Origin of the sequence: Rhodococcus sp. NPDC078407 (assembly GCF_044542515.1) — a bacterium.
Lineage (GTDB): Bacteria > Actinomycetota > Actinomycetes > Mycobacteriales > Mycobacteriaceae > Rhodococcoides.
The window spans coordinates 114615-197650 of record NZ_JBITUQ010000007.1 but is presented as its reverse complement, the minus strand read 5'-3'; the positions used below and the strand labels follow the sequence as shown (position 1 = coordinate 197650).

Here is an 83036-nt window from a genome sequence, read left to right as displayed (position 1 = left end):
GAGAACACACACACATCGCGGCCGTCGACGGTCCCGTAGCCGGTGACCACACCGTCACCGAGGGGACGGTTGTCCCCCAACCCGAAATTCTGGGAGCGGTGCCGCGCCAACGCATCGAGCTCGACGAACGAACCCTCGTCGAGCAACGCGGTGATCCGCTCCCGGGCGGTCAGCTTGCCCTTCGCGTGCACCTTCTCCACCGCCGCCTCACCCGAGGGATGCTCCGCACCCGCGAGACGTTTACGAAGATCGGCCAATTTACCCGCAGTGGTATGGATATCGGGGGTTTCGGCCGACCCGGGTGCAGTGGAATCCTGGACGCTGGTCATGGGGCAACACTTTAACTGCGAGTGTGATCTACGACCCGACCGAGGGTCGTTCGCCGCCGCTGCCCGGTGTTTCCGATGCCCATATGCTGAAGTCCATGTGGACAAATCTCGATCGGCCACCGCTCGATGTCCGCGCTTTGCGGCGCGCACTGGTGGACGGACCCCAGGCGTCGTGGTCCCGGCTGGATGTGGTGACCGTGACCGGTTCGACCAATGCCGACCTGGTCGCCGGAGCAGCGAACTACGCCGATAGGACCGCTCTGATCGCCGAGCACCAGGACAGTGGGCGCGGTCGCCACTCGCGGTCGTTCTCGGGTGCCCCTCGCTCGCAGATCCTGCTGTCGATGCTGCTGAAGTTTCCGGGGATCGACCCCGCGGTACTGGGTTGGCTGCCGCTGATGACCGGGATCGCGCTGGTCGACGCGTTACGGACCGTCGGCGAAGTCGATGCGCGACTGAAGTGGCCAAACGACGTCCTGATCGAAGGAAAGAAGGTCTCGGGCATCCTCGCAGAGGTAGCCGCGCACGGACCGTCGCCGACGGTGGTCATCGGACTCGGGGTGAACGTGTCCATGACGGAGGACGAGTTGCCGGTATCCACGGCCACGTCGCTCGCACTGGAGAAGGCTGCTGTTCTCGATCGCGACACGTTGGTGCGCGCGATTCTGCGAGGGGTGGCCGCCGAAGTCGACTCCTGGCGTGACTCGAACTGGAGTACCGATGCACTCGCGCACCGGTACCGGGATCGCTGCGGAACCATAGGCCAACGCGTCCGCGTCGATCTTCCCGGCGGGGAGGAGAAATTCGGCACCGCCGTCGACGTCGACGAACACGGCAGAATGGTGATCGAGTTGGAGCACCCCGATTCGGGCCGGTTGGCAGTCGCGGCCGGTGACGTCACTCATCTTCGACCGGTGTCGTGACACCATCTCGGGCAGGAGCGCAGCCTGCGGAGTGACCGGTAAATGCAGGAGCGCAGCCTGCGGAGTGACCTTGTTGGCCAGGAGCGCAGCCTGCGGAGTGACCTTGTTGGCCAGGAGCGCAGCCTGCGGAGTGACTTTGTTGGCGAGTAGGCGAGTAGGCAGGAGTTGCAGGTGGGGTATCCACAGGATGCGTTGGCCGACGAGGAAGAGCTTCTGCTTCATCATCACCCGCATTGGAAGATGCTGATACTTCCGTCGATCACGTTCGTACTCGCCACAGGCCTTGCCGGTGTGGCGCTCGGCGTCGCGAGTGCGCGACTGCAATCGGCTGCCGCTGAGATCGCCATGATTGCTACGGCGGTGGTGTGGGTGGTGATCGTGGGATGGCGTTGTCTGGCACCGCTCATCGGGTGGAAGTGCACGCACTTCATCGTCACGGACCGTCGCGTGCTGATTCGTCAGGGCGTCCTGACCCATTCCGGCATCGATATTCCGATGAGTCGAATCAGCAATGTGCAGTTTCGACACGGCCTGCTGGATCGGATGTTGGGTACCGGAACGCTCATCATTGCCTCGGCGTCGGACGATCCACTCGAGTTCGACGACATTCCGCACGTACAGCGCGTCCATTCTCTGCTTTACCAGCAGGTATTCGACTCGATGGAGTATCGCCGGGACTCCGTACGCGGCCGGGAGCCCGAATTCGAGCCGATGCCGCCGGATTCTCCCGTCGACGCCAAGCCCGGTTGGCGTGCTGGAAAACGCAGGTAACACAGGCTGCTCTCACCTTCGAACCGTAGGGTGACCGATGTGACCGACGTGCTGCTTGCCGAAGACGACGAAGCCATCGCTGCGCCCTTGTCCCGCGCCCTCGGACGTGAGGGGTACACGGTGACCGTCGAGCAAACGGGTCCTGCCACCCTCCAGCGGGCTCTCGATGGGAAATTCGATCTGCTGATCCTGGATCTGGGCCTTCCCGGCATGGACGGGCTCGAGGTGTGCCGTCAGGTTCGGGCCAATCGATCCGAGGTGGCCGTTCTGATGCTCACCGCGCGAACCGACGAGGTCGATTTCGTCGTCGGCCTCGACGCCGGTGCAGACGACTACGTCGGGAAGCCCTTTCGGCTTGCCGAGCTCATGGCGCGCGTGCGTGCTCTGCTTCGACGCCGCGGGGCCGGGGACGACTCGCCGATCGAGGTCGGAGCCATTCGCCTCGAGCCGGCCGCCCGTCGAGTACTCGTCGGTGGCACCGAGATCTCGCTGGCCAACAAGGAGTACGAGCTACTGAAGGTTCTGCTCGATCACGCCGGCCAGGTGGTCTCTCGAGATGTGATCCTGCGTGAGGTCTGGGGTGATGCCGAACTTCGTGGGTCGAAGACGCTCGACATGCACATGTCGTGGTTGCGTCGCAAGATCGGCGACGAGGGGCCGGTAGCCGAACGTCGCATCGCGACGGTGCGCGGTGTCGGATTCCGCATCAACAGCGACTGACAGTCGATGCGGCGTCGAATTCTGGTCTCGATCCTCGCTGTCGTAGTCATGACGGCGTTGTTGCTCGGTTTGCCTCTTATGTATACGGCGTGGTTGTGGGTGGAGGACTTCACCCGCAACGACCTGCAGGCCCGGCTCGACAGGATGGCGGCGGAGATCATCTCGCAGGAGGGGTCGGCGGGTCTGATCGAAGGCCAACTCGACATCGGTTCGCTCCGACTGGCGATCCCGCAGGGGGGACGGCTGGTGGTCATCTACCCGACTCCTGAGGATGCCGCGTCACGCGCGGACATCGGCGAGGCCGCTGTCGATCGTCCGCTCGTGGAGTCGTTGTCGATGGGTACCTCGGGTTCGCTTCGACTCGAAGTCCCGTCCGACGACATGCGCTCCCTGCAACGCCAAGCGCTCGGAGCGGTGACTCTGGTGGTTCTCGCGTCCGCGATGGCGGGAACCGTAGTTGCTGTTCTGACGGCCAAGCGCTTGGCCGATCCGCTGCAGGATGTGGCCCGTCGCGCCGCTCGACTCGCCGAGGGCGACTTTCGGCCGGACCCACGACGGCACAAGATCCCCGAGCTCGACCGGGTCTCGGAGGTGCTCGACTCGGCCACCGTCGAGATCGCCGGCCGCCTGCAGCGTGAGCGCACCTTGGTTGCCGATGTCTCGCATCAGCTGCGCAGCCGCTTGACGGCGGTCCGGCTACGTCTGGACGAAATATCCACACACCCGGATCCGGCAGTGGTGGACGAGGCGAACGAGGCGATGGACCAGGTCGATCGGTTGACGCTCGGAATCGACGAACTCGTTCGGTCCTCCCGCAGTGACGGTGCGGCCGGCTCGCACGAGGTCTCGGTCATCGAGGAACTGACCGGCACCATCGTCGAATGGCGGCGCAACTTCGAGGACGCGGGCCGCAGTCTGGTGCTCGAGGGCGATATGGACCTCCAGGCGTCGGTGACTGGATCGCGCCTGAGAGAGGCGGTGTCGGTGCTGGTCGACAATTCCTTGGTGCACGGCGACGGTACGTGCACGGTCTCCGTGCGCGCGGTCTCGGCGGTCGAGAGCAGCGACCGACGACGGGAGCGGTTGGTCTGCGTGGAGGTATCCGACGAGGGTCCGGGAGTAAGCAACGAGCTGGCTCCGCACATCTTCGATCGCGGGTTCTCCGGGGCTGGATCCACCGGCGTCGGACTGGCTCTGGCTCGGGCTTTGATCGAGGCCGACGGCGGGAGGCTGGAGTTGCAACGTCGCCGACCCGCGCTGTTCTCGGTGTTCATCCCGGCGTGGCGTGAGCCGTCGCCCAGGGCGGCGCAACGTGAACCGCGTTGAGAATGCTCAGGGCTGGTCGAGTGCGTCCGCAGCGTCGGTAGGGCCTTCGTTGCGTTCGGCGTCTATTTCGAGAATCGTCCGCGCATTTTCCTCGGGAAAGGCGAATCGACGAAGCGCCCAGAAGCGGAACGCCATCTGAAGAAGATTGCCGATGATGTAGTTGAGCACGAAGTCGATGATGACGACCATCGTCAGGGACTCGCTGGTGTCGCGAATGTCGAAGATGTTGTTCGCGATCCACAGTGGACCGGCGGCGATGAGCACGCCGATTCCGCTGATGCCGAAGAAGAGCAGCGCCTCGTGGTGTCGCTCGCGTCCGCCGCGATGCTTGAAGGCCCATTCGCGATTGAGGAAATAGCTGAGCAGGGTGGCAAGGACGCCGGAGATGATCTTGGCGATCACCGGCTTCTGCTCGAGCACCGTCAGACTCAGCGAATAGAAGATGACGAGGTCGAAGACCATCGTCGTACCACCCACGATGGCGAATTTGATCAGCTCGCTGTGCCGAATCGCAAGATCCCTGATGGGCTTGGGTAAGCGTCGAAGCACGCTGTCGATCGTCGGCACAACGGTGAAGTCTACGAAACGCACGGGCGATCCGGCGAACCGACGCTCCCATCATCAGGGTTTCCACAGCTCGTCGCGATGGTCGACGGTCCGGTGTGCGGCTGCCGGTTCGGACCGAATGCGCACGACGTGACACCATGGTGAGCCGTGACAGGTACCGAACCGCGCCCCACCGCTGCGCGCCCGTCGTCGACCGGAATGCCCGTGGTGACGATGATCGGCGGCGGCCAGCTCGCACGTATGACCCACCAGTCCGCGATCGAACTCGGGCAGACTCTCCGAGTCCTGGCCGCGGGAGCCGACGAGCCGGCGGCCCAGATCAGTCCCGACGTCGTGTTCGGTCATCACGACGACCTCGATGCGCTGCGCACTGCCGCCACCGGGTCCAACGCGCTCACCTTCGACCACGAGCACGTACCGACCGAGCACCTCGAGACCCTGGTCGCCGAAGGCGTCAACGTGCAGCCGCCACCGAGCGCATTGATCTTTGCGCAGGACAAGCTTCGGATGCGCCGAAAACTGGCAGAACTGGGCGCACCCGGTCCGGCCTACGCCGAAGTTTCCTGGGCGCAGGACGCCATCGCGTTCGGCGACGAGCACGGCTGGCCGGTAGTCCTCAAGGCGGTTCGCGGTGGATACGACGGTCGCGGGGTCTGGATGCCCGCCGACGCCGAGGAAGCCGAGGCGATCGTCACTGCTCAACTCGACCTGGGTGTCCCGCTCATGGTGGAGGAGAAGGTCGCCATGCGCCGCGAGCTGTCGGCCATGGTCGCTCGATCGCCGTTCGGTCAGGGCGCCGCATGGCCCGTCGTGCAAACCGTGCAGCGCAACGGCCAGTGCGCCGTCGTGCTGGCACCCGCTCCTGATCTCGACGAGGACGTCGCCACCTATGCAGGCCGGCTCGCGCTGGACATCGCAGGCGCGCTGGGCGTCGTCGGAGATCTGGCAGTCGAGCTGTTCGAGACCACCTCGGGCAAGCTGCTGGTGAACGAGCTGGCGATGAGGCCGCACAATTCCGGACACTGGACCATGGACGGGTGCCGCACGTCGCAATTCGAGCAGCATCTGCGAGCTGTGCTGGACTATCCACTCGGCGACACCGACCCACTTGCTCCGCTGACCGTGATGGCCAACATCCTGGGCGCACCGGATGCACCGGAGATGACGATGGACGAGCGGCTGCATCACCTGTTCGCCCGCATGCCCGATGCGAAGGTGCACCTGTACGGCAAGGGTGAGCGCAAGGACCGCAAGATCGGCCACGTGAACATCTTGGGCTCATCGTCCGGCTCGCTCACCGATCCTGCCTACGTGGCCTCGGTTCGGGAGCGCGCCGAACGGGCAGCGCACTGGATGTCGCACGCCGAATGGACCGACGGATGGGATCCGCACGATGACTGACAACTCCACTACCGCCGCAGTAGGGCTGATCATGGGCAGCGACTCCGACTGGCCGGTCATGGAAGCTGCAGCAGAAGCATTGGCCGAGTTCGGAATTCGGTTCGAGGTCGGTGTCGTGTCCGCGCACCGAACTCCGCAACGGATGCTCGATTACGCGCGTGATGCCGCCGGCCGTGGGATCCGGGTCATCATCGCCGGTGCCGGGGGAGCGGCGCACCTGCCCGGGATGGTGGCGTCGGCGACGCCACTGCCGGTGATCGGGGTGCCGGTGCCGTTGAAGTACCTCGACGGGATGGATTCGCTGCTCTCGATCGTTCAGATGCCCGCCGGCGTTCCCGTGGCCACGGTTTCCATCGGTGGTGCACGCAACGCGGGCCTGCTGGCGGTCCGGATTCTCGGTACATCCGATCCGGCTCTGCAAGAGCGCATGTCTGCGTTCCAGAACTCTCTCGAGGCCATGGTGCTGGAGAAAGACGAAGCGCTGCGCACCACCCTGCTCGGGTGACCGTCTCACGGAGCGAGCAGATCCGGCTCGCCGGCCGAGGTAGCCGACAGGCCGGGTTCGTGACCCGGCTGGCGTTGGTCTACGCCCGACTCTGGCGCGGCAAAGTGCACTTCGACGACGAGTTCTCGATCTTCGTGTGCACCGGCCTCCGCGGTGGATTCGGTCGCGGCGGAACCACGTTCGGCGGGGCCTATCTGACGAAGGGCAACACCGCTCGTCGGGTGCTGCGACACGAAGCCGTACACGCGGATCAGTGGGCGCGTTTCGGGTTGACCTTCCCGTTCCGCTACCTCGCCGAGGAAGCACGGCACCGGGGTCCCGCGAACAAGTACGAAATCGAGGCGGGTCTCGCAGACGGCGGCTATCGGCTGCCCGGGTGAGCGTTGCCCTGCCCAGCGTGCCGGGTCAGGTGAGGGTTTCGGTGACCTTCTCGGTCTCGGTGCGCCGCCCGGTCTTCGCCTCGTCCGGGTTCGCCACCTGGACCAACGACGCCCCCGCGACGAGAACCGACAACAACCCCTCGATCACCTCGTCGGCGGTGTTCCACGAAGCACTCGACAGCACGCGGTCGGCGGCTGTCCACGAACGGGCGTCGGCCCTCGCGCGGGCCGCGGCGAGCACCTCGTCCACCGAACGACCGTCGAGTGCCGTAGCTCCGGTGCCGCTGCCCGAGATCTGGAACTGATCACCGTGCACCCGCACCGAGGTTGCGTAATCGGTCATTCCGATCGGCAGATCCGGAACAGCCTTGCCGAATGCGTCGAGGGAGAAGGCGAGTACCTCGTCGACCTCGGGTGCCTCGTCGAGACGCTCCGCCGACACCATCGCCACGACGGCGGAATCGTCGGCACCGAGAACCACGTCGCCGCCGGCCCACCATGTGCCCAGTAGTGCCGCGGCGGTCTGCCAGTGCGCGGGTAGCAACACGCTGACCTTGTCGCCGACCTCGAACGCGAACTCGTCGCGCAACAGGTTGGCCGTCTTGGCGGCCCAGTTCGCGAGTGTGACCGCCGAGACCTCCACCCTCTCACCGGTCGCGTCGTCGTAGAACGTGATGCGCGGACCGGCCGGGTCGGCCGCGAGAATCGGGTCGAGCAGGGTCTTGGTCAGATTCGAGGCCACACACGCACCCTAGATGACGGTCTTCGGTGCCGAGTCACACCCTGCGAGCGGTATCGCTCAGTTGACGCACATCGGGCCGGTGGAGCCGGCGTCGATCGGCGGCGCGGGTGCTTCGGGAAGTGCGGTACCGGCCTCGGGTGCACTGGTTTCGGCTGTTGCTGCCTGCCCGGAACCGGGGCCCGCGTAGTCGTCGGCAAGCACCACCCGAACCGTATCGGACGCCAGTGTGTCGTCGGCGGTGATCTGCAGTCCGCCGAGCGCATCCGAGACGGCTTTCGCGGCGTCACTGTCCGCGTCGGCAACCTGGATACGGCTTGCCGAGATGGACGTCCCCTCGTAATTCCCGATGGTTCCGCCCGCATACCCCAACGAGGTCAACGAACCGGCAACGCCGTTGGCGAGACCGTCGATTCCGCTGTCGTTCGCGACGTCCACGGTCACCGTCGACGGATCGACCTCCGGGGCGTCGGAATTCTCGGCATTGCTCTCCGCGGAATTGCCGTCGCCGAGCAAACCAGCCACGTACTTCTTCACCGCGGCCGGATCGACCTGAACAATCGATTCGCCGTAGTCGGTGGTGGCGTTGATGTCGACGGCGGGGACGGTCTCGAACTTGACTTTGCCCCCGGCGAGATCCTGCAGGCGTGTCGCGAACTGCAGTATGTCCCAGTCGGAATCGAGCGTCACCGAGCGTTGCACCGCGGTGCTGAGTTGACCCAGTTTGCTGGGGTTGCTCAGTGTCTGGGCGCTCAACACACTGCGAACGAGCGAGGCCATGAACACCTGCTGGCGCACGATGCGGTCGAGGTCACCGCGGGGAAGGTCGTGCCGTTGTCGAACGAAGCTCAGAGCCTGGGAACCGGCCAGCTTCTGCTCACCGGCAGGAAAGTTGGCACCCGAAAGTGGTTCTTGTACAGGATTGTTGAGGCACACTTCGACGCCGCCGACGGCATCGGTCAGCAGTACGAAGCCGAGCAAACCCACTTCGGCGTAGTGATCGACGGTGATGCCGGTCAGGTTGGCGACCGAGTCGATCAGCGCCTCACGGCCGGCCTCGGTTGCCTGGGATTCTGCGTCGGCGTCCACGACGCCCTGCTGCACGAGTTCGAGACGCTTGTTCTCCTTGGTCGCGCCGTACGCGGCGTTGATCTTCGACATCCCGATCCCGGGTACCTCGACATACGAATCCCGCGGGATCGAGATGGCCGTAGCCGACGACCCGTCGTTGGGGACGCGGATGAGCACGATCGTGTCGGTGTTGGACGCCACCTCCTCGCCTGCGTTGAGCGACGCGAGTTCATCAGGCGACAGGGCGTTGCCGTGCGCATCGGTGCGGCTGTCCGTGCCGACCATCAAAATATCGATTGCACCGTCGGCCGCGCCGCCGAGACCGAGACCACCCGCGGTGGCAATGTTCGATCGCAGACTGTCGACACTGCGCCAGGCAAAACCGGTGACGAGCAGAACGAGAACCGACAGGACTGCGATCGCGACGTGAGTCGCCGGCCACCGGCGGCCGGTGACCGAGGTAGCAGTTCCGTCCTCGGATTCGGGTCGACCGACGCCGGCGCGACGATCACGCTGCCTCGGCCGCTGCGATCTCTCGGTCGAATCGCTGCGGTGGGCTCGAGTTCGTTCGCCGGGCCTGAGTTCGCGGGACCTGAGTTCGCGGGACCTGAGTTCACGGGACCGGGGTTCGCGAGGTCGTGTTTCGCGGGGCCGAATCTCGTCGGGGTGTCTACGTGCCGTTCGCGGGTCGGGATCGCTGGAGTGGCGCGCATCATGTGCGCCGACAGCGTCGGGTCGCGGGGGAGTGCGCCGCCGCGGTGGGGGAATGCGCTCACCTCCGGTCGTGCCTGAATCTCGTGGCACCGTTCACGACCCTTTCTCGTTCCACGCCGGCCTCGCCGGCCGATTACTTCGTTTCCCCCGCCGTTCGAAGGTTACTTGTCGGCGGTCGTTGCCTCGCCCAACCGAACCCGGCGTGCCACACTTGGCAACCGTGAATGCGATCGTGGTGACCGGTGCACACGGCCAGTTGGGTCGCCGAGTGGTGGCCCTCGCCGCCGAACGAGGTGACGGTGACGAGGTTGCCGCGTATTCGTCCGCCGACCTGGACATCACCGATGCCGATGCGGTCGCTGCCGCGGTGAGCGCGGGAGCGACGGTGATCAACTGCGCCGCCTACACCGCGGTCGACGCTGCCGAGACCGACGAGTCCAGGGCCATGGCCATCAATGCGGACGGGCCTCGAAATCTCGCGCGCGCCTGCGGGCGTGTCGGTGCCCGGTTGATCCACGTATCCACCGATTATGTGTTCGACGGCACAGCGACGACACCGTACGAGGTCGATGCGACACCCGCGCCTCGGTCGGCCTACGGCCGCACCAAGCTGGCCGGCGAGAACGCCGTACGTGAGGAACTACCCGAGGCGGTCGTGGTGCGGACCGCATGGGTGTACGACAACACCGGCAAGAACTTCGTGACCACGATGCGCCGACTCGAAGGGGAGCGGGAGACGCTGTCGGTGGTGAACGACCAGGTCGGGTCTCCCACGTTCGCCGTCGACCTGGCGTCGGGCCTGCTCGAGATCCACGCCGACCCCACCCTGTCTGGACGGACGCTGCACTACACCAACGCCGGGCAGGCCAGCTGGTTCGAGCTCGCTCGTGCGGTGTTCACGCACATCGGTGCCGATGCAGCGAGGGTGCTGCCGTGTTCGAGCGCCGAATACGCCGTGCCTGCCCCCCGACCGGCCTACTCGGTGCTCTCGCCGTCCGCGTGGATCGATGCAGGGCTGACCCCGGCGCGGCCATGGTCGGCGGCGCTCTCAGCGGCCCTGGCACGGTCGACATGAGGGTTTCGCGCACGCTCGGGCTAGTCTTGCCCGCGTGAGTTCCGAGCTGGCCGTGGTGACGGTGACCTATTCGCCCGGCGAATACCTGGATCAATTTCTGACGTCTCTGCGTGCGGCCACGACGCGCCCCTATCGGGTGATCATGGCCGACAACGGCTCGGTCGACGGCACGCCCGAAGCCGCCGAGGCAGCGTTCGGCGAGGCGGAGTTGCTGCGAACCGGCGCGAACATCGGGTACGGAGCGGCGGTCAATCGTGCGGTCGCCGCCGTCGACCCGGCCGTGGAATTCGTCGTGGTCGCCAACCCCGATGTGCGGTGGCACCCGGGTTCGCTCGACGGCCTCCTCGATGCAGCAGCTCGGTGGCCCCGCGCCGGTTCTCTCGGTCCGCTCATTCGCGAGCCGGACGGCTCTCGTTACCCGTCGGCGCGGTCGGTGCCGGATCTGACGTCGGGTGCCGGACACGCGGTTCTGGGCAAGCTCTGGCCGACGAACCCGTGGACTCGGCGGTATCGCCAGGAGAACGAGACAGTGGCAGAGCGCCCGGTTGGGTGGCTGTCGGGATCGTGCCTGTTGCTGCGGCGGTCGGCGTTCGATTCCATCGACGGATTCGACTCGCGCTACTTCATGTACATGGAGGACGTCGATCTCGGTGATCGGCTCGGCCGAGCGGGCTGGCACAACGTCTACGTTCCCGGGGTCGAGGTGACTCACTCGAAGGGGCATGCAGCAGGACGGCATCCCGAAGTGATGTTGCCCGCACATCACACCAGTGCGTATCGCTTCCAAGCCGACAGGCACCCCCGGACGTGGCAGGCTCCTTTACGATTGGCTCTGCGCGGTGGTCTCGGTCTTCGCTCGAAGATCGTTGTGACCGCGGCGCTTCGGGCCCGCGAAGTCGACGGACAACTCACGGACGAGAGAACAGAGGCTGGACATGTCGGATAGTTCCCCATCGGTTGCCGCACGCACCGACGCAGTCATTCTGGTCGGCGGCAAGGGAACTCGGCTCAGACCGCTGACACTGTCGGCACCCAAACCGATGCTCCCCACCGCAGGACTGCCGTTCCTCCACCATCTGTTGGCTCGAATCAAGGCTGCTGGAATCCAGCATGTCGTGCTCGGCACGTCGTTCAAAGCCGATGTGTTCGAGCAGCATTTCGGAGACGGGTCCTCGCTCGGAATCGAACTCGAGTACGTCTTCGAGACCGAGCCGCTCGGTACCGGTGGAGGCATCAGGAATGTTCTGCCGCGACTGCGCGCGGAGAACGTCATGGTCTTCAACGGAGACGTGCTGGGCGGCACCGATCTGACAGCGGTTCTCGACACGCACCGAACCACCGATGCCGATGTGACGATGCATCTGGTCAGGGTCGGCGACCCCCGCGCGTTCGGCTGCGTGCCGACCGACGAATCCGGCCGCGTGACAGCGTTTCTCGAAAAGACCCAGGATCCGCCGACCGACCAGATCAACGCCGGTTGCTACATCTTCAAACGCGAGATCATCGAGTCCATTCCGGCCGGCCGCCCGGTGTCGGTCGAGCGAGAAGTGTTCCCCGCCTTGCTCGCCGAGGACAAGAAGGTCTACGGACACGTCGACAGCGCCTACTGGCGCGACATGGGTACACCCGAAGACTTCGTGAAGGGCTCGGCCGATCTGGTTCGTGGCATCGCACCGTCGCCCGCACTGCAGGGCGAACGCGGCGAATCCTTGGTTCACCCGAGCGCAGGGGTGGCACCGGGGGCACTGCTGATCGGCGGGACTGTCGTCGGCCGCGGGGCCGAGATCGGGGCCGGAGCGCGCCTGGACGGTGCCGTGGTGTTCGACGGTGCCGTCGTCGAGGCCGGTGCCGTCGTCGAACGATCCATTCTCGGCTTCGGTGCCCGCATCGGGCCCCGGGCCCTGGTGCGGGACGCGGTGATCGGTGACGGTGCCGACATCGGTGCCCGCTGTGAACTGCTTCGCGGCGCACGCGTGTGGCCCGGCGTCAAACTGCCCGACGGAGGAGTGCGCTTCTCCACCGACGTCTGACTCGGTCTGCAGACGTCGGCGTCGGGGCGGCCTCTACCGGCGACGTGCGGCGAGTGAGACGAGGTGGTCGATCGTCTCTCGCTCGGCGTCGTCGGGCAGGGCATCGACCGGCCACCAGCGCAGATCCGTCGATTCCTCGCTGCGCACTGCGTGCGCGCCGTCCGGAGCCCGGACCAGAAACCGGAGGTCGAGGTGCCGCGTCGGCGTGCCGAGCGAGCAGGTGATCGGGTGCGTGTGGGCAGACAGGAGTTCCGGATCGATGGTCAGGTCTTTGATTCCGGATTCTTCGGTGGCCTCACGCAGAGCCGCATCGACGACCGTGTGGTCCGTCGGTTCGCAGTGACCGCCGAGCTGAATCCATCGACCGACCTTCGGGTGAAGCGTTAGCAACACGTGGGTTCCCGACGCGTCGAGCACCAACGAGGACGCGGTGAAATGGCCGGCCACGTTGGCGCGCAGGCAGCCATTCGGGTTGCTGTCGAGAAATGCCAGCATGGTGTGCCGCAGCGATTCGTCTCTCGAATCGAACGGTGCCCATCGATCGAGCGTCGCTTCGACAGAACGCCACAGTGTCGAGTACTGCACTGTCGAATATTGCACTGTCGAATGGGGTGGCATGGACACGAGTCAGAGCTCCAGTAACGAGGAGCCGGGCACTACCGGATCCCGCACCGTCGACGGCTCCTTGGGATGTCCGATTGCGATGGCTCCCATTGCTTTCCAATCTGCGCGCAGGCCGAGTTCGGCCCGCACTGTATCGGCAGCGAAGATGGTCGAGCCGATCCAGCAGCTGCCCAGTTCTCGAACCGCCAGGGCCACGAGCAGCCCTTGGACGGCCGCACCGACCGCCACGGTGAACATCGTGTCCTCCGCGGCCCGACGCCTCTCGTCGGGGTACGAGTGTGCGCCGTCGGGCACGCAGAACGGGATCACGATTTCCGGGGCGTCGAATAGAATGTCGCCGCGGCTCAGTCTCGCGGCGATCCGCTCTTCGCTCAGGCCGTCGTCGGTCAGATCGGCGCGCCACTGTTCGCGCATCGTCTCGAGCAAGCGGCGACGAAGCGCAGGGGTTCTGACCCAGACGAATCGCACCGGGCGAGTGTGATGCGGGGCCGGGGCGGTGAGTGCGTCGGCCACGGCAGCCCGAATCGATTCGGGATCGACAGCGGCGGAGGAGAACTGCCGCACAGACCGCCGTAGCAGGAGGGCCTCGCGGCGGCCACGATCGAGGGCTTCCGCTGTTCCGAGCCAGAAGAGGTCGTCCTCGCCGCCGCGCAACAGCGCCGCCGCGGAGGAGCCGTCGTCGACCGGAGCCAGGCCGCGAACGACGGCGATGGGGACGCCGCCCAGCTTGCCTTTCACCAGATCGCCGGCAGCAGCCAATTCGTCGGCGATCGCGACCTCGGTGACCACGAGCTCGTTGCCCTGACCGTCCTCGGCTCCCGCGTACGCGTGCAGCACCGGTAGGCCCGCGGCACCGATGGCGGCATCGATCTGACCGATGCGCCAGGCGCGGCCCATGGTGTCGGTGACGACCACGGCCACCGTCACGCCCAGCAGGTCTCGCAGAGCTGCGCGCAGGGCCGCCGCGCTGGCATCGGGGTTCTCGGGCAGCAGTGCCAGTTCGCCACCGTCGACGTTGGAGCCGTCGATACCGGACGCGGCCTGAACGATCCCCAGCCGATTCTCGGTGATGAGGGTTCGGCCCTTGCGCGCGACGATGCGCACCGCTTCCTGCTCCACCAGAACTCTGCGGGCTGCGTCCCGTTCTTCCGCATCTCGAGGTGCCTGCACCAACCGCCCCTCGACCTTGGAGACGATTTTGCTGGTGACGACCAGGATGTCGCCGTCGCGCAGCCACGGCGCTCGCTCGGCGATCGCCGCGGCCAGATCGTCACCCGGTCTGAATTCCGGCAGCCCGGTGATCGGCAACATCTCGATCGAGCCACCCGGCGAATGATCGCGCGGCACTGCTCGGATCGACTCGGGCTCAGGGGTTTCGGTCACAGGTCGAGTCCGGCTGCACGAAGCGCGGTACGCGCCATCACGGCTGTGGTCTCGGGGTCGGTCATCAGCAACGGGACCGACTGCACGTCCACTCCGTCGACGACTGCGGAATCGGTGGTGTGTACGAGCCACGCATCGAGAATGCCGGTACCGCTGCGGCTTCCGTAGTGGCGACCCACCGCCTGTGCGGTGGTGTCGACACCGATGACGGACAGGCACTCGTCGGCCATGCCGCGCAGCGGCTTACCGTCGACCACGGGGGACAGGCCGACAACCTTGGCTGCCGTGGTTCGGAGGGCACCGCGAATTCCCGGCACCGCCAGAATTGCACCGACACTCACCACCGGATTGGACGGTGCCAGAATCACCGCGTCGGCTTCCGCGATAGCGTCCAACACTCCCGGCGCGGGGCTCGCCTGTTCGGCACCGATATTGGCGAAACTATGGGTCGGAATCTGAGCTCGATAACGAACCCACCACTCCTGGAAGTGAATTGCGCGTTGCTGCTCACCGCTCGAGTCGTCCGGATCGGTGACGACGACGTGGGTCTCCGATCGATCGTCGGTGACGGGCAGCAGTCGAACGCCGGGTTGCCATCGGTTGCACAGAGCTTCGGTCACGGCCGAGAGGGGAAATCCGGTGCGCAACATACGACTGCGGATCAGGTGCGTCGCGATGTCACGATCACCGAGCCCGAACCAATCCGGATCGGCCCCGTAGGCCGCCAACTCGTCCCTGGCGTTCCAGGTCTCGGCAATGCGGCCCCATCCGCGATCGGTGTCGATCCCGCCACCGAGGGTGTACATACACGTATCGAGATCCGGGCAGATGCGAAGACCGTGCATCCACACGTCGTCGCCCACGTTCACCACCGCAGTGATCTCGTGCTCGGGGTCGTTGCCGAACAGGGATTTGAGACCCTGTAGAAAACGTGCGCCGCCGACGCCACCGACCAGAACAGTAACTTTCACAACGCACGAGCCTAATGGGGTTGTGGCGGTGTCGATCGGCCGCCCACCCCGGCGACGTACCGAACGAGCGGACGGTGTGCGGGTACCAGAACCGCCGCGACACGCACGGGACGGGCTTCGATTCGGGGAGAGCGCCGATTTCGGGCATGGGATGGTATTGGATTTGCGCGATCGGCTTGACCGCGACACACCTGTGCGTGTCTAATCACAGGTATGTCATTCAGTGTTCGCAGCACGAGTTCGATTGCGGCGAACCTGGTTTCGAACACTCGTTCCCTTCCTTTTCGCCCCTTGGTGGACGTCGAGTAGAGGTCGAGGGTCTGAGAGGACGCGAGGCGCGTTCGACTGGACCGGTTCGATCGAATACTTGCGCGGGGCAAGGTGTTCGAGCACACGGAGACCGAAAGTATCTGCGCTATCACAGGTGAGGAGGCGGAAGCGATGTATGACGAGCACGTGACACGTGATCAGCGGGGCGGACCCACTGCACATCTCAGCGCTGTCGACGACGCGCCGCAAACCGAGTCCGACAACGGCGCAGATTCGAGCGTCGCGATCGACGCGGGTTCTGCGTACGTTGCCCACACACTCGACGCCGAGATCGACACCGAGATCGGAACGGATTCCGACAGCGATGACGATGCCGACCTGATGCCGTTCGTGGCCGAGTCCGTTCCGCCGGCGAAGCCGTTCCTCAGTCTTGTCGCTGGTTTCGACGAGATGTTCGAGGAGATCGAGGATCAGTGGCAGGAGCGCGCACTGTGCGCGCAGACCGATCCCGAGGCGTTCTTCCCGGAGAAGGGCGGATCGACCCGCGAAGCGAAGCGAATCTGCCTCGGCTGCGAGGTCAAGGACGAGTGCCTCGAGTACGCGCTCGCGAACGATGAGCGGTTCGGAATTTGGGGCGGGCTGTCCGAGCGGGAACGGCGTCGGCTCAAGCGCGGCATCGGCTGAGCATTCGAACGCCGGCTCGAGATTCTGCGACAACCCCTCTCATTCTGTGGCGCTGCTCGGATCGACCTCGTCGGGATCGATTCCCAAATAGGTCGCCACCTGCTCGACGAGAACTTCGAACAATAGGTCTTCCAGATCTTCCGGGTGCTTCGCCCGACGCTCCAGGGGTCGTCGGAACAGCACCACCCTCGCGCGTGTGGACTCTCCGCGCTTGTCTATCCCGGCCGGAACCAATCTGGACAGCGGAACCGGACCTTCCGCCACCACTTCGGGTGGCCACGTCACGGACTCCGGATCCAGCGCCCTGATCTTCGGCACCTCGTCGACGGCGATGTCGAGCTTCGAGAGTTTGTCGTGCCAACGATGATCGATTCGGGCGAATGCGTCGAGGACCAATCGGTCGAACTTCTCCGCTCTCGAGCGTCGGGCCGGGATGTCCTCCGGCAGGATCGGCCCGCGGATGCCGCGGCCGTGCCGTGCCACGGACCGAGAGGTGATCCGGCGCGCGGGAGAGAATCGAGGCATGAGGGGAGGCTATCGCGCTCGTCCGGTGTGTCGGTCGTTCGGTCGGCTGCACCTACCGGATAGTCTGCATTCGTGAGATCACTGCGTGGCTGCTGCAGGCCTGGTTGCAACCGTTCTGCCGTTGCAACGCTCACATACGTCTACTCCGATTCCACCGCGGTCGTCGGGCCGCTGGCCACTGTGGACGAGCCCCATTCATGGGATCTGTGCGAGATTCACGCGTCGACGACCACCGCACCGAAGGGCTGGGAACTCGTCCGGTACGAGGGTGGTTACTCGACGTCGACGCCCGACGAGGACGATCTGACGGCTCTCGCGGAGGCAGTGCGTGAGGCGGGCCGCGGCGACCGCGCACGTGGCGATGACCGCGAGAGCGATCGGTCGACCTCTCGTCCTTCCGACGGTGAACGCCGATCCGCCCCCGCCGTGCGAACCGGCAGGCGTGGCCATCTTCGAGTTCTCCCCGACCCCACGTCCTGACGTAGCGCACCACGCGTCCGGTCTTGCGGTGTACGAGTCGAGATGTCCGAAATGCCGATACGACTGGCTGGTCCGACCGGTGTCTGGCAAGGTTTCGACCAGGGCCGAAACGGTCGGTGCCGTTCTACCGATACGTGTGTGAAGCGCACCGTCCCCATGCTCTACGGCGCCGAGGTGCGGCGTCGCAAGAACGATCACCAGGAGAATCTTCGTGGCCCGAACCGCAGAGTCCGTCAACGCCGTCATCAAGGCCTACGACGTCCGAGGCGTCGTTGGCGAGCAGATCGACGAGGCGTTCGTTCGAGACGTCGGTGCTGCCTTCGCGCGGTTGGTGCGCGACGAGGCCGGGGCAGCGCGGTCGGTCGTGATCGGCCACGACATGCGTGATTCTTCGCCTGCACTGTCACGCGCTTTCGCCGACGGCGTCACCGCTCAGGGGCTCGACGTAGTGCACATCGGTCTGGCGTCCACCGATCAGCTCTACTTCGCCTCGGGCCTGCTCGAATGCCCCGGCGCGATGTTCACCGCCAGCCACAATCCGGCGAAGTACAACGGGATCAAACTCTGCCGCGCCGGTGCCAAGCCGGTCGGCCAGGACACCGGTCTGGCAACCGTGAAGGCCGAACTGGTGGACGGCGTGCCCGAGTTCGACGGGCCGGTGGGGACAGTGACATCGCGGGACGTCCTCGACGAATACGCGCAGTTCTTGCGAGAGCTGGTCGATCTGTCGGGAACAGGTTCCATGAAGATCGCGGTGGACGCCGGCAACGGAATGGGCGGGCACACAGTCCCTGCGGTGTTCGGACCGCTACCGGTGACGGTCGAGCCGTTGTTCTTCGAGCTCGACGGCAGCTTCCCCAACCACGAGGCCAACCCGCTCGATCCCGCCAATCTGGTCGATCTGCAGCGTTTCGTCGTCGAGACCGGCTCCGATATCGGGCTCGCCTTCGACGGCGACGCCGATCGCTGCTTCGTCGTCGATGAGAAGGGCGACCCGGTTTCGCCGTCCGCCGTCACCTGTCTGGTGGCCGAGCGCGAACTGGCGAAAGAGCCGGGCGCAGTGATCATCCACAACTTGATCACCTCCCGTTCCGTACCGGAGCTGGTCAGCGAGCTCGGTGGCACACCGGTACGTACCCGTGTCGGTCACTCCTTCATCAAGCAGCAGATGGCCGACACCGGCGCAATCTTCGGTGGCGAGCACTCTGCTCACTACTACTTCCGCGATTTCTGGGGTGCCGATTCCGGCATGCTCGCCGCCTTGCACGTTCTCGCCGCTTTCGGCGCGCAGGATCGCCCTCTGTCCGAGATGATGGCCGCCTACGAGACCTACAGCGCCTCGGGCGAGATCAACTCCACCGTCGACGATGCGGCCGAACGCACCGAGGCAGTGCTCACCGCTTTTGCCGACCGAACCGCAGGCATCGATCGGCTCGACGGCGTGACGGTCGATCTCGCCGACGGATCGTGGTTCAACCTGAGGGCGTCGAACACCGAACCGCTGCTGCGACTGAATGTGGAAGCGCGTACCGGAGCGGATGTGGATGCACTTTCGACCGAGATACTGGGCATCGTTCGCGCCGGACTGCAATAGTGGTTACCAAGGGTTCATGAGTGGGTATGCACCGATTTCCGGTCGGTGACGAAGGGGAGGTGTCGCAGCCATGACGGCAGTGTCGTCTCTGGTCGATCTCGACGATGTCGATGCTCTCATCGCGGCCGATCGCGAGGGTGCGTTGCGCAGTGCAGCGTTGGCAGGTGCCCAGGTTCGCGCCGTCGCGGCCGCGGTGGACGAAGCGGTGCTGGTTCGATTGGCCGACCTTCGCCCCAGAAGCGTGGTGATCGTGACAGGTGACGGTCGCAGCAGTCGGGCGGCGTCGTTACTGGTTGCGGCCCTCGGTGATCGGCTCGGTGTACCGCTGGTGCGCAGTACCGGAACCCCGCCCTGGATCGGCCCGCTCGACGTGGTGGTGGTCGCGGGCGACGATGCCGGGGATCCGCGCCTTGCCGAGTCGGTGGATGCAGCATCGCGTCGCGGTGCCGAGGTAGTGGTGGTGGCACCCGAGGAGGGGCCACTGCGCGCCGTCCGAGGAGCCAGAGTCATGTGGTTGCCACCACGGATCGCGGTTCGCGACCACAACGCACTGATGCGCTACCTCGCGGCGTTCGTCGCTGTGCTCGGTGCAGTCGCCGGTGGATCATGGAAGGCGTTGTTGCCCAATCTGTCTCGGCTTGCGGACTTGCTCGACGCCGAGGCGGTGCGGAACAGCCCGTCCAACGAGGTGTTCCACAATCCGGCCAAGGCTCTCGCCAGCGGAATGAGCGGTCGGCGGGTGGTGCTGTCCGGCAGCAGCCCTGCCGCGGTAGAGGTGGCGCGGCACGGCAGTGAGGTGCTGCTCCGCGCAGCAGGTGTGCTCGTCGGTGCCGGCGAACTCGGTGATGTCATTGCCGCGTCGGTTCGCGCGTCGAGTGTCGAATCGGCCGGTACCCCAAACACATTCGATTCGTTCTTTCACGACGAACAGCTCGATGGGCCACCACCCGCATTGCCGATGCGCGTTGTGGTCGTCACAGCCGAGGTCGATCGTGCGTTGACCGAACGACGAATGGCCGGTGTGCCCGAGTCGGAGTTGCTGCTCGCCGAATCGAGCGACGCGCTGTTCGGCGGAGCCGGAGCGGGGTCCGAGTTCGACATCGTCCCCTCGCCCCCCGGGCAGGCCACACTCTCGGTGCTCGACACCATGTCCGTGTTGGCGACGCGATTGGACACGACCGCGTCGTACCTGCTGTTGATGGGCGGTAGCTAGTGCAGCTCTTGCATGGTGCGGTTCGGTCCTACGCATGGGGGTCGCGCACCGCGCTGGCCCGACTTCAGGGCCGCCCGATTCCCTCCGATCATCCCGAGGCCGAGATTTGGCTCGGTGCCCACCCGGCCGATTCTGCGCACGTGGTGCACGACGGCGGTACTGTCCCGCTGCTCACGTTGATCGACGAGGACCCGGCTGCGCAGCTGGGAGGCTCGGCGCAGCAGTACGAGTCTCGGTTGCCGTACTTGATGAAACTGCTTGCCGCAGAAGAGCCGTTGTCGTTGCAGGCGCACCCGAGCAGTGCGCAGGCCAGGGAAGGCTTCGCACGGGAGAATGCGGCGGGCGTCCCCATCGACTCTCCGGTTCGCAACTATCGGGATCCCAATCACAAGCCGGAACTCATCGTGGCGCTCGGTGAGTTCGAGGCACTGGCCGGGTTTCGGAACCCTGCTGAGACCGTCGAGCTGCTCGACGCGTTGGCCGTCTCCGCGCTCGGCGGGTACCGCACACTGCTGGCCGAACAGCCCGATGCATCGGGATTGCGAACCGTGTTCACCTCGTGGATCACGCTTCCCGGGCAGGCGCTGGACGATATTCTGCCCGCTGTTGCCCAGGGATGCATCGACTATCTCTCCGGTCCCGCGCGCACGGACGGTGGACGATTCGCCGCCGAGGCCAAAACTCTGCTCGAGCTCGGGGAGTCGTACCCCGGTGACGCCGGTGTGCTCGCGGCTCTGCTGCTCAACAGGGTGACTCTGGCTCCTGGTCAGGGCCTGTACCTGGACGCCGGCAATCTCCACGCGTACTTGCGCGGTACCGGAGTGGAAATCATGGCGAACTCGGACAACGTGTTGCGTGGAGGGCTCACTCCCAAGCATGTCGATGTCCCGGAACTGCTGCGCGTCCTGGACTTCGAGCCCGCCGACCTGAGGCCCATCACCCCGGGAGACAGAGACCGGCCGACGTACCGGTACTCCACGCCCGCCCCCGAATTCGCGCTGAGTCGAACTGCGGTGGCGGCAGGGGAGACGATCACCGTCTCCGGATCCGGTCCCCGAATCCTGCTGTGCACGAGTGGAACCGTCACCACCGGTACGAGCGATCAGCAGGCAGGGCTCACCGTGGCGCAGGGCAGTTCGGTATGGATCCCCGCGGCCGACGAAAACATCACCGTGACCGCTGGTTCCGTCGAGGCCGAGGTGTTCGTCGCCTCCGTCGGCAACGTCTAGGTCGCTTACCTGGTGCCCGTGAGCGCCGCTCGGCCTCCCGCGGCGCGATTGGGTGAATGTCGTGTCGGCAAGCAATAGTCTTATGTCACAGTGATTCCTGCGACGGATGTGCACGGTGGTCCGTCGGCAGAGGCGAAGTTGCGATACGGAGATCCGATGAGCAGAGCAGACCGGCCCGCGAAGCCCCCACGCACGACGGGGTGGTTTCGGACCAAATCGATCGAGCAGTCGATCGAGGACACCGACGAGCCGGACACCAAACTCCGGAAAGAACTCGGTTCCTGGGACCTCACCGTCTTCGGCGTCGCCGTGGCCGTCGGCGCGGGCATTTTCACGCTGACCGCGCGAACCGCCGGAAACGTGGCAGGGCCCGCGGTGTCGGTGGCGTTCGTACTCGCTGCGATCGCCTGTGGACTCGCGGCGTTGTGCTACGCGGAGTTCGCGTCGACCGTTCCGGTTGCCGGCAGCGCGTACACCTTCTCCTATGCCGCGTTCGGAGAGTTCATCGCTTGGCTCATCGGCTGGGATCTGATTCTCGAGTTCGGCCTCGCCGCTGCCGTGGTGGCGAAGGCGTGGTCGCTCTACCTCGGAGATCTGCTCGGAACGGCCGCACCGGTACTCGAGATCGGTTCGCTGAATTTCGACTGGGGCGCACTGCTCATCGTGGTGGTGCTGACGGTTCTGATCGCATCGGGTACCAAATTGTCCTCACGTGTCTCGCTGGTGATCACCGCGATCAAGGTGATCGTCGTCCTGTTCGTCGTCGTGCTCGGTGCCTTCTACATCAAGGTGTCCAACTACGACCCGTACATTCCACCGTCGCAGCCCGGCTCCACGGGCGAGGGACTTCATCAGTCCCTGTTCTCGTTCGTCACGGGTGCGGGCGGTAGCACCTTCGGTTGGTACGGACTTCTCGCTGCTGCGTCCCTGGTGTTCTTCGCATTCATCGGCTTCGACGTGGTCGCGACGACGGCGGAGGAGACGAAGGAGCCGCAGAAGGCACTGCCGCGGGGCATACTCGGGTCTCTCGCGATCGTGACCGTGCTGTACGTGGCGGTCACCCTGGTGCTCACCGGAATGGTCAAGTACACCGACCTGGCCGGTGACAGCTCCACGCTTGCAACGGCATTCGAGCTGAACGGTTTGACCTGGGCGAAAAACATCATCTCGTTCGGTGCCCTTGCCGGTCTGACGACCGTGGTGATGGTGCTGATGCTGGGTCAGACCCGAGTGCTCTTCGCGATGTCGCGGGACGGATTGGTGCCGCGTGGGTTGGCCCACACCGGCAAGAAGGGCACGCCGGTTCGCACGACGATTCTGGTGGGCGTCATCGTCGGGCTGCTCGCGGCCTTCGTGCCGCTGGGCACGCTCGAGGAGATGGTGAACATCGGGACGCTGTTCGCATTCGTACTCGTGTCGGCAGGTGTCCTCGTTCTGCGCAAGACTCGACCGGACCTCGAGCGCGGCTTCCGGGTGCCGTGGGTTCCGCTGGTGCCGATCCTCGCAGTGCTGGCATGCCTGTGGCTGATGCTGAACCTGTCGGTCGAGACGTGGCTGCGTTTCCTGGTCTGGATGGCCGCTGGGGTGGCAATCTACGTCCTGTACAGCAGGCGTCACTCGGTGATGGGACGGCGGGAAGCCGAGAAAGCGCACGCCGGCAAGTCGAACAGCGACGAATCGGATCGGTAGAGCTGTTGGCGGATGATCCAACGCACACCGACCGAATTCGGTCGGCGTCACATCGAACCGCTGGAATGTTATACGCTAGAAAACAGACTTGGAGGACTCGTACAGTTCGATGAGAGGGTGTTGAAACAGTGAGTGTGGACGGCCGAATCACTTCTGCGAAGGATTCGGGTGTCGCTTTCGGGGGGCGGGATTCGAGCGCCGGCGGACGGTCGGTTCGCTGGCAGGACAACAAGCGGTACCTGTGGATGCTGGGGCTGTTGGCCCCGGCGTCCGCGCTGCTGCCATCGCAGTTGGTCTACTGGACCGGCATGCCGATCTTCTGGTGGAGCGGTGTTCTGGTGTTCTTCGTGATCATTCCGGTGATCGACCTCGTCGCAGGCGAGGACGGGCACAATCCGGACGAATCGACGAGTGAGAAGCTGCAGAACGATCGCTATTACCGCTGGTGCACCTATCTGTTCCTCCCCATTCAGTTCATCGGACTGATCGTGGCATGTTGGATGTGGGCGTACGGCGAGCTTTCCGTGGTGGACAAGATCGGACTCGCCGTGACGGTGGGATTGGTCGCGGGCACCGGGATAAACGCCGCCCACGAATTGGGCCACCGCATCGAGCAGCACGAGCGATGGCTGGCAAAGGTCGCCCTGTCGCAAACCCTCTACGGACACTTCTTCGTCGAACACAATCGCGGTCACCACGTTCGAGTCGCCACCCCGGACGATCCCGCCAGCGCGCGCCTCGGCGAGAGCGTCTGGACGTTCGTGCCGCGCAGCACCGTCTTGGGACTCGTTTCCGCGTGGAAACTCGAGGCGCAGCGTCTGCGTCGTAAAGGGCGCTCCGTCATGAGCCCGACCAACGCGCTTCTCCACACCTGGCTGCTGAGTGCTGTGCTGTTCGGGGGGCTGCTGATTGCCTTCGGCCCGGCCATCGCGCCGTATCTTCTGCTGCAGGCCGTCGTCGGATTCGTGCTACTCGAGATGGTGAACTACGTGGAGCACTACGCCCTGCTCCGGGAGACGAACGACCGCGGCAAGTACGTTCGGTGCGCCCCGCGGCACAGCTGGAACAGCGACAGGATCTGCACCAATATATTCCTGTACCACCTGCAACGTCACAGTGACCACCACGCCAATCCAGGTAAGAGGTATCAGACCCTGCTCTCCTGTGACGACGCTCCGCAACTGCCCGCCGGATACGCGTCGATGGTGATACTGGCCGCAATTCCGCCACTGTGGCGTCGAGTGATGGACCCACGGGTACTGGCTCACTACCAAGGCGACGTCACCCGCGCCAACATCCTGCCTCGCAAGCGAGGCCGAATTCTGGCACGAGCCGGACGAAACGGATAACGCTGGGAGTCCGCACGGACTCGTCCCCCCGGGCAGTCGGTACGTCCAGCGCGCGGACCCGATAGCCTGGGCTACAGACATTCAGTCAACAGGAGAGGCAAGATGACGACCTCAGTTACGTCAGGATCGGCACTCACCGCGGATCGCCGCGGTGGAATCGACTTCAAGGTCGCAGACCTGTCGCTCGCAGAATTCGGCCGCAAGGAGATCAGGCTCGCCGAGCACGAGATGCCCGGCCTGATCGCCCTGCGTCGCGAATACGGCGACGTTCAGCCGCTCAAGGGAGCGCGAGTTTCGGGATCGCTGCACATGACCGTGCAAACCGCCGTGCTGATCGAGACCCTGGTGGCACTCGGGGCCGAGGTTCGCTGGGCGTCGTGCAACATCTTCTCCACCCAGGATCACGCGGCTGCCGCCGTGGTGGTCGGACCCTATGGCACCGTCGAGGAGCCCAAGGGCGTCCCGGTGTTCGCGTGGAAGGAAGAGTCGCTCGAAGAGTACTGGTGGGCAGCCGAGCAGATGCTGACCTGGCCCGGCGAGCCGGCCAACATGATTCTCGACGACGGCGGAGACGCGACGATGCTCGTGTTGCGCGGCGCGCAGTTCGAGAAGGCAGGAGTCGTGCCGCCGACCGACGACGATCAGGACTCCGACGAATACAAGGTGTTCCTCGGCTTGCTTCGCCACTCGCTCGAGGCCTCGACCACCAAGTGGACCGAGATTGCATCGTCGATCAAGGGCGTCACCGAGGAAACCACCACCGGTGTTCTTCGGCTGTACCAGTTCGCGGCCGCCGGTGAGCTTGCGTTCCCGGCCATCAACGTCAACGACTCGGTCACCAAGAGCAAGTTCGACAACAAGTACGGCACCCGCCACTCGCTGATCGACGGCATCAACCGCGGCACCGACGTGCTCATCGGCGGTAAGGCCGTGCTGGTCTGTGGCTACGGCGACGTCGGCAAGGGCTGCGCCGAGGCGCTCAAGGGGCAGGGCGCGCGCGTCACCGTCACCGAGGCCGACCCGATCAATGCTCTGCAGGCGCTCATGGACGGCTACGACGTCCGCACGGTCGACGAGTTCATCGAGCAGGCCGACATCGTCATCACGTCGACCGGCAATCTGTCGATCATCACGTTCGAGCACATGCGGAAGATGAAGCACCAGGCGATCCTGGGCAACATCGGCCACTTCGACAACGAGATCGACATGGCCGGCCTCGAGAGGGCAGCGGATGTCACTCGAGTCAAGATCAAGCCGCAGGTCGACGAATGGCAGTTCAAGGACGGTCACTCGATCATCGTGCTGTCCGAGGGTCGCCTGCTCAATCTGGGCAACGCGACGGGCCACCCGTCGTTCGTCATGAGCAACAGCTTCTCCAATCAGGTGATTGCTCAGATCGAGCTGTGGACCAAGCCGGACGAATACGACAACGAGGTCTACCGCCTGCCCAAGCACCTGGACGAGAAGGTTGCGCGGATTCACGTGGAAGCACTCGGCGGGTCGATCACCAAGCTCACCAAGGAGCAGGCCGAGTACATCGGCGTGGACGTGGAGGGCCCGTACAAGCCCGAGCACTACCGCTACTGACCTACTGTGGGACAGCTTTTCGTCATCGAAGGAGTCGACGGTGCGGGCAAGAACACGCTCGCCCGTCGGCTCGTTTCGGCGTGGGAACGCGACGGCCTCCAGGTCGCTCGTATCGGCTTCCCGCGATACGAACGATCGGTGCACGCCGATCTCGCGGCAGAGGCGTTGCACGGCGCGCACGGCGATACCGCCGCCAGCGTCCATGCGATGGCTCTGCTGTTCGCTCTCGATCGACGGGAAGCGGTCGACGAGATCCGAACGCTGCTCTCGCACAACGATGTAGTGCTTCTCGATCGTTACGTGGCGTCCAATGCCGCGTACACGGCCGCTCGCTTGGAACAGCCCGCAGACGGCGAGGCCGTCGAATGGATCAGAACACTCGAATTCGATCGTTTCGGGGTCCCGATCCCGGACGTTCACATTCTGCTCGACGTACCCGTGGCCCTCGCCGCCGAACGTGCTGCGGCGCGCGAGAATGCGGACGCCTCCCGGGCCCGAGATGCGTACGAGCGGGACGGGTCGCTGCAGAGCCGAACCTCGGCCGTGTACGGGGTCCTCGCGGCGTCGAACTGGATGTCGCCGTGGCGGGTCGTCACCGCCGACGTGGATCCGGATCGACTCGCCGCCGAGTTGTCGAATCAGCCGTCCGGCGAGCCGAAAGTGACACCATAGGAGCATGAAGCCTCGGATTCTGGTTGTGGACGACGATTCGGCTCTGGCGGAGATGCTCACCATCGTGTTGCGCGGTGAGGGATTCGAGCCGTTCGTGGTGGGTGACGGCACCCAAGCGCTGGCGGCCGTGCGCGAGAACCGGCCGGATCTGGTGCTGCTGGATCTGATGCTTCCCGGTATGAACGGCATCGACGTCTGCCGGGTTCTGCGTGCCGACTCGGGAGTCCCGATCGTCATGCTGACGGCCAAGACCGACACGGTCGACGTCGTATTGGGCCTCGAATCCGGTGCGGACGACTACATCATGAAGCCGTTCAAACCAAAGGAATTGGTCGCGCGCGTGCGAGCGCGGCTGCGCCGGACCGAGGACGAACCCGCCGAATTGCTGTCCATCGCGGACATCGTCATCGATGTCCCTGCGCACAAGGTCAGTCGCGGTGACGAACTGGTGTCGCTGACCCCACTCGAATTCGATCTGTTGGTGGCGTTGGCGCGCAAGCCTCGTCAGGTGTTCACCCGTGAGGTGCTGCTCGAACAGGTATGGGGCTACCGACACGCTGCCGACACCCGACTGGTGAACGTGCACGTACAGCGCCTGCGTGCCAAGGTCGAGAAGGATCCGGAGAACCCCGAGGTGGTGTTGACCGTGAGGGGAGTCGGCTACAAGGCCGGACCGCCGTGATCGGTTTCTCCCATTCTCGGCGGCGAATAAACGGCAAATTCTCCCCTCTGTTGCGGTGGTTTCGCTCGCTGAGTACGTCGCTCGGCCACGCCTGGCGACGGTCCTTGCAGCTCCGCGTCGTCGTGTCGACGCTGACGCTGTCGCTGGTGGTCATCCTCATCCTCGGGGTGGTGTTGACCTCGCAGATCACCGATCGGCTACTCGAAGCCAAGTTGTCGGCGGCAACCGAGGAACTCGACAGGTCGCGCACCACCGTCGAGGGCAACCTCGCCGGTGCCGACGACGCGAGCGGACTCGCGACGCGCCTGGAACGAGCGCGAGCGGCGTTGACCAATCAGGATCTCGACGCAGCGTCGACCACCGGATCGGCGGGATCGTTCGATCCGGTGTTGATCGTGGAAGGCGACGCCACCCGGGCCGAGGCGTCGGTGGGGCCGGTCGATCAGATCCCGAACAGCCTGCGCGACTTCGTGAAGAAGGGCTTGATCAGCTCGCAGTATGCGACGGTGACCGACAGCGGCGGCGGGTATTCCGGATCGGCCCTGATCATGGGATCGCCGACGGGATCCGATATCTCGGCACTGCAGCTGTATCTCATTTTCCCGTTGGCGAGCGAGGACCGAACGCTGTCGCTCGTCCGCGGGACGTTGTTGATCGGCGCAGTGGTGCTGCTGGTGTTGCTCGCTGCGATCGCGATGCTCGTCGCGCGTCAGGTGGTCCTTCCTATCCGTTCGGCATCGAGGATCGCCGTGCGCTTCGCCGACGGCAGGCTCAAGGAGCGCATGCCGGTCCGCGGCGAGGACGACATGGCCAGGCTGGCGATGTCGTTCAACGAGATGGCCGAAAGCCTGTCGAAACAGATCACCCAGCTCGAGGAATTCGGCAACCTGCAGCGCCGGTTCACCTCCGACGTCAGCCACGAACTGCGGACCCCCCTGACCACCGTGCGCATGGCCGCCGATCTCATTCACGACGCCAGCGACGACCTGGAGCCCGCACTCAAGAGGTCGTCGGAGCTACTGGTCAACGAGCTCGATCGCTTCGAGACTCTGCTCGGCGACCTGCTCGAGATCAGTCGACACGACGCGGGTGTAGCCGAACTGGCAGCCGAACAACTGGATCTGAGGATGTGCGCCCGAGCGGCAGTGTCCACCGTTCGTCACCTGGCCCGCGAAACCGGAACCGAAGTGATCGTCGACATGCCCGAGACTGCGGTCGTGGCCGAGGTCGACCCACGTCGAGTCGAACGGATTCTGCGCAACCTGCTCGCCAACGCACTCGATCACGGTGAAGGCAAGCCTGTTCTGCTGCGGTTGCGCTCGGATGCCGACGCGGCAGCATTCGTGGTGCGCGATCAGGGAATCGGTCTGCGACCGGGAGAAGAGAAGTTGGTGTTCAACCGGTTCTGGCGCTCGGATCCCTCCCGAGTTCGTCGATCCGGTGGCACCGGCCTCGGTCTGGCGATCAGCGTCGAGGACGCTCGATTGCACGACGGTAAGCTCGAAGCGTGGGGTGCAATGGGAGAAGGCGCATGTTTCCGACTCACGTTGCCGCTCGTTCGTGGGCACAAGGTGATCGGTTCTCCGCTTCCGCTCAAACCCAGCACCAAGAAGTACGCACAGGGGCAGCCGGTTCCGGCGATCACCGCCCAGAAGTCGTCCACGCAGAAGTCGTCCACGCAGAAGTCGTCCGCGCAGAAGACGACGGCTCCGGAGTCGGTGACGTGATTCGATCGGTTCGTCGCGGTGTTCGCGTGCTGCCGATCTGCGCACTGCTCATCGCACTGGTCGTAGGCTGTGCCAGCCTCCCCGAATCCTCGAGCCCACAGGCCATCGGCACGTTGACCGATGGGGCCGTGCCCACCAGCGCCCCCGCGCCCGAGCCCGGACGCGAACCGGATCGTTTGCTGGACGACTTCTTCGACGCCAGCGCCGTCTCCGCCAACAGGCATCAGGCCGCTCGGCAGTTTCTCACCGAGGAGGCGTCGAACACCTGGGACGACGGCGCACGGACCGTCATCGCGGACCGGATCGATACCTTGTCCGGCCCACGCACCGCCGACACCGCGCAGTTCACGATTCGCTCGACGACTGCCGGGATCCTGGCCTCGGGTGGGGAGTACCTCGCGGGCTCGGACACCTTCGACATCGCAATCGAGATGAGGCGGGTGGACGGCCAGTGGCGCATCTCGCAGCTCCCGCCCGGTGTCGTCATCGACCGGACCGCGTTCCTGAACACCTATCAGCAGCGATCGCTGTACTTCGTCGATCCTCTCGGTGGCGTCCTGGTCCCCGACGTGCGGTGGACGAGCGGATCGCAGGACCAGCTGGCCAATCAACTCGTACAGCTGCTCATCGACGGGCCCAAGTCGGCTCTGGCGGCGGCCGTGAGCAACGAACTGTCCGATGATGTGAGCATTCGCGGGCCCATCACCAAGGCGGACGGGCAGACTTCTCAGGTGGGGGTGGGGCTCGGCGGCATCAAGATCGACTTCGGCGGCCTGCAGAACAAGACCGACCGCGACCGCGAACTCCTTGCCGCTCAAGTCATCTGGACCCTTGCGTCGGCCGAGGTCGCCGGCCCGTACATGTTGCTGGCCGACGGTCAACCGATCGATACGACCAAGCCGGACGGGTGGACGACGGCAGGCGTCGATTCCTTCGATCCGCTCGGTGGCACCGACGAGAGCATCGGATTGCACGCCCTCGCGTCCGGCGGATTGCTCCGAGTCGACCAGGCGCAGACGACGCCCGTGCCCGGGTACTTCGGGCAGGCACGCAACGTGCGTTCGGCGGCGTTGTCCAACGACGGCACCCTCGTCGCAGGAGTCGTGGACACCGGACGGCCCGCTCCCGCCCCGCCCAGCGCCCTAATGGTCGGCAGCTACGACGGTGGTGCGTTCCCGGTCGCCGAGGGGCAGTCGATCACTCGGCCCACCTGGGGGGCGGACGACAATGCTGCCTGGGCGGTGATCGATGGCCGCAATGTCATCCGCGCCGCTCGCGACCCCTCCACCGGTCAGGTGTCGGTGATCCCCGTCGACGCGACCGAGGTCACGACCTTGGGCACGCGCATCACCGAATTGCGACTGGCCCGCGACGGGGTACGGGCAGCACTCATCGTCGACGGCGTCGTGTACGTCGCGACGGTGGTCCGCGACCCGTCGGGCGTGTACTCGTTGACCGCCCCACGCGCGGTGGCCATCGGACTCGGCAGTGACGCCACCAGTCTGGATTGGAGTACCGGAGAGGCCATCGTGATCGCGAGGGTCGCCACCGATTCACCGGTGGTGCAGGTGACGGTCGATGGATCGAGGTTGGATCCACTGCCGTCGCGCAACCTGACCACGCCGGTGCTGGCGGTCGATGCGTCGCCGGAAACGGAATACGTCGCGGACGCACGCGCTGTGTTCGCACTCAACAATGCAGACCCGGTCGGCGACCGTTACTGGCGCGAGGTGACCGGCCTGGCAGGTGTGAAAGCAGTGCCGATTCTGCCCGGCTGACCCCGCGAGCAATCTCCGACCGGGCAATCTCCGACTGGGCTAGCGACGACTATGAGTTTCGTGTCGGTGGGTGCGGGCACACTCGGCGCTCATGCGAACTCTCCTCGATCTCGTCCTCCCACTCGAGTGCGCCGGTTGTGGAGTGCCGGGGGAGGACTGGTGTCCGGCGTGTTCCAGAGCCTTGTTCGTTCCGCCTGTCGCCGTTCGACCGCGTGTCGATCCCGGTGTGCCGTGTTGGTCCTTGGGTACGTACAGCGGCCCGAGGCGGAGCGGGGTCATTGCCCTGAAGGAGCGGGGTCGACGGTCGGTGGCTCGGCCTCTCGGCCGGGCGCTCGCCGAGGCCGTAGGACATCTGCGTGATGCAGGCGAGATCGATCCGCCGGAGCTCGGTTCGCTCGCCCTGATCTGTGCGCCGTCCCGGGCCCGAGCGGCCCGAGCTCGCGGAGGTGATCCCGTGCTGCGATGCGCGCGCATCGCAGCCGAACAGTTGTCACCGGAACGAGTTCTGGTTCCCGAGTTGCTTCGTATGCAAGGTGGGGTTCGTGATTCGGTCGGGTTGTCGGCTGGGCAACGTCAGCACAACGTGGCGGGCCGGATCATGGTTGTCGGAGTGGCCCGTCCTGGATCCGTCGGAGGTACGTCGCAGGCCGCGGCCTACACCGTTCTGCTGATCGACGACGTCGTCACCACCGGTGCCACACTGGCCGAATCGACAAGAGTGTTAAACGATTTCGGAGTACCCATTGCCGGAGCGCTCGTCGTCGCGAGTGCCTGAGCAATCCGGAACAGGACACGCCGACAACCAATTCGGGGTGAACGGTGGCAGACGAGTCGATGACCGACTAACGTCGCGGACACGCACCGACTGAACCAGATGTGAGGTGATGCCCCGGACTCGAGATGCCGGAAGGTTCCCCATTCGGCATGCACACTTGCCACGTCCAACAGTGGGCGTGGCCGATATCGGGAGGTACGCGTGACGACCCCTTCACAAGCCTCGGTTTTCTTCGACGAGAAGCCCTCGGAAGAACCCGCCAAGAGCAATGCGGACGTTGTGGTCAAGGGCCGCAACGTCGAGATACCGGATCATTTCCGGATATACGTCTCCGAGAAATTGGCTCGCCTCGAGCGTTTCGATCCCTCCATCTACCTGTTCGACGTCGAACTGCAGCATGAACGAAATCGCCGCCAGGCCAAGGCATGTCAACGCGTGGAGATCACCGCGAAGGGCAAGGGCCCGGTCGTTCGAGCCGAAGCGTGTGCCGACAGTTTCTATGCCGCGCTCGAAGCGGTGACGTCGAAACTCGAAAGCAGACTCAGGCGCACCAAGGACCGTCGCAAGGTTCACTACGGCGAGAAGAGGCCGGTGTCCGTCGCCGAGGCCACTGCCGAACTCGCCGAGGACGACACGCTGGCACTCGATCCCGAGACCAAGCTCGATTCGTTCGAGGACGACCAGAGCGGTCCCGGGCACATCGTGCGAACGAAGATCCACTCGGCGGCACCGATGAGCGTCGACGATGCTCTGTACGAGATGGAACTCGTCGGCCACGATTTCTTTCTGTTCCACGACAGCGCAAGCGATCGCCCCTCGGTCGTGTACCGACGGCACGCCTTCGATTACGGCTTGATTCGACTCACCTGACCGGAACACCCGGGACGGGTCGATACGTTCGCCGTCCGTGAAATCATCGAACCGCTGCAGGCTCGACACCGGAGACTCGATCCCCACGTCGAGCCTGCAGTGCTGTGTCGGGGTTGTCCGGATTGCTCATCGGCGATCGTCGAGGACCGATAGTCGGGCTGCCGGGTTTGCAGTGACACCGCCTACCATGGACGCGTTCGGGTTACCCGCCGCGCACAGTCGTGGTGACGAACCCGGGAGCTCGTGCAGTATGTAGTTCTGTTCGTACCAGTACCCGTGAACCGAGGATCGAGGACGAGAAAACCCGTGCCGTCGCTGTCGTTTTCCAAGCTGCTCCGTGTCGGTGAAGGTCGCATGGTCAAGCGGCTCAAGAGCATCGCCGACCACGTCTCGACCCTGTCTCCGGACGTCGAGAGCCTTTCCGACGACGAACTCCGCGGCAAAACCGCGGAGTTCAAGGAGAGGTACTCCGCCGGCGAGACCCTCGATCAGCTCCTGCCCGAGGCCTTCGCCGTAGCGCGTGAGGCGTCGTGGCGCGTGCTGTCGCAGCGACATTTCGACGTTCAGGTCATGGGTGGTGCCGCGCTGCACTTCGGCAACATCGCCGAGATGAAGACCGGTGAGGGCAAGACCCTGACGTGCGTGCTCCCGGCCTACCTCAACGCCATCTCCGGCGAGGGTGTCCACGTGGTGACGGTCAACGACTACCTCGCCAAGCGCGACTCGGAGTGGATGGGTCGCGTGCACCGATTCCTTGGCCTCTCGGTCGACGTGATCCTCTCCGGCATGACCCCGGTGCAGCGCCGCGCCGCGTACGCCGCAGACATCACCTACGGCACCAACAACGAGTTCGGCTTCGACTACCTGCGCGACAACATGACGCACTCGCTCGACGACCTCGTGCAGCGCGGCCACAACTTCGCCGTCGTCGACGAGGTCGACTCGATCCTCATCGACGAGGCGCGCACCCCGCTGATCATCTCGGGACCGGCCGACGCGTCGAGCAAGTGGTATGGAGAGTTTGCCCGTATCGCGCCGATGCTGAAGGTCGATACCCACTACGAGGTGGACATCCGCAAGCGGACCATCGGTGTGCACGAAGCCGGCGTCGAACTGGTCGAGGATCAGCTCGGCATAGACAACCTGTACGAGGCCGCGAACTCGCCTCTGGTGAACTACCTCAACAACGCGATCAAGGCCAAAGAGCTCTACACCAAGGACAAGGACTACATCGTCCGTGACGGTGAGGTCATCATCGTCGACGAGTTCACCGGCCGCATCCTGGTCGGACGCCGCTACAACGAGGGCATGCACCAGGCGATCGAGGCCAAGGAGAAGGTGGAGATCAAGGCCGAGAATCAGACTCTGGCCACGATCACACTGCAGAACTACTTCCGTCTCTACGACAAGCTCTCGGGCATGACGGGTACCGCCGAGACCGAAGCCGCCGAGCTGCATCAGATCTACGGCCTCGGCGTCATTCCGATTCCGACGAACCGTCCGATGGTTCGAGTGGACAACGGCGACCTGATCTACAAGACGGAAGAAGCCAAGTTCGACGCCGTCGTCGACGATGTCGTCGAGCGACACGGTAAAGGTCAGCCGGTTCTCATCGGCACCACGAGCGTGGAACGTTCGGAATACCTCTCGAAGCAGTTCACCAAGCGGGGCGTCGCCCACAACGTGTTGAACGCGAAGTTCCACGAGCAGGAAGCGACGATCATCGCCGAGGCCGGCCGTCAGGGCGCGGTGACCGTAGCGACCAACATGGCCGGTCGTGGCACCGACGTCGTGCTCGGCGGTAACCCGGACATCCTCGCCGACCTGAAGCTCCGGAAGCAGGGCCTGGACCCGGTCGAGACCCCCGAGGAGTACGAGGCTGCGTGGGAGCCTGCTCTCGAGGAGGTCAAGGCTCAGGTCAAGGCCGACGCAGATACCGTGCGCGAGGCCGGTGGCCTGTACGTGCTCGGTACCGAACGGCACGACTCGCGCCGCATCGACAATCAGCTCCGAGGCCGCTCCGGCCGCCAGGGCGACCCGGGTGAATCCCGTTTCTACCTCTCTCTCGGTGACGAGCTGATGCGTCGCTTCAACGGCGGAGCGCTCGAGTCGATCATGACCAGGCTCAACCTGCCCGACGACGTCCCGATCGAGGCCAAGATGGTCTCCAAGGCCATCAAGAGTGCTCAGACGCAGGTCGAGCAACAGAACTTCGAGATCCGGAAGAACGTCCTCAAGTACGACGAGGTGATGAACCAGCAGCGCACCGTCATCTACGAGGAGCGGCGGCGCATCCTCGAAGGTGCCGATATGGAGGGGCAGGTCGAGGGCATGATCACCGACGTGATCACCGCCTACGTCGACGGTGCCACCGCCGAGGGCTACGTGGAGGACTGGGATCTCGAGCAGCTGTGGACGGCGCTCCAGACTCTCTACCCCGTGGGCATCGACCACAAGGTGCTCAGCGGCGAGAACGAGGACGGCGAGAAGGGCGACCTCAGCCGCGACGAACTGCGTGAGGCGCTGCTCGAGGACGCGCGATCTGCCTATTCCACCCGCGAGGCCGAGATCGACGGTATTGCCGGCGAAAACGGAATGCGCGAACTCGAGCGGCGAGTGTTGTTGTCCGTGCTCGACCGCAAGTGGCGTGAACACCTCTACGAGATGGACTATCTCAAAGAGGGCATCGGCCTGCGCGCAATGGCGCAGCGCGATCCACTGGTCGAGTATCAGCGCGAGGGCTACGACATGTTCCAGGGCATGCTCGACGGTCTGAAGGAAGAATCGGTCGGCTTCCTGTTCAACCTGAAGGTCGAGGCGACGCCGGCACCTGCGGGCCCGGCCGCGTCGGCCGGTCTGTCCGTCGCTCCCGGTCTTGCCTCCCCGGTGGCATCGGGACGCCCCGCCCCGGCACCGGCACAAAGCGCGGCCCCGGCACAGACCGCTTCGCGGCCGACGACGCCCGCAGCAGCTCCGACGCCTGCACCGTCGGCGTTGCGTGCCAAGGGCCTCGACGACGAGCAGGAGCGGCGATTGACCTTCTCCGGTCCCGCCGAGGGCGGCGGCACAGACGTCCGCAGATCGGGCGGCACCGAATCTGCCGCCGACGGAACGCGCCGAGAGCGTCGCGAAGCGGCGAGAGCGCAGAGCAAGACCCCGAAGAAGACAGCCCGTCCCAAGCGCAAGAGGTAGTGGACTCAGGTCGCGTCGCCGTGAGTTCGCTCTTCAACCGACTCGCAGCGACGTGACCGTCCACCCTGGCCGGCGTGGATCGACGGCCAGCTCGATCCGGCCCGCGAATGCGAACATGCGTGGACCGCGGGTGTAGGAGCCGAACACCTCCGCGGACACTTCGGATTGGTACACCACGTGCACCCGGTGTACGGCCGCGAATCCGAGTCGTCTCCCCGGCGGCGGATTCCGCACGATGGTCCGCACCAGGTCGATCATCGGGGTGGTGAACAACACCGAGAGTTGATCCGCACTGCGGCGACGATCGATCACCTCGATCAGCATCCGCATCGCGCGGTCGGCCGACGATCGCGCGTCGACGGGTACGACCGGGCGGCCGATCGGCTCAGCGCGGCGTCGAGAACGGTTGCTACGCACAGACGCTCGATGCGCGACCGGCCTCGGTGCCGCAGTGGCCGCCGAATCCCACGTGTGCACGGTCGTCGACGAGAGCGGCGGCTCGAACGGAGCGGCACGGGAGAGGAAGCAGTGGTGTTCGGCGTGTAGTCGGGGACTCGGCGCGGCAGTACCCGCATTGTCCGGCGATTCGTTCGTTTCCATGACGCTCACACCGACATTGACGGTGCGCAGCGTCGTTCGGTTCCCGAGGAATCGGGTCGAGTCCCACGACACGAGTCCTGGAACGACCCCGCGACCGGCGCACGCGCGCCACGTACTCTAGGTTCGAGCCACACCGCGCACCCCGACCCACTCGAACGGGTGCGCACTCCACGCAAGGACGGAGACTGGAACACGCGATGGCGACCAGGCTGACAGCGCAGGATGCGTCGTTCTACTTTCTCGAGGCCAGTAGCAGTCCTATGCACCTCGGCTCGCTCGCAATCTTCAGGACCCCGCGCAGCGGACTCAGCTACGACCGTCTGCTGTCGTTGGTCGAACAGCGGCTGGCGATGGTGCCCCGCTACCGGCAGAAAGTGCGCGAGGTCGCGTTCGGGCTGGCCAGACCGGTATGGGTCGACGACACGGACTTCGACATCACGTACCACATCAGGCGGTCCGCGCTTCCGAAGCCGGGTTCGGACGATCAGTTGCACGATCTGATCGCGCGACTGACCTCGCGCCCGCTCGACCGCACTCGGCCCTTGTGGGAGATGTACCTGGTCGAGGGACTGTCGAAGAACCGTTTTGCAATCTTCACCAAGTCCCACTCGGCGCTCGTCGACGGTGAGCACGCACTCGATATCGGTCAGGTCATTCTCGACGCGAGCAAGAATCCGCCGCCGATGGCCGAAGAGCTGTGGATGCCCGCTCGGGAGCCCAAGGACGCTGCACTGGTCATCGACGCTCTGACCGAGTTGGTGGTGAGGCCGGGGGAGAGTGTGGAGGCACTGCGCGGTGCAGTGAACGGTATGGCCGGTGTCGCAGGTGACGCGGTACGTGCTGCAGGAAAGGTTGCGGCGTTGCTACGGACCGCGACCCAGAGCGCTCCGTCGAGTCCGCTCAACGCGCCGATTTCTCGAAACCGCAGATTTGCGGTGGCCAAGACCGAGCTGTCGGACTATCGCAGAATCCACAATCGCTTCGATTGCTCGATCAACGACGTGGTACTTGCCGTCGTCACCGGCGCACTGCGGAATTGGCTGCTCTCGCGCGGCGAACCGGTGACGGCCTCCTCGACGATCCGCGCCATGGTGCCGATGTCGGTGTACGTCTCCGCTGACCGCGTCGGCTTCGGAGACGTGGGCGACAGGCCGATCGAGCCGGGGGAGGACGATCGCAGCGAGATCTCATCCTTTTTGGTGGACTTGCCCGTCGGTGAGTCGAATGCGGTGGTTCGCCTCTCCCACATCGCACATGCCACCGAGGCGCACTCCCATCAGAGTCGCGGCGTCACCGCACAGACACTGATGCGCATCACCGGCTTCGCGCCGGCGAGCCTGCACGCCATGGGCGCTCGGGCAGGCAGCCGGCTCTCTCAGCGGGTGTTCAACTTGATCGTGACCAATGCTCCAGGACCACAATTTCCTCTCTACGTCGGCGGTGCTCGCATGCTCGAGATGTATCCGGTCTCGCCGTTGTTCGAGAACCAGGCCATGAGTATCGGTCTGACGTCCTACGACGGATTCGTGTTCTTCGGGCTCAATGCCGATCGAGGTGCCATGCCCGACGTCGACGTGGTGACGGCGTTGCTGCACGAGGCGCTGGAAGAGTTGGTCGACGCGAGTAACGATTCGAGAGTGTGAGGTTTTCTGCAATGCGTGTCTACGTTCCGGCGACGCTGGAGTTCTTGAAGGTGTTGTCGGCGGACGGTGAATTCAGTCCGGTGTCGCGGACGGCGTTCGCGGTGACGCCGACTCTGCGGGAGGCGTATTCGTCGGGCGACGACGAGGAGTTGGCCGAGGTCGCGATGGGGGAGGCTGCTCGGGCTTCGCTGCGGTTGATCGCGGCGGCCGTCGACGACGAAGCCGACACCGGAACGGTCGCCGAGGGTGTCGTCTATCGCCGAGCGGTGATCGCAGCCGACGTGGACGACCCCACCCTGCGGCCCGACCTCGACGATGCTGTCGTCCGGTTGAAGGAACCCCTACGGATGGATCAGGTCGCGTCGGTGCACGTCGATCTCGAGGGGGCCGAATCGGCAGTCGCCAAGGCTGTGGCAGCCGTCGATGCCGCCGACATGGGCGACGCCGATGCGGAATTCGTGCTCGGAGACGCCGAGGACCATACGTTGGCGTGGTACGCCCCGCAGGAATTGTCGTTTCTCCTCGAACTCCTGTGATTACGCTGTGATCGTCCCCGCACCCCCGCGGCGACAGTGCCCCCAGGCCTGAACCTACGGTAGCGTAACCTCGATGGCCGGATGCGGCTCAGTGTCTCGACCGAGGGGATGGAACACCCGATGGATCTGAAGAAGTGGCTGGAATCTCCTGCGGCCGGCGTCTCGGCACCCAGGCGTCCCAGACTCAACATGGTGCGCGGGGCTTTCACCCGTATCACCACTCCCTTGTTGCCGGACGACTACCTGCATCTGGCCAACCCGCTGTGGTCTGCCCGCGAACTGCGAGGCCGCATCGTACGAGTGGAGCAGGAAACCGCCACGGCGGTGACGCTGGTCATTCAGCCCGGTTGGGGATTCAACTTCGACTACCAGCCGGGTCAGTACATCGGGATCGGCCTGCACCTCGGCGGACGGTGGCACTGGCGGTCGTACTCGTTGACCTCGCCGCCGAACTGGGAAGACAAGCTGATCTCCATCACGGTCAAGGCGATGCCCGAGGGCTTCCTGTCCTCGCACCTCGTCGGCGGTGTGCCGCAGGGAACCATCGTCCGTCTGGCCGCTCCGAAGGGGAACTTCGCGTTGCCGGTTCCGCCGCCGAACAAGATCTTGTTCGTTACGGCGGGCAGCGGCATCACTCCGGTCATCTCGATGCTGCGCGCACTGGATCGACACGGGGACATGCCCGACACGGTGCACATTCATTCGGCGCCCACCGAGGACGAGGTGATGTTCGCCGCGGAGCTCTCCGCGTTGGAGAAGTCTCACCCCAACTTCACCTCGCACGTGCAGCTGACGCGATCGGACGGCAAGTTCGCCCTCGCCTCGCTCGACGAGCTCTACCCCGATTGGCGCACGCGCGATACCTGGGCCTGCGGCCCTGCAGCTCTGCTCGAGGAGATCGAGAAGACTTGGAAGCGCGAGGGCATCGAAGACCGGCTGCACCTCGAGAGGTTCGAGATCTCCCGAGCCGATACCTCCGGTGCCGGCGGTACGGTCACGTTTTCCAAGTCCGACAAGAAGGCGGCTGTGGACGGGGCGACCACGCTGCTCGAGGCCGGCGAGAATCTGGGAGTTCAGATGCCGTTCGGCTGCCGGATGGGCATCTGCCAGACGTGTGTGGTGCCGTTGACGGCCGGGCATGTCATCGACCTTCGGTCGGGCAAGGAGCACAGCGAGGGTGATCGGGTGCAGACGTGCATTTCCGCTGCTGCAGGCGACTGCACATTGGAACTGTAGGTCTGTTTCTCCCATACCACCTTCTCAGATTGTTCGGTTACGCTCACGTAGGTTGCCCCGTTCGAACCACGATAATTCGGGCACTGCACTCAACTGTTGGAGGACCCGGTGGCCATCACCGACATCAAAGAATTTGCGCACCTCAGCGAAGCGGACATGGAAGCGTTCGGGCGTGAGCTGGACTCGATCCGCCGCGACGTCGAGGACAGCCGCGGCGAACGCGACGCCGCGTATATTCGTCGAACGATCAGGCTCCAGCGACTACTGGAACTCGGTGGGCGCGCAGTGCTGCTCGGCAGCAAGTATCGACCGGCATGGCTCGCTGGTACCGCGATGCTGAGCGTCGCGAAGATCATCGAGAACATGGAACTCGGCCACAACGTCATGCACGGCCAGTGGGACTGGATGAACGATCCGGAGATTCATTCCGTGTCGTGGGAGTGGGACCAGACCGGACCGTCCGAGCAGTGGAAACGAGCGCACAACTACTCGCACCACACGTACACCAACATCGTCGGTATGGACGACGACATCGGCTTCGGCATTCTGAGGATGACCAGAGACGAGCCGTGGAAGCCGATCAATCTCGTTCAGCCGCTCGCCAACATCGTGTTGGCGACGACCTTCGAGTGGGGTATCGCGCTGCACGATCTCGATGCGCAGAAGGAGCTGGACGGCCCGGACCAGAAGACGTTCTGGAAGTCTCCGGCCAATCGGGCGTTCGCGCGCAAGATCGCCCGACAGGTCGGCAAGGATTTCGTTCTGTTCCCGGCATTGACCGGCCCGGCATGGAAGTCCACGTTGACGGCCAACGCCACCGCAAACCTGATCCGTAATCTGTGGGCCTATGCCGTGATCTTCTGCGGTCATTTCCCCGACGGAGCAGAGAAATTCACGATCGGGCAGTTCGACACCGAGACGCGGCCCGAGTGGTACCTGCGCCAGATGTTGGGCAGCGCCAACTTCGAGGCAGGGCCGGTCATGGCTTTCATGAGCGGCAACCTGTGCTACCAGATCGAACACCACATGTTCCCGGATCTGCCGAGCAATCGGTACTCCGAGATCGCCGAGAAGGTGCATGCACTCTGCGAGAAGTACGATTTGCCGTACACGACCGGGTCGCTGGGCAAGCAGTACCTGTTGGCGTTGCGAACAATCCACAAGTTGTCGTTGCCCGACTCTTGGTTGCGCGCCACCTCGGACAATGCACCCGAGACGTCGTCCGAGCGACGCTGGCGAGTGGGCGAGTCGCCTACGGTTCACGCACTTCGCATCGACCCGATCACGGGGCAACGTCGCGGACTTCGATCGGCGATGCAGGAAGCGAGAGTGGCTTTGCGCAACGCCAAGAAGGAAGCCAAGCGTCAAGCGAAGTCGTTGAGACGATCGGATGTGGACAGCCGGTTGTGAGTAGTCACACAGATTCGCGGCCGCAACCTACGCGACCGTAAGTTACGGTACGGTAGGCGTTGAAATTGCACATGGCCCACTTACACGTGCTGTGTGTTCACGACTGCCAGGAGGTTGTTTCCCATGGCGATTACGGACGTCAAAGAATACGCGCATCTGACCGACGCCGATATCGAGGCGCTGGGCCACGAGCTCGACGCGATTCGGCGGGACATCGAGGCTTCGCGCGGTGAACGCGACGCCCGATACGTCAAGAACACCATCCGCTTGCAGCGATCGCTCGACATAGGCGGCAGAGCCGTGCTGTTCGCCAGCCGCCGCCGTCCGGCATGGCTGGCCGGCACTGCCATGCTCGGAGTCGCCAAGATCATCGAGAACATGGAACTCGGCCACAACGTCATGCACGGCCAGTGGGACTGGATGAACGACCCCGAGATTCACTCCACATCGTGGGAGTGGGACAACACGGGTCCGTCGGCTCACTGGAAGCAGACTCACAACTACATTCACCACAAGTACACCAATGTGTTGGGGATGGATGACGACGTGGGCTACGGCCTGCTCCGCGTCACCCGGGACCAGCGTTGGAAGCCGTTCAACCTCGGTAACCCCGTGTTCAACCTGCTGCTGCAGCTGTTCTTCGAGTACGGCGTGGCGCTGCAGCACCTCGAACTGGGCAAGGTGGCCAAGGGGCGCGTGCCGCGCGAAGAGTTCGTGCAGAAGCGGCGCGAGGTGCTCGAGAAGGTCGGTAAGCAGGTCGGCAAGGACTACATCTTGCATCCGCTCCTCACCGGTCCGGCATGGAAGAGCACCTTGACCGCGAACATCGCCGCCAACATGATTCGTAACGTCTGGACCAACACGGTCATCTTCTGCGGCCACTTCCCGGACGGTGCGGAGAAGTTCACCAAGTCCGATATGGAAGGTGAGACGCAGGGTCAGTGGTACCTGCGTCAGATGCTCGGCAGTGCGAACTTCAACGCAGGCCCGGTCATGGAGTTCATGAGTGGGAACCTGTGCTACCAGATCGAGCATCACCTGTTCCCCGACCTACCCAGTAATCGCTTGCGGGAGATCAAGGTTCGGGTTCTCGAGCTCGCCGAGAAGTACGACCTGCCGTACACGACCGGTTCGATCGTGCACCAGTACTTCCTGTCGTGGCGCACCATCGCGAAGCTCTCGCTGCCCAACAAGTACTTGAAGGCAACGAGCGACGACGCGCCCGAGACCGCGTCGGAGCGAAAGTGGGCCGACGCACCGGCCGGGCTGTTCACGGTCGACCCGCAGACCGGCAAACGCCGCGGTCTGCGCACTGCCATCGCAGAAACCAAGAAGCGCAAGGGAATTCGCAGGCTGGTCGGCTCGGCCGCGTAGCCACCGTCGATAGCGAGCAAGCCTGGTCGCAGTCGACTCCATCACGGAGTCGGTTGCTACCAGGCTTCGTTCGTTCGAACGGCCTCGAGAAGCAGACGCACGGCGGCGACGCGTCGAGCAGCATCGCCGGTGAGAGTGTCGAGGGCGCATTCGGGATCGGCCGGAGGGCCGAGGTGCGTGCACCCACGAGGGCAGTCTTCGATCGTGTCGGCCAGATCGGAGAACGCGGCGACGACGTTCTCGGGGGAGATGTGCGCCAATCCGAACGACCGGATACCCGGCGTGTCGACCACCCAGCCACCGCCCGGCAGCGGTAGTGCCACCGATTGCGTCGAGGTGTGACGGCCTTTTCCGACGCCTGAGACCACCCCGGTGGCGCGATAGGCGTCGGGTACCAATCTGTTGACGAGCGTGGACTTTCCGACGCCGGAATGGCCGATGAGTGCGGTCACCGAGTTCGTCAACATCGCGGTCAAATCGGTGAGGTCCTCGGACTGGCCGGCCAGCACGACCGGGACATCGAGATCGGCGAAAGCTGCGGTGAATTCCTCGGGGGCGGCCAGGTCGCTCTTCGTCAGGCACAGGACGGGTTCGAGTCCGCCGACATACGCCGCTACCAAAGCTCGTTCGACGAAGCCGGTGCGCGGTGGTGGATCTGCAAGCGCCGCGACGATGAGCAACCTGTCCGCGTTGGCCACCACGACACGCTCGAACGGGTCGGTGTCGTCGGCGGTCCGCCGCAGTACCGTGCGTCGTTCGGCCACACGCACGATACGAGCCAGAGTGTCGACCTTGCCCGACAGATCGCCGACGATGTCGACTTCGTCGCCCACGACTATCGGTGTTCGGCCCAGCTCACGGGCCCGCATCGTCACGACCGGTCTCGTCGGATCGCCGCCGAGCACACAGCCCCAGCGGCCTCGATCGACCGAGACGACCATCCCTGCTTCGGCGTCGTTGTGTTCGGGTCGAGTCTTGGTTCGTGGACGCGAACTCTTGCCCGGTCGGATACGAACGTCGGATTCGTCGTACCGGCGCGCGGTCAGGAGCCGACCTCGCTCGGTGTCGATACGGACAGCATTGCGTCCCATAGTGTTTCGAAACCGGGAAGCGTCTTGGCGGTGGTGCCGATGTCGTCCACCTCGACCCCCGGTACCCGTAGTCCGACGATCGCTCCCGCGGTGGCCATCCGATGGTCGGCATAGGAGTGCCACACGCCTGCATGCAGCGGTGCCGGATCGATCCGGATGCCGTCGTCCGTCTCGACAGCGCGTCCGCCGAGACGAACGATCTCGGTTGTCAGTGCAGCCAGGCGGTCCGTCTCGTGGCCACGGAGGTGGGCAATCCCACGCAGATTCGACGGCCCCTCGGCCAATGCGGCGAGCGCCGCCACCGTCGGTGTCAGTTCACCGACGTCATGGAGATCGAAATCTATGCCGCGCAACTCGTCCGGGCCCTGGACGGTCAGCACGCCTGCCGTCAGGTCGACTCGAGCGCCCATCCTGGTGAGGATCTCGCGGAAGACATCTCCGGGCTGAGTGGTCGATTCGGGCCAGTTCGGCACGCGCACTCTGCCTTTGGTCACCACTGCGGCGGCCAGGAAGGGGGTGGCGTTGGACAGGTCCGGCTCGATGCTCCACTCGAGCGGCGCGACCGGTCCGGGGTGCACCCGCCAGGTGTTCGCGTCACCACCGGATTCGGGAGTGTCCACGCGGACGCCCGCGCGCCGCAACATGTCCACTGTCATGTCGATGTGCGGCATGGACGGAACGGGCTTGCCGATGTGGTGGATCTCAATTCCCTCGTCGAATGCTGCCGCGGACAGCATCAGACCCGAGACGAACTGCGACGACCCCGAGGCATCGATGTCGACCGATCCGCCCCGCAGCGCACCGGTACCACGCATCGTGAACGGCAGCGCGCTGCCGTCGATGTCGGCCCCGACCGCGCGCAGAGCGTCGAGGATCGTGTCGAGTGGACGAATGCGGGCCTGCTCGTCGCCGTCGAACGACACCTCGCCGGCGGCGAGCGCAGCCAGGGGCGGCACGAAGCGCATGACGGTACCCGCCAGACCGCACTCCACGACTCCGCCGTGTAGCGGTGCCGGAGCCACGTGCAACGTCGTCCTGTCGTCCTCTGCGGCGGTGATCTCGATTCCCAAGGTCGCCAACGCGTCGATCATGAGGTCGGTGTCGCGGCTGCGCAGCGCGCCGGTGATCGTCGACGAGCCAGTGGCGAGTGAGGCGATGATCAGTGCGCGATTGGTGATCGATTTCGATCCGGGCAGAGTGACTGTCGCGTCGACGGGTGCGACGGCGGCGGGGGCTGTCCAATTGCTCACCCGTCCATCTTCTCTCATTCGGTGTCAGCGCGCGGCGATGGGCGCGGATGTAGCGCCGGTGAGCCGCACCAGATCGGCTGGTGCGAGTTCGATCTCCAGTCCTCGTCGACCTCCGCTGCACAGGATCGTTTCGAAGTCGAGAGCCGAGACGTCGATCGCGGTCGGCAGGGATCTGCGTTGCCCGAGAGGCGAGATACCGCCGAAGACGTACCCGGAGGAGCGCTCTGCGGCAGCTCTGTCGGCCATCGTGATCTTTCTGGTGGCCAGAGCGGCGGCTGCGGCCTTGAGCGAGAGCATGGACGTCACCGGAACTATCGCCACCGCCAGCGAGCGATCTGCTCGTTCGACGACGAGCGTCTTGAAGACCTGTTCCGGCCGAATGCCGAGGCGTTCGACGAGGATCTGTGCCGCCTCCTCGCCGTAGGACTGCGTACGAGCATCGTGGTCGTACGCATGCACGGTGTGCGCCACCTTTCGGGCGGTGAGCACGGCGAGAGCGGGTGTGGACGCTGCCATTGACGGGACTCTAGCGATCGATCGGGAACACGGCGGCAGGGAGCTGTGTTGGACATGGACAGTTACGGATGCAGGCGGAAGGAATGACGAATGGCAGTGCTGACCGCGGGACGTCCCCTCGCGTTGAAAGGGGTGATCTCTTCGCAGAAGTCGACCTCGGGCGCGGTAGCCTGGGCGGTGGAAGCTATCGAAGGGATCAGCGTGACAGAAGCCAGCAATCCCGTCGCTGGAGTGGACGACGAGAAGGCCATCGCGGAGCGCAGAGCTGCCGAGACCGAGGCGCAGCTGACCGAGCGCTTCGAGCGCGACGCGTTGCCGATGCTCGATCAGCTCTACGGCGCAGCTCTGCGTATGACGCGAAATCCTGCTGACGCCGAGGACTTGGTGCAGGAGACGTTCGTCAAGGCCTACTCCGCTTTTCGGTCGTTTCGTGAAGGAACGAACCTCAAAGCGTGGCTGTACCGGATTCTCACCAACACCTACATCAACTCGTACCGCAAGAAGCAGCGTCAGCCCGCTCAGTATCCAACCGACGAGATCAGCGACTGGCAGCTTGCTGCGACCGCCGAGCACACGTCGACGGGCCTGCGCTCCGCCGAGGTGGAGGCGCTGGACGCGTTGCCGGACGACGACATCAAGGCCGCGTTGCAGTCACTACCCGAAGAGTTCCGAATGGCTGTCTACTACGCCGATGTCGAGGGCTTTCCGTACAAGGAGATCGCCGAGATCATGGGAACTCCTATCGGAACGGTGATGTCGCGTCTGCACCGAGGACGCAAACAGCTCCGGGGATTGCTTGCCGAGGTAGCGCGTGAGCGCGGATTCAACCGAGACGGCGCAGTCGACCGGCACGAGCAGGAGGTAGTCCGATGACGGGCACCGGCAAGAGCGACGGCGACGAGCAGTTCGAGCGACTCGACTGCTCGGCTGTGATCGCAGACGTCTGGATCATGCTGGACAACGAATGCGACGAGGCCAGCCGCACGCGGCTGCAGAAGCACATCGACGAGTGTGGGTCGTGCTTCGAGGCCTACGGGATCGAGGAGAAGGTGAAGAGCCTGATCTCGCGCAAATGCGGCGGAGATCAGGCACCGTCCGGTCTTCGCGAACGGCTGAGCGTCGAGATCCGCCGCACGGTGTTGACCCGGCAGATCGACACCGACTAGCCGACAGTCGAACCAACGACGAGGGGCCGAGAAGCATGTGCTTCTCGGCCCCTCGCGGCTTGTGGCAAACCGTCAGCTGTTCGGACGTTTGCCGTGGTTGGCCTTGTTGCCCTTACGAGCACGCTTCTTACGTCCACGCTTTCCCATGATGGGCTCCTCTCGTTTGTTCACTACAGTCTCCCACGTGTGATTGGCTTATCGTGACGGGCCTGGTCTCCGAGGGGGTTCCAGGGCAGTTTCCGGTGACGTGAGAGAGAGGTTCGCCGATGTCCGAGGACGTTCGCGCGGAGATGGTGTCGACGGTCTTCCAGGTGGTCGTGTCCCGGGGGGACGCGGTCGAGGTCGGGGACACCCTGGTGATCCTGGAGTCGATGAAGATGGAGATCCCGGTGCTGGCCGAGACGGCCGGTACGGTCACGTCGGTGGACGTGGCAGTGGGCGATGTCATCCAACAGGGCGACCTCATCGCCGTCGTATCCTGAGCTGCGGCCGGACGAGGTTTCGTGTCCACCCTCAGTGACCTACTGGCCGAGCACACCGATCTTCCCGGCGTTGCGGTCGACCATCTGCAACGGGTCGTGGGGGAGTGGCAACTGTTGGCCGATCTGTCCTTCGCCGACGTGTTGTTGTGGGTCGGTACCGACGATGTCTCCAGCGGGACCGCAGACGTGCTGTGTGTCGCCCAGTGCCGGCCGACCACTGCGCCGACCGTGTTCACCCACGACATCGTGGGCACCGTCATCTCCGAGTCCGAACACCCCGATGTGATGGTTGCGTTGCAGCAGCGGAAGATCGTGCAGGGAGGCGTCCTCACCCGAAGTGAGAGCATTCCGGTGCGCTGCGGCGAGCACGTGATCGCGGTCCTCACGCGCGACACCAATCCGGCTCAGCTGCGGCCGCCCAGTGCGCTCGAAGTCGCCTATCGGGAGTGCGCCGACGACCTGTGTCTGATGATCAGCGAGGGAACGTTTCCCACACCGGAAGAGCGCACCGACGTGAACTCGTCGCCCCGAGCAGGAGACGGCTTCATCCGCGTGGATACCGAAGGTCGGGTGGACTACGCGAGCCCCAACGCCCTCTCGGCTTATCACCGGATGGGCCTGACGACGGAGTTGTCCGGCCGGGATCTCGCGTCGGTCACTCGATCACTGGTTACCGACCCGTTCGACTCGCAAGAAGTTGCCGACCACATCCGGTCGTCGCTCGGCGGCAATGTGGGCCATCGCATGGAGGTCGACGCTCGCGGTGCCACGGTCCTGGTGCGCACGCTGGCGCTTCAACCCCGCGGGCGTTCCACAGGCGCTGCCGTGCTCGTGCGCGACGTCACCGAGGTGAAGCGTCGCGACCGCGCCCTGCTCAGCAAGGACGCAACCATTCGCGAAATTCACCATCGGGTGAAGAACAATCTGCAGACCGTCGCGGCGCTGCTACGGCTGCAGTCTCGTCGACTGGAGAACGAAGAGGCGCGCACAGCGCTGGCCGAATCGGTTCGCCGGGTGACATCCATTGCGGTGGTACACGAGATGCTGTCGATGTCGGTGGACGAGGAGGTCGATCTCGACGAGATAGTCGACCGCCTGGTGCCGATCATGCTCGATATCGCAACGGTCAATCCGCGGGTGCGAGTGGTGCGCGACGGCAAGCTCGGTGTGTTCTCGGCAGAAAGAGCCACGCCGCTGGTGATGGTCCTGACCGAATTGGTTCAGAACGCGATGGAGCACGGTTTCGACGCCGGTTCTGCCGGGGTGGTCCGGATCGGCGCCGATCGCTCTGCGAAATGGCTGGACGTGGTCATCCACGACGACGGGCGCGGGTTACCGAGCGGGTTCTCTCTGGAACGTTCGGACGGGCTCGGCCTACAGATCGTCCGCACCCTGGTATCGGTGGAGTTGAACGGATCGCTCGGCCTGCACCCTGCCGCGGGCGGTGGGACCGACGCGATGCTCAGGGTCCCGCTGGGACGACGCGCTCAAAGATCGTGACGACGGTCTGGTGAACGGCGTGTTACACCCTCGAATCGACTCAGGACGCACAGAAGCCCGGTACCCGCTCGGAGGCGGCGTACCGGGCTTCTCTGTTGTCTGTAGTGCGTCCTAGACGGAGCTGCGTGCACGCGTACGCGCGTTACGACGCTTGAGCGCACGACGCTCGTCTTCACTCATTGCGCCCCACACTCCGGCGTCCTGGCCGGATTCGAGTGCCCAGGACAGGCATTCGGCGGTGACGGGGCACCGAGTGCAGACGACTTTGGCATCGGCGATCTGCGCGAGCGCCGGACCACTGTTTCCCACCGGGAAAAATAGTTCCGGATCTTCATCGCGACAAATTGCCTTGTGGCGCCAGTCCATCCTCTGCTCCTTACCGGGCGCCGAAGCGCCGTTTCGTTTCTCTTCTGTTCACGAGTGGGTAACCAATGTTTCCGCACTGTTGCTTGTGAATGCTTTCACGAACTCAGGTGAAGTCAAGGGATACGCGCGTGACCGTGGTCAAGCTCACTCTGTTAGGCTCGCTTTAGCCTTCTGCGCTCCTTTGTACCCCGAGCGGCAGGATTTCGCTCGTCTTTACGCAGTAAACTGCGCCACTGGCATCGCCGTGCGTGAGTAAAGGCGGCACGTCACCTGGTCGGAGCGACAACTTCCAACGCGTCGGGGGTGGCGAAGAACTCGGCTTCCGTGCGCTCACCGAGGTAGTCCCCGTCCATCTGCAAGCCGACCGGCTCCGTCGAAGAAATGCGGATACTCGGAACGTCGTCGATCCGAATCAGCTTGCGCGACTTGGGTTCCGATCCCTTCGACAACAATTGCCGCGACACCCTCAATGTGGGGAACAGGGCCGTCGAACGCATTGCGAACACACCGAGACCCGAGTCGAAACTCGTACCGGGATTGGTGTGCACCGGCCGCTCGTTCAAGTAAGTCCACGGACTCGAGTTCGACACGAACGCGTAATGAATCCCATCGAAGGGATCTGTCCCCGGGATCTCCACCGTCAACCGGGCCGGCCGACGCTTGTGCTTGAAGAACTCCTGCACCGCCGACCGCAGGTACCGCGTCGCGGACACCGGCATGCCGTCCTTACGGCCGGCATCGATCGCCCGGCACACATCGGCATCCAAACCCATACCCGCATTGAACGTGAACCAGCGGTTGTCGCAGTGACCCAGACCGACCGTGCGACGAGCTCGCGCGTCGAGCAGACCGATCAACTGATTCGTCGCCGCCACCGGATCCGCTTCGATGCCGAGAGAGCGCGCAAACACATTCGCGCTCCCCCCGGGAACGACTGCGAGCGGAGGAATCGCACCGATCGTCACGGCCTGCATGGACGTCGGCAACGGCACCCCGAGCAGACCGTTGATCACCTCGTTGACCGTGCCGTCACCACCGTGAACGATGACCAGGCCCACACCGTCTTCACGCGCACTCCGCGCGAGTTCCGACGCATGGTCACGATGAGTCGTCTGTGCGACGGTCACCCGAACCCGACTCGACAACGCATGGGCCAACAGATCCCGAGCCGCAGCCGTCGTAGAAGTCGCATTCGGGTTCACGATCAACAGCGCACGCACGAGAGCCCACACTATCGGCGCCGGTCCGGAAGCTTCACACGCAGTTGTGAGTAAGCCCTGCCGCAGACTCCACTGCTGTTGTCGATGGGTCGTTCCGCAGGCTCCACTCCTCTCGTTGCGGGTCGTTCCGCAGGCTCCACTCTCGGGTTGCCTAGGCTGGTCGCGTGCCCACCTCCTCACCCGACAATCTCAGTCCGCCGGCCACCTTTCGATCCGCCGGGGTCCTCGTCGCAGCACAGGGCGCGGCATCGCTGATCGCCGCATTCGTCCTGATCGTCCGAGCGGTCTCCGGTGACGGCGACAATGCCGTCGCGAACGGCTACGGCACCGCCGGGTGGTTCGGCGTGTTGGGTGTCGGAGTAGGGGCCGCGGGCATCGCACTCGCGATCGGTAAACGCTGGGCCAGAGCGCTCGCCACCGTCGTACAACTTCTGCTGCTGCCCGTCGTCTGGTCGCTGCTCACCGGATCTGGCCAAATCGTGTACGGCGTCGTTCTCGGTGCCGTGGTGATCGGGGTATTGGTTTTGCTGTTCAGTCCGCCGTCGACGCGATGGATGGCAGCGGAGTACAGCGATATCGACGACGAGTTCCGCTGAACCGAACTGGTCAGCCCGCCTTCGCGGCCAACTCGGCCAGCGCGCCCTCGGTCAATCGGAACGTGGTCCACTCGTCCTGCGACTGAGCGCCCAACGACCGGTAGAAGCCGATCGACGGAGTGTTCCAATCCAGAACCGACCAGGTCAACCGCGTGTAATCCTGGGCGACGCACTCGGCAGCCAACGCTGCCAGCAAGCCGGTTCCGAAGCCCCCTCCGCGCGCGGCGGGCTGTACGTACAGATCCTCGAGGTAGATCCCGTTGACGCCGTCCCACGTGGAAAAGTTCAAGAACCACAAGGCGCACCCGACCACCGTTCCCTCGCTCTCGGCGACGTGCGCGAACACCGACGGCTGGGTGCCGAACAGTGCAGAACGCAGGTGCTGCTCGCGAACGGTGCACAGTGACGACGACTTCTCGTAGGCAGCGAGCTCGTGAACCAGAGCAGTGATCGCGGGTACATCGGCCTCGGTGGCGCGGCGGATCATCGCCTTCCTTCCGTTGTTGCGGACGCTGCGGTCAGAATCGAGGGGTGCACATTGTGCGCAACGAGCTGGCGGTACGAATGCTCGAACCCCAGCAGCGAATACGCGGCCGGCGAAAGCGCGAAGCGCTTGCCTTCGGTGATCGAAGCCTCGGTCCAGCCGGCGATGAGCGCGCGCGAGAAGTGGCCGTGGCCGACCAGCACGACGTCTCGGTCGACGAGTACCGGCAGGACGACCGAGAGCACGAGCTCCACCCGAGCGGTGATGTCGCCGATCGACTCACCGCCCGGGCACGGATGCGTCCACACCGTCCAATGCGGAACCGTCTCGTGGATCTCCGTGGACGTGATCCCCTCGTAATCTCCGTAGTCCCACTCCGACAACGCATCCCACGTCCGTTCGATTCGCAGGCCGGCCAGGTCGGCGGTTCTGCGGGCGCGCTCCCTCGGACTGGAGATCACCAGTGGATCGCGCAACGTCAACAACTGCAGCAACGATCCGGCGTCCACCGCCTGTTGTTCGCCGGTGCTCGTGAGGGGGACGTCGGTGTTGCCGGTGTGTTTGCCGGCGAGGGCCCATTCGGTTTCCCCGTGCCGAAGTAGAACGACTCTGCCGGCCTCGCCGCCGCCGTGTGTGGTCATGGAACGATCATGCCTGCCTCGCCGTGTGGCTCTTGTCATAGGTGGGCCGCAGATGTGTCCGATTTGTCGATTGAGTACGGACCTACCGGCCGGTTACTCTCGTTGCACATCTCGACTCCTCGGGCGACACGTACCGGCCCGTAATGCCTCACAGCTCCTCTCATCGACCTGGAGAACCATGACCGACCTGCAGAAGCCCGCGTCGCCCGATGCGCCGGAGAAGCTCGACGGTGCGTTGCTCAAGATCGCCGGGGTCGTCGTTCTCGGGGCCATCATGTCGATTCTCGACGTCACCGTCGTCAGCGTCGCGCTCCGGACGTTCACCGACGTCTTCGACACGACCTACGCCAACGCGGCGTGGACGATGACCGGCTACACACTCGCGTTGGCCACCGTCATACCCCTGACGGGGTGGGCTGCCGACCGGTTCGGGACCAAGCGGCTCTACATCACCGCTCTGGTGCTCTTCGTCCTCGGTTCGGTGCTGTGCAGCTTCGCCTGGGACATCACCTCGCTCATCGTTTTCCGGGTACTGCAAGGACTCGGCGGCGGCATGTTGATGCCCCTGGGCATGACGATCATGACGCGCGCCGCCGGCCCCGAGCGGATCGGGCGGGTGATGGCCGTACTGGGTGTTCCGATGCTCATCGGGCCCATCGCAGGACCCATTCTCGGCGGCTGGTTGATCGAGGCGGCGAGCTGGCACTGGATCTTCCTCATCAACCTCCCGATCGGCATCCTCGCGCTGATCGCTGCCGTTGTCATCTTTCCCAAGGACAACCCCACGCCGTCCGAGTCCTTCGATTTCCGCGGCATGCTGATGCTGTCGCCCGGTCTTGCCCTGTTCCTCTACGGCGCGTCCTCGGTCGTCGAAACCGAAACCGTCTTCGCGGTGAAGGTGCTGGCACCGGTCCTCGTGGGCCTGGTGTTGATCGTCCTGTTCGTGCTGCACGCACTCCGGGTGGAGCATCCACTGATCGACCTGCGGTTGTTCCAGAACCGATCGCTGTCCGTGGCCGTGATCACCACGACGCTGTTCATGGTGGCCTTCATGGGCGCGGGTCTACTGTTCCCCAGTTACTTCCTGCTTCGCGGCGAGACGACGTTGACTGCCGGTCTGCTGCTCGCACCCCAGGGCATCGGTGCGATGATCGCGATGCCGATCGCGGGCGTGATCGCAGACAAGTTCGGTCCCGGCAGGATCGTGCTGGTGGGCATGGTGTTCATCACCGCGGGGATGGCGGTGTTCACTCAGGTGGGAACGAGTACGTCCTACACCTTGCTGATCGGTGCGCTGTTCGTGATGGGACTCGGCCTGGGTTCGACGATGATGCCGATCATGACGGCTGCCCTGCAGACATTGACCGACGAGACCGTTGCCCGAGGCTCGACGTTGATGAACATCGTGCAGCAAGCAGCCGGCTCGATAGGTACCGCGTTGATGTCGGTGGTGCTGACCGCTCAGCAGAAGCCCGCGTCGGCCGCGACCAGCCAGGTCGAGGCATTCGATATCTCGGCCAGGGCGTTCGGCACCACCTTCACGGTCGCCCTGGTTCTGATCGTCGCCACGTTCGTTCCCGCGTTCTTCCTGCCCCGAACCAAGCACGTCAGCGAGAGGGCAGCGGCGCCCACAGTTCTGCACTGACGCGCCCGAGAGATGCCGAACCCTCGCTCATGGGCTCGATGTAGGCAAGGATCGAACCTGTGACGACAATTCTCGCGGTAGCGAATCAGAAGGGCGGCGTGGCCAAGACCACCACGGTGGCTTCGCTTGCGGCTGCGCTGCATGCTCTCGATCGACGGGTTCTGGTGGTCGACCTCGACCCGCAGGGCTGCTTGACGTTCTCTCTGGGCCACAATCCGGACAAGCTGGATTCCTCGGTCCACGAAGTGCTGACCGGGGATGCGAAGGTCGAGGACGTTCTGATCGAGACTGCGGAAGGAATCGTCCTGTTGCCGGCTACGATCGACCTCGCCGGCGCGGAGGCCTTACTGCTGATGCGCGCGGGTCGTGAATTCGCACTCAAACGGGCGCTCGCTCCCATACTCGACGACTTCGATGTCGTGGTCATCGATTGCCCACCGTCGCTCGGGGTACTGACCCTCAACGGGCTCACCGCCGCGCAGTCGGTGTTGGTCCCCCTCCAGTGCGAGACCCTCGCCCACCGAGGCGTGGGTCAGTTGTTGCGCACGGTGTCCGAAGTACAGCAGATCACCAACCCCGATCTGGCGCTTCTGGGTGCACTTCCCACACTGTTCGACGCTCGCACCACCCACAGCAGGGACGTACTCGGAGATGTCTCCGATCGATACTCGCTGCCGGTCCTCGCGCCGCCGATCCCGCGGACCGTTCGCTTCGCCGAGGCCAGCGCCTCGGGCGCGACGGTGCTGTCGGGTCGAAAGAACAAGGGCGCGCAGGCTTATCGGGACCTCGCCGAGAATCTTTTGGCGTACTGGGACGACGGAGCCGAGCTGAAGACGTACGATCCCGCCGAATAGGACCGAGGCCGGACGAGCCGGTCAGCCCAGCGCAACCACGTCGCCACCTCGTTGCTCGACGACCACGTCGCCGATCACGGACATCTGTATGGGGCCGTCGTAATCGCCTCGGTCGACCGGAATGTCGGCCGTCCTGAGCCCGGTGGATGTATCGACCACCGAGATGCCGTCGGGCACGGGTACGAGGAGTCGGCCGGCCATCACCGCTCCGCTCCCGAGCGCTCCGGGGACGTTCCACAGCGGGCCGAGGTTGTTGGAGTCGAACGCCTGGAGGTCCGCGCCGGTGAACCAGGTGAGAACCGAACCTGCCTTTGTCGCAGGGAAATTCGGCGAATCCAGGGCAAGGGAGGAGCCGGTCGGCAGAGTGAATTCGGACACTCTCGCGGCCGTGTCGTCGAACAGGCCCACTCGGCCGGGCGCGCCGTCCTCGGCTGGAAAGTACAGCGCGACATCGCTACCCGTCATCGCAATGATGCGTCCGGCCGTGGGGGAGTCCGGTCCGGGAACGAGTTCGGGCACCACCGTGGACCCGTATTCCTCGGGTTCGCTCGCATCATCGGGTGCAGGGTCGATCAGAGACAAGCGGGCAGCGGCTTCGCCCGGGCACTGCTCGAGCACGGCGGTCCGTGAGTTCGTCGACGCCGAGGACAGCAGGGTGCACCCGGTTCTCGGCTGGCTACCCGGATTGACCGGCGCATCCACCCGTCCGTATTCGAGGGTGCGCACCAGGTCCGACCGCCACAGTTCCATGCGGGTGTCGCCTCTCGACGTCACGTAGGTGCCGTCGGACGACAGGCGAACCGCATCGTCGGCGTCGGACGTGCGTTGTGCGGTGCGTTGTCCGGTGGACCCGTCGAGCGCGGTCACCTGCGAGCAACCGCGATCGTCGCGGTAGACCGCGACTGCGGTGTTCCACGCTGCGACCACCGAACACAGCGGAAGATCGCGGTTGTAGGACCAGGATTGTGCACCCGAACGCGGATCGCGGCCCACAACGGAGCCGGCATCGGCAGTCACCACCGTGGATCCGGTGACGACGGGAAGCGGGGTACGCGTCGAATCGGTTGCTGCACTCGGTGCGCGCCACAGTTCCATCAGGGCTGTGGGAACCGACGCTGCCGGCTCGGGTAGAGGAACGGGCTCCTCGGCCGAGATCGACGTCGTACCGCGGGCATCGCCGGTCACCCAGGCGATACTCGCGGCCACCACGATCACCGCTGCGATGAGGGCGGCGACGACGAGGTCGGTTCTCGTCCGACGTTCAGGAGCCAACACGACGGAAAACTACTCCGACGCGCTCGCAGTCGACGGTCCGGCATCGGCCGAGGAACCGCTGGACCGACGACGCCTGCGGCGGCGCGGAGCAGTCTTGGTGGCCGCGTCCGAGGATGCCGCTTCGTCCGTATCGGCCTGTCCGGCAATCGATTTGTCGGCAGACGACGAATCGTTCGACGCCGCGGTAGTGCCTGCGACAGTGTCGCCGTCCTGCCCCGCACGAGTGCGACGACGACTGCGTGAGCGGCGCGGCTTGGTCGACGACGGCGCGGACGCAGGCGCTGCCGTATCGGTCGCGCCGTCCTCGTCCGTCTTTTCCGGGGCACGCGAGGGTGTCTTGCGCACGGTGCCGGTGGCGTCGGTGGCGATACCGAGGTCGGTGAACAGATGGGGCGAGCTCGAGTAGGTCTCGACCGGATCCGGCATACCGAGGTCGAGCGCCTTGTCGATCAGCTGCCAACGAGGGATGTCGTCCCAGTCGACCAACGTGACAGCGATGCCGGTGCGTCCTGCACGGCCGGTGCGGCCGATGCGGTGCACGTAGGTCTTCTCGTCCTCGGGGCACTGGTAGTTGATGACGTGGGTGACGTCGTCGATGTCGATACCGCGTGCTGCTACGTCGGTCGCCACCAGAACGTCGATCTTGCCGGTACGGAACGACTTGAGGGCTTTCTCACGCTGTACCTGGCCGAGGTCGCCGTGCACGGCACCGACCGAGTATCCGCGCTCGGCCAACTCGTCCGCGACCTTCTGGGCGGTGCGCTTGGTGCGGGTGAACACCATCGTCGCGCCGCGGCCCTCGGCCTTGAGGACCTTGGCGACCATCTCGACCTTGTCGAGTGCGTGGGCCCGGTAGACGTGCTGGGCGGTGCGGTCGTGAACGGCCGAGGATTCTGCCTCTTCGGCGCGAATGTGCGTCGGCTGCGTGAGGAACGTGCGGGCCAGGGTGATGATCGGGCCGGGCATCGTCGCCGAGAAGAGCATCGTCTGCCTCTTGTCCGGCACCATCCCGAGGATTCGTTCGATGTCGGGGAGGAACCCGAGGTCGAGCATCTCGTCTGCCTCGTCGAGAACCAGGACGCCGACCTTGCCGAGGATCAAGTGGTTCTGCTTGGCGAGGTCGAGCAGTCGGCCGGGGGTGCCGACGACGACGTCGACGCCGTTCTGGAGCGCGCTGATCTGTGCCTCGTAGGGGCGGCCACCGTAGATGGAGAGCACCTTGACGGGGCCGTTGGCACCGCTGAGATATTTCGAGGCGTTCTCGAGATCGGAGCTGACCTGGACGCACAATTCGCGCGTCGGGACGATGATCAGGGCGCGTGGAGTGCCGTCGAGCGGTGTGGTGCCGGAGTTGTCGGTCGCGAGCCGGTGCAGAAGCGGTACCCCGAAACCGAAGGTCTTGCCCATGCCTGTGCGTGCCTGGCCTATGAGGTCGTCTCCCGCGATGGCGAGCGGCAGCGTCAACTCCTGGATGGCGAAGGTGCGCTCGATTCCCATGTCGGAGAGAGCGCGAACGATGGCCGCGTCGACGTTCAGTTCCGCAAACGTAGGAGGTACGTGGGTGTCGTCCAGTTGTGCCGACAGCGTCGTGTCGCCGGTCTCGGATTCTTGGTCGATGACTATCTTGCTCAGCGGACTGGCCTTCCTCGTGTTCGAACGTGCGCACAAGGAAGGGCACAGGCCTATTGCCGGCCGAAGTCGATGCCCTCAATCCGATGTGATGTCGCCGTCAGCCTCTGCGCGGCCACGGAGTGCAATGTCCGCTGCGGCGAAGCTGTCGAGGCGACCCGGATCAGGTGCGCACACAATATCTGCGATCGTCGCGTGTCATTCGGTCCGGTGGTCCGGTCCGCGAGCGGCGATCGAGCACCATGGTAGCTTGCCCGGCCGAAATCTCCATCGTCGGCCGTTCCCGGGAGGTACATCGCGCACCGCGACGGGGTGCTGCATGCGGGACTACGATTGCCAGCCATGGGAGCCCACTCGCCTGAGCCGTCGTCGTCCGTAGCCGCATCCACCACGCTCGCCGAGTCGGCCGAGCCGGCCATCGCGCACGATCACCCCGGGGTACCGGACCTGTTCGCGGTCCTCGCCTACGGTGAGATTTCGGCATTCTATCGGCTGGCGGAGGACGCCCGGATGGCCCCGTCGATGGAAGGTCGCGTTGCGTTGGCCAGCATGGCGGCAGCGGAGATGAGCCATTTCGAGACGCTGGAGCGCGCGCTGTCGGACCGCGGCCTCGACGTCTACACCTCGATGTCCCCGTTCGTGCGGGCCCTCGACGAATACCACGCGTCGACAACGCCGTCGACGTGGCTGGAGTCTCTGGTCAAGGCCTACGTCGGAGACGGCATCGCGGCCGACTTCTACCGGCAGATCGCGCACAGCCTCGACCCTGTGGTCGCGGACATCGTGCGGGACGTGCTCGCCGAGACCGGACACTCGGAATTCGTCGTTCAGGAGGTCTCGGACCGCGTCCGGGCCAGCTCGCAGGACAAGGCGCGACTGATGCTGTGGGGCCGTCGACTGCTCGGTGAAGCCATCACCCAGGCGCAATTCGTGCTTGCGCAACGCGAATCGCTGACCGATCTCGTCATCACCGCCTCGGGCGACCTCAACGGAGTCGTCGCGCTGTTCGATCGCATGCAGGAACAACACTCCGAACGCATGTCGTCCCTCGGCCTGGATTGACCGTTCGCGACCGGTGCTCGCCGACAGCACAGGGCAGTGTTCGCTGACAGCACAGGGCTGTGTTCGCTGACAGCACAGGGCGTCGGGCCGCTCGGTCGACCCCGCTGCACTAGCCTGGCGTGAGCAGAGTTGTCGAGAGTTCGGAGGTTGACCGTGGAGGTCAAGATCGGTGTTTCGGAGAGTTCCCGTGAGCTCGTCGTGAACAGCACGCAGTCCCCGGCCGAGGTCGAAGCGCTCGTATCGACCGCCTTCGCCGGTAAGGACGGAGTGCTGTCGTTGGAGGACGAGAAGGGTCGCAAATTCTTGATCCAGGCCGCCAAGGTGTCCTACGTCGAGATCGGCCCGTCCGATTCTCGGAAGGTCGGTTTCGCGACCACCTGAGCCGGCCTGCGAACGCACCACACGCCCTTCACTCGATCCGAGTGGAGGGCGTGTGGCGTTCGAGGAGAGGTTCGTTACGGGGCTTGCAGTGGCACGTGAGACAGACCGCCCCAGGCCAATGACACGGTGGTGTCCACTGCATCTTCCTTCGATATCGGCCGGTCCGCTTCCAGCCAGTAGCGGGCGGTGAACTGGCTTGCGCCCACCAGGCCGACGGCGAGCACACGCGCTCGGTAGGGATCGAGTCCCGAATCGTGAGCGACCAGGTCGAAGACCGCGTCGACACAAGCTTCGGTTGCTTGCTCGACGCGGGAGTTGACCTGGGGATCACCCATCAGGTCCGACTCGAAAACCAGACGAAAGCCCTGGGTGTCCGTGTCGACGAAATCGTAGAACGCCAGTACGGCCGCGCGTACGCGTTGCCGGTTGTCGGTGGTCGAGCGGAGTGCTTGCCGGACGCCTGCGATCAACGTGTCGACGTAGCTCTGCAACACCGCGAGGTACAGCTCGAGTTTCCCGGGAAAATGCTGGTAGAGGACCGGCTTGCTGACACCGGCGCACTCGGCGATCTCGTCCATCCCTGACGCGTGATATCCGCGAGTGACGAATATTTCGCTCGCAGCGGCGAGCAGCTGCGCTCGGCGGGCATCGCGCGGCAGTCGTGCGCTGCGCCGATTGCCGGTGGTGGCCGGTCGGTCCGAGGACCTCCGGTCGTCGAGATCTGTCATCAATTCCGTTCCCATCCGCGTCGACATCTGCGCTCGTCTTGGTTCGACAGCGAGTGATCCGCCGTGAACGTCCGGCGGGTGGCCATCGGTTCGGATCACTCGTAGCGCAGATCACGCGCAACGATACGCGTGGGCTCTCCCGCATTCTGGATCCTGGGGGACAGTGACCATGATCTCGGGGGAAAGGGGTGAATTGCGTCGAATCAGGATCACGTCGAGCGGTTTGTTTGTACGATGTTTCCGTACCGAGAACCCGATAGTCCCGATTTCGTTGTCGGCGTGCCGAGCAGCGAGCGGACAGGATTGTGAGATCGTGATCGAGTGACTGACCGAGGCGGGCCGCGAATTCGCGGTGGTGTGCAATCGGGCGGCGTCGACGACGAGTACGACGATCGGTCCGACGAATTTCCACGCACCGTGGGTAGCCGCGGTTCTCATCAACCATTACGTGCGCAGTGGGATCCGACGCAGCGCGAAGTCAAGCAGCGCAGTCGCCGACCGGACCGCGACGTTCGCAAACAGAGCAAGATCGGGAAGTTCGCCTCGACGTATGGCTGGCGGGCGTATGCGGTGCCGATCCTGATCGTCGTCACTGCCCTCGTCGTGTTCGACGCCGTACGCACCGGCGATCCGGTCGCCGGTAATGCTGCGCAGTCGACCGACGCAGATCCGGGGTTCGGCACCCTGAGTTCTAATACCACGTCGGGCACCGGAATCATCGGCGTGCCGCCGCAGGCAGACGGCAATTTCGCGTCGTCGATCGCCTCTGGCGAGCTACCGGACGGTGGCCCGTTCGCAGTCCAGGGTGCCGGAACGTGGCACACGGTGGCCGGTTCCACCGAACAGGTCGGCCAAGGGACCGAGCGGGTGTTCACGTACACCGTCGAGGTGGAGGACGGCGTCGATACCGTCGGATTCGGCGGCGACGAGTCGTTCGGCCGACTGGTGGATCAGACGCTCGCCAATCCCAAGAGTTGGACCAACGACCCGCGATTCGCGTTTCGGCGGATCGACCAGGGCGATCCCGACTTCAGAGTTTCTCTGACGTCGCAGATGTCCATCCGGGAGGCGTGCGGGTACGACATCCAACTCGAGGTCTCGTGCTACAACCCGGGCATCGAGCGAGTTGTTCTCAACGAACCCAGGTGGGTGCGGGGGGCGATCTCGTTCCAAGGAGACATCGGCTCGTACCGCCAGTATCAGATCAACCACGAAGTGGGCCACGCCATCGGCTACCAGCAGCACCAGCCGTGCGAGGCCGACGGTGGCCTCGCGCCGGTGATGATGCAACAGACGTTCGGCACGTCGAACGACGACATCGCACGACTCGATCCGGCGGGCGTCGTCCCCATGGACGGCAAGACATGTCGGTTCAATCCGTGGCCGTACCCGCGAGGATGACCGGCTGGGATGTCGGACGGGCTGGGGATTAGATTCGAACGTGGCGATCGGGTCATCGGTTGCCGTATCGAGTCGAGGAGCGTCGCTGCGTCGTGGTCCACCTACCTCCGCTGGTCGAGCCTGCCGGTGAACTGACGGCCGAGGACGTCGCGCGTTACAGCCGGCACCTGATCATCCCGGGCGTGGGAATGGACGGTCAGAAGCGCCTGCGTAACGCCCGTGTGCTCGTCGTCGGTGCCGGGGGATTGGGTTCACCGGCTCTGCTCTACCTGGCTGCCGCCGGTATCGGGACCCTGGGGATCGTCGAATTCGATGATGTCGAACTGTCCAATCTGCAGCGGCAGGTCATCCACGGTCGGTCCGACGTGGGTCGCCCGAAAGCCGACAGCGCCAGAGACTCGATCCTCGAACTCAATGACGGCGTCGAGGTGGTGTTGCACAGGGTTCGGCTCGATTCCTCGAACGCGCTGGAGCTGTTTCGGAACTACGACCTGGTTCTCGACGGGACCGACAACTTCGCCACCCGATACCTGGTCAACGACGCGGCCGCGCTGGTGGGAATCCCGTACGTGTGGGGCTCGATCTATCGATTCGAGGGGCAGGTGTCGGTGTTCTGGGATCAAGCCCCCGGTGACGCAGGCATCAACTATCGCGACCTGTATCCCGAGGCTCCGCCGCCGGGCATGGTGCCCTCGTGCGCCGAAGGTGGGGTGCTCGGAGTGCTGTGCGCGTCGATCGGGTCGGTCATGGTGACCGAGGCCATCAAGCTGATCACCGGAATCGGCGAGACGTTGCTGGGTCGATTGATGATCTACGACGCGCTGGCGATGAGTTACCGAACCGTGCGATTGACCCGCGATCCGCATCGGACCCCGATCACCGAGCTGATCGATTACGACGCGTTCTGCGGCACCGTTCCGGCCGCCGAATCGTCCGGAGACGAAGTCACCCCCGTGCAGTTGCGGGCACTGATGGACTCCGGACGAGAAGTGGCTCTGATCGACGTACGTGAACCGGTCGAGTGGGACATCGTTCGCATCGACGGCGCACGGCTGATTCCCAAGGATCGAATTCTCAGCGGGGCCGCGATGGCCGAGCTGCCGCAGCACGTGCCGATCGTGCTCTACTGCAAAACCGGCATCAGGTCTGCCGAAGCACTCGACGCTCTGCTCGGTGCCGGTTTTGCGGACGCGTCCCACCTGCAAGGCGGAATAGTGGAGTGGGCCAAGCAGATCGACCCCGGTTTGCCGATCTACTGACGCGATGCGTGTGTGCGCGTCGTCCGCAGCGGTGCGCCGATCGACGGTACCGTGACGAACGTGAGCTCTGTCGAACCCCCTCAGCACGTGATCTCTACGTTCGGGCTGCGCGATGTCGAGCCGGCACCCCTCGGTGCCGACTGGGATGGAGGCTGGCGACTGGGTGACGTGGTGCTGTCGCCGGTGGCGGATCATGCCCGCGCCGCGTGGTCGGCGAAGGTGCGCGAGACGTTGTCGGTGGACGGGGTTCGACTTGCTCGTCCCGTGCGCTCCACCGACGGGCGCTACGTCGTGTCGGGCTGGCGCGCAGACACGTTCGTCGCCGGCGAACCCGAACCCCGGCACGACGAGGTGGTCTCGTTGTCCTTGCGTTTGCACTCGGCGACGGCACAACTCGAGCGACCCCGCTTCCTGGTTCAACCACCCGTGGCACCGTGGGCCGACGTGGACGTCTTCGTCGCGGCCGACCGAGCGGCGTGGGAAGCCGTCCCACTCCGATCGGCGCGCGGTGCCGGTGCTCCCGAGCCGTCGTCCTCCGATGGCAGGAGCAGTCTCGAGTTGGTCAAACAGCTTGCGACACTACGGAAGCCGGTGGAGTCACCGGATCAATTGGTGCACGGGGACCTGTTCGGGACGGTGTTGTTCTCGGGCAGCGATGCGCCCGGGATCAGCGATATCACGCCGTACTGGCGTCCCGCGCCCTGGGCTGCCGGCGTGGCGGTGGTGGATGCGCTGTCCTGGGGTGACGCCGACGACGGCCTCGTGGGCCGCTGGGGCGATCTCCCGGAGTGGCCGCAGATGTTGTTGCGCGCGTTGATGTTTCGTCTCGCTGTCCACGCCCTTCATCCGCGGTCGACATCGGAGGCCTTTCCGGGTCTGGCGCGAACAGCAGACCTGGTGCGCCTCATTCTGTGAATGCTGCTGCGCGAGCTGTCGGTTCGGACAATTCGTGAAACAGTGATCGGGCGGCCTCCGTCGCGCGAGCGGAGTCACCGTCGATGACTGCGTGGACCAGCGCGGTGTGCTCGGCGATGTAATCGTCGTCGTGATCGAGGACGTGATCTCGTATCGCCTCGTGGATGACCGGCAGCAACGAGTCGTAGAACTCCAGATAGATCGCGTTGTGACTGGCCGCAACGATGGCGCGGTGCAGGCCTGCGTCGATTCGGACGGCGTCTGCCAACGGTGTGTCGTTCGACCAAGCCACGTTGCGGGCTTCCAGCGCCCCGAGCATGACCTCGATGTCCGCTTCGTCGCGTCGGTCGGCGGCCAGCGCAGCCGCGGTGACCTCCAGGGTCTCCCGAAGTTCGGTGACGTCGCGGTGCCGCGCGTCCGAGAAGTACTTGCCCAGAGTTCCGCTCAGGTCGGAGCAGGTCATGACGAACGTGCCCGAACCCTGCCTGCGTTCGACCATGCCTGCATGGACGAGCGCCTGCACGGCCTCGCGCACGGTATTGCGTCCGGTGCCGGTGATCTCGCACAACTCCGGCTCGGTGGGAATTCGGGTGCCCACCGGCCATCTCTGCGACGTGATCTCGTCGCGGAGCGCAGCTGTGACCTGGGATATCAGGCTCGATCGCTGGACCTGCCGCACGTGGACTCCTCGGGGTGTGGACGTTGCGTCGTCGATACTAATGCTTTGCACCCGGTGATCCGGTCATCCTATGATTACGCGGTGAGTGCCCCTACCGTCTCCGAGACCACCCCGACCGGTACTTCGCTCGTCCGCGGCCGACTTCTGGTGTTCGCGGCCATCGTCCTGTCCGCGCTGACCCTGCGTGCCGCAGTGACCTCGATCAGTCCGCTGTTCGGCAGGATCGGCACCGATCTGCAGTTCGGCACCACGGTGATCGGCGTCGTCGGAATGTTGCCTCCGGCGATGTTCGCCGTGTTCGGTTTGGCGACACCGTTCCTCGCCAAGCGCACCGGTCTCGAGCGGGCTGCGCTGCTCGCCATGTCGCTCACCGCCATCGGTATGGCAACTCGTGCGTTCGCGCCCGACACCGTCTCGTTGCTGGCGCTGTCCGCCATAGCCCTCGCGGGTATGGGCATCGGGAACGTCGTCATCCCGCCCCTGGTCAAGCGGTACTTCTCCGATCGCCTCGCAGTGGTGAGCACCATCTACATCTGCGCCATGCAGATCAGCACCATGATCCCGCCTCTGTTGGCCGTGCCCGTGGCCGATGCACACGGTTGGCGCGTGTCCATCGGCGTCTGGGCTGTCGTGGGACTGGCTGCAGCACTTCCGTGGCTCGGGATCGTGGTGGCCCGACGCGGCCGCGACCAGGACGATGTGTCGGCCGAGGCCGGATCGGCGGCGGTCCAGGTCGAGCCGAGCGGCCGGATCTACCGGTCCTCGCTGGCATGGGGGATGGTGATGATGTTCGCGATGACGTCGCTGATCACCTATTCGATGCTCACCTGGCTGCCGACGCTGTTGATCGATTCGGGTATCGGCGAAGGGCTGGCCGGTGCCTCGGTCGCTGCGTTCGGCGCGATGGGCTTGGTGACGTCGCTGGCCACGCCGACCCTGTGTGCGAAGCTGCGTAACCCGTTCGGTCTCGTGCTGGTGGCGGCGGTGTGTTACCTCGGCGGCTTCTCGGGTCTGCACTGGTCGCCTTCGGCGGGAACCGTCGTGTGGGTGTGCCTGGTCGGTCTCGGCACGATGACCTTCCCGATGTCGCTGACGCTGATCAATCTCAGAACTCGCACTGCGGTGGGTTCGTCTTCGTTGTCGGGGTTCACTCAGGGGTTGGGGTATGTCGTGTCGTCGTCGGGGCCGATCCTGTTCGGCGTGGTACACACCGCGTCCGGTGGATGGGGTCTGCCCTTGGCTCTCTTGACCGGATGTGTCGGCGTTCTACTGGTCGGAGGGTTCCTGTGCTGTCGACCGCGGATGCTCGAAGACACATGGTGACGCTTCCGGGCCGCTGACGGTCGAACTCACGTCGGTGTGCGATCACGCGTGAGACCAAGTTAATCAGCGAGTGACCGCACGCAGCGCGGCGGCAACATGGCTTTTCTATGTTCGGTTCACACACCGATCAGGAGGCCACACGTGACCAGCCTTTCTCGTAGCGCTTCGGCAGATGCCGGCTCAGCCACCACGGCGACCGTTCCGCCCGGAACCGTCCCCGTCTCCGTCAACCATCACATCGCGCACTGGAACTCCGAGGACGTCGAGGCCTGGGAGGCCGGCGGCAAGCAGATCGCCAAGCGCAATCTGATCTGGTCGGTCATCGCCGAGCACGTCGGGTTCTCGATCTGGTCGATCTGGTCGGTGATGGTGCTGTTCATGCCGGTGTCGGTCTACGGCATCGACGCGGCGGGCAAGTTCTTCCTCGTAGCCGTTCCCACACTCGTCGGCGCAATCCTGCGCATTCCGTACACCTTCGCCACGGCCAAGTTCGGCGGGCGGAACTGGACCATCTTCAGTGCTCTGGTGCTCCTGATCCCCACCGTGCTCACCATGTACTTCATGCTCAACCCGGCCTCGTACACCACGTACATCATCGTGGCGGCGTTCGCCGGACTGGGCGGAGGTAACTTCGCGTCCTCGATGACGAACATCAACGCGTTCTATCCGCAACGCGAGAAGGGCTGGGCTCTCGGTCTGAACGCGGGCGGCGGCAACATCGGTGTGCCCGTCATCCAGCTCATCGGCCTGTTGGTCATCGCCACCATCGGTAACACCGCCCCCGAGATCGTGTGCGCCGTCTATCTCGTCTTCATCGCGCTCGCCGCCGTCGGTGCCGCGTTGTACATGGACAACCTCGACAACCAGAAGACCAACGGTCGCTCCATGATCGACGTGTTGAAGTTCTCGGACTCGTGGTGGATCGCCTTCCTGTACATCGGCACGTTCGGATCGTTCATCGGCTTCAGCTTCGCGTTCGGCCAGGTACTGCAGATCAACTTCCTCGCCGGCCTCACCGACGGCGGACCCTCGACTCCCGCTCTGCAGGCGCAGGCATCCCTGCAGGCCGCTCAGATCGCCTTCATCGGACCGTTGCTGGGATCGCTGTCGCGTCCTTACGGCGGCAAGCTCGCCGACAAGATCGGTGGCGGGAAGATCACCCTCTACACGTTCGTGGCCATGACGTTCGCCACGGGGATCCTGGTCGCGGCCAGTACCTGGGACGATTCGACTCCCGGGGCGGCCAGCGGCACGGTGATGGTGCTCTTCGTCGTCGGATTCATTGCACTCTTCCTGCTCTCCGGTATCGGAAACGGATCGGTCTACAAGATGATTCCCGCCATCTTCGCCGCGAAATCGGTTGCATTGCAGGGAATGACGGTCGACGAGCAGCAGCGCTGGTCGCGCAAGATGTCCGGCGCGCTCATCGGCATCGCCGGCGCAATCGGCGCGCTCGGCGGAGTCGGAATCAACCTGGTGCTGCGCGCCTCGTACTCGGGCACCGCGAAGTCCGCCACGACGGCGTTCTGGGTGTTCCTGGCCTTCTACGTCGTGTGCGCCCTCATCACGTGGGCGGTCTATCTACGCAAGACGAACTCCGCCGATGCGGACGCGCCGGTAGCCGTCTGAGGTTCCACCTCCGTAAATACGAAGACACTGCACAGCAACGTAGATCGGAAGGACCCGCAATGAAGAACGCGGTAGTGGTAGGTCATGGGATGGTCGGACACCGATTCGTCGAAGCATTGCGTGCGCGCGACGAGGCGGCCGAGTGGAAGGTCACTATCCTGTGCGAGGAGGCGCTGGCGGCGTACGACAGGGTGGGGCTGTCGTCCTACGTCGGTGCCTGGGACCACAAGGAACTCGCTCTGGCGGGCAACGACTATCCAGGTGACGCACTGGTCGAGATGCGCACCGGGGTACGGGCCGATCGCATCGACCGTGACCACCGCACCGTCGTGACCTCGGCGGGAGACACGGTCGAGTACGACGCCCTCGTCCTCGCTACCGGTTCCTACCCGTTCGTGCCGCCGATCACCGGACACGACCTGCCCGCGTGCTTCGTCTACCGCACCCTCGACGACCTGGACAAAATTCGAGCGCGGGCCGACGCGGCGGGACCGGGTGCCGTGGGTGTCGTCGTCGGCGGCGGATTGCTCGGTCTCGAAGCGGCGAACGCGCTGAAGAAGATGGGCATGACCCCGCACGTCATCGAGTTCGCTCCACGCCTGATGCCGCTGCAGGTGGACGAGGGCGGCGGCGCGCTGTTGGCTCGCCTCGTCACCGAACTCGGCTTGAATGTCCATGTGGGAGTGGGCACGTCGTCGATCTCCGAGAACGACAGCACCGGCCTGACGGTCGAGCTGAGCGACGGCAGCACCATCGACGCCGCCCTGCTGGTGTTCTCCGCCGGTGTGCGACCGCAGGATCGGCTGGCGCGCGAGAGTGGGCTCGAGGTCGGTGAGCGCGGCGGCATCATGGTCGACGTCGGCTGCAGTACTTCCGACCCTGCCGTCTACGCGATCGGCGAGTGCGCCGCGGTCGAGGGTCGGTGCTACGGCCTGGTCGCCCCCGGGTATTCGACGGCAGAGGTCGTGGCCGACCGATTGCTCGGTGGCGCAGCGCAATTCCCGGGTGCCGACATGTCCACCAAGCTCAAGCTCATGGGCGTCGACGTCGCGAGCTTCGGCGACGCGATGGCGGCCACTCCCGGTGCGCTCGAGGTCGTCTTCAGCGACGCGCCGAAGGGAACGTACGCCAAGCTCGTCGTCACCGACGATGCCAAGACTCTGCTCGGCGGCATCCTCGTCGGCGATGCCTCTGCCTACTCGCTGCTGCGACCACTCGTCGGACGTGAGTTGCCCGGCGATCCTGGCGCGTTGATCTCGCCGGCAGCCGAGCAGGTCGGCATCGGTGCGCTGCCCGACGACGCCGAGATCTGCTCGTGCAACGGCGTCAGCAAGGGTGCCATCTGCTCGGCGATCGCCGACGGGGCCTGCGATCTGGCGGCCGTGAAGAGTTGCACCACTGCAGGGACCACCTGCGGCGGATGCCTCCCGTCGATCAAATCTCTGCTGGCTGCATCGGGGGTGGTGCTCTCGAAGTCGTTGTGCGAGCACTTCGCTCAGTCCCGGGCCGAGTTGTTCGAGATCGTCCGGGCCACGAACACCCGCACCTTCTCCTCGCTGATCTCCAAGTACGGCACGGGAACCGGCTGCGACATCTGCAAGCCCGTCGTTGCCTCGATCCTCGCGTCGACGTCCTCCGATCACATTCTCGACGGCGAGCAGGCGTCGTTGCAGGACACCAACGATCACTTCCTGGCCAACATCCAGAAGAACGGCACGTACTCGGTGGTGCCTCGGATGCCGGGTGGCGAGTGCACGCCCGAGCAGCTCATCGTCATCGGTGAGGTGGCCCGCGACTTCGGGCTGTACACCAAGGTGACCGGAGGCCAGCGCATCGACATGTTCGGTGCCCGCGTCGAGCAACTGCCCGCAATCTGGAAGCGTTTGGTCGACGCGGGGATGGAATCGGGCCAGGCATACGGAAAGTCGCTTCGGACGGTCAAGAGCTGCGTCGGGTCCAGCTGGTGCCGCTACGGCGTCCAGGATTCGGTGGGTATGGCGGTCGACCTCGAGAACCGGTACCGCGGTCTCCGGTCGCCCCACAAGATCAAGTTCGGCGTCTCGGGTTGCGCGCGAGAATGCGCCGAGGCCCGTGGCAAGGACGTCGGCATCATCGCTACCGAAGGCGGCTGGAACCTGTACGTCGGCGGTAACGGTGGCCAGTCACCCAAGCATGCTCAGTTGTTGGCATCCAACCTCGACGACGCCACCTTGGTCAGTTACATCGACCGCTATCTGATGTTCTACGTGCGCACCGCGGATCGGCTGCAGCGCACCGCGCCGTGGCTCGAGTCGCTCGACGGGGGACTGGACCATCTCAAAGCCGTCGTGTGCGACGACAGTCTGGGTATCGGCGCGGAGCTCGAAGCCGACATGGAGCGCCACGTCGCCGGCTACAAGGACGAATGGGCCGGCGTCCTCGAAGACGACGAGAAGCTCGGTCGATTTGTATCGTTCGTCAACGCCCCGAGCGAGGCCGATCCCACCATTGCGTTCGACGACTCCGGGATACGCAAGATTCCCGTGTTGATGGGAATGCCGGGCATCGGTCTCGTGGGTTCCTGACATCTGGACGGTCACAAGACTGAGTGCATGTGCACAGGTGGGTAATCGCCGGTTAACGACCCAGAAACACGAGCAGCGTCAAATAGCTGACCAGGAGGTACACCATGACTGTCATCGATTCCCATACTTCGGTACCGAACGATCTTTCGCGAGAGTGGACCCCGGCCTGCACACTCGACACGCTGATTCCGGGACGCGGAGTAGCGGTTCTCCTGCGCGGCGGCACTCAAGCGGCGCTGTTTCGGCTCGATGACGGTCGGCTGTTCGCGGTGGGCAACATCGACCCGTACGGACGCGCAGCAGTGATGTCCCGCGGACTGGTGGGAGACCGAAGTGGCGAACCCACCGTCGCGTCGCCTTTGCTCAAGCAGGTGTTCTCCCTGGTGGACGGGCGGTGCCTCGACGACCAGGCAGTCGGTCTCGGATCGTTCGAGGTCTCCTGTGTCGACGGCGTCGTGCTCGTCCGCGGTGGTTCTACGTGAGCGAAATCCCGGGGGCGGGAACGCCTCTGGCCGGATTCACCGTCGGAATCACGGCGTCGCGTCGGGCCGAGGAATTCGCAACTCTGCTCGAGCGCCGGGGAGCAGCGGTGATGCACGCACCCGCTATCCGAATCATCCCACTCGCCGACGATGCCGAGCTGGAACGCGTCACAGCCGCCATCATCGCGCAGCCGCCCGAAATAACCGTCGCCACAACAGGTATCGGTTTCCGCGGCTGGATCGAGGCAGCGGACGGGTGGGGGCAGGCAGAAGATCTGGGCCGGGCACTCGGCACGTCTCGATTGCTGGCCCGCGGCCCCAAGGCGAAAGGAGCCATTCGGGCCGCCGATCTGCGTGAGGAGTGGTCGCCCGCCTCCGAATCCTCCGCGGAGGTGCTCGAACACCTGCTCGCCGAGGGAGTCGAAGGCACGCGCATTGCCGTGCAGCTGCATGGCGCGACCACCGAATGGGAGCCTGTGCCGGATTTCTGTGAGGTGTTGCGCTGCGCCGGAGCCGAAGTGGTTCCCGTACCGGTGTATCGCTGGACGGCCCCCGACGACCAGAGCCCGATGGACCGCATGATCGAAGCTGTCGTCGTCGGCGATCTCGATGCTCTCAGCTTCACCTCCGCCCCCGCGGTCGCGTCGATGCTGATGCGGGCCGACGAGAACGGGGTACTCGAACCCCTCCTGCACTCGATGCGCACCCGAGTACTTCCGATCTGCGTCGGGCCGGTGACGGCGGCGCCGCTCGAACAACTGAACGTGGCCACCACGCAGCCGGCGCGGGCGCGGCTGGGCGCACTGGCGCGGCATATAGCCGAGGAATTGCCCAGGCGTACCCGCCGTCTTCATGCCGGTGGCCACGTGGTGAGTGTGCGCGGTCGGTGTGTCGTGGTCGACGGTGAAGTACGTCCGGTGTCGCCGGCCGGAATGGCGCTGATGAAGACGTTGGCCCGCAATCCTGGACGGGTCGTCTCCCGGGAAACTTTGCTTGCGTCGTTGCCCGGTGGCGGCGGTGACACCCATGCGGTGGAAACGGCGATGACCAGACTTCGGTCTTCCCTGGGCGCTCCGAAGGCAATCCAGACAGTGGTCAAGCGCGGCTACCGCATCGCACTCGATCACGTCGAGACCGAATCGGACTGCGATTCCGCTGAGTCCGCCGTGTCCGCTCGTGTGGCCGTCGTCGAAGGAGGTAAGTACTGATGACACCGACCCTGGTGTTGGTCGCCCACGGCACGCGGAATCCTCGCGGTGTCGAGATGGTTGCCGCACTCGCCGACGCCGTATCGGCGCAGATCGGCACCACACGAGTGGCGTTCGTCGACGTACTCGGGCCGTCTCCCGCCGAGGTCCTGCGCGACACCGCCGAGTCGGCGGTCGTGGTTCCCGCGTTTCTCGCATCGGGCTACCACGTGCACACCGACGTGCCGCGAGAGGTCGCCGAGAGCGCGCACACTTCGGTCGCCGTCACCCGCGCGCTCGGACCAGACCCCGTGCTGGCCGAGGTCATGGTCGACCGACTGCGCAACGCAGGATGGCAGGAGGGTGAGTGCATCGTGCTCGCTGCCGCAGGCTCTTCCGACGCTCGTGCGCTGGCGGAACACCGCCGCGCGGCAGAAATGCTCGCCGACGTCGCCCGGGTATCGGTACGTATCGGCTACGTTGCCACCAGTACTCCCACCGTGTCCGACGCGGTGTCGACTCTGCGAAAAGCCGGGCACCCGCGTGTGTTCGTGGCCTCCTATCTCTTGGCGCGCGGGCTCTTTCACACGCGCCTGGCCGACGCCGGGGCCGACGGCGTCGGCGAACCGCTCGGTGTTCATCCTGCAATAGTCGATCTCGTTGTCGCACGCTACCGCGAAGGTGCTCGCGCTCTCGGTGAATCTAGCGGTGCGGCAACGGAAGAATTGTCACCGGCTCGTCGGCGCTGATCTCGGCCGGAATCACGGCCAGTGCGTCGCGGCCGACGAGGTGAGCCAAGTGTGCGGTGCGCACCTGGGTATCGGCTCGCCACCGCGTGCCGTCCGCGACGACCGGAACGATACGAGGAGTCGGGGAAGAGACCTCGGCTGCATTGGACAACAGGCCCATCCGCGGCGGACGCACCGTTCTACCGGTCAACGCGTCGACGATTGCGGGGGCCGTCAGCAGCGCAGTACTGACGGCTGCCAGCGGATTGCCCGGTAAGCCGAGCACTGTCGTGCCGTCGGGGAGCGCCGCAGTGATCTGGGAACCGCCGGGCCGCACCCGCATCCGACCCACGATCGACTCGGCGTCCAGTGCCGCCAGCGTGGAGCGCAACTGATCGGCCGCGCCGCCCCCGGTGGCTCCGACGACGACCACCAGATCCACATCCTGGGTGCGAGTGAGTGCGTCTCGAAAACCCATTGCGGTGTCGTCGAGAAGAGTCACGTCGATCGTGTCGATACCGCACTGCGCCAGGTACTCCGGCAGCACCGATCCGAGCACGTCTCGGGTCTCGCCGGGAGCAAGCGGACCAGCCGCTCGAATCTCGTTGCCGCTGATCACTATTCGACCACGGACCGGACCCCGCACGGCCACATGGAAGACTTCTGCACTGGCGGCGAGGGACCGTACCGCCGCGTCGATCGCAGTGCCGGCGGCGACGAGTTCGGTGCCGGGCAACCAGTCCTCTCCGCGTCGACGGGTGTCGTCGGACGGCCGTGCGGTCGGCATGCGACGCGCTGAGCCGTCCGCGTCGAACGTCATGTGTTCGTCGCGGACGACCGACGTGGCACCCGGCGGAAGTGCCGCACCGGTTGCGATGCGCACTGCCGTCCCTTCGTCGAGGACGGCGATGTCCGAGCTGCCGGCGTAGGCGACGTCGTTTCGGAGCGTCCACGGCTCGGTGCCGCAGACGGCGTAACCGTCCATCGCGGAGATGTCGACGGCGGGTAGCGCGGTGCCGGCGAGGAGGGGTTCCGCGAGAACGGTGTTGGCACTGTCTCGCAACGCAATTCGATGGACCGGTAGCGGAACGATCCGACTCCGGATGCGGTGCAGTGCATCGGTGACCTCCAGCGTCTCCGCACTCTGCGCAGCGAGGCGAGCGGCCAGTAGATCGGCCGGGGTGTCGCAGTCCTCGATATCGGGTACCGCGATGACGGTGTGATCGGCCGGAACGATCCGGCGCATGGGTACGCCGTCCGCCGTATCCAGTTGCGCCAAGGCGGATCTCAACGTTCGTTGCTGCCAGACTCCCAACAGAAACTGCGTACGGCCCGCGCTGTCGCGAGCGAACACGGCCGACACTGCGGAGTGCGCCATGGATTCGATCAGGGCCTGCACTGCGGACCAGTCCAGAAGTGGGATGTCCGCGGCGACGACCACCACCAGATCCGCCGTGTCGTCGAGTGATCGCAGTCCTGCGGCGAGGGCGGCGACGGGGCCACCGCCTGCGGGGGACTCGCGAGTCTGCACCACGTGCTCGGGAATGCCGGTGCGGGTGGGCCCCACCAGAACCGTTCTGCGACAGCTCGATACTGCATCCACCGCGATGTCGACCATGCGGCGACCGCCGACGGTCAGCGCAGGTTTGTCGATTGCCTGCGCCGATGCCACTTGCTCGAGATCGGCCATCCTCGATCCGCGACCGCCGGCGAGAACGATCGCGTCGCAGAGCGGCGTCACAGTACCAGTGCTGTCATGTCGGCAGCGGCACGTTCTGCAGCCGAACCTGACCGCGCGCTATGGTTTTGCCGCTGTCGGAGGCAGTGATCGTGACCAGCCACAATTGCTGAACCCGGCCTTGCTGCAACGGTTCTGCGACAACGTCGACGCGTCCGCCTTTGCTTGCGCGCAGGAAGTCGGTGCCGTTGTGGACGCCGACTGCGAACTCACCACGATCCTTGACCGCCTCGCTCGCACCGATGCTCGCGGCGCTCTCGACCGCAGTGGTGTAGACCCCACCGTGGACGACACCCCACGGCGTGAAGTGCTCGTCCGTCAAGTCGATGTGCCCCGCCACCCGGGTGCCCGACACCTCGTCGACGACCAGTCCCGCCGAGGCGACGAAGGTGCTCGACTTCGCCAGGGCGTACTTCGCCGTGGGGCGTGGGTCGAACTGCTCGAGGGCGTCCCTGAAGTTCATTCTCCGAGATTAGTGGTCGCCTCGGACGACGCGGGGAGCGCCCCGAAGTCGAATCGAATCGCCTTGAGCGGCACTCGGCCGTCGTGGACTGCCACTCCTTCGCTGCGTAGCGTCTCGAGCTGACGGGTGGCCAGGTGCGGGGCCGGTCTGCCACTGGCTCCGAGCACGCGATGCCAGGGTAGGTCGGCAGAATCGGTGCGCATGATCCAGCCGACGATGCGAGGGCTCGACAGCTCTGCGGCGGCCGCGATGTCTCCGTAGGTGGCGACGAATCCCGGGGGGATCGACGCGACCAACGCGCGAACTCTCTCGACCTGGGCTTCGGTGATCGGGGCCATCTACAGCAGGGATCGCACCAGTTCGGCCACCTCGGCAGGCTTGACCTGACCGACCATGTGATTGCAATCCAGCTCGACGGTACGCAGGTTCTCAGCCAACCGGTCTCGCAGCGCCGAGAGGAATTCCTCGCTGACATAGGGAGGTTGGACGCGCATTGCCCGCACCACGATGGTCGGGATGCTCTCGGCCGGTACGACCAGCGGGCGGGCGAGCTCGCCCCACGTCGCGACGACGGCCGGAATGGATATGCGCCAGGCGACCTTCCCGTTGTCGGCCGGAACCAGATGTTCGGCGACCTCGCGGTCGAGCAGTTCGGTCGGCACGTCGGCCCACGCTCCGTGGATCTTCTCCGATCGCGCTTCGTCGGCGTCAGTGTAATCGGGGAACTTGGCGGTCGCCTCGGCTACTTCGAGCAATTCCTCCGGCGGCAAGGCGATCGCGGGATCGAGCAGAACGAGGGCTCGTACCGCTTCGGGGAATCGCTGTGCGAGATGCACTGCCAATGCGCCGCCGTACGAGTGGCCGAGGACCACCACCGGTCCACGCGCGTGGGCGTCGAGCACGGATTTCAGAGCGGTGACCTGAGCGTCGATGTCCCAGGGCGGTGTGGACGGGGAATGCCCGTGACCGATGAGGTCGGGTGCCAGAATCCTGGCCTCGGGCAGGTGGTTCTCGGCGAGATCCCACCAGCGGGCACCGTGGCCGGTCACGCCGTGAACGGCGAGGATTTCGGGACCGTCTGCGGGTCCGAACGTATGCAGATTCAACTCGGTCACCTAGACCACTATGCCGTATGTGCGTCTGCGAATCAGGTCCGACGTGCATCGAGCACGGCCACGGCGGGTTCTGTCGGTGGCTCGTGATTGCATCTGTGTCATGAGCTCGGACGGCAGACACAGCGCGACGGTGACACTCGTCCGTGCACCCAAGGTGGCTCGGCCGGCCCGCACGTGGTCGGGCGCGGCTGCTCGGCTGCTGTCCTCACGGCCGGACTCTGCGGCCGACGCAGCGCAGGGCGCACCTCGGTGGAATCCGTGGCAGATACTCGGTGGCCCAGGCACCGGCAAGACATCGCTCGTCGCAGACTATGCGGTCTCGCGCATCGTCAGCGGCGACCCGGAGTCGGTTCTGGTGCTCACACAATCCAAGAGAGCGGCAACCGCGGTCCGTGAGGTGATCACCTCGGGCCTGTTCAGTGGCGATCACGCGCTGCGTGCAACTCGCGAACCGCTGGTACGCACAGTGCACTCCTACGCCTTCGCGGTGCTGCGATTACAGGCATCGCTGTACGGTAACCCGCCCCCACGATTACTGACCGGTGCCGAACAGGACGCCGTGGTCCGCGAAATGCTGCGGGGCGATCTCGAGGACGGAGCACCCGACTGGCCCGAGCGGCTGCGGCCGGCGCTGGGTACCGCGGGATTCGTCACGGCGGTACGAGACATGATGCTCAGGTCCGCCGAACGCGGCATCGGACCCGAAGATCTCGTCAAACTCGGTCGCAAGCACACAAAGCCCGAATGGGTTGCTGTCGGACGGTTCGCATCACGCTACGAGCAAGCCATGTTGCTGCGCGGGGCCGTGGGCGTCGAAGCTGCTGGTGCCACGGCACCCGGTCTGGATGCCGCCGAGCTCATCGGTGCAGCCCTCATGGCGTTCGCCACCGATCCGGACCTGTTGCGCAGTGAACGTGCCCGCATTCGGCACCTCGTGGTCGACGATGCCCAGCACCTCGATCCTCAAGCGGCGCAACTTGTTCGATTGATCGGTACCGATACCGAATCTACTGTCGTCGCCGGGGATCCCGACCAATCCGTCTTCGCTTTTCGGGGTGCCGATCCCACGTTCGTGGCCGATCTGGTCGAGGTCGATTCACCGCGACGGGTACTGCTGACACACAATCATCGCTCGGTTCCGGAAGTGGCCGAGCTGACCGACATCGTGGCGAGGCGGTTGCCCGGGCTCGGCCGGCACCGGTGTCCCGAGCCGGTTGCTGTCGCCCGTTTCGGAGATCCTGCGGCGCGCGTGCACGTTGCGTCGTCGCCGGCCAGGGAAGCCGCGATCATCGCCGACGCCATGCGGCGATCTCACCTGATCGACGGTATACCGTGGTCCGAGATGGCCATCGTGGTGCGATCGGTGCCGAGAACGGTTGCACCCTTGCGGCGGGCGCTGCACGCGGCAGGCGTTCCTATGGTCACACCCACCTCGGAGCTCCCACTACATCGTCAGCACGGTGCAGTGGGGCTACTGCTGGTGTTGCGGGCAATTTCGGATCCGAGCTTCGACGGCGAGGATGCGCTGGCGCTGCTCTCCGGACCGATCGGCGGTGCCGATCCGGTGGGGCTGCGGCGATTGCGGAGAGGTGTGCGCAGGCTCGAGCTCGCATCGGGCGGTGAACGCGACTCGGCCGAATTGCTCAGGGGCGCTCTCACCGACGATTCTCGTGGAAAGTCCGAGTGGATCGGTGGCCTGTCGGATGTCGAGTCCGCGCCGTTGCGCAAGGCGCTCGGCGTCATCCGGAAGGCCCGCGCAGTAGCCCGGACGGGCCGCGGCGTCGAGGACGTGTTGTGGGCGGCCTGGCAGGCTTCGGGACTCGAGCGGCGTTGGGCCGCCGCGTCTGCCTGGGGCGGTTCGGCCGGTGCCCAGGCAGATCGCGACCTCGACGCAGTGGTCGCGTTGTTCGATGCGGCGGCAGCGTACGTCGACAGACTGCCGCGGGCTCATCTCGGTGGATTTCTCGATTACATTGCGCAGCAAGAGATTCCTACCCTCAACACGCATCGCGCCACGGTTCGAGCCGATGCCGTCACCTTGCTCAGCGCGCACTCTGCGGCGGGTCGGGAATGGGAGCTCGTTGCAGTGGCCGGGGTGCAGGAAGGTCTGTGGCCGGGCCTGCGAGCGCGCGGGAGTCTCCTCGGGACCGACACCTTGGTCGACCTTTTATCCGGGAAAGTAGACGCCTCGGCTGCACTCGACGGGCGACTGTCGAAGTCCGCACCGCTGCTCGCCGAGGAGCGCACGCTGTTTCTGGTGGCGTGCAGTCGAGCACGATCTGTTCTTCTCGTCACAGCCGTCGACTCCAGCACCGGAGATGCCGATCTCGTCCGCTCCCGATTCGTGGACGAACTACGCGGCGTCGACGACGAAGGCGGGTCGGATGCTGTACCCGAGCTACCCGGTCCGGAAACTGCACACCGAGTGTTGGCGCTGCCCATGCTGGTGGCCGAACTGCGGAGTGTGGTGTGCGATCCTGTTGTCGCCGAACATGATCCGGCCAAGCGGGCCCGAGCGGTCCGGCACCTGGCAACTCTGGCCGGTGCCGGTGTTCGCGGAGCGCATCCCGACGAGTGGTTCGGAGTGGCAGGGCCCAGCACCGGCGCGCCGCTGTGGCAGCTGGGCGACGGTCCGGTACCCCTGTCGCCGTCGACCGTGGAACAACTCACCACCTGTCCGCTGCGGTGGATGCTCGAACGTCACGGCGGCAACGACGGCACCAACACCCATGCGGTCACCGGCACACTCGTCCACACTCTCGTCCAGGCGGTGGCCGGACGGATACCGCCGGAGCAACTTCGACGTGCCCTCGAAATGGCATGGGATGCAGTGGATCTCGGTTCGCAGTGGTATTCGCGGCACGAGCTCGACCGAACCGGGGCAATGCTCGAGACCTTCGAGACCTGGCTGCACGGCAGTCGAGGCGAGCTCACCGAGGCCGGAGTCGAGGTGCGCGTCGACGGCATACTCGACGCTCGGTCGGAGGACGAGCCGGCGGTCGCATTGCGTGGCCGCATCGACCGACTCGAGCACGACCCGGACGGTCGGCCGGTCATCATCGACGTCAAGACAGCCAAGACCGTGATGTCGAAAGAGGATGCCCAGGGCCACCATCAGCTGGCCACTTACCAGGTCGCTGCGGCAGCCGGTGCCATCGAGGGCGAGCCTGCAGGCGCGCCGGGCGGAGCGCGGCTCGTCTTCGTCGCCAGGCCCCATAACAAGGATGGCGCGACGCAGCGTGTCCAGCAAGTGCCGACACCGGAGAAACTCGAGGAGTGGCGAGACACGGTGCACCAGGCCGCGTCGGCAACGCAGGGACCTACATTCGAGGCGCGGGTCAACGACGGCTGCAGGCACTGCCCGGTGAAGTCCAGTTGCCCGGCACACGAGACGGGGAGGCAGGTGACCGAGCAATGACGACATCGACGAAAACTCGGACCGGTTCGGTGCGGGTGTCGCCGGTCGAGCTCGCGCGGGCGCTCGGGCAGAAGCATCCACCGACCGACGAACAAGCCGCCGTGATCGCCGCTCCTCCCGGCCCGACGCTCGTCGTCGCGGGGGCAGGAGCGGGCAAGACCGAGACCATGGCTGCCCGCGTGGTGTGGATGGTGGCCAACGGTTTCGTCGATCCGGACCAGGTTCTGGGTCTGACCTTCACCCGAAAAGCCGCACAGCAGTTGACATCTCGAATCAGAGCTCGGCTGGCTCGGCTGGCCGGATCCGATCTGGTGCGTGCACTCGATCCCAGTCTGGCACTGCGCGAGCGAATCCTCGGTGCCGAACCGGAAGTGAGTACGTACCACTCGTATGCGGGGCGACTGCTCACCGAGCACGGCCTGCTGCTGCCGATCGAACCGTCCGCGACACTGCTCTCGGAAACCGAACTGTGGCAGCTCGCCCACCGTGTCGTCAGTACCTGGGACGGCGACCTGGACACCGAGCGCAACCCCACATCGGTGACCGAGGCGGTACTCGCGCTCTCCGGTCAGCTGGCCGAGCACCTGGTCGATCCCGAGGATCTGCGCCACGCGCACGTGGAGCTGGAGAAGCTGGTGCACACGCTCGGGCCGGGGCCTCGACAACGCGGTGGCCCCACCAAGGAGCTGCTGAACATCCTCGACGCTCAGCATCAACGAATCGGGTTGTTGCCGTTGGTGGAACGGCTGGCGCAGACGCTGCGGCGTGAGGGCGCGCTGGATTTCGGCTCGCAGATGTCGATGGCGGCGCGGGTCGCGGCCGAGCACGCCGAGGTGGGAATCGCCGAACGGCAACGCTTTCGGCTCGTGTTGCTCGACGAGTACCAGGACACCGGGCACGCTCAGCGCGTCCTGCTGTCGTCTCTGTTCGGTGCCGGCAGCGACCCGCAGTTGGCATTGACCGCCGTCGGTGACCCGATGCAGTCGATCTACGGTTGGCGCGGCGCGTCGGCAGCGAATCTACCTCGGTTCGCCACCGACTTCCCGAAGGCCGATGGACGCCCTGCACCGCGGCTCGAGCTGCTCACCAGCTGGCGAAATCCGCCCGAGGCATTGAACCTCGCGAACTCGATCACCGACCCGCTGCGCCGGGTCGGTGTGCCGGTGCCGACTCTCCGAGCCCGACCGGGTGCTGTTCCGGGCGATGTTCGACTGGCCGTTACCGACACCGTTCTGAGCGAACGAGAGTGGATCGCCGACCGGATCGCGGAGGAGTATCGATCCGCCCTCGAACAGGATCGGCCGCCGCCCACCGCCGCAGTTCTGGTGCGCCGAAACGCCGATGCGGAGCCGATCGCCGAGGTGTTGCGTAGCCGCGGGCTGCCGGTGGAGGTCGTCGGACTCGGCGGTTTGCTACACGTTCCCGAGGTGGCCGACATCATTGCGATGTTGAGACTGGTCGCCGACCCCACGGCGGGCAGCTCGGCAATGCGCATTCTCACCGGCTCACGGTGGCAGATCGGGCCGACGGATCTGCGTGCGCTCTCGCAGCGCGCCAGAGAACTCGAAATCCGCGGCGGATACGGCACCGCGGGTCGCGTCGACGACCCCGAGGCGTTGCAGGCGGCACTCGGCAGCGCCCTGCCGGGCGAGCAAGCCGAGCAAGCGGGCCTGGCCGACGCCATAGCCGATCCAGGACCGGCCGAGCGTTACTCGGAGGTCGGTCACCGCCGGATCCTCGCCCTGGCCGGTGAGTTGCACCTCCTGCGCGACCGAATCGGTCAACCGCTGACGGAATTGGTCGGCGATATCGAGCGAATGATGAACATAGGCGTCGAAGCGCAAGCTCGAACACCGATCGGAACCGATGGGGGAGTCGGTCGCGAACACCTCGATGCATTCGCGCATGTGGTAGCCGACTATGCGGACAATCCCACCGCCACGGTCACCGGATTCCTGTCGTTCCTCGCTGCCGCAGAAACCGTCGAGGACGGTCTTGCTCCGGGCGAGGTCGACGTCGCACCACATCGAGTGCAGGTGCTCACCGTCCACTCCGCGAAAGGCCTCGAATGGGAGGTCGTTGCCGTGCCGCACGTGGCGAAGGGAGTGTTCCCCTCGTCCAACGCGTCGTCGACCTGGCTCGGAGCGATGGCAGAGCTGCCACCGTCGTTGCGTGGGGATCGTGCACTGGACGGCGAGGGCTCCGAGGGTGTCCCGGTACTCGAACTCGACCAGGTGTACAACCGCAAAGACCTCGAGGATGCGGTCAAGGGCCACAAGGATGCCCTGGCGCGGCGTCGGCTCGCGGAGGACCGGCGACTGTTCTACGTGGCTCTGACTCGAACCGAAAGGGTGCTGTTGGTGTCCGCGCACCAGTGGGACCAGACGTCGACGAAACCGCGTGGGCCGTCGGAGTTCCTGGACGAGCTGTACCGGGAGGTCAGCGGTTCTCCGGCCGTAGCGGTGATCGAGCAGTGGACCCCGGCCCCGGAGGACGGGGCGCAGAATCCCCTCGCGGCGGTGCCGCGTACGGCGTCCTGGCCGCGAGATCCACTCGGGACCAGACGTGCGGCTATCGAGGACGGCGCGCAGGACGTGCTGCGTGCTCTGGCCGATGTCGCTGCGGTGCAAGATGATTCGCAGGACGACGACGAGGAATCGACTCCGGTCGACCCGGAGAACTGGGCCGCGGACGTCGAGACACTGCTCGCGGAGCGTGCAGCGAGGTCGGTCGCTGGAGTCGACGTGGCGTTGCCGGGCAATCTGTCGGTGACGCAACTGGTGGACCTCGCGGCAGACCCCGATGCGTTGGCGTCACGCCTGCGCAGACCACTTCCGTTTCCGCCGAACCCGTTGGCGCGCAGAGGAACCGCGTTTCACGCCTGGATCGAGCGGAGATTCGGTGCGACGCGCCTACTCGACCTCGACGAGTTGCCGGGATCGGCGGACACCGGTGCCTCTGCCGACGTGGACCTGGAAACCCTTCAGCAGGCATTTCTGAAATCGGAGTGGTCGCTCCGCAGCCCCGTCGAAGTGGAGGTGCCATTCGAGACCTCCGTGGCGGGAACAGTGCTGCGTGGCCGCATCGACGCTGTGTTCGCGGACCCGGACGGCGGCTGGACCGTGGTCGACTGGAAGACGGGAGCAGAGCCGTCGGCATCCGAACAGCAAGCGGTGGCGATGCAGCTCGCGGCCTACCGGCTGGCATGGGCCGAGCTGATGTCCGTCGGGCGCACCGAACCTGTGCCCCTCGACCGCGTGCGCGCAGCGTTCCACTACGTGCGCAGCGGTCACACCGTGTCACCGGAGAACCTGCCGGACGCAGCAGCATTGGCGCAACTCTTGGAGGGCCCGATCGGACCCGAACAGTCCAGTGTGTCCGAACAGCCCAGTGCTACTGCGCGTTCCGACGAGCCTTCAGAGCCTCGGTGACCAGCGGAATCTGCAACGGCAGTCGGGCGATCATTGCTGCCTTGAGAGCGGGTGAGGTCTTCGGGCTCTGCACGAACTTCCATGCCAGGTTGATGTTGGCCGGGAAGACTGCAACGAACAGGCCGGCCGCGAGCGCACCGCCCAGTCTGCGGGTCCGCGGTACGGCCAGCGTCGCAGCCACGGCGAGTTCGGCGACCCCCGACACCTGCGTGTAGGTCCGCGGCGAGCCAGGCAGTGCAGTCGGTACCTGGGCATCGAAGAACTTCGGAGTGACGAAGTGCAGAACCCCGGCTCCGGCCAGCAGTCCCGCGAGACGCAGCGCGGCTGCCTGACTCGATCTCTGTGTCATGCCCATACCGTGCCACACCCTGCGTCGTCGGCACAGAAGCCTGGCATGGGGTTACGCTGCGTGCCGTGAATGATCTCGACTTCGGTGAGTCCCTCGGCGGGCGACGTGGCAGGTAGGTTGCGAGCGCGCCTGAGCGACAGTGGCGCGCTGACCGACAAGCCGGACTTTGCTCTGGTGGGAGTGCTCCGGGTACCCGAACTCGAATCGAGTCCATGGCGGGCCATCTACAAGCGGGTTCTGATGGCGCTGGGAATTCTGTTCCTGGCCGCGTTCGTGGTGTACCTCGATCGAGATGGGTACAGCGACAACCAGAACGGTGAATTGTCCTTCCTCGACTCGTTCTACTACGCGACAGTGTCGTTGTCGACGACGGGATACGGTGACATCGCACCGATGAGCCCATCGGCGCGACTGGTCAACATCCTGGTCATCACACCCCTTCGGGTCCTTTTCCTCATTCTGTTGGTCGGTACCACGCTGTCGGTTCTCACCGAGCGGTCCCGACAAGCATTCAAAATTCAGCGATGGAGACGCAGCGTGCGCAATCACACCGTGGTCATCGGTTTCGGCACCAAGGGCCGTACCGCAGTCGACGCCATGCTCGGAGACGGCGTATCGGCGTCCGACATCGTGGTGGTCGACACCGATCAGATGGTGCTGGACACCGCGTCGGCCATGGGTCTGGTGACCGTGCACGGTTCGGCGACCAAGTCCGACGTGCTCAGACTCACCGGTGCTCAGCACGCGTCGGCCATCATCGTGGCGACCAATCGAGACGACACCGCAGTGCTGGTGACTCTGACCGCTCGCGAGATCGCTCCGAGA

77 protein-coding genes (1 of these 77 only partly in view) are annotated in these 83036 nt (G+C 65.1%); 51 read left to right on the top strand and 26 right to left on the bottom strand.

Annotation, left to right across the window (positions count from 1 at the left end; translation table 11 throughout):
- A partial coding sequence (locus ACIGGF_RS10410) for a carboxyl transferase domain-containing protein (protein ID WP_397521258.1) occupies positions 1-329 on the bottom strand: 329 nt, incomplete at its 3' end.
- Between the two features lie 95 nt (positions 330-424).
- Here ACIGGF_RS10410 and ACIGGF_RS10405 point away from each other — a divergent pair.
- The 4 genes from ACIGGF_RS10405 to ACIGGF_RS10390 all read left to right on the top strand — a co-directional run bounded on the left by ACIGGF_RS10405 (position 425) and on the right by ACIGGF_RS10390 (position 4069).
- Positions 425-1252, top strand: a complete 828-nt coding sequence (locus ACIGGF_RS10405) for a biotin--[acetyl-CoA-carboxylase] ligase (RefSeq protein WP_397521257.1) — start codon at positions 425-427, stop codon at positions 1250-1252.
- Between the two features lie 171 nt (positions 1253-1423).
- Positions 1424-2023, top strand: coding sequence for a PH domain-containing protein (locus tag ACIGGF_RS10400; RefSeq protein ID WP_397521256.1), 600 nt, complete (start codon positions 1424-1426; stop codon positions 2021-2023).
- Between the two features lie 39 nt (positions 2024-2062).
- Entirely contained in the window at positions 2063-2743 is a 681-nt protein-coding gene (locus tag ACIGGF_RS10395; RefSeq protein WP_397521255.1) for a response regulator transcription factor, read from the top strand.
- A 6-nt stretch (positions 2744-2749) separates the two neighbouring features.
- Positions 2750-4069 (top strand): sensor histidine kinase, encoded by a 1320-nt coding sequence (locus ACIGGF_RS10390; RefSeq protein WP_397521254.1) that lies wholly within the window; start codon positions 2750-2752, stop codon positions 4067-4069.
- A gap of 6 nt (positions 4070-4075) precedes the next feature.
- On the opposite strand, the gene ACIGGF_RS10385 is transcribed toward ACIGGF_RS10390, so the two are convergent.
- Positions 4076-4636 carry a GtrA family protein gene (locus tag ACIGGF_RS10385; protein ID WP_397521277.1) on the bottom strand — a complete coding sequence of 187 codons (561 nt, stop codon included), beginning with the start codon at positions 4634-4636 and terminating at the stop codon, positions 4076-4078.
- A 147-nt stretch (positions 4637-4783) separates the two neighbouring features.
- Here ACIGGF_RS10385 and ACIGGF_RS10380 point away from each other — a divergent pair, with 147 nt between their 5' ends.
- From ACIGGF_RS10380 to ACIGGF_RS10370, 3 genes are read left to right on the top strand one after another with little or no spacing between them, the layout of a single operon-like run.
- Positions 4784-6037: a 5-(carboxyamino)imidazole ribonucleotide synthase gene (locus tag ACIGGF_RS10380; protein ID WP_397521253.1), complete on the top strand. Its 1254-nt coding sequence runs from the start codon at positions 4784-4786 to the stop codon at positions 6035-6037.
- On the top strand, positions 6030-6542 hold the full coding sequence (gene purE / locus ACIGGF_RS10375; protein WP_397521252.1) for a 5-(carboxyamino)imidazole ribonucleotide mutase: 513 nt from the start codon (positions 6030-6032) through the stop codon (positions 6540-6542). Before ACIGGF_RS10380 ends, purE begins: the two co-directional genes overlap by 8 nt.
- A complete protein-coding gene (locus tag ACIGGF_RS10370; RefSeq protein ID WP_397521251.1) occupies positions 6539-6922 on the top strand; it encodes a hypothetical protein in 384 nt (127 codons plus the stop codon). Before purE ends, ACIGGF_RS10370 begins: the two co-directional genes overlap by 4 nt.
- Before the next feature lie 25 nt (positions 6923-6947).
- Here ACIGGF_RS10370 and ACIGGF_RS10365 read toward each other — a convergent pair whose 3' ends face one another.
- On the bottom strand, positions 6948-7664 hold the full coding sequence (locus tag ACIGGF_RS10365; RefSeq protein WP_397521250.1) for a TIGR03089 family protein: 717 nt from the start codon (positions 7662-7664) through the stop codon (positions 6948-6950).
- Between the two features lie 57 nt (positions 7665-7721).
- A complete protein-coding gene (locus ACIGGF_RS10360) occupies positions 7722-9152 on the bottom strand; it encodes an LCP family protein (RefSeq protein ID WP_397521276.1) in 1431 nt (476 codons plus the stop codon).
- 514 nt (positions 9153-9666) lie between these two features.
- Between ACIGGF_RS10360 and rfbD the strand changes: the two genes are divergently transcribed.
- From rfbD to ACIGGF_RS10345, 3 genes are read left to right on the top strand one after another with little or no spacing between them, the layout of a single operon-like run.
- Positions 9667-10521 carry a dTDP-4-dehydrorhamnose reductase gene (gene rfbD, locus ACIGGF_RS10355; RefSeq protein WP_397521249.1) on the top strand — a complete coding sequence of 285 codons (855 nt, stop codon included), beginning with the start codon at positions 9667-9669 and terminating at the stop codon, positions 10519-10521.
- 34 nt (positions 10522-10555) lie between these two features.
- Positions 10556-11467 carry a glycosyltransferase family 2 protein gene (locus ACIGGF_RS10350; protein ID WP_397521248.1) on the top strand — a complete coding sequence of 304 codons (912 nt, stop codon included), beginning with the start codon at positions 10556-10558 and terminating at the stop codon, positions 11465-11467.
- Positions 11457-12551 carry a sugar phosphate nucleotidyltransferase gene (locus ACIGGF_RS10345; RefSeq protein ID WP_397521247.1) on the top strand — a complete coding sequence of 365 codons (1095 nt, stop codon included), beginning with the start codon at positions 11457-11459 and terminating at the stop codon, positions 12549-12551. The genes ACIGGF_RS10350 and ACIGGF_RS10345 overlap by 11 nt, the downstream gene beginning before the upstream one ends.
- Before the next feature lie 33 nt (positions 12552-12584).
- On the opposite strand, the gene ACIGGF_RS10340 is transcribed toward ACIGGF_RS10345, so the two are convergent.
- The 3 genes from ACIGGF_RS10340 to cofD form a co-directional block, all read right to left on the bottom strand.
- Entirely contained in the window at positions 12585-13046 is a 462-nt protein-coding gene (locus ACIGGF_RS10340) for an NUDIX hydrolase (RefSeq protein WP_397521275.1), read from the bottom strand.
- A 132-nt stretch (positions 13047-13178) separates the two neighbouring features.
- Positions 13179-14558 carry a coenzyme F420-0:L-glutamate ligase gene (locus tag ACIGGF_RS10335; RefSeq protein WP_397521246.1) on the bottom strand — a complete coding sequence of 460 codons (1380 nt, stop codon included), beginning with the start codon at positions 14556-14558 and terminating at the stop codon, positions 13179-13181.
- Positions 14555-15529 carry a 2-phospho-L-lactate transferase gene (gene cofD / locus ACIGGF_RS10330; RefSeq protein ID WP_397521245.1) on the bottom strand — a complete coding sequence of 325 codons (975 nt, stop codon included), beginning with the start codon at positions 15527-15529 and terminating at the stop codon, positions 14555-14557. The genes ACIGGF_RS10335 and cofD overlap by 4 nt, the downstream gene beginning before the upstream one ends.
- Before the next feature lie 720 nt (positions 15530-16249).
- Between cofD and ACIGGF_RS10325 the strand changes: the two genes are divergently transcribed.
- The gene (locus ACIGGF_RS10325; protein ID WP_027496498.1) at positions 16250-16483 is read left to right on the top strand and encodes a WhiB family transcriptional regulator; all 234 of its coding nucleotides are present in this window, start codon (positions 16250-16252) and stop codon (positions 16481-16483) included.
- A 39-nt stretch (positions 16484-16522) separates the two neighbouring features.
- Here ACIGGF_RS10325 and ACIGGF_RS10320 read toward each other — a convergent pair whose 3' ends face one another.
- Positions 16523-17008, bottom strand: a complete 486-nt coding sequence (locus ACIGGF_RS10320; protein WP_397521244.1) for a metallopeptidase family protein — start codon at positions 17006-17008, stop codon at positions 16523-16525.
- Positions 17009-17080: 72 nt separating this feature from the next.
- Between ACIGGF_RS10320 and ACIGGF_RS10315 the strand changes: the two genes are divergently transcribed.
- From ACIGGF_RS10315 to secA, 14 genes are all read left to right on the top strand, one after another.
- Positions 17081-17488, top strand: coding sequence for a DUF3499 domain-containing protein (locus tag ACIGGF_RS10315; RefSeq protein WP_397521243.1), 408 nt, complete (start codon positions 17081-17083; stop codon positions 17486-17488).
- Positions 17489-17699: 211 nt separating this feature from the next.
- The gene (locus ACIGGF_RS10310; protein WP_397521242.1) at positions 17700-19082 is read left to right on the top strand and encodes a phosphomannomutase/phosphoglucomutase; all 1383 of its coding nucleotides are present in this window, start codon (positions 17700-17702) and stop codon (positions 19080-19082) included.
- A 70-nt stretch (positions 19083-19152) separates the two neighbouring features.
- The gene (locus ACIGGF_RS10305) at positions 19153-20295 is read left to right on the top strand and encodes a tobH protein (RefSeq protein WP_397521241.1); all 1143 of its coding nucleotides are present in this window, start codon (positions 19153-19155) and stop codon (positions 20293-20295) included.
- Positions 20295-21524 (top strand): mannose-6-phosphate isomerase, class I, encoded by a 1230-nt coding sequence (gene manA / locus ACIGGF_RS10300; protein ID WP_397521240.1) that lies wholly within the window; start codon positions 20295-20297, stop codon positions 21522-21524. The genes ACIGGF_RS10305 and manA overlap by 1 nt, the downstream gene beginning before the upstream one ends.
- 156 nt (positions 21525-21680) lie before the next feature.
- Positions 21681-23213: an amino acid permease gene (locus ACIGGF_RS10295; RefSeq protein ID WP_397521239.1), complete on the top strand. Its 1533-nt coding sequence runs from the start codon at positions 21681-21683 to the stop codon at positions 23211-23213.
- Positions 23214-23458: 245 nt separating this feature from the next.
- On the top strand, positions 23459-24562 hold the full coding sequence (locus tag ACIGGF_RS10290; RefSeq protein WP_397521274.1) for an alkane 1-monooxygenase: 1104 nt from the start codon (positions 23459-23461) through the stop codon (positions 24560-24562).
- A gap of 102 nt (positions 24563-24664) precedes the next feature.
- A complete protein-coding gene (gene ahcY, locus ACIGGF_RS10285) occupies positions 24665-26149 on the top strand; it encodes an adenosylhomocysteinase (protein WP_397521238.1) in 1485 nt (494 codons plus the stop codon).
- A gap of 6 nt (positions 26150-26155) precedes the next feature.
- Positions 26156-26821 (top strand): dTMP kinase, encoded by a 666-nt coding sequence (locus tag ACIGGF_RS10280; RefSeq protein WP_397521237.1) that lies wholly within the window; start codon positions 26156-26158, stop codon positions 26819-26821.
- Between the two features lie 4 nt (positions 26822-26825).
- The gene (gene mtrA, locus ACIGGF_RS10275) at positions 26826-27503 is read left to right on the top strand and encodes an MtrAB system response regulator MtrA (protein ID WP_027496508.1); all 678 of its coding nucleotides are present in this window, start codon (positions 26826-26828) and stop codon (positions 27501-27503) included.
- Positions 27500-29230 carry an MtrAB system histidine kinase MtrB gene (gene mtrB / locus ACIGGF_RS10270; RefSeq protein WP_397521236.1) on the top strand — a complete coding sequence of 577 codons (1731 nt, stop codon included), beginning with the start codon at positions 27500-27502 and terminating at the stop codon, positions 29228-29230. Before mtrA ends, mtrB begins: the two co-directional genes overlap by 4 nt.
- Positions 29227-31008: an MtrAB system accessory lipoprotein LpqB gene (gene lpqB, locus ACIGGF_RS10265; protein ID WP_397521235.1), complete on the top strand. Its 1782-nt coding sequence runs from the start codon at positions 29227-29229 to the stop codon at positions 31006-31008. Before mtrB ends, lpqB begins: the two co-directional genes overlap by 4 nt.
- Positions 31009-31315: 307 nt before the next feature.
- On the top strand, positions 31316-31783 hold the full coding sequence (locus tag ACIGGF_RS10260) for a ComF family protein (protein ID WP_397521234.1): 468 nt from the start codon (positions 31316-31318) through the stop codon (positions 31781-31783).
- Between the two features lie 201 nt (positions 31784-31984).
- The gene (gene hpf / locus ACIGGF_RS10255) at positions 31985-32653 is read left to right on the top strand and encodes a ribosome hibernation-promoting factor, HPF/YfiA family (protein ID WP_094614258.1); all 669 of its coding nucleotides are present in this window, start codon (positions 31985-31987) and stop codon (positions 32651-32653) included.
- Positions 32654-32959: 306 nt separating this feature from the next.
- Positions 32960-35845: a preprotein translocase subunit SecA gene (gene secA, locus ACIGGF_RS10250; protein ID WP_397521233.1), complete on the top strand. Its 2886-nt coding sequence runs from the start codon at positions 32960-32962 to the stop codon at positions 35843-35845.
- A gap of 33 nt (positions 35846-35878) precedes the next feature.
- Here secA and ACIGGF_RS10245 read toward each other — a convergent pair whose 3' ends face one another.
- Entirely contained in the window at positions 35879-36445 is a 567-nt protein-coding gene (locus ACIGGF_RS10245) for an Rv3235 family protein (protein WP_397521232.1), read from the bottom strand.
- Positions 36446-36642: 197 nt separating this feature from the next.
- On the opposite strand from ACIGGF_RS10245, the gene ACIGGF_RS10240 reads away from it, so the two are divergent.
- From ACIGGF_RS10240 to ACIGGF_RS10220, 5 genes are all read left to right on the top strand, one after another.
- A complete protein-coding gene (locus ACIGGF_RS10240; protein ID WP_397521231.1) occupies positions 36643-38088 on the top strand; it encodes a wax ester/triacylglycerol synthase family O-acyltransferase in 1446 nt (481 codons plus the stop codon).
- Between the two features lie 11 nt (positions 38089-38099).
- Positions 38100-38624, top strand: coding sequence for a DUF6912 family protein (locus ACIGGF_RS10235; RefSeq protein ID WP_397521230.1), 525 nt, complete (start codon positions 38100-38102; stop codon positions 38622-38624).
- Positions 38625-38744: 120 nt separating this feature from the next.
- Positions 38745-39860, top strand: a complete 1116-nt coding sequence (locus ACIGGF_RS10230) for a ferredoxin reductase (protein WP_397521229.1) — start codon at positions 38745-38747, stop codon at positions 39858-39860.
- 108 nt (positions 39861-39968) lie between these two features.
- Positions 39969-41270 carry a fatty acid desaturase family protein gene (locus ACIGGF_RS10225; RefSeq protein ID WP_397521228.1) on the top strand — a complete coding sequence of 434 codons (1302 nt, stop codon included), beginning with the start codon at positions 39969-39971 and terminating at the stop codon, positions 41268-41270.
- Between the two features lie 123 nt (positions 41271-41393).
- Entirely contained in the window at positions 41394-42644 is a 1251-nt protein-coding gene (locus ACIGGF_RS10220; protein ID WP_397521227.1) for a fatty acid desaturase family protein, read from the top strand.
- A 56-nt stretch (positions 42645-42700) separates the two neighbouring features.
- Here ACIGGF_RS10220 and rsgA read toward each other — a convergent pair whose 3' ends face one another.
- The 3 genes from rsgA to ybaK are packed head-to-tail and all read right to left on the bottom strand — an operon-like array spanning position 42701 to position 45501.
- On the bottom strand, positions 42701-43735 hold the full coding sequence (gene rsgA / locus ACIGGF_RS10215; RefSeq protein ID WP_397521226.1) for a ribosome small subunit-dependent GTPase A: 1035 nt from the start codon (positions 43733-43735) through the stop codon (positions 42701-42703).
- Positions 43687-45003: a 3-phosphoshikimate 1-carboxyvinyltransferase gene (gene aroA, locus ACIGGF_RS10210; protein ID WP_397521225.1), complete on the bottom strand. Its 1317-nt coding sequence runs from the start codon at positions 45001-45003 to the stop codon at positions 43687-43689. Before aroA ends, rsgA begins: the two co-directional genes overlap by 49 nt.
- A gap of 6 nt (positions 45004-45009) precedes the next feature.
- Positions 45010-45501, bottom strand: coding sequence for a Cys-tRNA(Pro) deacylase (ybaK, locus tag ACIGGF_RS10205; RefSeq protein ID WP_397521224.1), 492 nt, complete (start codon positions 45499-45501; stop codon positions 45010-45012).
- Between the two features lie 90 nt (positions 45502-45591).
- On the opposite strand from ybaK, the gene ACIGGF_RS10200 reads away from it, so the two are divergent.
- Entirely contained in the window at positions 45592-46374 is a 783-nt protein-coding gene (locus ACIGGF_RS10200) for a sigma-70 family RNA polymerase sigma factor (protein ID WP_397521223.1), read from the top strand.
- Positions 46371-46667 carry a mycothiol system anti-sigma-R factor gene (gene rsrA, locus ACIGGF_RS10195; protein WP_397521222.1) on the top strand — a complete coding sequence of 99 codons (297 nt, stop codon included), beginning with the start codon at positions 46371-46373 and terminating at the stop codon, positions 46665-46667. The genes ACIGGF_RS10200 and rsrA overlap by 4 nt, the downstream gene beginning before the upstream one ends.
- A gap of 72 nt (positions 46668-46739) precedes the next feature.
- On the opposite strand, the gene ACIGGF_RS10190 is transcribed toward rsrA, so the two are convergent.
- Positions 46740-46814 carry a 50S ribosomal protein bL37 gene (locus ACIGGF_RS10190; protein ID WP_370878772.1) on the bottom strand — a complete coding sequence of 25 codons (75 nt, stop codon included), beginning with the start codon at positions 46812-46814 and terminating at the stop codon, positions 46740-46742.
- Between the two features lie 119 nt (positions 46815-46933).
- Between ACIGGF_RS10190 and ACIGGF_RS10185 the strand changes: the two genes are divergently transcribed.
- Complete coding sequence (locus ACIGGF_RS10185) at positions 46934-47149, top strand: biotin/lipoyl-binding carrier protein (RefSeq protein WP_397521221.1); 216 nt, start codon at positions 46934-46936, stop codon at positions 47147-47149.
- Positions 47150-47170: 21 nt separating this feature from the next.
- Positions 47171-48649, top strand: a complete 1479-nt coding sequence (locus tag ACIGGF_RS10180) for a sensor histidine kinase (RefSeq protein ID WP_397521220.1) — start codon at positions 47171-47173, stop codon at positions 48647-48649.
- Between the two features lie 111 nt (positions 48650-48760).
- Here ACIGGF_RS10180 and ACIGGF_RS10175 read toward each other — a convergent pair whose 3' ends face one another.
- Together ACIGGF_RS10175 and ACIGGF_RS10170 are read right to left on the bottom strand one after the other, a co-directional pair.
- Positions 48761-49015: a WhiB family transcriptional regulator gene (locus ACIGGF_RS10175; RefSeq protein WP_032366305.1), complete on the bottom strand. Its 255-nt coding sequence runs from the start codon at positions 49013-49015 to the stop codon at positions 48761-48763.
- A gap of 266 nt (positions 49016-49281) precedes the next feature.
- Positions 49282-50235 (bottom strand): diacylglycerol/lipid kinase family protein, encoded by a 954-nt coding sequence (locus ACIGGF_RS10170; protein WP_397521219.1) that lies wholly within the window; start codon positions 50233-50235, stop codon positions 49282-49284.
- Between the two features lie 164 nt (positions 50236-50399).
- Between ACIGGF_RS10170 and ACIGGF_RS10165 the strand changes: the two genes are divergently transcribed.
- Positions 50400-50831 carry a hypothetical protein gene (locus ACIGGF_RS10165; protein ID WP_397521218.1) on the top strand — a complete coding sequence of 144 codons (432 nt, stop codon included), beginning with the start codon at positions 50400-50402 and terminating at the stop codon, positions 50829-50831.
- Between the two features lie 10 nt (positions 50832-50841).
- Here the strand turns inward: ACIGGF_RS10165 and ACIGGF_RS10160 are convergent, their stop codons facing one another.
- Both ACIGGF_RS10160 and ACIGGF_RS10155 read right to left on the bottom strand, forming a co-directional pair.
- The gene (locus ACIGGF_RS10160; RefSeq protein ID WP_397521217.1) at positions 50842-51318 is read right to left on the bottom strand and encodes a GNAT family N-acetyltransferase; all 477 of its coding nucleotides are present in this window, start codon (positions 51316-51318) and stop codon (positions 50842-50844) included.
- Positions 51315-51956: an acid phosphatase gene (locus tag ACIGGF_RS10155; RefSeq protein WP_397521216.1), complete on the bottom strand. Its 642-nt coding sequence runs from the start codon at positions 51954-51956 to the stop codon at positions 51315-51317. The genes ACIGGF_RS10160 and ACIGGF_RS10155 overlap by 4 nt, the downstream gene beginning before the upstream one ends.
- 178 nt (positions 51957-52134) lie before the next feature.
- Between ACIGGF_RS10155 and ACIGGF_RS10150 the strand changes: the two genes are divergently transcribed.
- Together ACIGGF_RS10150 and ACIGGF_RS10145 are read left to right on the top strand one after the other, a co-directional pair.
- The gene (locus tag ACIGGF_RS10150; RefSeq protein ID WP_397521215.1) at positions 52135-53601 is read left to right on the top strand and encodes a DHA2 family efflux MFS transporter permease subunit; all 1467 of its coding nucleotides are present in this window, start codon (positions 52135-52137) and stop codon (positions 53599-53601) included.
- Positions 53602-53660: 59 nt separating this feature from the next.
- Positions 53661-54455, top strand: coding sequence for a ParA family protein (locus tag ACIGGF_RS10145; protein WP_397521214.1), 795 nt, complete (start codon positions 53661-53663; stop codon positions 54453-54455).
- Positions 54456-54476: 21 nt separating this feature from the next.
- On the opposite strand, the gene ACIGGF_RS10140 is transcribed toward ACIGGF_RS10145, so the two are convergent.
- Positions 54477-55730, bottom strand: a complete 1254-nt coding sequence (locus ACIGGF_RS10140; protein WP_397521213.1) for a hypothetical protein — start codon at positions 55728-55730, stop codon at positions 54477-54479.
- 9 nt (positions 55731-55739) lie between these two features.
- Positions 55740-57398, bottom strand: coding sequence for a DEAD/DEAH box helicase (locus tag ACIGGF_RS10135; protein ID WP_397521212.1), 1659 nt, complete (start codon positions 57396-57398; stop codon positions 55740-55742).
- Between the two features lie 303 nt (positions 57399-57701).
- Here ACIGGF_RS10135 and ACIGGF_RS10130 point away from each other — a divergent pair, with 303 nt between their 5' ends.
- The gene (locus tag ACIGGF_RS10130) at positions 57702-58421 is read left to right on the top strand and encodes a ferritin-like fold-containing protein (protein ID WP_397521211.1); all 720 of its coding nucleotides are present in this window, start codon (positions 57702-57704) and stop codon (positions 58419-58421) included.
- Between the two features lie 153 nt (positions 58422-58574).
- Positions 58575-58802, top strand: coding sequence for a DUF3107 domain-containing protein (locus tag ACIGGF_RS10125; protein ID WP_222093023.1), 228 nt, complete (start codon positions 58575-58577; stop codon positions 58800-58802).
- 74 nt (positions 58803-58876) lie between these two features.
- On the opposite strand, the gene ACIGGF_RS10120 is transcribed toward ACIGGF_RS10125, so the two are convergent.
- Positions 58877-59530, bottom strand: a complete 654-nt coding sequence (locus tag ACIGGF_RS10120; protein ID WP_032378141.1) for a TetR/AcrR family transcriptional regulator — start codon at positions 59528-59530, stop codon at positions 58877-58879.
- 321 nt (positions 59531-59851) lie between these two features.
- On the opposite strand from ACIGGF_RS10120, the gene ACIGGF_RS10115 reads away from it, so the two are divergent.
- The 3 genes from ACIGGF_RS10115 (at position 59852) to ACIGGF_RS10105 (ending at position 63105) form a co-directional block, all read left to right on the top strand.
- Positions 59852-60931, top strand: coding sequence for a DUF3152 domain-containing protein (locus ACIGGF_RS10115; protein ID WP_397521210.1), 1080 nt, complete (start codon positions 59852-59854; stop codon positions 60929-60931).
- 92 nt (positions 60932-61023) lie between these two features.
- A complete protein-coding gene (moeZ, locus tag ACIGGF_RS10110; protein ID WP_397521209.1) occupies positions 61024-62190 on the top strand; it encodes an adenylyltransferase/sulfurtransferase MoeZ in 1167 nt (388 codons plus the stop codon).
- A gap of 60 nt (positions 62191-62250) precedes the next feature.
- Complete coding sequence (locus ACIGGF_RS10105; RefSeq protein WP_397521208.1) at positions 62251-63105, top strand: TIGR02569 family protein; 855 nt, start codon at positions 62251-62253, stop codon at positions 63103-63105.
- On the opposite strand, the gene ACIGGF_RS10100 is transcribed toward ACIGGF_RS10105, so the two are convergent.
- Positions 63095-63784, bottom strand: coding sequence for a FadR/GntR family transcriptional regulator (locus tag ACIGGF_RS10100; protein WP_397521207.1), 690 nt, complete (start codon positions 63782-63784; stop codon positions 63095-63097). The genes ACIGGF_RS10105 and ACIGGF_RS10100 overlap by 11 nt on opposite strands.
- An 81-nt stretch (positions 63785-63865) precedes the next feature.
- Between ACIGGF_RS10100 and ACIGGF_RS10095 the strand changes: the two genes are divergently transcribed.
- The 6 genes from ACIGGF_RS10095 (at position 63866) to ACIGGF_RS10070 (ending at position 71718) form a co-directional block, all read left to right on the top strand.
- Positions 63866-65107: an MFS transporter gene (locus ACIGGF_RS10095; RefSeq protein WP_397521206.1), complete on the top strand. Its 1242-nt coding sequence runs from the start codon at positions 63866-63868 to the stop codon at positions 65105-65107.
- A 237-nt stretch (positions 65108-65344) separates the two neighbouring features.
- Entirely contained in the window at positions 65345-66736 is a 1392-nt protein-coding gene (locus ACIGGF_RS10090; protein WP_397521273.1) for a nitrate/nitrite transporter, read from the top strand.
- A gap of 59 nt (positions 66737-66795) precedes the next feature.
- Entirely contained in the window at positions 66796-69300 is a 2505-nt protein-coding gene (gene nirB, locus ACIGGF_RS10085) for a nitrite reductase large subunit NirB (RefSeq protein ID WP_397521205.1), read from the top strand.
- A 104-nt stretch (positions 69301-69404) separates the two neighbouring features.
- A complete protein-coding gene (gene nirD / locus ACIGGF_RS10080) occupies positions 69405-69782 on the top strand; it encodes a nitrite reductase small subunit NirD (protein ID WP_397521204.1) in 378 nt (125 codons plus the stop codon).
- A complete protein-coding gene (locus ACIGGF_RS10075) occupies positions 69779-70990 on the top strand; it encodes a uroporphyrinogen-III synthase (RefSeq protein WP_397521203.1) in 1212 nt (403 codons plus the stop codon). Before nirD ends, ACIGGF_RS10075 begins: the two co-directional genes overlap by 4 nt.
- Positions 70990-71718: a sirohydrochlorin chelatase gene (locus ACIGGF_RS10070; RefSeq protein WP_397521202.1), complete on the top strand. Its 729-nt coding sequence runs from the start codon at positions 70990-70992 to the stop codon at positions 71716-71718. Before ACIGGF_RS10075 ends, ACIGGF_RS10070 begins: the two co-directional genes overlap by 1 nt.
- On the opposite strand, the gene ACIGGF_RS10065 is transcribed toward ACIGGF_RS10070, so the two are convergent.
- The 4 genes from ACIGGF_RS10065 to ACIGGF_RS10050 are packed head-to-tail and all read right to left on the bottom strand — an operon-like array spanning position 71672 to position 75013.
- Positions 71672-73438 (bottom strand): NTP transferase domain-containing protein, encoded by a 1767-nt coding sequence (locus ACIGGF_RS10065; protein WP_397521201.1) that lies wholly within the window; start codon positions 73436-73438, stop codon positions 71672-71674. The two genes, ACIGGF_RS10070 and ACIGGF_RS10065, sit on opposite strands and share 47 nt — an antisense overlap.
- A gap of 13 nt (positions 73439-73451) precedes the next feature.
- Positions 73452-73898, bottom strand: coding sequence for a PaaI family thioesterase (locus tag ACIGGF_RS10060; protein WP_397521200.1), 447 nt, complete (start codon positions 73896-73898; stop codon positions 73452-73454).
- A complete protein-coding gene (locus ACIGGF_RS10055; RefSeq protein ID WP_397521199.1) occupies positions 73895-74236 on the bottom strand; it encodes an MGMT family protein in 342 nt (113 codons plus the stop codon). Before ACIGGF_RS10055 ends, ACIGGF_RS10060 begins: the two co-directional genes overlap by 4 nt.
- Positions 74237-75013 carry an alpha/beta fold hydrolase gene (locus ACIGGF_RS10050; RefSeq protein WP_397521198.1) on the bottom strand — a complete coding sequence of 259 codons (777 nt, stop codon included), beginning with the start codon at positions 75011-75013 and terminating at the stop codon, positions 74237-74239.
- A 100-nt stretch (positions 75014-75113) separates the two neighbouring features.
- Between ACIGGF_RS10050 and ACIGGF_RS10045 the strand changes: the two genes are divergently transcribed.
- Positions 75114-78431, top strand: coding sequence for an ATP-dependent helicase (locus tag ACIGGF_RS10045; protein ID WP_397521197.1), 3318 nt, complete (start codon positions 75114-75116; stop codon positions 78429-78431).
- A complete protein-coding gene (locus tag ACIGGF_RS10040; RefSeq protein ID WP_397521196.1) occupies positions 78428-81862 on the top strand; it encodes an ATP-dependent helicase in 3435 nt (1144 codons plus the stop codon). The genes ACIGGF_RS10045 and ACIGGF_RS10040 overlap by 4 nt, the downstream gene beginning before the upstream one ends.
- Here the strand turns inward: ACIGGF_RS10040 and ACIGGF_RS10035 are convergent.
- Positions 81825-82211 (bottom strand): hypothetical protein, encoded by a 387-nt coding sequence (locus tag ACIGGF_RS10035; protein ID WP_397521195.1) that lies wholly within the window; start codon positions 82209-82211, stop codon positions 81825-81827. The genes ACIGGF_RS10040 and ACIGGF_RS10035 overlap by 38 nt on opposite strands.
- Before the next feature lie 105 nt (positions 82212-82316).
- Between ACIGGF_RS10035 and ACIGGF_RS10030 the strand changes: the two genes are divergently transcribed.
- A protein-coding gene (locus ACIGGF_RS10030) for a potassium channel family protein (RefSeq protein ID WP_397521272.1) crosses the window boundary here: on the top strand, positions 82317-83036 show its 5' portion. The gene runs 348 nt beyond the window's last position; the window shows 720 of its 1068 coding nt (coding positions 1-720); the start codon lies at positions 82317-82319; the stop codon falls past the right edge of the window.

Bases quoted from the DNA above. Each gene is read 5' to 3' on its own strand.
- ACIGGF_RS10405 (WP_397521257.1), top strand. From the start codon at position 425: ATGTGGACAAATCTCGATCGGCCACCGCTCGATGTCCGCGCTTTGCGG.
- ACIGGF_RS10390 (WP_397521254.1), top strand. From the start codon at position 2,750: ATGCGGCGTCGAATTCTGGTCTCGATCCTCGCTGTCGTAGTCATGACG.
- purE (WP_397521252.1), top strand. From the start codon at position 6,030: ATGACTGACAACTCCACTACCGCCGCAGTAGGGCTGATCATGGGCAGC.
- ACIGGF_RS10345 (WP_397521247.1), top strand. From the start codon at position 11,457: ATGTCGGATAGTTCCCCATCGGTTGCCGCACGCACCGACGCAGTCATT.
- ACIGGF_RS10340 (WP_397521275.1), bottom strand. From the start codon at position 13,046: ATGCTGGCATTTCTCGACAGCAACCCGAATGGCTGCCTGCGCGCCAAC.
- ACIGGF_RS10325 (WP_027496498.1), top strand. From the start codon at position 16,250: ATGTTCGAGGAGATCGAGGATCAGTGGCAGGAGCGCGCACTGTGCGCG.
- ACIGGF_RS10320 (WP_397521244.1), bottom strand. From the start codon at position 17,008: ATGCCTCGATTCTCTCCCGCGCGCCGGATCACCTCTCGGTCCGTGGCA.
- ACIGGF_RS10305 (WP_397521241.1), top strand. From the start codon at position 19,153: ATGACGGCAGTGTCGTCTCTGGTCGATCTCGACGATGTCGATGCTCTC.
- ACIGGF_RS10295 (WP_397521239.1), top strand. From the start codon at position 21,681: ATGAGCAGAGCAGACCGGCCCGCGAAGCCCCCACGCACGACGGGGTGG.
- ACIGGF_RS10290 (WP_397521274.1), top strand. From the start codon at position 23,459: ATGCTGGGGCTGTTGGCCCCGGCGTCCGCGCTGCTGCCATCGCAGTTG.
- ahcY (WP_397521238.1), top strand. From the start codon at position 24,665: ATGACGACCTCAGTTACGTCAGGATCGGCACTCACCGCGGATCGCCGC.
- mtrA (WP_027496508.1), top strand. From the start codon at position 26,826: ATGAAGCCTCGGATTCTGGTTGTGGACGACGATTCGGCTCTGGCGGAG.
- ACIGGF_RS10245 (WP_397521232.1), bottom strand. From the start codon at position 36,445: ATGGAAACGAACGAATCGCCGGACAATGCGGGTACTGCCGCGCCGAGT.
- ACIGGF_RS10240 (WP_397521231.1), top strand. From the start codon at position 36,643: ATGGCGACCAGGCTGACAGCGCAGGATGCGTCGTTCTACTTTCTCGAG.
- ACIGGF_RS10235 (WP_397521230.1), top strand. From the start codon at position 38,100: ATGCGTGTCTACGTTCCGGCGACGCTGGAGTTCTTGAAGGTGTTGTCG.
- ACIGGF_RS10230 (WP_397521229.1), top strand. From the start codon at position 38,745: ATGGATCTGAAGAAGTGGCTGGAATCTCCTGCGGCCGGCGTCTCGGCA.
- ACIGGF_RS10220 (WP_397521227.1), top strand. From the start codon at position 41,394: ATGGCGATTACGGACGTCAAAGAATACGCGCATCTGACCGACGCCGAT.
- rsgA (WP_397521226.1), bottom strand. From the start codon at position 43,735: ATGGGACGCAATGCTGTCCGTATCGACACCGAGCGAGGTCGGCTCCTG.
- aroA (WP_397521225.1), bottom strand. From the start codon at position 45,003: ATGAGAGAAGATGGACGGGTGAGCAATTGGACAGCCCCCGCCGCCGTC.
- ybaK (WP_397521224.1), bottom strand. From the start codon at position 45,501: ATGGCAGCGTCCACACCCGCTCTCGCCGTGCTCACCGCCCGAAAGGTG.
- ACIGGF_RS10200 (WP_397521223.1), top strand. From the start codon at position 45,592: ATGGCAGTGCTGACCGCGGGACGTCCCCTCGCGTTGAAAGGGGTGATC.
- rsrA (WP_397521222.1), top strand. From the start codon at position 46,371: ATGACGGGCACCGGCAAGAGCGACGGCGACGAGCAGTTCGAGCGACTC.
- ACIGGF_RS10185 (WP_397521221.1), top strand. From the start codon at position 46,934: ATGTCCGAGGACGTTCGCGCGGAGATGGTGTCGACGGTCTTCCAGGTG.
- ACIGGF_RS10175 (WP_032366305.1), bottom strand. From the start codon at position 49,015: ATGGACTGGCGCCACAAGGCAATTTGTCGCGATGAAGATCCGGAACTA.
- ACIGGF_RS10160 (WP_397521217.1), bottom strand. From the start codon at position 51,318: ATGATCCGCCGCGCCACCGAGGCCGATGTACCCGCGATCACTGCTCTG.
- ACIGGF_RS10155 (WP_397521216.1), bottom strand. From the start codon at position 51,956: ATGACCACACACGGCGGCGGCGAGGCCGGCAGAGTCGTTCTACTTCGG.
- ACIGGF_RS10150 (WP_397521215.1), top strand. From the start codon at position 52,135: ATGACCGACCTGCAGAAGCCCGCGTCGCCCGATGCGCCGGAGAAGCTC.
- ACIGGF_RS10130 (WP_397521211.1), top strand. From the start codon at position 57,702: ATGGGAGCCCACTCGCCTGAGCCGTCGTCGTCCGTAGCCGCATCCACC.
- ACIGGF_RS10120 (WP_032378141.1), bottom strand. From the start codon at position 59,530: ATGACAGATCTCGACGACCGGAGGTCCTCGGACCGACCGGCCACCACC.
- nirB (WP_397521205.1), top strand. From the start codon at position 66,796: ATGAAGAACGCGGTAGTGGTAGGTCATGGGATGGTCGGACACCGATTC.
- nirD (WP_397521204.1), top strand. From the start codon at position 69,405: ATGACTGTCATCGATTCCCATACTTCGGTACCGAACGATCTTTCGCGA.
- ACIGGF_RS10070 (WP_397521202.1), top strand. From the start codon at position 70,990: ATGACACCGACCCTGGTGTTGGTCGCCCACGGCACGCGGAATCCTCGC.
- ACIGGF_RS10060 (WP_397521200.1), bottom strand. From the start codon at position 73,898: ATGAACTTCAGGGACGCCCTCGAGCAGTTCGACCCACGCCCCACGGCG.
- ACIGGF_RS10055 (WP_397521199.1), bottom strand. From the start codon at position 74,236: ATGGCCCCGATCACCGAAGCCCAGGTCGAGAGAGTTCGCGCGTTGGTC.
- ACIGGF_RS10045 (WP_397521197.1), top strand. From the start codon at position 75,114: ATGAGCTCGGACGGCAGACACAGCGCGACGGTGACACTCGTCCGTGCA.
- ACIGGF_RS10040 (WP_397521196.1), top strand. From the start codon at position 78,428: ATGACGACATCGACGAAAACTCGGACCGGTTCGGTGCGGGTGTCGCCG.
- ACIGGF_RS10035 (WP_397521195.1), bottom strand. From the start codon at position 82,211: ATGACACAGAGATCGAGTCAGGCAGCCGCGCTGCGTCTCGCGGGACTG.